Source organism: Stenotrophomonas sp. CFBP 13725, assembly GCF_014841935.1.
Lineage (GTDB): Bacteria > Pseudomonadota > Gammaproteobacteria > Xanthomonadales > Xanthomonadaceae > Stenotrophomonas.
Genome location: NZ_JACYUV010000001.1, coordinates 1 through 115,343, shown reverse-complemented (window position 1 = coordinate 115,343; position 115,343 = coordinate 1). Strand labels below are relative to the sequence as shown.

The 115,343-nt window shown below is 65.3% G+C and carries 87 protein-coding genes, 3 pseudogenes and 1 other annotated feature (1 of these 91 running past the window's edge); of the genes and pseudogenes, 29 read left to right on the top strand and 61 right to left on the bottom strand.

All coding sequences use genetic code 11. From position 1 onward, the window contains the following. From acnA to IFT65_RS00440, 3 genes are all read left to right on the top strand, one after another. Positions 1 to 2,548, top strand: partial view of an aconitate hydratase AcnA gene (gene acnA / locus IFT65_RS00450; RefSeq protein ID WP_192079291.1) — the 3' portion only. Its footprint begins 206 nt before the window's first position; the window shows 2,548 of its 2,754 coding nt (coding positions 207-2,754); the start codon falls outside the window, past its left edge; its stop codon occupies positions 2,546 to 2,548. Between the two features lie 607 nt (positions 2,549 to 3,155). Further along, positions 3,156 to 3,530: a type II toxin-antitoxin system prevent-host-death family antitoxin gene (locus IFT65_RS00445; protein ID WP_188324149.1), complete on the top strand. Its 375-nt coding sequence runs from the start codon at positions 3,156 to 3,158 to the stop codon at positions 3,528 to 3,530. Next, on the top strand, positions 3,530 to 4,177 hold the full coding sequence (locus tag IFT65_RS00440) for a hypothetical protein (protein ID WP_192079289.1): 648 nt from the start codon (positions 3,530 to 3,532) through the stop codon (positions 4,175 to 4,177). Before IFT65_RS00445 ends, IFT65_RS00440 begins: the two co-directional genes overlap by 1 nt. An 88-nt stretch (positions 4,178 to 4,265) precedes the next feature. Here the strand turns inward: IFT65_RS00440 and IFT65_RS00435 are convergent, their stop codons facing one another. Further along, positions 4,266 to 5,819: a BCCT family transporter gene (locus tag IFT65_RS00435; protein ID WP_192079287.1), complete on the bottom strand. Its 1,554-nt coding sequence runs from the start codon at positions 5,817 to 5,819 to the stop codon at positions 4,266 to 4,268. A gap of 174 nt (positions 5,820 to 5,993) precedes the next feature. Here IFT65_RS00435 and betI point away from each other — a divergent pair, with 174 nt between their 5' ends. The 5 genes from betI (at position 5,994) to IFT65_RS00410 (ending at position 13,040) form a co-directional block, all read left to right on the top strand. Further along, the gene (gene betI / locus IFT65_RS00430; protein WP_188324151.1) at positions 5,994 to 6,584 is read left to right on the top strand and encodes a transcriptional regulator BetI; all 591 of its coding nucleotides are present in this window, start codon (positions 5,994 to 5,996) and stop codon (positions 6,582 to 6,584) included. Positions 6,585 to 6,630: 46 nt separating this feature from the next. Continuing rightward, on the top strand, positions 6,631 to 8,103 hold the full coding sequence (gene betB / locus IFT65_RS00425) for a betaine-aldehyde dehydrogenase (RefSeq protein ID WP_192079285.1): 1,473 nt from the start codon (positions 6,631 to 6,633) through the stop codon (positions 8,101 to 8,103). Between the two features lie 108 nt (positions 8,104 to 8,211). Next, positions 8,212 to 9,891, top strand: coding sequence for a choline dehydrogenase (gene betA, locus IFT65_RS00420; RefSeq protein ID WP_192079283.1), 1,680 nt, complete (start codon positions 8,212 to 8,214; stop codon positions 9,889 to 9,891). 243 nt (positions 9,892 to 10,134) lie between these two features. Next, positions 10,135 to 11,811: a long-chain fatty acid--CoA ligase gene (locus IFT65_RS00415; RefSeq protein WP_188324154.1), complete on the top strand. Its 1,677-nt coding sequence runs from the start codon at positions 10,135 to 10,137 to the stop codon at positions 11,809 to 11,811. A 359-nt stretch (positions 11,812 to 12,170) separates the two neighbouring features. Next, a complete protein-coding gene (locus tag IFT65_RS00410; protein ID WP_192079280.1) occupies positions 12,171 to 13,040 on the top strand; it encodes a crotonase/enoyl-CoA hydratase family protein in 870 nt (289 codons plus the stop codon). A 123-nt stretch (positions 13,041 to 13,163) separates the two neighbouring features. On the opposite strand, the gene IFT65_RS00405 is transcribed toward IFT65_RS00410, so the two are convergent. From IFT65_RS00405 to IFT65_RS00385, 5 genes are all read right to left on the bottom strand, one after another. Beyond that, the gene (locus IFT65_RS00405) at positions 13,164 to 15,338 is read right to left on the bottom strand and encodes an ATP-binding protein (protein WP_192079278.1); all 2,175 of its coding nucleotides are present in this window, start codon (positions 15,336 to 15,338) and stop codon (positions 13,164 to 13,166) included. A 2-nt stretch (positions 15,339 to 15,340) separates the two neighbouring features. After that, positions 15,341 to 16,480: a two-component system response regulator gene (locus tag IFT65_RS00400; protein ID WP_192080062.1), complete on the bottom strand. Its 1,140-nt coding sequence runs from the start codon at positions 16,478 to 16,480 to the stop codon at positions 15,341 to 15,343. Positions 16,481 to 16,672: 192 nt separating this feature from the next. Further along, positions 16,673 to 18,190, bottom strand: a complete 1,518-nt coding sequence (gene lysS, locus IFT65_RS00395; RefSeq protein ID WP_192079276.1) for a lysine--tRNA ligase — start codon at positions 18,188 to 18,190, stop codon at positions 16,673 to 16,675. A 123-nt stretch (positions 18,191 to 18,313) separates the two neighbouring features. Next, positions 18,314 to 19,439 (bottom strand): peptide chain release factor 2 gene (gene prfB, locus IFT65_RS00390; protein ID WP_188324158.1). Its coding sequence is split into 2 segments (ribosomal slippage): positions 18,314 to 19,363 and positions 19,365 to 19,439, totalling 1,125 coding nucleotides; the frame shifts between segments, so codons are not numbered across the junction. 93 nt (positions 19,440 to 19,532) lie between these two features. Next, on the bottom strand, positions 19,533 to 20,429 hold the full coding sequence (locus IFT65_RS00385) for a LytTR family DNA-binding domain-containing protein (protein ID WP_192079274.1): 897 nt from the start codon (positions 20,427 to 20,429) through the stop codon (positions 19,533 to 19,535). Positions 20,430 to 20,586: 157 nt separating this feature from the next. Between IFT65_RS00385 and IFT65_RS00380 the strand changes: the two genes are divergently transcribed. After that, positions 20,587 to 21,837 (top strand): acyltransferase family protein, encoded by a 1,251-nt coding sequence (locus tag IFT65_RS00380; protein ID WP_192079272.1) that lies wholly within the window; start codon positions 20,587 to 20,589, stop codon positions 21,835 to 21,837. Here IFT65_RS00380 and IFT65_RS00375 read toward each other — a convergent pair. After that, positions 21,788 to 24,700, bottom strand: coding sequence for a VIT domain-containing protein (locus IFT65_RS00375; RefSeq protein WP_192079270.1), 2,913 nt, complete (start codon positions 24,698 to 24,700; stop codon positions 21,788 to 21,790). The two genes, IFT65_RS00380 and IFT65_RS00375, sit on opposite strands and share 50 nt — an antisense overlap. A 135-nt stretch (positions 24,701 to 24,835) precedes the next feature. Between IFT65_RS00375 and IFT65_RS00370 the strand changes: the two genes are divergently transcribed. Beyond that, positions 24,836 to 25,891, top strand: a complete 1,056-nt coding sequence (locus tag IFT65_RS00370; RefSeq protein WP_192079269.1) for a DUF1176 domain-containing protein — start codon at positions 24,836 to 24,838, stop codon at positions 25,889 to 25,891. Between the two features lie 69 nt (positions 25,892 to 25,960). On the opposite strand, the gene recJ is transcribed toward IFT65_RS00370, so the two are convergent. The 9 genes from recJ to dapB form a co-directional block, all read right to left on the bottom strand. Continuing rightward, positions 25,961 to 27,700: a single-stranded-DNA-specific exonuclease RecJ gene (gene recJ, locus IFT65_RS00365; protein WP_192079267.1), complete on the bottom strand. Its 1,740-nt coding sequence runs from the start codon at positions 27,698 to 27,700 to the stop codon at positions 25,961 to 25,963. Positions 27,701 to 28,073: 373 nt separating this feature from the next. Next, on the bottom strand, positions 28,074 to 28,997 hold the full coding sequence (locus IFT65_RS00360) for a phosphoglycerate mutase (protein ID WP_197973960.1): 924 nt from the start codon (positions 28,995 to 28,997) through the stop codon (positions 28,074 to 28,076). Positions 28,998 to 29,015: 18 nt separating this feature from the next. Continuing rightward, positions 29,016 to 29,480 carry a transcription elongation factor GreA gene (gene greA, locus IFT65_RS00355; RefSeq protein WP_188327290.1) on the bottom strand — a complete coding sequence of 155 codons (465 nt, stop codon included), beginning with the start codon at positions 29,478 to 29,480 and terminating at the stop codon, positions 29,016 to 29,018. 8 nt (positions 29,481 to 29,488) lie between these two features. Continuing rightward, entirely contained in the window at positions 29,489 to 32,731 is a 3,243-nt protein-coding gene (carB, locus tag IFT65_RS00350; RefSeq protein WP_192079264.1) for a carbamoyl-phosphate synthase large subunit, read from the bottom strand. Continuing rightward, positions 32,715 to 33,152, bottom strand: coding sequence for a PIN domain-containing protein (locus tag IFT65_RS00345; protein ID WP_192079261.1), 438 nt, complete (start codon positions 33,150 to 33,152; stop codon positions 32,715 to 32,717). Before IFT65_RS00345 ends, carB begins: the two co-directional genes overlap by 17 nt. Next, complete coding sequence (locus tag IFT65_RS18565) at positions 33,149 to 34,279, bottom strand: AAA family ATPase (protein WP_249404968.1); 1,131 nt, start codon at positions 34,277 to 34,279, stop codon at positions 33,149 to 33,151. Before IFT65_RS18565 ends, IFT65_RS00345 begins: the two co-directional genes overlap by 4 nt. Before the next feature lie 25 nt (positions 34,280 to 34,304). Further along, positions 34,305 to 34,859, bottom strand: a complete 555-nt coding sequence (locus IFT65_RS00335; protein WP_192079256.1) for a hypothetical protein — start codon at positions 34,857 to 34,859, stop codon at positions 34,305 to 34,307. Continuing rightward, positions 34,859 to 35,989: a glutamine-hydrolyzing carbamoyl-phosphate synthase small subunit gene (carA, locus tag IFT65_RS00330; RefSeq protein WP_192079254.1), complete on the bottom strand. Its 1,131-nt coding sequence runs from the start codon at positions 35,987 to 35,989 to the stop codon at positions 34,859 to 34,861. Before carA ends, IFT65_RS00335 begins: the two co-directional genes overlap by 1 nt. A 292-nt stretch (positions 35,990 to 36,281) precedes the next feature. After that, positions 36,282 to 37,004, bottom strand: a complete 723-nt coding sequence (gene dapB, locus IFT65_RS00325; RefSeq protein ID WP_192079251.1) for a 4-hydroxy-tetrahydrodipicolinate reductase — start codon at positions 37,002 to 37,004, stop codon at positions 36,282 to 36,284. A 126-nt stretch (positions 37,005 to 37,130) separates the two neighbouring features. Here dapB and IFT65_RS00320 point away from each other — a divergent pair, with 126 nt between their 5' ends. The 3 genes from IFT65_RS00320 to IFT65_RS00310 all read left to right on the top strand — a co-directional run bounded on the left by IFT65_RS00320 (position 37,131) and on the right by IFT65_RS00310 (position 39,343). Next, on the top strand, positions 37,131 to 37,892 hold the full coding sequence (locus IFT65_RS00320) for a 3-oxoacyl-ACP reductase (RefSeq protein WP_192079250.1): 762 nt from the start codon (positions 37,131 to 37,133) through the stop codon (positions 37,890 to 37,892). A 91-nt stretch (positions 37,893 to 37,983) separates the two neighbouring features. Next, the gene (locus IFT65_RS00315) at positions 37,984 to 38,589 is read left to right on the top strand and encodes a response regulator (RefSeq protein WP_192079249.1); all 606 of its coding nucleotides are present in this window, start codon (positions 37,984 to 37,986) and stop codon (positions 38,587 to 38,589) included. Positions 38,590 to 38,722: 133 nt separating this feature from the next. Then, on the top strand, positions 38,723 to 39,343 hold the full coding sequence (locus IFT65_RS00310; protein ID WP_192079248.1) for a M23 family metallopeptidase: 621 nt from the start codon (positions 38,723 to 38,725) through the stop codon (positions 39,341 to 39,343). Positions 39,344 to 39,350: 7 nt separating this feature from the next. Here IFT65_RS00310 and IFT65_RS00305 read toward each other — a convergent pair whose 3' ends face one another. The 3 genes from IFT65_RS00305 to IFT65_RS00295 are packed head-to-tail and all read right to left on the bottom strand — an operon-like array spanning position 39,351 to position 41,715. Further along, positions 39,351 to 39,605: a DUF6587 family protein gene (locus IFT65_RS00305; RefSeq protein WP_192079246.1), complete on the bottom strand. Its 255-nt coding sequence runs from the start codon at positions 39,603 to 39,605 to the stop codon at positions 39,351 to 39,353. Then, on the bottom strand, positions 39,605 to 41,467 hold the full coding sequence (locus IFT65_RS00300; protein ID WP_192079244.1) for a ferrous iron transporter B: 1,863 nt from the start codon (positions 41,465 to 41,467) through the stop codon (positions 39,605 to 39,607). Before IFT65_RS00300 ends, IFT65_RS00305 begins: the two co-directional genes overlap by 1 nt. Further along, complete coding sequence (locus IFT65_RS00295; protein ID WP_188324172.1) at positions 41,464 to 41,715, bottom strand: FeoA family protein; 252 nt, start codon at positions 41,713 to 41,715, stop codon at positions 41,464 to 41,466. Before IFT65_RS00295 ends, IFT65_RS00300 begins: the two co-directional genes overlap by 4 nt. 114 nt (positions 41,716 to 41,829) lie before the next feature. Here IFT65_RS00295 and IFT65_RS00290 point away from each other — a divergent pair, with 114 nt between their 5' ends. From IFT65_RS00290 to yeiP, 5 genes are all read left to right on the top strand, one after another. Continuing rightward, complete coding sequence (locus tag IFT65_RS00290) at positions 41,830 to 42,618, top strand: enoyl-CoA hydratase-related protein (protein WP_192079243.1); 789 nt, start codon at positions 41,830 to 41,832, stop codon at positions 42,616 to 42,618. A gap of 242 nt (positions 42,619 to 42,860) precedes the next feature. After that, the gene (locus IFT65_RS00285) at positions 42,861 to 43,754 is read left to right on the top strand and encodes a hydroxymethylglutaryl-CoA lyase (RefSeq protein ID WP_192079241.1); all 894 of its coding nucleotides are present in this window, start codon (positions 42,861 to 42,863) and stop codon (positions 43,752 to 43,754) included. Continuing rightward, a complete protein-coding gene (locus tag IFT65_RS00280) occupies positions 43,751 to 46,306 on the top strand; it encodes an EAL domain-containing protein (RefSeq protein WP_192079239.1) in 2,556 nt (851 codons plus the stop codon). The genes IFT65_RS00285 and IFT65_RS00280 overlap by 4 nt, the downstream gene beginning before the upstream one ends. 689 nt (positions 46,307 to 46,995) lie before the next feature. Continuing rightward, on the top strand, positions 46,996 to 47,766 hold the full coding sequence (locus IFT65_RS00275; RefSeq protein ID WP_192079237.1) for an SDR family oxidoreductase: 771 nt from the start codon (positions 46,996 to 46,998) through the stop codon (positions 47,764 to 47,766). Between the two features lie 52 nt (positions 47,767 to 47,818). After that, the gene (yeiP, locus tag IFT65_RS00270; RefSeq protein ID WP_192079236.1) at positions 47,819 to 48,385 is read left to right on the top strand and encodes an elongation factor P-like protein YeiP; all 567 of its coding nucleotides are present in this window, start codon (positions 47,819 to 47,821) and stop codon (positions 48,383 to 48,385) included. A 90-nt stretch (positions 48,386 to 48,475) separates the two neighbouring features. Here the strand turns inward: yeiP and IFT65_RS00265 are convergent. From IFT65_RS00265 to IFT65_RS00250, 4 genes and pseudogenes are all read right to left on the bottom strand, one after another. Next, positions 48,476 to 48,793: pseudogene (locus IFT65_RS00265) on the bottom strand (hypothetical protein); the annotation flags it as partial. 187 nt (positions 48,794 to 48,980) lie between these two features. Beyond that, positions 48,981 to 50,792 carry a DUF4105 domain-containing protein gene (locus IFT65_RS00260; RefSeq protein ID WP_192079235.1) on the bottom strand — a complete coding sequence of 604 codons (1,812 nt, stop codon included), beginning with the start codon at positions 50,790 to 50,792 and terminating at the stop codon, positions 48,981 to 48,983. Further along, positions 50,792 to 51,097 carry a DUF2388 domain-containing protein gene (locus IFT65_RS00255; protein ID WP_192080058.1) on the bottom strand — a complete coding sequence of 102 codons (306 nt, stop codon included), beginning with the start codon at positions 51,095 to 51,097 and terminating at the stop codon, positions 50,792 to 50,794. The genes IFT65_RS00260 and IFT65_RS00255 overlap by 1 nt, the downstream gene beginning before the upstream one ends. Positions 51,098 to 51,167: 70 nt before the next feature. After that, positions 51,168 to 52,556 (bottom strand): FAD-binding oxidoreductase, encoded by a 1,389-nt coding sequence (locus IFT65_RS00250; RefSeq protein ID WP_192079234.1) that lies wholly within the window; start codon positions 52,554 to 52,556, stop codon positions 51,168 to 51,170. A gap of 171 nt (positions 52,557 to 52,727) precedes the next feature. Here IFT65_RS00250 and serA point away from each other — a divergent pair, with 171 nt between their 5' ends. Continuing rightward, positions 52,728 to 53,969 carry a phosphoglycerate dehydrogenase gene (gene serA, locus IFT65_RS00245; protein WP_188324181.1) on the top strand — a complete coding sequence of 414 codons (1,242 nt, stop codon included), beginning with the start codon at positions 52,728 to 52,730 and terminating at the stop codon, positions 53,967 to 53,969. 87 nt (positions 53,970 to 54,056) lie between these two features. Here serA and IFT65_RS00240 read toward each other — a convergent pair whose 3' ends face one another. Beyond that, complete coding sequence (locus IFT65_RS00240; protein WP_192079233.1) at positions 54,057 to 54,620, bottom strand: NUDIX hydrolase; 564 nt, start codon at positions 54,618 to 54,620, stop codon at positions 54,057 to 54,059. Positions 54,621 to 54,801: 181 nt separating this feature from the next. Between IFT65_RS00240 and IFT65_RS00235 the strand changes: the two genes are divergently transcribed. Beyond that, entirely contained in the window at positions 54,802 to 56,277 is a 1,476-nt protein-coding gene (locus IFT65_RS00235; protein WP_192079231.1) for an amino acid permease, read from the top strand. 96 nt (positions 56,278 to 56,373) lie between these two features. Next, positions 56,374 to 57,801: an amino acid permease gene (locus IFT65_RS00230; protein WP_192079229.1), complete on the top strand. Its 1,428-nt coding sequence runs from the start codon at positions 56,374 to 56,376 to the stop codon at positions 57,799 to 57,801. A gap of 280 nt (positions 57,802 to 58,081) precedes the next feature. Here the strand turns inward: IFT65_RS00230 and IFT65_RS00225 are convergent. The 7 genes and pseudogenes from IFT65_RS00225 to IFT65_RS00195 form a co-directional block, all read right to left on the bottom strand. After that, a pseudogene (locus IFT65_RS00225) lies at positions 58,082 to 58,266 on the bottom strand (transposase); the annotation flags it as partial. 22 nt (positions 58,267 to 58,288) lie between these two features. Then, positions 58,289 to 58,631, bottom strand: a pseudogene (locus tag IFT65_RS18560) (IS3 family transposase); the annotation flags it as partial. Beyond that, positions 58,384 to 58,500: a sequence feature (AL1L pseudoknot), on the bottom strand. It overlaps the preceding pseudogene by 117 nt. 73 nt (positions 58,632 to 58,704) lie before the next feature. Then, positions 58,705 to 59,688, bottom strand: a complete 984-nt coding sequence (locus tag IFT65_RS00215) for an aldo/keto reductase (RefSeq protein WP_192079225.1) — start codon at positions 59,686 to 59,688, stop codon at positions 58,705 to 58,707. A gap of 396 nt (positions 59,689 to 60,084) precedes the next feature. Then, positions 60,085 to 61,302 (bottom strand): radical SAM protein, encoded by a 1,218-nt coding sequence (locus IFT65_RS00210; protein WP_192079223.1) that lies wholly within the window; start codon positions 61,300 to 61,302, stop codon positions 60,085 to 60,087. Then, entirely contained in the window at positions 61,295 to 62,752 is a 1,458-nt protein-coding gene (locus tag IFT65_RS00205) for a hypothetical protein (RefSeq protein WP_192079221.1), read from the bottom strand. Before IFT65_RS00205 ends, IFT65_RS00210 begins: the two co-directional genes overlap by 8 nt. A gap of 201 nt (positions 62,753 to 62,953) precedes the next feature. Next, positions 62,954 to 65,095 carry a peptidase domain-containing ABC transporter gene (locus IFT65_RS00200; protein ID WP_192079219.1) on the bottom strand — a complete coding sequence of 714 codons (2,142 nt, stop codon included), beginning with the start codon at positions 65,093 to 65,095 and terminating at the stop codon, positions 62,954 to 62,956. Further along, complete coding sequence (locus IFT65_RS00195; protein WP_249404967.1) at positions 65,088 to 66,167, bottom strand: HlyD family efflux transporter periplasmic adaptor subunit; 1,080 nt, start codon at positions 66,165 to 66,167, stop codon at positions 65,088 to 65,090. The genes IFT65_RS00200 and IFT65_RS00195 overlap by 8 nt, the downstream gene beginning before the upstream one ends. Positions 66,168 to 66,734: 567 nt before the next feature. On the opposite strand from IFT65_RS00195, the gene IFT65_RS00190 reads away from it, so the two are divergent. The 3 genes from IFT65_RS00190 (at position 66,735) to mtnC (ending at position 68,729) form a co-directional block, all read left to right on the top strand. Continuing rightward, positions 66,735 to 67,376: a methylthioribulose 1-phosphate dehydratase gene (locus tag IFT65_RS00190; protein ID WP_192079215.1), complete on the top strand. Its 642-nt coding sequence runs from the start codon at positions 66,735 to 66,737 to the stop codon at positions 67,374 to 67,376. A 96-nt stretch (positions 67,377 to 67,472) separates the two neighbouring features. Beyond that, on the top strand, positions 67,473 to 68,027 hold the full coding sequence (locus IFT65_RS00185) for an acireductone dioxygenase (RefSeq protein WP_192079213.1): 555 nt from the start codon (positions 67,473 to 67,475) through the stop codon (positions 68,025 to 68,027). A gap of 6 nt (positions 68,028 to 68,033) precedes the next feature. Then, positions 68,034 to 68,729, top strand: coding sequence for an acireductone synthase (mtnC, locus tag IFT65_RS00180; RefSeq protein WP_192079211.1), 696 nt, complete (start codon positions 68,034 to 68,036; stop codon positions 68,727 to 68,729). A 146-nt stretch (positions 68,730 to 68,875) separates the two neighbouring features. Here the strand turns inward: mtnC and IFT65_RS00175 are convergent, their stop codons facing one another. The 6 genes from IFT65_RS00175 to IFT65_RS00150 form a co-directional block, all read right to left on the bottom strand. Next, positions 68,876 to 71,521, bottom strand: coding sequence for a glycoside hydrolase family 2 protein (locus IFT65_RS00175; protein WP_192079206.1), 2,646 nt, complete (start codon positions 71,519 to 71,521; stop codon positions 68,876 to 68,878). Between the two features lie 83 nt (positions 71,522 to 71,604). Continuing rightward, the gene (locus IFT65_RS00170) at positions 71,605 to 72,795 is read right to left on the bottom strand and encodes an AGE family epimerase/isomerase (RefSeq protein WP_192079204.1); all 1,191 of its coding nucleotides are present in this window, start codon (positions 72,793 to 72,795) and stop codon (positions 71,605 to 71,607) included. Next, entirely contained in the window at positions 72,795 to 73,790 is a 996-nt protein-coding gene (locus IFT65_RS00165) for a carbohydrate kinase (protein ID WP_192079202.1), read from the bottom strand. Before IFT65_RS00165 ends, IFT65_RS00170 begins: the two co-directional genes overlap by 1 nt. A gap of 5 nt (positions 73,791 to 73,795) precedes the next feature. Next, positions 73,796 to 75,112, bottom strand: a complete 1,317-nt coding sequence (locus IFT65_RS00160; protein WP_188324191.1) for a sugar MFS transporter — start codon at positions 75,110 to 75,112, stop codon at positions 73,796 to 73,798. A gap of 44 nt (positions 75,113 to 75,156) precedes the next feature. Further along, positions 75,157 to 76,212 (bottom strand): LacI family DNA-binding transcriptional regulator, encoded by a 1,056-nt coding sequence (locus IFT65_RS00155; RefSeq protein ID WP_192079200.1) that lies wholly within the window; start codon positions 76,210 to 76,212, stop codon positions 75,157 to 75,159. A 94-nt stretch (positions 76,213 to 76,306) separates the two neighbouring features. Continuing rightward, the gene (locus IFT65_RS00150; protein ID WP_342365817.1) at positions 76,307 to 78,763 is read right to left on the bottom strand and encodes a GH92 family glycosyl hydrolase; all 2,457 of its coding nucleotides are present in this window, start codon (positions 78,761 to 78,763) and stop codon (positions 76,307 to 76,309) included. A gap of 417 nt (positions 78,764 to 79,180) precedes the next feature. Here IFT65_RS00150 and IFT65_RS00145 point away from each other — a divergent pair, with 417 nt between their 5' ends. After that, entirely contained in the window at positions 79,181 to 82,246 is a 3,066-nt protein-coding gene (locus IFT65_RS00145; RefSeq protein WP_192079196.1) for a TonB-dependent receptor, read from the top strand. Positions 82,247 to 82,335: 89 nt separating this feature from the next. On the opposite strand, the gene IFT65_RS00140 is transcribed toward IFT65_RS00145, so the two are convergent. The 12 genes from IFT65_RS00140 to hisS all read right to left on the bottom strand — a co-directional run bounded on the left by IFT65_RS00140 (position 82,336) and on the right by hisS (position 95,934). Then, entirely contained in the window at positions 82,336 to 84,720 is a 2,385-nt protein-coding gene (locus IFT65_RS00140; RefSeq protein ID WP_249405002.1) for a GH92 family glycosyl hydrolase, read from the bottom strand. Between the two features lie 174 nt (positions 84,721 to 84,894). After that, entirely contained in the window at positions 84,895 to 86,487 is a 1,593-nt protein-coding gene (locus IFT65_RS00135) for a calcineurin-like phosphoesterase family protein (RefSeq protein WP_192079192.1), read from the bottom strand. A gap of 440 nt (positions 86,488 to 86,927) precedes the next feature. Beyond that, on the bottom strand, positions 86,928 to 87,563 hold the full coding sequence (gene hisIE / locus IFT65_RS00130) for a bifunctional phosphoribosyl-AMP cyclohydrolase/phosphoribosyl-ATP diphosphatase HisIE (RefSeq protein WP_192079190.1): 636 nt from the start codon (positions 87,561 to 87,563) through the stop codon (positions 86,928 to 86,930). Next, complete coding sequence (hisF, locus tag IFT65_RS00125; RefSeq protein ID WP_192079188.1) at positions 87,553 to 88,329, bottom strand: imidazole glycerol phosphate synthase subunit HisF; 777 nt, start codon at positions 88,327 to 88,329, stop codon at positions 87,553 to 87,555. The genes hisIE and hisF overlap by 11 nt, the downstream gene beginning before the upstream one ends. Then, entirely contained in the window at positions 88,323 to 89,057 is a 735-nt protein-coding gene (gene hisA / locus IFT65_RS00120) for a 1-(5-phosphoribosyl)-5-[(5-phosphoribosylamino)methylideneamino]imidazole-4-carboxamide isomerase (protein WP_192079186.1), read from the bottom strand. The genes hisF and hisA overlap by 7 nt, the downstream gene beginning before the upstream one ends. Continuing rightward, positions 89,054 to 89,656: an imidazole glycerol phosphate synthase subunit HisH gene (hisH, locus tag IFT65_RS00115; RefSeq protein ID WP_188324199.1), complete on the bottom strand. Its 603-nt coding sequence runs from the start codon at positions 89,654 to 89,656 to the stop codon at positions 89,054 to 89,056. Before hisH ends, hisA begins: the two co-directional genes overlap by 4 nt. Then, positions 89,653 to 90,726, bottom strand: a complete 1,074-nt coding sequence (gene hisB / locus IFT65_RS00110) for a bifunctional histidinol-phosphatase/imidazoleglycerol-phosphate dehydratase HisB (protein ID WP_192079184.1) — start codon at positions 90,724 to 90,726, stop codon at positions 89,653 to 89,655. Before hisB ends, hisH begins: the two co-directional genes overlap by 4 nt. After that, entirely contained in the window at positions 90,723 to 91,817 is a 1,095-nt protein-coding gene (hisC, locus tag IFT65_RS00105; protein WP_192079182.1) for a histidinol-phosphate transaminase, read from the bottom strand. Before hisC ends, hisB begins: the two co-directional genes overlap by 4 nt. Beyond that, positions 91,814 to 93,109, bottom strand: a complete 1,296-nt coding sequence (hisD, locus tag IFT65_RS00100) for a histidinol dehydrogenase (protein ID WP_192079180.1) — start codon at positions 93,107 to 93,109, stop codon at positions 91,814 to 91,816. Before hisD ends, hisC begins: the two co-directional genes overlap by 4 nt. Then, positions 93,106 to 94,017 (bottom strand): ATP phosphoribosyltransferase, encoded by a 912-nt coding sequence (hisG, locus tag IFT65_RS00095; protein ID WP_188324203.1) that lies wholly within the window; start codon positions 94,015 to 94,017, stop codon positions 93,106 to 93,108. The genes hisD and hisG overlap by 4 nt, the downstream gene beginning before the upstream one ends. Positions 94,018 to 94,057: 40 nt before the next feature. Continuing rightward, on the bottom strand, positions 94,058 to 94,366 hold the full coding sequence (locus IFT65_RS00090; protein ID WP_192079178.1) for a YerC/YecD family TrpR-related protein: 309 nt from the start codon (positions 94,364 to 94,366) through the stop codon (positions 94,058 to 94,060). A 170-nt stretch (positions 94,367 to 94,536) separates the two neighbouring features. Further along, positions 94,537 to 95,934: a histidine--tRNA ligase gene (gene hisS, locus IFT65_RS00085; protein WP_192079176.1), complete on the bottom strand. Its 1,398-nt coding sequence runs from the start codon at positions 95,932 to 95,934 to the stop codon at positions 94,537 to 94,539. A gap of 214 nt (positions 95,935 to 96,148) precedes the next feature. On the opposite strand from hisS, the gene IFT65_RS00080 reads away from it, so the two are divergent. After that, positions 96,149 to 96,820 (top strand): helix-turn-helix domain-containing protein, encoded by a 672-nt coding sequence (locus IFT65_RS00080; protein WP_249404966.1) that lies wholly within the window; start codon positions 96,149 to 96,151, stop codon positions 96,818 to 96,820. 293 nt (positions 96,821 to 97,113) lie between these two features. Here IFT65_RS00080 and thrC read toward each other — a convergent pair whose 3' ends face one another. The 9 genes from thrC to IFT65_RS00035 form a co-directional block, all read right to left on the bottom strand. After that, on the bottom strand, positions 97,114 to 98,403 hold the full coding sequence (gene thrC, locus IFT65_RS00075) for a threonine synthase (protein WP_192079172.1): 1,290 nt from the start codon (positions 98,401 to 98,403) through the stop codon (positions 97,114 to 97,116). A gap of 26 nt (positions 98,404 to 98,429) precedes the next feature. Further along, on the bottom strand, positions 98,430 to 99,344 hold the full coding sequence (locus IFT65_RS00070) for a homoserine kinase (protein ID WP_192079170.1): 915 nt from the start codon (positions 99,342 to 99,344) through the stop codon (positions 98,430 to 98,432). After that, a complete protein-coding gene (gene thrA / locus IFT65_RS00065; RefSeq protein WP_192079168.1) occupies positions 99,341 to 101,845 on the bottom strand; it encodes a bifunctional aspartate kinase/homoserine dehydrogenase I in 2,505 nt (834 codons plus the stop codon). Before thrA ends, IFT65_RS00070 begins: the two co-directional genes overlap by 4 nt. Before the next feature lie 387 nt (positions 101,846 to 102,232). Beyond that, the gene (locus IFT65_RS00060; protein WP_192079166.1) at positions 102,233 to 103,180 is read right to left on the bottom strand and encodes a DMT family transporter; all 948 of its coding nucleotides are present in this window, start codon (positions 103,178 to 103,180) and stop codon (positions 102,233 to 102,235) included. 33 nt (positions 103,181 to 103,213) lie between these two features. Then, positions 103,214 to 103,951: an AraC family transcriptional regulator gene (locus IFT65_RS00055; protein WP_192079164.1), complete on the bottom strand. Its 738-nt coding sequence runs from the start codon at positions 103,949 to 103,951 to the stop codon at positions 103,214 to 103,216. Positions 103,952 to 104,055: 104 nt separating this feature from the next. Continuing rightward, positions 104,056 to 105,168: a hybrid sensor histidine kinase/response regulator gene (locus IFT65_RS00050; protein WP_192079162.1), complete on the bottom strand. Its 1,113-nt coding sequence runs from the start codon at positions 105,166 to 105,168 to the stop codon at positions 104,056 to 104,058. Beyond that, entirely contained in the window at positions 105,165 to 105,734 is a 570-nt protein-coding gene (locus tag IFT65_RS00045) for a chemotaxis protein CheB (RefSeq protein ID WP_188324213.1), read from the bottom strand. The genes IFT65_RS00050 and IFT65_RS00045 overlap by 4 nt, the downstream gene beginning before the upstream one ends. Continuing rightward, positions 105,734 to 106,558: a CheR family methyltransferase gene (locus IFT65_RS00040; RefSeq protein ID WP_188324214.1), complete on the bottom strand. Its 825-nt coding sequence runs from the start codon at positions 106,556 to 106,558 to the stop codon at positions 105,734 to 105,736. The genes IFT65_RS00045 and IFT65_RS00040 overlap by 1 nt, the downstream gene beginning before the upstream one ends. Then, positions 106,555 to 109,698, bottom strand: coding sequence for a response regulator (locus IFT65_RS00035; protein WP_192079160.1), 3,144 nt, complete (start codon positions 109,696 to 109,698; stop codon positions 106,555 to 106,557). The genes IFT65_RS00040 and IFT65_RS00035 overlap by 4 nt, the downstream gene beginning before the upstream one ends. Positions 109,699 to 109,843: 145 nt before the next feature. Here IFT65_RS00035 and IFT65_RS00030 point away from each other — a divergent pair, with 145 nt between their 5' ends. Then, on the top strand, positions 109,844 to 111,001 hold the full coding sequence (locus IFT65_RS00030) for an ATP-binding protein (protein ID WP_342029518.1): 1,158 nt from the start codon (positions 109,844 to 109,846) through the stop codon (positions 110,999 to 111,001). Continuing rightward, a complete protein-coding gene (locus tag IFT65_RS00025; RefSeq protein ID WP_188324217.1) occupies positions 110,994 to 111,350 on the top strand; it encodes a response regulator in 357 nt (118 codons plus the stop codon). The genes IFT65_RS00030 and IFT65_RS00025 overlap by 8 nt, the downstream gene beginning before the upstream one ends. Before the next feature lie 200 nt (positions 111,351 to 111,550). On the opposite strand, the gene IFT65_RS00020 is transcribed toward IFT65_RS00025, so the two are convergent. The 3 genes from IFT65_RS00020 to IFT65_RS00010 all read right to left on the bottom strand — a co-directional run bounded on the left by IFT65_RS00020 (position 111,551) and on the right by IFT65_RS00010 (position 113,340). After that, entirely contained in the window at positions 111,551 to 112,222 is a 672-nt protein-coding gene (locus IFT65_RS00020; protein ID WP_192079156.1) for a MarC family protein, read from the bottom strand. A gap of 104 nt (positions 112,223 to 112,326) precedes the next feature. Beyond that, a complete protein-coding gene (locus IFT65_RS00015) occupies positions 112,327 to 113,013 on the bottom strand; it encodes an outer membrane beta-barrel protein (RefSeq protein ID WP_192079153.1) in 687 nt (228 codons plus the stop codon). Between the two features lie 147 nt (positions 113,014 to 113,160). After that, positions 113,161 to 113,340 (bottom strand): hypothetical protein, encoded by a 180-nt coding sequence (locus IFT65_RS00010; RefSeq protein WP_192079151.1) that lies wholly within the window; start codon positions 113,338 to 113,340, stop codon positions 113,161 to 113,163. Between the two features lie 619 nt (positions 113,341 to 113,959). On the opposite strand from IFT65_RS00010, the gene IFT65_RS00005 reads away from it, so the two are divergent. Further along, positions 113,960 to 115,159: a GAF domain-containing sensor histidine kinase gene (locus IFT65_RS00005; protein WP_192079149.1), complete on the top strand. Its 1,200-nt coding sequence runs from the start codon at positions 113,960 to 113,962 to the stop codon at positions 115,157 to 115,159. The last annotated feature ends 184 nt before the right edge of the window (positions 115,160 to 115,343 follow it).

The window sequence follows — 115,343 nt, the reverse complement described above, 5'->3', positions numbered from 1 at the left end:
GAAGGCCGAGCCGGACATCGAGATTGCGTTCATGCCCGCCCGCGTGGTGCTGCAGGATTTCACCGGCGTGCCGTGCGTGGTCGACCTGGCTGCGATGCGCGACGCCGTGGTCAAACTGGGCGGCAGCCCGGAACAGATCAATCCGCAGATCCCGTCCGAGCTGGTCATCGATCACTCGGTGCAGGTGGATGTGTTCGGCAAGCCTGAAGCGCTGGACCTCAACGGCAAGATCGAATTCCAGCGCAATCAGGAACGCTACGGCTTCCTGCGCTGGGGCCAGAAGGCCTTCCACAACTTCAAGGTCGTGCCGCCCAATACCGGCATCGTCCACCAGGTGAACCTGGAAAACCTCGCCCGCGTGGTGATGGCGGCTGACAAGGATGGCGTAACGGTCGCGTATCCGGACACGGTGTTCGGCACCGACAGCCACACCACCATGATCAATGGCATCGGTGTACTGGGCTGGGGCGTAGGCGGCATCGAAGCAGAAGCGGCGATGCTGGGCCAGCCTTCCTCGATGCTGATCCCGCAGGTGGTCGGCTTCAAGCTGACCGGGCAGATGCCTGAAGGGGCCACCGCCACGGATCTGGTGCTCACCGTCACCCAGCAGCTGCGCAAGCACGGCGTGGTCGGCAAGTTCGTCGAGTTCTTCGGCGACGGCCTGCAGCATCTGCCGCTGGCCGACCGCGCGACCATCGGCAACATGGCGCCGGAGTACGGTGCAACCTGTGGCATCTTCCCGATCGACAATGAATCACTGAATTACCTGCGCCTGTCCGGCCGCCCTGAAGAGCAGATCGCGCTGGTCGAGGCCTACGCCAAGGCCCAGGGCCTGTGGCACGACGCCGACACCGCACCGGCCCAGTACAGCACCACGCTGGAACTGGACATGGGCACCGTCAAGCCGTCGCTCGCCGGACCCAAGCGCCCGCAGGACCGCGTGCTGCTGGAAGACGTGCAGGCCAACTACCGCGATGCGCTGGTCGGACTGACCACCAACCGTGACAAGAAAGACGTGGACGTGTCCACCTTCATCAACGAAGGCGGCGGCACGGCCGTGGGCAACGAGCAGTTGGCCAAGGGCCAGGCCGACGTTGAACTGGATGGCAAGGCGTTCCGGCTGAAGGACGGCGCGGTGGTCATCGCCGCCATCACCTCGTGCACCAACACCTCCAATCCGGCGGTGATGATCGGGGCCGGCCTGCTGGCCCGCAACGCGGCCGCGCGTGGTCTCAATCGCCAGCCGTGGGTGAAGACATCGCTCGGCCCAGGCTCCCGCGTGGTCACCGATTACCTTGAGAAAGCCGGCGTGCTGACCGAGCTGGAAAAGCTTGGCTTCTACGTGGTGGGCTACGGCTGCACCACCTGCATCGGCAACTCCGGCCCGCTGCCGGCGGAAGTCAGCGCGGGCATCGCCCAAGGCGACCTGGTGGTGACCTCGGTGCTGTCGGGCAACCGCAACTTCGAAGGCCGCGTGCACCCCGAAGTGAAGATGAATTACCTCGCGAGCCCGCCGCTGGTGGTGGCCTACGCCATCGCCGGCACCACCGACATCGACCTGACCACCGAACCGCTGGGTACCGGCAGCGATGGCCAGCCGGTGTACCTGCGTGACATCTGGCCGAGCAACAAGGAGATCGGCGATGTGATCGCCGCGACCCTCGGGCCGGAGATGTTCAAGCAGAACTACGCCGATGTGTTCAAGGGCGATTCGCGCTGGAACACCATCGCCTCGCCGGATGGCGATCTGTACGAGTGGGATGACGGCTCGACCTACATCAAGAACCCGCCCTACTTCGACGGCATGACCATGCAGGTCGGCACCATCGACGATGTGCACGGTGCGCGGATCATGGGCCTGTTTGGCGACTCGATCACCACCGATCACATTTCGCCTGCGGGCAACATCAAAAAGGAATCGCCGGCTGGTCGCTTCCTGCAGGACCGTGGCGTGCAGCCGGCGGACTTCAACAGCTACGGCAGCCGCCGCGGCAATGATGATGTGATGGTGCGCGGCACCTTCGCCAACATCCGCATCAAGAACCTGATGTTCGACGGCGAGGAAGGTGGCAACACGCTGTACTACCCCGCCAGCGGTGGTGAGCCGGAGAAGCTGGCCATCTACGATGCGGCGATCAAGTACAAGGCCGACGGCGTGCCGCTGGTCGTGCTGGCCGGCAAAGAATACGGCACCGGCTCGTCGCGCGACTGGGCGGCCAAGGGCACGCTGCTGCTGGGCGTCAAGGCCGTGATTGCGGAGAGCTTCGAGCGCATCCATCGCTCCAACCTGGTCGGCATGGGCGTACTGCCGCTGCAGTTCCGCAATGGCGAAAACGCGCAGTCGCTGGGCCTGGATGGGTCCGAAACGCTGGACATCACCGGCCTGCAGGACGGCGCCAGCAAGCGCGCCACGGTGACCGCGACCAAGGCGGATGGCAGCAGCCAGACGTTCGAGGCTTCGGTGATGCTGCTGACCCCGAAGGAAGTGGAGTATTTCCGCCACGGCGGGCTGTTGCAGTACGTGCTGCGGCAGTTGGCGGGGCGGTAAGGGGGGTATCGAACGGGCTGAGCCCCCTCGCGGCTGGGGGCTGGTTTCCGGGTTTGGCGACGGGCGGGTGGAGGGTCCGGGGGACGGCAAAAGCCGCTCCTGCGGGCCTCGTTTCGCGCCATCCATGGCGCTCAACGCCCCCGCACCCTCCCCCCACCCGTCGCCCTGACGGTTTCCGGTGGCCATCAGCCGCGTATGAAGAAGAAAAAGGCGGGTGACGGGCGATGCCCGTCACCCGCCTTGTTTTTTGCTGTTGCTTTTGCTCCTTCCCACCCTCCGCTGGCGCGTCGATGCCGGCCGGGAGGGCGGGCGGTGGCGGTGGGCAGGACCGTTGGAGCCCTGGATGGGCGGAAACGAGCCTACATGGGTGAGAGCGCATTGCTTGCGAGGCATTGCCTCGCATGCGCTCGAACGCACAGCCGCCAGCGGCTGGGCCGGGCCGCGGAGCGGGACTTGCGGCGTGTCCTGAACAGCGCCACCGTTCGCCCTCCCAAAGCCCAACTACGCACCACTCGGAAAAATGATTAATTCCTATTTTAGACAATTCATATAAATTGGATGAAACAGGAGTAATCTCGACCCCAAGGCACATCCTGTGGAGTCCACCATGCTGCACACCCCGATCAGCTTCGAGCCCATCACCGAGCTCACCCGCACCACCGCATCGTCGGTGAAAGAGCACTGGCGCAAGGTGATGCAGGAGGTGCGTGACCAGCGCATGGTGGTGGTCACCAACCACAACGAGCCGCAGGCGGTGATCATCTCCGCCGACCAGTACCGTGCGTTGCAGGCCAAGGTCGAGGCGCTGGAACAGTCGCTGGATGAACTGCGCAGCCAGACCCCTGCCCTGACCGAGCTCCGTCAGGGCTTCGACGAGCGCCTGGCGGTGCTGCAGCAGGCGCAGGCCGGTGCGCGCGCACGTGACCTGCTGCAGCGCCCTGCCCGCCTGCAGGGCAAGGTCAAGGCCGGTTCCGGCTACTGATGGCGCGTCCGTTCCTGTACGTGCTGGCCGGCGTCAACGGTGCCGGCAAGAGCTCCATCGGCGGTCACCTGCTGCGTGAAGCCGGGCTGGACTGGTTCAATCCGGATACCTATGCGCGCGCACTGGTGCAGCAGCTCGGCACGCCACAGGCGCAAGCCAATGGGCAGGCTTGGCAGGAAGGCGTACGCCGCTTGCAGGCCGCACTGGCCGAGGGCCACAACCATGCCTTTGAAACCACGCTGGGTGGTACGTCGATAACGGCGATGCTGCATGAGGCCAGCGCAACGCATGACGTGCTGATGTGGTTCTGCGGGCTGTCCAGTCCGGAGCAGCACATCGCCCGGGTGAAGGCGCGCGTGCAGGCCGGCGGGCACCCCATCAATGAAGCCGACATCCGCCGCCGCTGGCCGCTGGCGCAGCAGAATCTGATCGGCCTGATGCCGGTGTTGGCGGCGCTGCAGGTCTATGACAACAGCGCCGATGCCGCGGCGGGTGAGGCGGTGGCCGATCCGGTGCTGGTTCTGCAGCTGCAGGAGGGCATGCTGGAGTGGCCGCAGGCGGATGACCTGGAGCAGCTGCGTGGCACGCCGGAATGGGCCGTGCCGCTGCTGGAGGCGGCGCTACGCCTCGGTAGCACACCGGCCTGAAAGCAACGGCGCCGCTGCGCTCGCCGAGCGTGGCTCGGCGCTACCCACTTCGGGTGCCCCAGCTGCGCCGAGCCGTGCTCGGCGGTTTTCAGCGCCGATGCGGGGCATCCGGGTCGGTGCGCAACGCGCGCAGCAGGCCCACCATGTAGAACACCAGGATGAACGAGAATGGCAGGCCGCACAGCACCACGGCCGTCTGCATCGCGCCGAAGTTGCCAGCCAGCAGCAGGCCGATGCTCACCACGGTGATCACCACGGCCCAGAACACCCGCAGCCAGATCGGGGCGTCGTGGCCATCTTCCACCCCGCCGTCCACGCGCCGGGTGCACAGGTTGGCGATCATCAGCGTGCCCGAGTCCACCGGGGTCAGGAACAGCACGAAGCCGATCACCACCGCCGCACCGGCCACGTAGGGCGCCCACGGCAGGTACTCCAGCAGCTTGAACAGGGTCATCGCCGCATCCGCCTTGGCCACCTCACCCAGCACCGCCTGCCCGTGGTTCAACACCAGGTCGATGGCGGTGTTGCCGAAGATCGACAGCCACGCCAACGTGAATCCCAAGGGGATCAGCAGGACGCCCAGGATCACTTCGCGGATGGTGCGCCCGCGCGAAATACGCGCCACGAACAGGCCGACGAACGGCGCCCAGGCAATCCACCACGCCCAGTAGAACAACGTCCAGCTGCCCAGCCACTCGCGGGCCTGAGGCTGGTTGAGGTAGATATCGAAGCTCTTGCGCACGAACGAGGCAAGGTAGTCGCCGGTGTTCTGCACCAGCCCGTCCAGCAGATGCAGTGTCGGCCCGGTCACCAGCACGAACAGCAGCAACACGCACAGCAGGCGCACATTGAGATTGGACAGCCAGGCGATCCCCTTCTCCACACCGGCCACCACGCCGATCGTGGCCACCGCCATCATCACCAGCACGATCAGCACCAGCGTCTGCGGCGTATCGGGCATGCCGAACAGATAGGTCAGCCCGGATTGCACCACCAGCGCGCCGATGCCCAGGTTGGTCACCATCGATATCAGCGTCGCCAGGATGCCGAATCCGTCAACCATGTCCCCGATGCGACCATGGATGCGCTCGCCGAAGATCGGGTACAGCGCAGACCGCAGCGCCAGCGGCAGGTCCCGACGATAGGCGAAGTAGGCAAGTGCGACACCCACAAGCGCGTACAGCGCCCAGCCGTGCAGTCCCCAATGAAGGAAGGTCAGCGCCATTGCCTCGCGACTTGCCTCCACGGTGCTGCCCGGCTGGTCCGGCGGGGCCAGGAAGTGGTCCAGCGGCTCATAGGCACCGTAATACAGCAGCGCGATGCCGATGCCTGCGGAAAACAGCATCGAGACCCACGGGACGTACCCGAACGCCGGCGCTTCTTCGTTGTGGCCCAGCCGGATCGCGCCGTAGCGCGACAGCGCCAGCCACAGCACAAAGCACAGGCAGATGACCATCAGCACCATGTACCACCAGCCGAACGCGGCGGACACTTCGGCCTGCGCGACCTTGAGCCAGTGTTCGCTGGCATCGGGATGCAGCACGGTGAGCAGACCCAGCACACCGATGGAAAGGGCGGAGCTGAAGAACACGAAGCCGTTCAAACGCAGCGGCGACGGAGCAGAGGAAGCCTTGGAAGACATGGGGTTGTCTCTTCGATCCAGGAAGCACGTACGTGGGGCCGGATCGGGGGGCCAGACGCAGGGCGCGGGGGACGCAGGCGCATCCTACGCCTTTATTGATTGAACGTTCAATCAATAAAAAGTATAGTGACTCCTCTACCCGGTCCCGTACCGGTTGCCGCGCATGGAGAAACGATGCCAAAGAAAGGAATTGAGCCGGTCCGCCGTGAACAGCTGATCCGCGCCACCTTCGAGACGATCGACGAGATCGGCCTGGCCGATGCGACGGTGGCCACGATCGCGCGCAAGGCAGGCCTGTCCACCGGCATCGTGGCCCATTACTTCGGTGACAAGGATGGGCTGCTCAATGCATCGATGCGGCAGATCCTGCGCGAACTGAAAGCCGCCGTCGCACGCTTCCGCGACACCTGCGCCGACGACGCGCGCGCGCAACTGCGGGCCATCGTCGACGGCAACTTCGACGACAGCCAGACCAACGGCACGGCCATGCGCGTCTGGTTGACGTTTTGGGCCGCCAGCATGCACCAGCCGGAACTGGCTCGACTGCAGCGCGCAAACGATCAACGCCTGTTCTCCAACCTGTGCCACCAGTTCAAACGTGCGTTGCCCGCGCCGCAGGCCATCCTGGCCGCACGCGGGCTGGCCGCGATGATCGATGGCCTGTGGCTGCGCGGCAGTCTGGTCGGCGGTGAGTTCAATGCCGACAAGGCGCGCCGCATCGCTTACGGCTATATCGACTTCCAGTTACAGGCAAACGCGCTATAAGCGCTGGGTGCCCTCTCCCCTCCCCCTTCCCCTTCCAGGAGTTCCCATGTCCACCCTGCCCCTGCAGCAGCTTTACATCCACGGCAAGCTGGTCGACGCCACCAGTGGCAAGACCTTCCAGACCGTCAACCCGGCCACTGGCGAGGTCATCGCCGAGGTCCAGGTCGCCAACAAGGCCGACGTCGAGCGCGCCGTGGCCAGCGCCGCGGAAGGCCAGAAGGTGTGGGCGGCCATGACCGCGATGGAGCGTTCGCGCATCCTGCGCCGTGCGGTGGACATCCTGCGCGAGCGCAACGATGACCTGGCGCGGCTGGAAACGCTGGACACCGGCAAGGCATTGAGCGAGACCACCACGGTGGACATCGTCACCGGTGCCGACGTGCTGGAGTACTACGCCGGCCTCGCCACCGCGATCGAAGGCAGCCAGGTGCCGCTGCGCGAGTCGAGCTTCTTCTACACCCGCCGCGAGCCGCTGGGCGTGGTCGCCGGCATCGGCGCCTGGAATTACCCGGTGCAGATCGCGCTGTGGAAGTCCGCCCCGGCGCTGGCCGCCGGCAACGCGATGGTGTTCAAGCCCTCCGAGGTGACCCCGCTGACCGTTATTGAACTGGCAAAGATCTACACCGAAGCGGGTGTGCCGGACGGCGTCTTCAACGTGGTGCAGGGACCGGGCCGCGACGTCGGCACCTGGCTGACGGAACACCCGGTGATCGAGAAGATCTCCTTCACCGGCGGCGTGGAAACCGGCAAGAAGGTCATGGCGTCGGCCGCGTCCTCGTCGCTGAAGGAAGTCACCATGGAACTGGGCGGCAAGTCGCCGCTGGTGATCTGTGATGACGCCAACCTGGACCGCGCGGCCGATATCGCGGTGATGGCCAACTTCTTCAGCTCCGGTCAGGTGTGCACCAACGGCACCCGCGTTTTCGTGCCGCGCAGCATGCTGGCCGCGTTCGAAGCGGCGGTGGTGGAACGCGTCAACCGCATCCGCATCGGTGACCCCACCCAGGCTGACACCAACTTCGGCCCGATGGTGAGCTTCGCGCACATGGACAACGTGCTGCGCCTGATCGAAACCGGCAAGACCGAGGGCGCGCGTCTGCTGACCGGCGGTGGCCGCGTGACCGACGCGGCGCTGGCCAACGGCGCCTATGTGCAGCCGACCGTCTTCAGTGACTGCCGCGATGACATGACCATCGTGCGCGAAGAAATCTTCGGGCCGGTGATGAGCATCCTGGCCTACGACGACGAAGAGGAAGTGATCCGCCGCGCCAACGACACGCATTTCGGCCTGGCCGCGGGCGTGGTCAGCAACGATATCGCGCGTGCGCACCGCATCATCCATCGCCTGGAAGCGGGCATCTGCTGGATCAACACCTGGGGCGAATCGCCGGCGGAAATGCCGGTCGGTGGCTACAAGCAGTCCGGTGTCGGCCGTGAGAACGGCATCTCCACCCTGGCCCACTACACGCGCATCAAGTCGGTGCAGGTGGAACTGGGCGACTACGCCAGCATCTTCTGATTGCCCCTTCCCGGTAACGACCGACGCGCTCCTCCCCCTGCGTCCGGTCATTCCTTCATCCCGCCAGCCGGTCGCGCATGCGCACCGGCGAGCCTGCAGGAGAACGACATGAGCACCCTCAACGAATACGACTACATCATCATCGGCGCAGGGTCGGCCGGCAACGTGCTGGCCACGCGCCTGACCGAAGACGCCGACGTGACGGTGTTGCTGCTGGAAGCCGGTGGTCCGGATTACCGTCTCGACTTCCGCACGCAGATGCCGGCCGCGCTGGCCTTCCCGCTGCAGGGCAAGCGCTACAACTGGGCGTACAAGACCGATCCCGAGCCGCACATGAACAACCGGCGCATGGATTGCGGCCGCGGCAAGGGCCTGGGCGGTTCGTCGCTGATCAACGGCATGTGCTACATCCGCGGCAATGCGATGGACTATGACAACTGGGCCAGCATGCCGGGCCTGGACGACTGGACCTACGCCGATTGCCTGCCGTACTTCCGCAAGGCCGAAACGCGCGACATCGGCGCCAATGATTACCACGGCGGCGATGGCCCCTTGCGCGTCACCACCCCGAAGGCCGGCAACAACGTCCTGTTCAAGGCGATGATCGAAGCCGGTACGCAGGCGGGCTATCCGCATACCGACGACCTCAACGGCTACCAGCAGGAAGGGTTCGGCCCGATGGACCGCACCGTGACCCCACGCGGCCGCCGTTCGAGCACCGCGCGTGGCTATCTGGATCTGTCCCGCCCGCGCCCCAACCTGACCATCGTCACCCACGCGCTGACCGATCGCATCCTGTTCTCGGGCAAGCGTGCGGTGGGCGTGGCATGGCTGCGCAACGATGAACCGCAGAAGGCGCGCGCGCGCCGCGAAGTGCTGCTGTGTGGCGGGGCGATCGCTTCGCCGCAGGTGCTGCAGCGTTCCGGCGTAGGTCCGGCCGACCTGCTGCGTGGCCTGGGCATCGACGTGGTGCACGACCTGCCGGGCGTCGGCGCGAACCTGCAGGATCACCTGGAGATGTACCTGCAGTACGAGTGCAAGCAGCCGGTATCGCTGGCACCGGCGTTGAAGCTGTACAACCAGCCGGCGATCGGCGCGGAGTGGCTGTTCCTGGGCACCGGTACCGGCGCCAGCAACCAGTTCGAAGGCGGCGGCTTCATCCGCAGCAACGAGGAATTCGACTGGCCGAACCTGCAGTACCACTTCCTGCCGGTGGCCATCAATTACAACGGCTCCAACCCGATCAAGGAGCACAGCTTCCAGATGCACGTCGGCTCGATGCGCTCGCCGAGCCGCGGCCGCGTCCACGTCCGCTCCACCGATCCGCGCGAACATCCCAGCATCCTGTTCAACTACATGTCGCATGACCAGGACTGGCGCGAATTCCGCGATGCGATCCGCATCACGCGCGAAATCTTCGCCCAGCCCGCGTTGTCACCGTACACCGGCCGTGAGATTTCGCCCGGCAACCAGATGCAGACCGATGCGGAGATCGATGCCTTCGTCCGCGAGCATGCCGAGACGGCGTACCATCCGTCGTGCTCGAACAAGATGGGCAGTGCATCGGATCCGATGGCGGTGGTGGACGGCCAGGGCCGCGTGCATGGCATGGAAGGCCTGCGCATCATCGATGCGTCGATCATGCCGCAGGTGGTGACCGGCAACCTCAACGCGCCGACGATCATGATCGCCGAGAAGCTGGCCGACGTGCTGCGCGGGCGCACCCCGCTGCCGCGCAGCACCGCGCCGTACTACAAGGCCAACGGCGCCCCGCCGCGCCAGCGTTGAGGTAGAGCCGACGGGTAGAGCCGACGGGTAGAGCCGACTTCAGTCGGCTACCCACCACATCACCGCACGCTCGCCGAGCGCGCGGCGCGGCCCTACCGTTTACCGCATGCAGAACCACACAGAGGCCCGCCATTGGCGGGCCTCTTCGCGTTTTCCATCCGGGACGGTATGCTGCCAAGGCTGGATCTGCATGATACTGGCTACCGCAACACTCAAATTCTAAGTTTCCTGGAGGGGGAAATCATGAGCCTGGAACGTCCCTGGTTGCAGAGTTATCCGACCGGCGTACCCGCCGAGATCGACATCAACGAGTTCCACTCGGTCTCCTCCGTCTTCGACGCTTCGGTAGCCAAGTACCGGGACCGCCCCGCCTACTCCAGCTTCGGCAAGGTGCTCACCTACGGTGAAACCGATGCACTGGTCGAACAGTTCGCTGCCTACCTGCTGGGCGAGCTGCAACTGAAGAAAGGCGACCGCGTCGCGCTGATGATGCCCAACTGCCTGCAGTATCCGATCGCGACCTTCGGCGTGCTGCGCGCCGGCCTGACCGTGGTCAACGTCAACCCGCTGTACACCGCGCGCGAGCTGAAGCATCAGCTGGTCGATGCCGGCGTCACCGCCCTGGTGGTGGTCGACAACTTCGGTGACACCGTGCAGCAGGTCATCGCTGATACGCAGGTCAAGCATGTCATCACCACCGGCCTGGGCGACATGCTGGGCGCCAAGGGCGTGGTGGTGAACTTCGTGCTGAAGTACATCAAGAAGATGGTGCCCAACTACACCCTGAAGGGCGCCGTGCGCTTCCGTCATGCGTTGAAGCTGGGCAGCCGCCATGAGCTGCCGAAGGTGGAGATCGACCACGACGACATCGCCTTCCTGCAGTACACCGGTGGCACCACCGGCGTTGCCAAGGGCGCGATGCTGACCAATCGCAACCTGGTCGCGAACATGCAGCAGGCTTCGGCCTGGATCGGCGCCTCCGGCATCGAACCGGGCAAGGAATGGATCATCACGGCCCTGCCGCTGTACCACATCTTCGCGTTGACGGCGAACGGCCTGGTCTTCATGAAGTTCGGTGGCTGCAACCACCTGATCACCAATCCGCGCGACATGAAGGGCTTCGTCAAGGAGCTGAAGGGCGTGCGCTTCACCGCCATCACGGGCGTCAACACGCTGTTCAATGGTCTGCTCAACACGCCCGGCTTCGACACGGTGGATTTCTCTTCGATGAAGGTCACTCTGGGGGGCGGCATGGCCGTGCAGCGATCGGTCGCCGAGCGCTGGAAGAAGGTCACCGGCGTTACCCTCGTGGAGGCCTATGGCCTGACCGAAACCTCGCCGGCCGCGTGCATCAACCCGCTTACCCTGGCCGAGTACAACGGCTCGATCGGCCTGCCGATTCCCTCCACCGACGCCTGCATCAAGGATGACAACGGCAACATCGTCGGCGGTGACGACGTGGGCGAACTATGCATCAAGGGTCCGCAGGTGATGAAGGGCTACTGGCAGCGGCCTGAGGACACCGCCGGCGCCATTGATGCCGACGGTTGGCTGCACACCGGCGACATGGCCAAGATGGATGCGCAGGGCTTCTTCTACATCGTGGACCGCAAGAAGGACATGATCCTGGTGTCCGGCTTCAACGTCTATCCGAACGAAGTCGAGGACGTGATCGCGATGATGCCCGGCGTGCTGGAAGTGGCCGCGGTCGGCGTGCCGGATGACAAATCCGGTGAGATCGTGAAAGTGGTCATCGTCAAGAAGGACCCGAACCTGACCGCCGAACAGGTCAAGGAACACGCACGCGCCAACCTGACCGGTTACAAGCATCCGAAGATCGTCGAGTTCCGCAAGGAACTGCCGAAGACCAACGTCGGCAAGATCCTGCGCCGCGAACTGCGCGACGCCCCGGCCCCCTGAGCCGCCCCCGGCCCGCACGATCCGGCACCCCGGTAGCGCCGACCCATGGTCGGCGACCGCAGTAGCCCGCACGGTCCCGGCACCCCGGTAGCGCCGACCCATGGTCGGCGAGCGCAGCGGCCCGCACGATCCCGGCCCCCCGGTAGCGCCGACCCACGGTCGGCGACCGCAGCAGCCCCCGCGACGACGCATTCCGCCACCTGACCCTCACGATGACCGAAACCTGACAAGGCCGGCGTCGCGAACGACTCTGGCTTTTCCATTCGGCGCAGTTGCGTCGGTGTAGCATCGCCGCGAGTGGACCCGTCGGCCCGCCGACCACCGATCCTCCCGCGGGCCAGCCATGCCGAGGAACTGCCATGAGCACCATTGAAAAGCTGCCCGTCACCCGCCCCTACACCACCATCCGCACCGAAGACAGCACTGATGGCGCCGCCCATTGGCTGTATATGCATGCCGATGCCAGCACCGGTATCCGCCCCTGCTGCCGCAAAGACATGCTTGACGAAATGTGGAGCTACATGAGCGCCATCACCCGCGGACCGGCGGCGCGGCATGACGGGCGGCTGCGCCATTTCGTGCTGGCCTCCGATGCCAGTGCCTACAACCTCGGCGGCGATCTGGACCTGTTCACGCGGTTGATCCGGGAAGGCAACAGGGACCGCCTGCTGGCGTACGCCCAGCGCTGCGTGGAAGGCGTGCACCACCTGCACACCGGCTTCGGCGGTGATGTGCGATCCATCGCGCTGATCCAGGGCGATGCGCTCGGCGGCGGCCTGGAAATGGCGCTGGCCTGCCACACCATCGTGGCCGAGGAAGGCGCGGGCATGGGCCTGCCGGAGGTGCTGTTCGGGCTGTTCCCGGGCATGGGCGCGTACTCGTTCCTGTGCCGTCGGGTGGCCCCACAGCAGGCAGAAAAGATCATCCTTGACGGCCGGATCTACAGCGCCGAAGAGATGCATGCGATGGGTGTGGTGGATGTGCTGGTAAAGAAGGGCGAAGGGCGCAAGGCGGTAGAAGACCTGATCCGCCAGCATCAGCGCATCCCACAGTCCTACCTGGCCATGAACGCTGCGCGCAACCTGGCGCAGGCCGTCAGCTACGACGAGCTGCTGGAAATCACCAAGGTCTGGGTGGATTCGGCGCTGGCGCTGGGCGACCGTTCGCTCCGCACGATGGATCGGCTGATCAAGGCGCAGACGCGCCGTGCCGGCCTTGACGCGGCCTGAGTGCGCTCCCTCCCCCACGCGTACATTCGGCAGGTGCCGGCCATGGGCCGGCACACTGCGTTCCGACCAGGACCGGGCGATGGCGGGCATTCCGCCGCGCATCGCCCGGCACCATCCTGTCACTCAGCGCGGATCAGCCTCGTCGACGCCGGGCTGGCTGCGATGGACGGCACGTGCATTCAACGCCAGGCGTCCTTCTTTCACGGTATCGGCCAGCACGGACAGGCGCTGCCGCCACTCCGCCTTCAACTGCCAGTCGGCCATGCGCATCAGTTCACCCGCGCGGTTGGCGGCACGCACCAGCCCAAGGTTGCTGGCCACGCCCTTGATGGCGTGTGACTGTTCACGGAACTGCACCCAGTTCATTGCGTCGCCGTCCTGCTGCGCCTTGCGCATGCAGGTCTCAGCATCGGCCAGGCATTGGCGGATGAACTCCCGCTCGAAGCCCTCGCCCATGCCCAGCGATGCCAGTTCGTCCAGTACGGCCGAATCCAGCACCCCGTCGGTTCCCGCCGTGAGCGTGCGTACGATCGGCGCCGATGGCTTGAGGTCACGATTGGACGCGATCTCGGCCAGGGTATCCAGCAGGCGCACGGCCACCACCGGCTTGGCCAGGAACGTATGTGCGCCCGCCTGCATGCAGCGCTGGATCGCATCCGGGGTCACATCCGCACTGAGCACCAGCACCGGTGTGCGCGGTGCACCGCCGGCCTGCAGGACCCGCAGCTCTTTGAGCATGTCCAGGCCACTCATGCCCGGCATGTGCAGGTCGACGATGGCCGCATCGAAATCGTTGTCGGCCATCGCATCGAGCACGGGCTCGCCACCGTCCACGCACAGCACGCGATGACCGGCCTTCTGCAGCAGGCGCTGCAGCACCATGCGGTTGGCTTCGTGGTCATCAGCGACCAGGATGCTCATGCTGCGCACCCGCGCGCGGTGCCGCAGGAAGGGATCGGCGAAGGCGATCACGTTGCCGCCCTCGCCTTGCAGTGGATTTCCCACCAGGGCGGGCGTCACGACATGGGACTGCGGTTGCGGCGGTGCGAATGGCACCTCGATCCAGAAGCAGCTGCCCTGCGGCAGGTTCTCCTGGTAGCCGATCTCGCCTCCCATCGCTTCCACCAGCCCCTTGGCGATGGTGGTGCCCAGCCCGGTGCCTTCGTGGCGGCGCGCCATGCTCACGTCGGCCTGCTCGAACGCCTCGAACAGCCGCGGTCGCATGGCCGGCGCCACGCCGATGCCGGTATCGATGATGTCGAAGCGCAGCCGCACGCCCCCATCGGTCTCGGCGCGGACTACGCCCACGCGCAGCTCCACTTTGCCGTGATCGGTGAACTTCACCGCGTTGCCGGCCAGGTTCAGCAGGATCTGCCGCAGGTGGCCGGTGTCACCGCGCAACCGCGGCGGCACGGTCTCGTCGATCTTCACCCGGTAGTCCAGCCGCTTGGCCTTGGCCTGCGGCAGCAGGATCAGGCCGATGGCCTGGATCACGTCACCCAAGGCGAAATCTTCCGCCGCCACGCGCAGTTTGCCGGCCTCGATCGCCGAGATGTCCAGTACCTCTTCCACCAGCGCCAGCAGGCTGCGCGATGACGCCTGGATGGTGTTGAGGCATTCGCGCTGTTCTTCGTCCAGGCGCGTCGTGGCCAGCACTTCGGTCATCCCCGCCAACCCGTTCAACGGCGTGCGGAACTCATGGCTCATGTTGGCCAGGAACCGGCTCTTGGCCTCGCTGGCCCGGCGCGCTTCGTCCATCGCCTGGGTGAGCTGGCGCAGCAGCGTGGAGAAATACAACGGCACCGCCGCAAGTCCCAGCCAGAGGCCTATCGCCAGGCGCGCGTTATCCACCCAGTAATCGGTATACAGCGCGGTGCAGCCGAAGCTGACCATGGCCATCGCCACGGCCAGATAGAGGTAGTTGTTGCCGAAACGCATGCCGTTGCCCACGGTCACCCACATCACCACGATGTAGACCCACGACAACGGCTCGCCCATCTGGATCATGCCGGCGGCAATCAGTCCGTAGTCGGCCAGCATGCCAAGCACACGGCGCGGGTCGGACCGTTGCGGCCGCCACAGCAGCCAGGCGAAGGCCAGCACCGACAGCCCCAACCCGCCCAGCACGATCGCCAGCACGCCGACATACTGCGAGTGCGGAAGGTCGTTGCGAACGCCCGGCATCAGCACGTACGCCAGGATGACGCTGATCAGGGCGATGCGGACGATCTGCTGCCCGTGCTCGGAATCCTGGCGGAGGGCCAGTCGCTGGCGCAGGCGGGTCAGCAGAGCGGTCATGGTCAGAAGCCGGGTCGGACCGAAGCGGTGGAATGTTCGGCGCAGATCTGTTCCAGCTGCTCGCGCCCCTGCAGCAGCGCGTCCACGATACGGGGGTCGAACAAGCGTCCCCGCTGCGCGTATAGATAGGCCAACGTGGCATCCATCGTCCATGCCTCCTTGTACGGTCGTGGCGATATGAGCGCGTCGAACACATCGGCAACCGCGACGATGCGCGCCTCCAACGGGATCGCATCGCCGACCAGGCCGTCCGGGTAGCCGCTGCCGTCGTAGCGTTCGTGGTGGCGCAGGGCGATCAAGGCACCGACCTGGATGAAACGGTTCTGGCTGCCGCTGAGCAGCTCGTGGCCGATCCGCGGATGCCGGCGCATGATCGCCAGCTCTTCGTCGTTGAGCTTGCCCGGCTTCAGCAGCACCGCATCGGGAATCGCGATCTTGCCCATGTCATGCAGCGGGGCCGCCATTTCGATCAGCTTCACTTCCTCTTCGGGAAGCCCCAACTGTTCGGCGATCAATCCCGCCACCCGGGCCATCCGCTCGAGGTACGCGCTGGTGCCCGCATCGCGGAATTCGATGGCGCGCGCCAGCCGTGACAGCGTCTCGCGCTCGCGCTCTTCCACCTCGTGCATGCTGGCCAGCAGGCGCTGCTCCAGCGACAACGCACGCTGCTTCACGTTCTCGGATTGTTTGCGCAGCTGCAGCAGGTTGTAACAGCGTGCGCGCAGTTCGCGTGGCCGGATCGGCTTGACCAGGAAATCGATGACGCCCGCTTCCAGTGCCGCCTGGCGGATCGGCTCATCGCCGACCACGGTGATCAGGATCACCGGAATGTCGCGGTGCTTGGGCAGGCGACGGAAGCGGCGGGCAAATTCCAGCCCGTCCATCTCCGGCATGCGGTAGTCCAGCAGCAGCAGGTCGACCGGCTGCGATTCGCACCAGTTCAGCGCCGACAGCGGGTCGCCGAAATCGTACACAGCCAGTTCCGGCGCGATGTCTTCGATGACATGGCGCAGCATCGTCCGGGCAGACGTCTGATCGTCAACGATCACAATATTCAATGCTGCTTCTGCCTGCTTGTTCGACCACCCTGGAATCGGGGTTGGCGAGGATAACCTGCCATCCTGCGTGCCCGCACCCTGCATCAGTCCGATATCCGCCATGCGCTCCCCGGATCTTGATCGCCGTCACATTGTGGCGGCATTCTGGACGCGGCCTGCCGCCTCCCCCCAGGAATTGCAGGCCATATCGGCCATCACAGGCCTCGCCGACACGATACTCCAGACATCGCAGCTTAGGTAGGTGCAGGCCTCGGCCCACACCTGCCCCCCCCGGACTCAGGCTTCCGGACGCATGTACGGGAACAGCAGCACATCACGGATCGAACTGCTGCCGGTCAGCAGCATGACCAGGCGGTCGATGCCGATGCCCAGGCCGCCGGTCGGGGCCATGCCGTATTCCAGCGCGCGGATGTAGTCAGCGTCGTAGTGCATCGCCTCGTCGTCGCCACCGTCCTTGGCCTCGACCTGCGCCTGGAACCGGGCCGCCTGGTCTTCCGGGTCATTGAGCTCGGAGAAGCCGTTGGCCAGCTCCTTGCCGTTGATGAACAGCTCGAAGCGGTCGGTGTAGCCCGGTGCATCGTCGTTCGCGCGGGCCAGCGGGGACACTTCCACCGGGTGATCGGTGATGAAGGTCGGCTGGATCAGCGTGTGTTCGACGGTGGCCTCGAAGATCTCCAGCAGCAGCTTGCCCCAGCCGTAGGACGGCTTGATGCGTATCTTCAAGCGTTCGCAATGCGCCGCCAGTGCGTCGCGGTCGGTGCAGTCGGCCAGGCTGATGTCCGGGTTGTGGTGGCGCACGGCCTCGTCCATCCGCCAGCGACGGAACGCCGGTGCCAGGTCGATGCGCGCCCCGTCCCACTCCACTTCGGTGGTGCCCAGCACCTTCTGCGCCACGTCACGGATCACGCCCTCGGTGAGGTCCATCACTTCGTTGTACGTGGCATACGCCTCGTACAGCTCCATCATCGTGAACTCGGGGTTGTGGCGGGTGCTGACGCCCTCGTTGCGGAAGTTGCGGTTGATCTCGTACACGCGCTCCAGGCCACCCACGACCAGGCGCTTGAGGTACAGCTCCGGTGCCACGCGCAGGTACAGGTCCAGGTCCAGCGCGTTGTGGTGGGTGGTGAACGGCTTGGCCGTGGCGCCGCCGGGGATGTAATGCATCATCGGCGTTTCGACTTCCAGGAAGTCGCGGTTGTCCAGCCACGCGCGCATGGCGCGGATGATCTTCGAGCGCTTGATGAAGACCTCGCGCGATTCCGGAGTAACGATCAGGTCGACATAGCGCTGGCGATAGCGCTGCTCCACGTCGGCCAGGCCGTGCCACTTGTCCGGCAGCGGACGCAGCGACTTGGTCAGCAGGCGGATCGCGTCGGCCTTCACCGATAGTTCGCCGGTACGCGTGCGGGTCAGACCGCCTTCCACGGCGATGATGTCGCCGACGTCCCAGCCCTTGAAGGCGGTGTAGGCGTCGCCCAGCACGTTGCCCTGCAGGAACACCTGGATGCGGCCGGATTCGTCCTGGATCTGCGCGAAACTGGCCTTGCCCATCACCCGCTTGGCCATCAACCGGCCCGCCATCCGCACCCGCCGCTCGCCGGCTTCCAGCGCCTCGGCCGTCCACTGGTCGGCATCGATGAAGTCGGCCTGCAGCGTGCCGGCGAAATCCTCGCGGCGGAAATCATTCGGGTAGGCGATGCCCTGGGCGCGCAGCGCGTTCAGTTTGGCGCGACGCTCAGCGACAAGGCTGTTTTCGTCGACGGGGGGCTGCGGCGCGGCGGTCTGCTCGTTCATGGGCGTGGGGGTCGTGTCATTGGGGAGGGGAATCAGGGATTCCGGCCCGCCGAGGATACGACGGACCGGGGGTGGCTGCGCCTGCAGCCACCGGACGGGTCACCGCACCGGTGACCCGCAGGCTCAGGCGTCGCTGCGTTTGGCGCCCGCTTCCAGGCCGGATTTCAGGCTGGCCTCGATGAACTCGTCGAGGTCGCCATCGAGCACCTTCTGCGTGTCCGTACGCTCGATGCCGGTGCGCAGATCCTTGATACGGCTCTGGTCGAGCACGTAGTTGCGGATCTGGCTGCCCCAGCCGATGTCGGACTTGGTCGCTTCCAGCGCATCGCGCTCGGTGTTGCGCTTCTGCACCTCCAGCTCGTACAGCTTGGCGGCCAGCATCTTCATCGCGGTGTCGCGGTTCTGGTGCTGGCTGCGGCCGGTCTGGCAGGCCACGACCGTATTGGTCGGGATGTGGGTGATGCGCACCGCCGATTCGGTCTTGTTGACGTGCTGGCCACCGGCGCCGGAGGAGCGATATACGTCAGTACGCAGATCAGCCGGATTGATGTCGATCTCGATGTTGTCGTCCACTTCCGGCGACACGAACACCGAGGTGAAGCTGGTGTGGCGGCGATTGTCCGAATCGAACGGCGACTTGCGCACCAGGCGGTGCACGCCGATCTCGGTCTTCAGCCAGCCGTAGGCGAAATCGCCCTCCACGCGGAACGTCGCCGATTTGATGCCGGCCACGTCGCCACCGGAGACCTCCATCAGCTCGGTTTTCCAGCCACGCGCTTCGCACCAGCGCAGGTACATGCGCAACATCATCTCGGCCCAGTCCTGGGCTTCGGTGCCACCGGCACCGGCCTGGATGTCGACGAAGGCGTTGCAGTTGTCCATTTCGCCGGAGAACATGCGCTGGAATTCCAGCTGTTCCACGTGCTTCTGGTACTTGTCCAGGTCGGCGACCACCGCGTCTGCGGTCTCCTCGTCCTGCTCGCTCTCTGCCAGCTCCAGCAGGTCGGTCGATTCGGCCAGGCCATCCAGGATGCTGGCGATGCCGCCCACGGTCTTTTCCAGCAGCGAGCGCTCACGCCCCAGGTTCTGGGCGTACTCCGGCTTGTTCCAGATATCGGGGTTTTCGAGTTCCCGGGTTACTTCTTCCAGGCGCTCTTTCTTGACGTCGTAGTCAAAGATACCCCCTGAGCGACAGCACGCGATCGGTCAGATCGGTGATGCGCTGGCGGACAGGATTCAGCTCGAGCATGTCGGCGGTTTCTGTTCGAAAGATGACCTGCAATGATAGCAAAATGCGGCCACCCGGTCGGCCGACCCGGCACCTGCCCGGCGTCGTGGTCGATCACGCGCCCAGCGCCTGGCGCAGCACCGGCAGCTGCCGCCGGCTGCACGGCACCCGACCGCCATCGGCCATGTGCAGCAGGGCTTCGCCCCCTTCGGTGGGTTCGATCGAGCGCAGGCAGGCACGGTTGACCAGCCAGCTGCGGTGGCTGCGCAGGAACAGCTGCGGATCCAGCCGCTGCTCCAGCGCGGCCATGGTGGTCCGCAGCGGGTAGTCGTGTCCGCGCACCCGCAGGTTGACGTAGTTGCTGGCCGCCTGCGCGTACTCGATATCAGCCGTTGCGACGAGGAACTCCTTGCCCAGCGTGCGCACCAGGAAATGCGCCGGGCGATCCACCGGCTCCACCGGCGGCGCATCGTCCGGTGCCGCCAACAGGGCCGCCTCGCCCTGCCGCCGCCGCCCGAACCACGCCACCGCATGCACCGCACAGACAAGGATCGCGTAGGTCTGCACATCCTTGAACAGTTCGTACAGCCACTGGGTAGGCCAGGGTCCGTACTGATAGGTGCTGCCCACCGCCGCGTGCGCTGCCTGGCGCAGGGCCACCATGCCGGTGACATGCAGCAGCCACCACGCCACCCCGCCCAGCACATACACCGGCAACCGCCGCCGCCACGTATCGGCATGCAATGGCCAGCGCCACGCCAGCCGGATCAGCACGGCCAGCAACAGCAGAGACACCACCCCACTACTGGCTTCATCCACGCTGGTGGAAAACCAGTCGAAGGCCTCGTGGTCGCGGGCAGCACGCATCCAGCCGACCAGCACATTGGCCGCTGCCGTGCCCATGAATACGGCCAGCCAGAACAGGGCCACCGCGCGCGCCGTGCGCCGTGGTGACCGGAGAACGTGTGGCGTCGTTGCCGCGGCCTGCGGCGTTGAGTGGGGGCTGTCCATCCCGCGCATTATGGCGTGCGACGGCGGTTTCAGCCGCCCCGTTGGTCCCTCGCCGCCCGCCATCGGTCCCTGCCGGTCGCCCACACGGCCCCTGCCCTGCATCGCCCCCACCCGACGACGGCACGCTTCGGACTTCCTTCCCGGGCTGCCCGTCACCATGCACCGCCGACATGATCTCGACGCCCTGCGCGTCCTCGCCCTCATGCTGCTCATCCCGTACCACGTCGGCATGGCCTACGTGGACGACTGGGGCTTTCATCTGAAGAGCGCGTACACGGCGGAATGGCTGCAGTGGCCGATGATCGCGCTCAACCGCTGGCGCATGCCCTTGCTGTTCGCCATCTCCGGCATCGCACTGGGACTGGCTGTTCCTGCGGCGGGACGCATGCGCTTTGCGCTGCGGCGCAGTGGGCGGTTGCTGCTGCCGCTGGTGTTCGGCATCGTCGCGGTGGTCAGCCTGCAGGCCTATTGCGAAGCGGTGGATACCGGCGACGTCGCCCCCGGACTGGGCGCCTTCCTGCTCCGCTACTGGCAATTCCGCCCGTGGCCCGGCGCCCACTTCACCGGCGCGGCCTTCGGCTTCACCTGGAACCATCTCTGGTACCTGGCCTATCTGGTTCCGTATTCGCTGCTGATGATCGGGCTGGCGTCGCTGCTGCGGCCCTTGCGCGCGCTGTTGCCCAGCGGGTCGCTGTCGAACCGGGGGATCGCCACGGCCGGCCTGCTGCTGCCGGTGTCCTGGCTGGCCTGGAACATTCTGGTGGTGCTGCCCGACCATCCGCCCACCCATGCCCTGATCGGCGATCTGTTCGTCCATGCCGAGTCATTGCCGTTGTTCGCGCTGGGTTTCATCGGTGCCCGTTGGCAGCGCGGGTGGGACCTGCTGCTGCGCTGGCGCTGGCCCACGCTGTGGCTGGCCGTGGTGGGCCTGTGCCTCGAGTTGGGCATCCGCGCGCTCGGCCGGATGCCGGGCCTGGACGGAAGCGAGGCGTGGATGCTCGCACTGCCGTGGGCGCAGACCGAGCGCATCGCACGCGCGCTGTACACGTGGACCGCGCTGCTGGCCCTGTTCGGCTGGGCACGGGCATGGCTGGACCGGCCGTTCCGATGGCTGCCCTATGCGCGAGAGGCGGTGTTCTGCCTCTATATCCTGCACCAGACCGTGCTGATCGTGCTGTTGTACTGGCTGCGTCCACTGGCCGTGGGGCCTTGGCTGGAACCGATGCTGGTGTTGGTCGGCACGTTCGCCGGCAGCCTGCTGCTGCATGAGCTGCTGATCCGCCGCGTGCCCCTGCTGCGGCCGCTGTTCGGCCTGCCGCGCCGGCATCCCGCTCGGAATCCAGCCACTCCGTCTGCCATCAACGCACCTCGAACTCGCCCACCAGCACCGTGTCCGCCTGATCCTTAAGCCGCAGGGTGACCTGCTGGTCCTGCTGCCGGGCAGTCCCCCAGTGCGTGCTCAGGCGCAGGGTGAGCGTGGTCGCACCGGTCACCAGCTGCTCGCGGCTGCCGAAGAAATTGGCTTCCACCTTGTAGACGCCGGGTTTGGCCTCGCGCAGTGAAAACTGCTCGGGCCCATACCCGCCGGTGAAATCTTCCGACATCGCCCCGCCCTGGTAGGTCAGTCGATTGCCGTAGTACGCGCGCTCGCCATTCGGATCGGTCACCCACAGGTCCATGTCACTGTTGTCGCTGTCCCAGCCCAGCACCACGCGCAGGTCCAGTGGCATGGGGACGCGCAGCCGGGGATCGATCAGACCGGCATCCAGGTGTTCGCGGGCCGCCAGGGTCGTGGCTTCATCCAGCGCGATCAGCGAAATGCCGTTGAAGCGTGCATCCCACGGCCGCAGTACCACTTCGTACAGCGCACTCAATGCGGCCGGGTACTGGCCATCGGCTTCCAACGCCAGCCCCAGGTCGCGGAAACTCTGCGGCTCCTCCTCGCCCATTGCCAGCACGTCACGGAACACCGGCACCGCCTGCGCTGCGGCCCCCGCCTGCATCAGGCGATAGCCCAACACGCGCAGCACATGGCGGTTCTCCAGCTGCATCTCCGCCAGGTTGGACAGCACCCGCAGGGCCAATGCACGCTGGCCCTTGGCCAGCAGCAGATCAGCCACGTCCAGGTAGAACGCACTGCTGTCGGCATGCGCGGCACGTTCCTGCAGATAGGTGCGGTAGAGCTCTCCCGCACTGGCGGCACGCAGGCGCCGGGCGTAGTCGGAATCCGGTGCCCAGGGCGCAAGCGAAATGGCGATGGCGCCGCTATGGCTCACGCGCTCCCCGGCCACGTCCGTCGCTGGCGTCCCGGCCGGGGCCGGGGCTGCCAGCGCCATCGGCGCCGGCGGGGGCACCGGGGCCCCCATTTCATCGGCAGCACGCGGTTCGGCGAACGCCTGCAGCGCCGCCATGGGCGCGCTTTCCCGCAGTGCCACCGGTCGGCTTTTCTGCTGCTCGGCACGCGGGGGTGCCTGCTTCGGCCACCGCGTCTCCCACCACCGGCGGCGTGCGGCCAGCTGCCCCGCGATCTGCTCCAGCCTGGCGCTGCGCGCGTGCTCGGCGTCGTCCACACCCAGTGCGTGCAGGCGGTCATAGTCGGCACGCAGCGGTGCCGGCGGGCGAATGCCGTTGGCCAGGTAGTCGTCCAGTGTCTCCAGCACGATCAGGGACGTATCTGCGCCGACCAGACCGAACTGCTGCGACAGCGAACGGATGCGCGCATCATGACGCGACGGATCGCCCGCCCAGTCGGCCAGCGTCGCCCTGGCCCACGCATGGGCAACAAGACCTCCGGCCACGTCGCGGGCGGCGCTGACCGCAATGCGCTCGGTCACCATGCCACCGTCCGCTCCACGCAGGCGCAGGACCACGGTCCCATTTTCATCGTGCACGGCACCGTGGACGCGCACCCATCCCAGCCCTGCATCGCTCACCTCGGCGACCAGTTGATCCACGCCGTGTCCTTCGAGCGACATCACCTGCACCCCCTGTTGCAGCAACTGCGGTGCCACGGTTGCGGCGTCGGCGGCACGGGTCAGTACCAGCACGCGCCCGGCGTGCGCCGACGTCCATGCGCGCAGGCGCGGCACGTCGGTGTTCTCGCCTGCGCCACTGATCGCGTACAACCGCTGGCCGGCCCGCAGTGCCGGCAGCGCACGTGCACCGTAGTTGGCCAGGCCATCGCTCACCAGCACGTATTCCTCGATGTCCGCGCGCGGCGTCCACGCCCCCAGTGCGCTGGCACCGTCCAGCGGCAACGCCTGCAGGTACGCGCGCAGTGCCGACCAGTCGCCGCCGCGGATGGCGAAGTCACGCACGGGCTCGGCCTCGTCGCGCAGCACGGTCAGCTGCACCCGCCCCGTGCCGATGGCGCGGAAGTACGCATCCAGGACGGCCAGCTCCGCCTCGCGGTTGCGCCGCACCGCAGACCCCGATGCATCCCACAACAGGCCGACGCGTGACGGCATCGTGCGCGCGCGGACCTGGCTGGCGACGGGCACCTGCGCCAGCAGATAACGCTGGCCCTCATGCGTTCCCGTCACTACATCGGCCTGGCGCACCTGCGACACGGTCCATTGGGCCAGCGGCGGCAACGCGGCCCCCGCGCCCTGCCAACGGGCGTGATACCGGCCATCGCGCAGGACAAAAGCCCAGTCCGCTGCGGACACCGGACGCGGTGTGCCGCCACCACTTGCCTGCAGGCGCACGTCCACCTGCTGCGCATTCCGGGCGAACTGTAGCGGCAGGCTCCAGCGCAGGCCCTGCGCATCGGCCGGCAACGTCTGCCGCACCACCAGCGCAACGCGTCGGCTGCCGCGTGCGGGAATGGGATAGATGCGCAGGCGGAATTGATTGCCGGCGGTCTGCTCCAGCAGCCCCGGATCCACCCGGCGTCGTTCGATGGCCTCGAACACCTGCCGACCTTTGGCCTTCGCCACCGGCACCGCGTCGCGTAACGTCCCATCGATGTCCAACGCAAAGCCGGCCACCTGCTGACCGTCCGCGAGCGGAAACGCCAGCTGCCCTTCCAGTACGCGCGCGTTGGGGTTGAAGAACTCCATCTCGATACGGGTTTCGGCAAGTCCGCCGGCGACCTGGCTGTCCAGGCTGACCCGACGCAGCTGCACCGGTACCTCAGCGCCCTTTACCTGCAGCACCGGCGCGGTTACGGCGGCCACAGGCGGCAAGGGCGAGCGTGCGGCGACCGTTCCGCCGTGCAGACCCGCGACCAGACAGCAGAGCAGACCGATGCGGCGATGAAGAGATTCCATGGGGCGCTCCTGCGTAGTGGATGCTCCATTGAACGGCTGGTTGCGAGGAACGGGGTTGAGTGGATGCATGATGGGCCTGCACATCCGCATGAGCGACCATGTCACTCCCTGATCGCCCTCCGGAACCTCCTTCCCATGCGCCTACTCTGCCTGCTGCCGTCGTTGCTGCTCGCGCCGTTCACCGCAATCGCCGCACCTGCCATCGTGCCTGGCGTGGACTTCACCCATAACGATTGGACCCTGGCCTGCGACAACACCCGCACCTGCCGCGCGGCGGGCTACCAGAATGAAGAGCTGCCAGACAGCCTGCCGGTATCGGTGCTGTTGACCCGCCTGGGTGGGCCGCACCAACCGGTGACCGCCGAACTGATGCTGGGCCAGTACGAAGAGATCACGCTGCCCGCGCGCCTCAGCCTGCAGATCGACGGGGTCGACCAAGGCCGCGTGGACTATGCCGGCCAGGAAGGCACGGCACGGTTTTCACCCAAGCAGGTGGCTGCGCTGCTCACCGCGCTCAGCGGTCAGGGCCGCATCGTGTTCACCGGCAACGAGGGCACGCAGTGGACGCTGTCTGGGCGCGGCGCGTCTGCAGTGCTGCTGAAGATGGATGAGTTCCAGGGTCGCCTGGGCACGCCGGGTGCGCTCACGCGCAAGGGCAAGCGGGCCGAATCGTCGGTGCTGCCTGCGCTGCCGGTACCGGTGGTGGTGCTGGGCACGCTGCCTGCCGCGCGCCCGTCCGATGCCGCGCTGGGCAGCTCAGCCGCGCTGCGTGCCGCATTGGTGGCGGCCACGCCGGCCGAGGACTGCGATGGGATCCAACCGGACCAGACCGTCGTGCTGGACGATCCGGCACCGCCGTTGAACGTGCGGCGACTGAGCGCGGACAAGCTGCTGGTGTCGACGGTGTGCTGGCGCGGCGCCTACAACGAGGGCAGCGGCTATTGGGTGGTCAACGACCGCGCCCCGTATGCGCCCACGCTGGTGACGAATCTGGGCAACGATGACGACGGGCGCAGCATCAGCGGCGCACACAAGGGGCGCGGACTGGGCGATTGCTGGTCGATGAACGGTTGGGGCTGGGATGGACGCCGGTTCATTGCCACGGCGGTGTCCACCAGCGGCATGTGCCGGTTGGTGGCCGCAGGCGGTGCGTGGGATCTGCCGACGCTGGTGACCCACGTCAAGGAATAAGAGTACGCGGAGGGTATCGCGCGGCCTGATGCCGTGTCTGTAGCGCCGAGCCCTGCTCGGCGGACTCCATCAGGCCGCGCTGCAATGCTCGACGATCAACTGGATCGCGGTGCCGCCGCGATAGTCGTCACAGGCCAGCCGATAGGCCAGGTGGACGTTGCGCGCGGGCGCATTGCCGGTCCAGCCGCCGAACTGGATTGCGTTCACCACACCGCTCACGCCCGGTCGACGCAACTCCAGCTTCAGGTGACGCTCCTTCAGCACGCGCCAGTTCGTCACCTCGAAGTGCCCATCGAACAACGGCTCGGGGAAGCCCTGCCCCCACGGGCCGGCAAGGCGCAGTGCATCAGCGTGCTGGTGGTCCAGTTCGTCACTGCCGAGCTCGCCGTCACTGAGCAGCTGCTGTTGCAGCATCACCGGGTCCAGCATCTGTTGTACGGCGGCGCAGAACGCGGCATGAAACGCAGCCAGATGCGCATGCGGCATGCTCATGCCCGCCGCCATGGCATGGCCACCGAAGCGCTCGATCAGCCCGGGATGCCGTGCATCCACCAGGGCCAGCGCGTCGCGGATATGCAGGCCGGGAATCGAGCGGGCCGAACCGCGCATCGCATCGCTCCCGGGCTCGGCCGGTGCGAACGCCACGACCGGCCGATGCAGACGATCCTTCATCTTCGACGCCACCAATCCCACCACGCCCGGGTGCCAGTCCGCATCGAACAGCACCGCCGCGATCGGCCGCTGGCCATCCTCATCCAGCACGACCTTGGCGACGGCTTTTTCGGCATCGTCGGTCATGGTCTGCTGCACGGCACGTCGTTCGGTGTTGATCTGTTCCAGGGTCTGCGCGATCTCGCGCGCCTGTCGCGGCTCTTCCGTCAGCAGCAACGCGATGCCGAGCGCCATGTCCTCCAGGCGGCCGGCGGCGTTGAGCCGTGGGCCCAAGGCAAAGCCGATGTCCGTCGTGGTGAGCCGTGCGGCATCGCGACCGCTGGCTTCAATCAGCGCTTTCAGGCCGACGCAGCCCTGCCCCGCACGCAGCCGGCGCAGGCCGGCGCTGACCAGCGCACGGTTGTTGGCGTCCAGCGCGACCAGATCGGCGACGGTACCCACCGCGACCAGGTCCAGCAGGACGGCAAGATCCGGCCCCTTGCCATCGGCGAACACCTTCATTTCGCGCAGGTGGCGGCGCAGCGCCAGCAGCACGTAGAAAATCACGCCCACGCCGGCAAGCGACTTGCTGGGGAAGGCATCGTCCTGCAGGTTGGGGTCCACGATCACATCGGCAGGCGGCAACTGTGGTCCTGGCAGATGGTGATCGGTGACCAGTACCTGCCAGCCCTTCGCCTTGGCCGCCGCAACGCCGGCATGGCAGGCGATGCCATGATCGACGGTCACCAGCAGGTCCGGCTGCAGTGCGGCGAGTTCTTCCACCAGCGCGGGCGACAGGCCATAGCCGTGCACCATGCGATTGGGCACCGCATGGGCCACGTGTCGCGCGCCGAGCATGCGCAGGCCGCGCACGCCGACCGCACACGCGGTGGCCCCGTCGCAGTCGAAATCGCCGACGACCACGATGCGCTTGTCGTGCGCGATGGCCGACGTCAGCAACGCGACTGCGCCGTCGATGCCGCCCAGCAGTTCGGGCGCGTGCAGGCTGCCCAGCTTGGGCAACGCCAGCTCCGGTGTCGTCGCGCCGCGGCTGGAATACAGCCGTGCCAACAAAGGGAGCGTGCCGGCAGGCCACGATCCCACCTCGGTGTGCTCACGGCGACGGATAAGCAGTGCAGGTTCGGCGGCAGGGGACATCGGCGACGCCGGTTGCAGGAAGACAGCGCATGATACCGCGCTGGCAGCGCCCGCCGAACGAACGGGCCACGCGGGTTGCCTCGGTAGAGCCGACTTTAGTCGGCTGCTTGCCTCGGTAGAGCCGACTTTAGTCGGCTGGTTATCTCGGTAGAGCCGACTTTAGTCGGCTGCTGTCCTCAGCCGACTGAAGTCGGCTCTACCCTCTCGGCTGCTGTCACCCAGCCGACTGAAGTCGGCTCTACCCTCTCGGCTGCTGACACCCAGCCGACTGAAGTCGGCTCTACCTTGTCGGCCGTTTTTCATGAAACCGACGGAAGTTGTCCCGTCAGCCGTTCTACATGAAGCAGACGAAAGTCATCCCGTCGTCCGTTCTTCATCCAGCCGGCGGACGTTCGTCGTGCAGCTGGCGCGGTTTCTTCCAGAAGCTCCAGCGCTGCGAACGCATGAAGACAAACTGCGTGCCATCTTCGAAATCCAGTACCAGTTGGCGCAGTTCACCGCGCTGCAGGGCAGCCAGCAACGGGGTGATCGCATCGCGACCCAGCTGCTCCAGCGAGCGCAGCTGGCGCAGGTCCACCAACGCATCCACGGTCTGTTCGCCATCGATCTGCACGCCCGCGGCCTGCGCCAGCGCGCGCAGCAGGGCATCGCGGCTGCGCACCTGGGCATGCGGCGTAGTCACCGTGGCCGGGAGGGCGCCCGCTCCCCAGAACCACAGCGAATTGATCGGAGAACTGCCGGCAGCAATGCGCTCGGCGTTCCACGGATGGGTGTGCAGCACGACCTGCGTTTCCGTCAGCAGGGCACGCCAACGGCGTCCCTCGCCGCCAGATGGCAGATGCGAGAACAGATCATCCCCCAGCACGTCCTCCGGGCTGGCGAAGCGCGGCAGCGGCATGTCGGCGGGCACCTGCAGATACCACCGCGATCCAACGGGTGCGTCCAGTACCAGGCCATGATCGGCGAACAGTGGCTGCAGGGCAGGCAGCAGTGCCACCACATCATCGTGGCCGGGCCGCAGCGTGTCGCCATGGCCCATCATGCGGGCGCCGTGCATGTCCGGCACCACATGGGCCGGATCGGCGCGCAGCCAGAGGTGTCCCTGCGCATCCCCGGCATCGAGTTGCCGCGTCAGTGCGGCGGCGGGCATCTCGCCCGCCGGCGTCACGGTGAAGTGGCGCTGCAGTTGCGCCGCCTCCCCTGGATCGCGAACGTGGTGCTGGGCACGGCCCAGCGCACGTGCGACCTCATCCGGCAACGCCGCCGCGGGAAACCGGCTCCGCGCTGGCAGCAGCAGCGTTGCGTTGGCCACCGATCAGCCTTCGTAGCTGACGCTGACGATTTCGTACTCGCGCTGGCCAGCAGGCGCATCGATGGTGATGCTGTCGCCCTCCAGCTTGCCGATCATCGCGCGCGCGACAGGCGAGGAGATGGCGATCAGGCCCAGCTTGATGTCCGCTTCGAGGTCACCGACGATCTGGTACTTCTTCTCTTCGTCGGTTTCCACGTCGGCCAGCGTCACCGACGCGCCGAACACCACCTTCGAGCCCGCGTTGAGCTTGGACACGTCGATGATCTCGGCATGGGAAAGCTCACCTTCAAGCTGCTTGATGCGGCCTTCGATGAAGCCCTGCTCCTCGCGCGCGGCGTGGTACTCGGCGTTCTCCTTCAAGTCGCCGTGTTCACGTGCTTCGGCGATCGCCGCGATGACCTTCGGGCGCTTGACCGACTTCAGGTGGTCCAGCTCGTCGCGCAGACGCTGCGCGCCCTTCATCGTGATGGGAGCTCTCATGCGTTCAGTTCCTTGTGCAGTTCCTGCAGCGACCAGACCGGGCCGGTACCGCGGAATTCCAGCGAATGCACCAGTGCCTTGGCACCGGCGATGGTGGTCGAATAGGTCACGCGATGCTGCAGCGCTTCACGACGGATCGAGAACGAGTCATTGATCGCCGCGCGGCCTTCGGTGGTGTTGACGATGTAGACGATCTCGCCGTTCTTGATCCGGTCCACGATGTGCGGACGACCCTCCACGACTTTGTTGACGATCTCGCATTCCATGCCGTGCTGCTGCAGCCATGCAGCGGTGCCGCGGGTGGCGACCAGGGTGTAGCCCTTGGACAGCAGCGCCTCGGCGACCGGCAGCACGCGCTGCTTGTCCGGGTCACGCACCGACACGAAGGCCTTGCCCACCGGCGGCGCCTTGATGCCACCGGCTTCCTGGGCACGCGCGAACGCGGCACTGAAGCTGCGGCCCACACCCATCACTTCGCCGGTCGAACGCATCTCCGGCCCAAGGATCGGATCGACGCCCTGGAACTTGGCGAACGGGAAGATCGCCTCTTTCACCGAGTAGTAATCCGGCACGATTTCCTTGGTCGCACCCTGCTCTGCCAGCGTCTTGCCGGCCATGCAGCGGGCGGCGATCTTGGCCAGCGCCATGCCGGTCGCCTTGGACACGAACGGCACGGTGCGCGAAGCGCGCGGATTCACTTCCAGCAGGTAGACGATGTCTTCGCCGTTCTCACCGGCCTGGATGGCGAACTGGGTGTTCATCAGCCCGACCACGTTCAGCGCCTTGGCCAGCTCGACGACCTGGCGACGCAGCTCGGCCTGGGTTTCAGCGGACAGCGAATACGGCGGCAGCGAGCAGGACGAATCGCCCGAATGCACGCCGGCTTCTTCGATGTGCTCCATCAGGCCACCGATGAGCACGTTGCCCTGGTTGTCGGCGATGATGTCCACGTCCACTTCCACGGCATTGTCGAGGAAGCGGTCCAGCAGCACCGGCGAATCGTTGGACACCTTGACGGCGTCGCGCACGTAGCGGGCCAGGTCGGACTCGCCGTAGACGATTTCCATCGCGCGGCCGCCCAGCACGTAACTCGGGCGCACCACCAGCGGGTAACCGATCTCGCGCGCCAGCAGCAGCGCTTCCTGGTCGTTGCGGGCGATGCGGTTCGGCGGCTGCTTCAGGCCCAGCTTGTCGACCAGCTGCTGGAAACGCTCGCGGTCTTCGGCCAGGTCGATGGAGTCCGGCGAGGTGCCGATCACCGGCACGCCGTTGGCTTCCAGCGCACGCGCCAGCTTCAGCGGCGTCTGCCCACCGTACTGCACGATCACGCCCTTCGGCTGCTCCAGCTCGACGATCTCCAGCACGTCTTCCAGCGTCAACGGCTCGAAGTACAGGCGGTCGGAGGTGTCGTAGTCGGTCGAAACCGTCTCCGGGTTGCAGTTGACCATGATCGTTTCATAGCCATCTTCGCGCAGCGCCAGTGCGGCGTGCACGCAGCAGTAGTCGAACTCGATGCCCTGGCCGATGCGGTTCGGACCACCGCCCAGGATCATGATCTTGTCGCGGTTGGTCGGTGCGGCCTCGCATTCGTCCTCGTAGGTCGAATACAGATACGCCGTGCCGGTGGCGAACTCGCCCGCGCAGGAGTCAACCCGCTTGTACACCGGGCGCACCTTGTGCGCGCGGCGCAGGGCGCGCACGGCGGCTTCATTGGTGCCGGTCAGCTGGGCCAGGCGCGCATCGGAGAAGCCGGCACGCTTGAGCTTGCGCAGGCGCGCGGCATCCAGCCCGTCGATGCCGCTGGCGGCGACTTCGCCCTCAGCGGTGATGATCTCTTCGATCTGGTCCAGGAACCACGGATCGATGAAGGACAGCGCATGGATGTCTTCAACGCTCAGGCCGGCGCGGAACGCATCGGCCACGTAGAACAGGCGCTCCGGGCCCGGCGCCTTGAGCTCGCGGCGCATGGTCTGCAGATCGTCTTCGTTGCTCAGGTCCAGCTCGGTCGGGTCGAAGCCCACCTTGCCTGTTTCCAGGCCACGCAGCGCTTTCTGCATCGATTCCTGGAAGGTGCGACCCATCGCCATCACCTCGCCCACCGACTTCATCTGGGTGGTCAAGCGGGCATCGGCGGCCGGGAACTTCTCGAAGGCGAAGCGCGGAATCTTGGTCACCACGTAATCGATGGACGGCTCGAACGAAGCCGGGGTCAGGCCGCCGGTGATTTCGTTCTTCAGTTCGTCCAGCGTGTAGCCGACGGCCAGCTTGGCGGCGACCTTGGCGATCGGGAAGCCGGTGGCCTTGGACGCCAGTGCCGACGACCGCGATACGCGCGGGTTCATCTCGATCACCACCACGCGGCCGGTTTCCGGGTTGATGCCGAACTGCACGTTGGAGCCGCCGGTGTCCACGCCGATCTTGCGCAGCACAGCGATGGAGGCATCGCGCAGGCGCTGGTATTCCTTGTCGGTCAGGGTCTGCGCCGGGGCCACGGTGATCGAGTCACCGGTGTGCACGCCCATCGGGTCCAGGTTCTCGATGGAGCAGACGATGATGCAGTTGTCCGCGGTATCGCGGACCACTTCCATCTCGAACTCCTTCCAGCCGAGCACCGACTCTTCCACCAGCACTTCGGTGGTCGGCGACAGTTCCAGGCCCCGGGTGACGATGTCGATCAGCTCTTCGCGGTTGTACGCGATGCCGCCGCCGCTGCCGCCCAGGGTGAAGCTGGGACGGATGATGGTCGGATAACCCACGCGCGTCTGGATATCCAGCGCTTCTTCCAGCGTGTGCGCGACGGCCGCCGACGGGCATTCCAGGCCGATTTCGCCCATCGCCACGCGGAACAGCTCGCGGTCTTCGGCCATGCGGATCGCTTCGCGCTTGGCACCGATCAGCTCGACGTTGTACTTCTCCAGCACGCCATTGTCCGCCAGGTCCAGCGCGCAGTTCAGCGCGGTCTGGCCGCCCATGGTCGGCAGCAGGGCGTCGGGCTTCTCCTTGGCGATGATCTTCTCGACCGTCTGCCAGTTGATCGGCTCGATGTAGACGGCATCCGCCATATCCGGGTCGGTCATGATCGTGGCCGGGTTGCTGTTGACCAGCACCACGCGGTAGCCCTCGTCGCGCAGCGCCTTGCAGGCCTGCGCGCCAGAGTAGTCGAACTCACAGGCCTGGCCGATGACGATCGGGCCAGCACCGATGATGAGGATGGTTTTCAGGTCAGTGCGCTTTGCCATTTTTTTCCAGCTCTTTAATGATCTTCTGAATTTTCTCGATATCTTGATCATTGCTGATCATGTCGAGGTCGTTGAGTTTGGCGCAAACGCAATGGAAGACATCGAAACGCTTCTTATCGATCGACGATTCCATACCAGGCTGCCTGTCATGCCGGAAGATTTCGGCGGCCATCCGTGCATCCTTCGAACCGACATCGAACTCTTGGAAATCATCGAGGATGGCTTCTAAGGCATCCAGCGGAACTCGCTTCGCTCCTCTGAGTAATTCATACCTGATCAATGGTGAAATCGTTAGCTTCACGCTGTCATCTCTGAGCAGCTCCGCCAAACGCGCCTTGTCCTGTAAGTGCTTGGCATTTTCCTCGTCGGTATCGAAGGCGCCTATCAACATATTGGTGTCGAGCAGAATCGCGCGCTTCACTCCTCGCCCTCCCCAAGAAGCAGGTCAAGTAATCGCTTCTTGGCGGCGCTCTGATCAGTGCTCTCGAGTGCAGCTCTCTTCAGGCCGTTCAGATCGACGCCGAATGCATCGTTCAGAACATCACCAAATGCCTTCATGTTCGGCGAATTGATGATGGTGGCGCGAACCACGTCATCCTCGTCGCGAGCAAGCAAATAAGCCTCCCCCTCCTCCAACTGGGAGAGAATCAGCGGCGAATGAGTAGCGACGACGAAGACAGTCTTCGGGAAGAGTCTCTTTAGCTTCCCTACGATTGTGGTTTGCCAATTGATATGCAGATGACTTTCAACTTCGTCAATCAAGACTACACCGGGCATACGGCGGACATCCGGCGCATTGGTGAAATTAGAGTACGCGGCGACGATGGCTTGAAAAATCTTCACGACAGAGGCAAAGCCAGAACTCAGCTCCCCCAGTTCAACCCAATCGCCTGAGACATTGAGAAAGACACGTTGCGCGCCGTCGATCTGCAGTTTTCCAGCCGCGACACGGGGATCAATCTCATTCAGCAACTCAAGAACGGTGTCGATCTCATTCTGAAGGTTGTCTTTCTCAACCTGATAGGGATTGACAGACTGCGCGCGCTGCACGAACCAAGCTCTAACATCGACCGCCATACCCGCAGAACGCAGGTTGCCAGAGAGAAATTCCGCAAGTAATCGCTCAAAATGCCTCTTTTTCCGTTCGCTGAACTGACCGAGCGGCCCAGCGTCGGACGGCTCCGCCGCCACTGATGCGCGACCACCCGCCCCGATGAACACTACGGGACCAGAATGTTGTGGGCCTAACGGAACCGCATCGCTAAGCGCTTGGTGCGTTGAATCCCCTATGTAACGACCGAGCACATGAACTCCGTCAATACTTACTGACGAGGCGGGGGTGTGTTTCTTACCCTCGATCCACGAGGAGCGCATCGCCGCGTAGAACTCACTCTGGGTAAACAACATTCCAAGATAGATTGCCTCCAGCGTCTTGGTCTTGCCCACGCCATTGACGCCGAACAGCACGCGCACGCGATGGTCAGGATCAAACTTCAGCTCGACCTTGCCGACGCCTTTCAGGCCTTCGATGTCAACTGTATCCAGCATGCCTTTCTCCACGTAGGGGCGGCGATCAGGAAATCTGTTCCGGGTCGAAATCGATGCGGCATTCGCGCTTCAGCGCGCCGGACATCGCTTCGCCGATGTTCTCCGGCATCCCGCCGTCGGCACTGATTCCTTCGATGAAACGTTGAAATGCAGGCGTGCCCATGAACCGGGCGATTTCCACCTTGTTCGCTTCGCTTACCTGCGGTGCTTCGGCGTTCGCACCCTGCTGCGCCGCGGCGCTGGCCTGGAAGGTGCGACCCATGTCCTTGCCGGCAGGCGTGGCCAGGAACTGCGTGAACTCAACGACCAGTGCCGCGCCGTCGTCACCCAGGTTGCCGGCGATCTGCTGCTGGAAATGCGCATCCAGCAGCTTGCCGATCTGTGTGGCGGCGCAGTCGCGTCCGCTGTCGTCGAGCGCCTGCAACGTGGGCGACACACTGAACAGCACGTCCGCGCTGTTACGGCCCAGGCCTTCCATGCCGAGCTGATGCATGATGACCGCCACCTCGGCCGGGGTGGCCGGCTGTGCGCTGGCGGCGCCGGCCAGCAACAGCCCGGCCAGCAGTGCGGGAACGCGCATCAGGCGCGGGCTCCCGCCATCAGGGTCACGAAACGATCGAACAGCGGGCCAACATCGGTCGGGCCGGGCGACGCTTCGGGATGGCCCTGGAACGAGAACGCCGGCACGTCGGTGCGCGCGATGCCCTGGTTGGTACCGTCGAACAGCGACCGGTGGGTGACCCGCAACGTGGCCGGCAGGGTCGCCTCATCCACCGCGAAACCGTGGTTCTGCGAGGTGATCATCACCCGGCCCGTGTCCAGATCCTGCACCGGGTGGTTGGCACCGTGGTGGCCAAGGCCCATCTTCATCGTGCTGGCACCAGAGGCCAGCGCGAGCAGCTGGTGGCCCAGGCAGATGCCGAAGGTCGGCACCTTGGCGTCCAGTACGGTCTTGATCGCCGCAATCGCGTAGTCGCACGGTTCGGGATCACCCGGGCCGTTGGACAGGAACACGCCGTCGGGCTTCATCGCCAGCACATCGGCCGCCGGCGTCTGTGCAGGCACCACGGTGACCTCGCAGCCGCGCTCGGCCAGCATGCGCAGGATATTGGTCTTCACGCCGTAGTCGTAGGCCACGACCTTGTACCGCGACGGCACGCTGACGAACGTGTTGGCGTCCAGGTCCAGCTGGCCTTCGGTCCACGTATAGGTCGTTTCGGTCGACACGACCTTGGCCAGGTCCATGCCCTTCAAACCAGGGAAGCTGCGCGCCGCCTCCAGTGCCTTTTCCACGCTGAGGCCTTCACCGGCCATCAGCGCGCCGTTCTGCGCACCCTTCTCGCGCAGGATGCGGGTCAGCTTGCGGGTGTCGATGCCGGAGATGGCCACCACGCCGCGCTGCAGCAGCCAGTCCTGCAGCGAAACCTGGCTGCGCCAGCTGCTGGGCCGGCGCGGCACATCGCGCACGATCAGGCCGGCGGACCACACCTTGGACGCTTCATTGTCCTGATCGGTCATGCCGGTGTTGCCGATGTGCGGGTAGGTCAGCGTGACCATCTGCCGGGCGTAGGACGGGTCGGTCAGGACTTCCTGATAACCGGTCATGGCGGTGTTGAACACCACTTCGCCAACGGACAGGCCGGGCGCGCCTACGGATTCGCCCTCGAATACGGTGCCGTCTTCGAGGACGAGGATTGCGGCTTGGGTCACGGAAATCTCACTTTGGCTACCGATGGGGTACCGAAGGTCACGCCTGCGCTCACGGTAAAAACCGGTTGCAAAAAAGCGCGGACGTACGGTTCTGGACCGGTCCGGCTATCGTGTTTCGGCGAGTGCGAATTGTAGACGCATGTGGGCGCGCGCGCCAGCGCTGCGTTGCGGAAAGGCGCCCTGGTAGCGCCGAGCCATGCTCGGCGAGCGCAGCGGGCCGTTCGCGCGGGCCCACCGGTAGCGCCGAGCCATGCTCGGCGAGCGCAGCGGGCCGTCCGGCCCGGATCCCCGTTCAGCCGTTCAGCAGATCCCGCACGCGATAGCTGCCCGGGGCCTTGCCGGCCAACTGCCCGGCGGCGAACAACGCGCCCCGGGCGAAGATGTCCCGGTTGCTCGCGCGATGCACCAGTTCGATGCGCTCGCCCAGGCCGGTGAACTGCACCAGATGCTCGCCGATGATGTCGCCGGCACGCAGGCTGGCGTAATGGGGGTGTGCCCCACCCCGCTCCGCTGCGGCGCCCAGTGTCAGCGCGGTGCCCGAGGGGGCATCCAGCTTGCGGGTATGGTGGGATTCGACGATATCGCAGTCCCAGCCAGCCACCGCCTGCGCCGCGCGCTCGACCAGCTCATCCAGCACCGCCACGCCGAGGCTGAAATTGGAGGCCCACACCAGCGGAATGGCCTGCCCAGCCTTTGCCAACGTGTCCTGTTGGACGTCGCTGATCCCGGTAGTACCCGACACCAATCCAGCACCGCGCTGTACGCACAGTGCCAGGATCGCATCGAACCCGGCCGGCAGGCTGAAATCGATGGCCACGTCGAACGGCGGTGCGCCCGCCAGTTCGCTGGCGGCGAAGTGCGGGACGCCCTCGATGACACGCTGGGCCGGCGAGCGCCCGGTGAAGGCAGCCACCACCTGCACGTGCTGGGAGTTCTCGGCGGCGAGACGCAACAGGGCCTGGCCCATGCGGCCAGAGGCGCCGTGGATAAGCAAACGTAGCGGAGTCGGGTTCATGCACAGAGGCTAGCGGTTGGCCACCTGTTTGCACAGGGGGGCTGGAGACCCGATCCGGTCACTGCACGCGCCCTCACGCAGCAGCTTGCTAGTCTGCGCGCCCGCCTCACGATCCTGCGCCCTACCATGAAGATTGAAGAACAGCTGGTGCTGGTCACCGGCGCGGCACGTGGCCTGGGCCAGCACATCGCCCGCGCCTTCGCCGCGCAGGGTGCGCAGGTGATCATCAACTACCACCGCAGCAGCGACGCCGCCCGCGCGCTTGCGCAGGAGCTCGGTGACCAGGGACTGGCCGTACAGGCCGATGTCACCGACCGCCACCAGGTGGACACCCTGATGACACTGGCACAGGCACATTTCGGCCGCCCGGTGACCACTGTCGTCAACAATGCGCTGGCGAACTTCTCCTTCAACGGCGAAGCACGCGAGAAGGCCGACACCATCAGCTGGAGCAGCTTCCAGACGCAGTTCGACGGCAGTGTCCGCGGCGCGCTGAACACGGTGCAGGCCGCCATCCCGGGCATGCGCAGCCAGCAGTTCGGACGCATCATCAACATCGGGACCAACCTCTTCCAGCTTCCGGTCGTGCCCTATCACGATTACACCGCCGCCAAGGCGGCATTGCTGGCACTCACGCGCACCCTGGCCGGTGACCTGGGGCCGGACGGCATCACGGTGAACATGCTGTCCGGCGGACTGCTGCGCATGACCGATGCCAGCGCGGCCACGCCGGAGGCCGTGTTCGATTACATCGCCAGTGCCACCCCGCTGCGCCGCGTCACCACCCCGGCAGAGTTCGCCGATGCGGTGCTGTTCTTCGCGTCACCGTGGTCGCGCGCCGTTACCGGCCAGAACCTGGTGGTGGATGGCGGGTTGGTGCGGAACTGACTGTCTGGTAGCCGCGCACACGACACTCCGTTCACGTCGGCGGGGGACACTGCCGTGAAGGACGACCTGAGTAATCACTACCGTGCGCGTCATGCTGGCAGACGATCATCCCACCATCCTCGCCGGGCTTGAGGCCCTGCTGCGCGGAGTTGCACGCGTTGAAATCGCCGGCATCGCAGACGATGGTGACGCCCTCATCCGCTTGCTGCAGCGGCAGCACTGCGATGCGGTAGTCACAGACTACGCCATGCCAGGCAGCCAGCACGGCGACGGCCTGACTCTGCTGGGCTTCCTGCGCCGACGTTGGCCGTCGCTGGTGGTGATACTGCATACCATGCAGGAGTCCCCGACCATCTTGACCCAGGCGCGCCAATTGGGCATCCGACATATGGTCAGCAAATCGGACGCCGGCGGGCATATCGGCGCGGCGCTGCAGTCCGCGATGGTGGGGGGCGAGTATTTTTCACCGGCGATCAGCGCGATCCTGCGCTCCGGCCCGGGGCAGGACACGTTGCTGACGCCGCGCGAACGGGAGGTCGTCCGGCTGTTTGCCTCCGGCATGTCAATGACCGCCATCGCCAAACAGGTGCATCGGAGCAAGCAGACCGTAAGTACGCAGAAGCGGAGCGCCATGCAGAAGTTGGGCGTCGAGCATGATGCTGGGTTGTTGCGCGCCTGGCAGGATCACCACGCCTAGCCACCAAATCAGTGCACGCCCTCGTACTTGTACGAAAAGGTCTGGTATCTGTACGAAAAAGGCCCCGTCTGCGTGGGGCTGTCCTCCCGGAAGCCCTAGTGTGCGGTCCATCAACGCTGCCTTGGACCTACCGATGCCCGCCATACCGCTGCCGGTTATACGCTTTCTGATGACCACCGCGCTTGCTCTGCTGCAGGCACCGGCTCCGGTCAGTGCGGCCACGCCAACGCTCGTCGTGGTGCCCGAGCCCATCGCGCTGGCGCCGATGGCCGATACCGCGCCCAAGGCGCCCGGCTTCCACATGCCGCTGGCGGAGTTTCGCCTCAGCAGCGCGTTCGGACCTCGTCGCCACCCGATACGTGGGCGGGCCCATGCCCATTCCGGCGCCGACATGGCGGCTGCTCGAGGTACGCCTGTGCATGCCATCGCTGAAGGGACGGTCGCCGCGGTGCGTGAGCTTGCCAAGGGGTATGGTCGTCATGTGGTCGTCGATCATGCCGACGGCTACAGCAGTTGGTATGCCCACCTGGATCGCATCGATGCCGCGCTGCATGTCGGCAGCATCGTGCGCGCAGGACAGCGGCTCGGCTCGGTCGGCAGCACAGGCTCGGCAACCGGACCGCACCTGCATCTGGAGATCCGTCAAGGCAACATACCGCTTGAACCGATGGCACTACTCCAGCCAATGCCCGTGCCTGCTCCTGCCGTGATCGGCGTCGCGCCGGCGTGGCGCGCCCATGCGGCTCCGCCCTGAAACCCGCTCAGTGCGCCTTCGGCGGGCTTGGCCCGCAGCTGTCACACCCGCCGCAGGCGCCCGCGCTGCCAGTGGCCGGCGGGGCGATGCGCCGCCCCAGCGACTGACGCCAGCCCTCCGTTCCGGGCCGCAACAGGCGCACGGCAATCGCGCCGCGTGCCTTGCGCACGACGCCCGGGAACTGCTTCTTCAGCACCACCCACGCACTGACCAGCACGGCCACCGCGATGATCAGGTACTGCAGCAGCAGGCCGGCCTCCATCAGCCGCCCCCCAGCGCCACGGTCACCTGGTAGGTGATGAGCGCCGCGATGTACGCGGCCGCGAACAGATACACCGTCGCGAAGCTCACCTGCTTCCACGAGTTGGTCTCGCGCTTGATGGTGGCCAGCGTGGAAATGCACATCGGCGCGTAGATGAACCACACCAGCAACGACAGACCCGTCGCCAACGACCAGCCATCGCTGACGATCGGCGTCAGTGCCGAGATGGCCGCATCGTCATCCGCCGCGGACAGCGCATAGATGGTCGCCAGCGAAGACACCGCCACTTCGCGTGCGCCCATGCCCGGGATCAACGCGATGCAGATCTGCCAGTTGAAACCCAGCGGAGCGAAGATCGCCGTCATCGCATGGCCCAGCTGGCCGGCGTAGCTGTAATCGATGGCCGGCATGGTCGCGTTCGCCGGCGCACCGGGGAACGACAACAGGAACCACAGCAGGATGGTCAGCGACAGGATGATGCCGCCCACGCGCTTCAGGAAGATCATGCCGCGCTCGTACAGGCCCACCGCCAGGTCACGCGGATGCGGGATCCGGTAGGAAGGCAGCTCCAGCATCAGCGGATGCTCGCTCTTGTCGCGGCGCCACTTCTTCATCACCCACGACATCAGCAGCGCGCTGAGGATGCCGGCGATGTACAGGCCGAACAGGACCAGACCCTGCTGGTTGAAGATGCCAACCTTTTCATCCGGGATGAACGCGCCGATCAGCAAGGCATACACCGGCAGGCGCGCTGAACAGGTCATCAGCGGCGCGACCAGAATGGTCGCCAGGCGGTCGCGCGGGTCCTGGATGCTGCGCGTGGCCATGATCCCGGGCACCGCGCAGGCAAAGCTCGACAGCAGCGGGATGAACGACCGTCCGGACAGGCCGGCCGACGCCATCATGCGATCCAGCAGGAACGCCGCGCGCGGCAGGTAGCCGGATTCTTCCAGCGCCAGGATGAAGGCGAACAGGATCAGGATCTGCGGCAGGAACACCACCACACCGCCCAGGCCGGCAATGATGCCGTCGGTGATCAGGCTGGCCAGCGGGCCTTCCGGCAGCACCGCACCGGCCTGCTCACCCAGCCAACCGAACAACGCTTCGATGCCGTCCATCATCGGCGTGGCCCAGGCAAACACCGCCTGGAAAATCAGGAACATCACCACGACCAGGGTCACCAGGCCGAACACCGGATGCAGCAGCCAGCGGTCCAGCGTGTCGTCGATCTTCGCGGTGCGGGTGGGCATGCTGACCGAGGCGTCAAGGATGGCGCGCACCTGCGCGTGGTAATCCGCGCCCTGCCCGTCCACGGCAACGACCGGCGCCCCCAGGTGCGGCACCATCGCGTCCATCCGCTCCACCAGGGCCTGCGCACCGTGCTTGCGCACGGCGACCGTTTCCACCACGGGTACGCCCAGCGCGCGTTCCAGTGCCGCCACGTCGATCTGGATGCCACGACGCTGCGCGGCATCCACCATGTTCAGCGCGACCACCATCGGCTTGCCCAGCTCGCGCAGTTCCAGCGCGAAGCGCAGGTGCAGCCGCAGGTTGGTGGCATCGATCACGCACAGCAGCACGTCCGGTGCCGCCTCACCGGGGTAGAAACCGCGGCACAGGTCGCGGGTGATCGCCTCGTCCAGGCTGGCCGGCTGCAGGCTGTAGGCACCCGGCAGATCGAGGATGGCGAACTCGCGACCGGACGGCGCACGCATGCGGCCTTCTTTCCGTTCCACGGTCACGCCGGTGTAGTTGGCCACCTTCTGCCGACTGCCCGTCAGCTGGTTGAACAGCGCCGTCTTGCCGCTGTTCGGGTTACCGACCAGGGCAACGCGCAGCGGCAGGTCCGCAGCAGGGCTCATGCCAACGCTCCCGGCTGGGCGCTCAGCTGCACGCGTGCTGCCTCACTGCGGCGCAGGGCGAAACGGGTAAACCCGACCTGCACCAGCAACGGCTCACCGCCAATGGGGCCGCGCGCGACCAGGCGCACGGACTCGCCCTTGACGAAGCCCAGCTCCCTCAGGCGACGGGCGATGGTGTCATTGGCATGCGTGTCATGGACAGTTTCGACCACGGCATTGGTTTGCAAGGGCAGATCGGACAGCGTCACTCGCGCACTTCTCAGTGATAAGAATGGTTCTCAATTCTACCATCGCCGCGCCGCGTCATGGCCCATGACCTTCGGCCCGCTATGATCCATACAGGTATGTACCCACGGCTGAAAATGACCGATTCCCTGCTGATCGAGCGCTCCGGCGCCACCCTTACCCTGCGCCTGAACCGGCCGGACCTGCACAACGCCTTCGATGCCGGCCTGATTGCCGACCTGACCGCCGCCCTACGCCAGGCCGGCAATGACCCCGACGTGCGCGTTGTCGTGCTGGCCGGCGAAGGCCGCTCTTTCTCCGCCGGTGCCGACCTGCACTGGATGCGCGGGATGGCTGCGGCCAGCGAAGCGGACAACCGCATTGATGCACTGGCACTGGCGGCGCTGATGCGCACCCTGGATGAACTGCCCAAGCCGACCATCGCCCGCGTGCAGGGCGCCGCCTTCGGGGGCGGGGTCGGTCTGGTGGCCTGCTGCGACATCGCCATTGGCGTCGACACGGCACGCTTCGGCCTGACCGAAAGCCGGTTGGGCCTGCTGCCGGCGGTCATATCACCGTATGTCGTGGCCGCCATCGGCCCGCGCCAGTCGCGTCGATGGTTCGCCACCGCCGAGCAGTTCGATGCCGCCGCGGCCCTGCAGATGGGCTTGCTGCACCAGGTGGTCGCCGCCGGGCAGCTGGATGCGGCGGTGGCCGGACAGGTCAGCCTGCTGCAGAAAGCCGGCCCCATCGCCGCGGCCAGCGCCAAGCGCCTGGTAAGCCAGGTGCTGGCCGGCCATGACCGCGACGCACTGGATGCGGCCAACGCGGACCTGATCGCACGCCTGCGGGTGTCGGCCGAGGGCCAGGAGGGCCTGGGGGCTTTTCTGGAAAAACGGTCGCCGGGCTGGGCCGCAGACGCCTGATCCGCGCATTCTTCACGCATTGCCGCCCGGTACGCGCGGATCCTACGCTGCAACGCGGCGGGCCGGGCCTGAAACCAAACGATTCATTCCCCACGCTGGCCGTTTGTCGCCGTGGCCCGCGTGTATTTCCCTCGTGGCTGCCGCGCTGCGCGCCACCTCGCTGACAGGACGTTCCGTGATCGCTGATTTCCGCCCCTCATTCCGCTGTTCCCTCTCCTTCCCGAACCGCGGGAGGCTGTGCGATGTCTGATGCCATCCGCATCGTCGAGGTCGGTCCACGCGATGGACTGCAGAATGAAAAACAGCCGGTCAGCACCGCCGACAAGATCACTCTGATCGACTGGCTGTCCGCTACGGGGCTGCGCAGCATCGAGGCCACCAGTTTCGTCAGCCCGCGCTGGGTACCGCAGCTGGCCGACGCCGCCGAGGTCTACGCCGGCATCACCCGCCATGCGGGCGTGGCCTATCCGGTACTGGTGCCCAACGAGCAGGGCTACGACCGTGCGCTGGCCGCCGGCGTACAGGAAGTGGCCGTGTTCACCGCCGCCTCGGAAACCTTCAACCGCACCAACACCAACGCCGGCATCGACGAGTCGCTGGCACGATTCCAGCCCATCCTGCAGCGTGCTGCACATGATGGGGTGCGCGTGCGCGGCTACGTCTCCACCGTGCTCGGCTGCCCCTATCAGGGGGAGGTGCCGGTCAGCGAAGTGGTCCGCGTGGCAAAGGCGCTGCACACGATGGGCTGTTATGAGATCTCGCTGGGTGACACGATCGGGGTCGGCACGCCGCTGAAGGCGCGCGCGATGCTGCTGGCCGTGGCCGCCGAGGTCCCGATGCAGGCGTTGGCCGTGCATTTCCACGACACCTACGGCCAGGCCATCGCCAACATCGCCAGCTGCGTGGAAGCGGGCGTGCGGGTGGTGGACAGTGCGGTTTCCGGTGCCGGCGGCTGCCCCTACGCGAAGGGCGCAAGCGGCAACGTCGCCAGCGAAGACGTGGTGTACCTGATGCGCGGCCTGGGCCTGGAGACCGGCGTGGACCTGGACGAACTGGCCGCGATCGGCCGCTGGCTGGCGGAGCGGCTTGGCCGAACGACCGGCAGCCGCACCGGCAAAGCCCTGGCGCCTGCATGAGCAGCCGCGGCCCGTGCGACGATCTGGCCGCTGGCGGACACCCCGCCACGCAGAACGACGCACTGGCCGCGCTGGACCATGCACTCGCGCAGCCGCATCGGGCCGAGCATCACGCCCTGCTGCAGCAGGCACGCCACGCGCTGACCGAGGCCATGCAACACCGCCAGGACGCCGAGCAGCGCTATGCCGCGCTGTTCGACGCGGTGCCCGACCCGGTCAGCATCCTCAGCTCGGCCGGGGTGGTGCTGGACCTCAACCGTGCCGGCGTGCGTGCTTACGGCCGTCCGCGCGAGGCGATCATCGGCCAGCCCATCGAACTGTTGAACCCCGACCTGCCCAGTGACCACCTCGAACCGGTGTGGGCCGCCTTCCAGCGCGGCGATACCTATGTCATCGAAGTCACCAACATGCGCGGCGACGGCAGCCGGTTTCCCGTCGAAGTGCACTCGGCCGGCTTCGAACTGCAGGGCGCGCCGTGCATCGTGGCCGTAGCGCGTGACCTGAGCGGGCGCTGGCAGGCCGAGTCGCGCTATCGCCTGCTGATGGAGTCGATCGACAAGGGCGTGATCCTCTTCGACCGGGAACTGCACGTCGTGTCGGCCAATCCGGCAGCGCACCGCATCCTCGGCACGGCCGGTACCGGTGCCAGCCTGCAGACCCTGCTCGATCCGCAGGACTGGATCGTGGTCGACGAACATGGCCACCTGCTCAGCCATGAGCACTGGCCGGCGAACCGGTGCTTCCAGGCCGGTCGGGTCATCCGCAGCACCATCATCGGCCTGTACCACCGCCCACGTGGCCGGATGTTGTGGCTGTCGATGACCAACGTACCGGTGTTCGGCACTGGCCGGGACCACGCCGACCATGTGTTCGCGATGTTCAGCGACATCACCGAGCTGAAGCGCAACAACGCCCTGTTCGACCGTGCGCAATCGCTGGCCCACATCGGCGGATGGGAGTGGGACCGTGGGCTGGCACGGCTGTACCTGACCGAAGAGGCGCGCCGCATCCTCGGCCAGGACCTGCCGATGGACGACATGCCCGACCTGATGGACTGCCTGCGCAACGAAGATCGACTGGCCCTGCAGCAGGCGCTGGCGAACTCGGTGGACGCCCGCAGCGGCTTTACGCTGGAACTGCGCGGCCAGCGCGCGGATGGGCACAGCTTCTGGATCCGGATGATCGGCGAGGTGTCCGAGGGCGATGTCGAGGCCGCGCGCATCGCCGGCACCGTGCAGGACATCACCGAGCGCAAGCAGGCCGAAGAGACGTTGCGCATCCAGGCCCGGACCGACCCGCTCACTGGCATCATGAACCGCGACGCCGTGCTCAGCGACCTCGGCGTGCGCCTGGCCAATCCGACCCACTGCAAGGCCGCGGTGCTGTACATCGACCTGGACCGCTTCAAGACCGTCAACGACCTGCTGGGTCACAACGCCGGTGACGAACTGCTGGTGGAAGCCACACGCCGCATCGGCGGCGCCATCGGCACCGAGGGCCTGCTTGCGCGCTTCGGCGGTGACGAGTTCCTGGTGGTCTGTGATACACGCGACCAGGCCGACCAACCCGAACAGTTGGCCGAGCGCATCACCGCCGCGTTCGTGCCGCCCTTCGTGTTCGGCAACGATGAGTTCGTCGTGACCGCGAGCATCGGCATCGCCTGCGCACCGCGCGACGGCGTACGTCCGCAGCAGCTCATCCAGAATGCCGACACCGCGATGTATGACTGCAAGCGACGCACGCGCAACGGCTGGCAGGTGTTTTCGCCCGAACTGGCACAGCGTCAGAACGACCGCCTGCAGATCGAAAGTCGCCTGCATCGCGCCCTTGAAGGCGACGAGTTCCGCCTGGTGTACCAGCCGCAGGTCAACCTGCGCACCGGCGAGGTGATCGCCGCCGAGGCGCTGATCCGTTGGCAGAACGAACAGCTGGGCGAAATGCGGCCGGACCTGTTCATCGCCCATGCCGAGAGCACCGGCGACATCGTGCGCATCGGCCAATGGGCACTGCGCGAGGCCTGCCGCCAGGTGCGGGAGTGGCAGGACCAGGGGCTGGGTCTGGTACGCGTGGCGGTGAACGTGTCCTATCGCCAGTTCACCGGCGATGATCTGGCACTGAAGGTGCGTCAGGCACTGGATGAGTTCCATCTGCCGGGTACCGCGCTGGAACTGGAGTTCACCGAGCGCGTACTGATCGAGGATGCGCCGGACACCCTGCGTACCTTCGCCCGCCTGCGCGAAATGGGCGTGATGCTGGCCATCGATGATTTCGGCGAAGGCTACAGCGCCCTCAACTACCTGCGCCGGCTACCCATCGACGGGCTGAAACTGAGCCAGCTGTTCACCGAAGGCGTCCCCGGTGACCGCTCCGACACCGCGATCTGCGAAGCCGTCTGCGGAATCGCCCGCAGCCTCGGGCTCGGCGTTGTCGCCGAAGGCATCGAATCCGAAGCCCAGCGCCGCTACCTGATCGGACTGGGCGTCAACGTCGGCCAGGGTTTCCTGTTCGCCCCCGGCCTGACCCCCGAAGAATTCGTGCGCAAGCTACGGTAGCGCCGAGCCATGCTTGGCGGCTCTATGCCTCATGTCCCACCCCACTGTCCCACCCCACCATCCCCTTCCCTGACGCATCCCGCCGACCATGGGTCGGCGCTACCGCTGTGCGCACGCCCGACGACTTCCTGGCCACCGTGGACCTGTCGAAGGTGGGGCGGGGTCGGCTGGTTGCTCCATGCCCCACCCCACCATCTCCTTCCCTGACGCATCCCGCCGACCATGGATCGGCGCTACCGCTGTGCGCACGCCCGACGATTTCATGGCCACCGTGGACCTGTCGAAGGTGGGGCGGGGTCGGCTGGTTGCTCCATGTCCCACCCCACCATCCCCTCCCCTGACACATCCCGCCGACCATGGGTCGGCGCTACCGCTGTGCACACGCCCGACGATTCATGGCCACCGTGAACCTGTCGAAGGTGGGGCGGGGTGGGCTGGCGGGGGTGTTGAGCGCCATGGATGGCGCGAAACAAGGCACGCAGGAGCGGCTCCTGCCGTCCCCCGCCAGCCCACCCCGCCCCGCCCAATAAGAAGCCCCGCCGCTTCGGCTGTTGCTGCTGCTGTTGCTGCTGCTGTTGCTGTTGCTGTTGCCGTTGCTTCGGCCGCGCCGCAGGCGCAACGCACTGCACAACAGCCCTGCCCCCACCATCCGCTAGAATCGCGGGCTCTTGAACCTGCAGGACCGCGCAATGCAGTTGAGCAACGTACGTGCCGTCATCACCGGCGGTGTCTCCGGCCTGGGCCTTGCCGTGGCCGAACATCTGGTGGGCCAGGGCGCGAAGGTCGTCCTGTTCGACCTCAATGACGACAAGGGCGCCGCCGCCGTCGCCGCGCTCGGCGACGAAAACGCCCACTATCTGCAGGTCAACGTCAGCGACGAGGCAGCCGTCACCCAAGCCATCGAACAGGCCCACACCTTCCTCGGCGGCCTCAATGTCGCAGTGAACTGCGCCGGCATCCTCGGCGCCGGCCGCGTGCTCGGCAAGGAAGGCCCGATGCCGCTGGCCGGCTTCCAGGGCACGGTGATGGTCAACCTGGTCGGCAGCTTCAACGTCGCCAAGGCCGCCGCCAACCGCATGCAGCACAACGAAGCCGGCGCCGACGGCGAGCGCGGGGCGATCATCAATACCGCCAGCATCGCCGCCTACGAAGGCCAGATCGGCCAGGCGGCCTACGCGGCCTCCAAGGGCGGCGTCGTCTCGATGACCCTGCCGATGGCACGCGAACTCTCGCGCTTCGGCATCCGGGTCAACACGATTGCGCCGGGTGTCTTCTGGACCCCGATGGTGGATGGCATGCCGCCCGCCGTGCAGGAATCGCTGGCCGCGTCGATCCCGTTCCCTTCGCGCCTGGGCAAACCGGAAGACTTTGCCAGCCTGGTCGCTTACATTCTGGGAAACACCTATCTCAACGGCGAGACCATCCGCCTGGACGGCGCCACCCGGCTCGGTCCGAAGTGATTCCCCCGGGCGCCGGGACGGCGCCCTACCCCCCCAATCAAGCCATACGATCATGAAAGCCAGCGATATCAAGAAGGGCAACGTCGTCGAATACAACAACGGCGTGTACCAGATCCGCGACATCGAGCGCAGCTCGCCGCAGGGCCGCGGCGGCAATGTCCGCTTCCGCTTCATCATGTACAGCGTGCCGGGCGGCAACAAGCTCGATGCCAGCTTCGATTCCGACGACAACCTGCCGGAAGTCGAACTGCTGCGCCGGCTGTCCACGTACTCGTACAAGGACGGCGACGCCTTCGTGTTCATGGATGACGAGGACTTCACCCCCTACACCCTGGATGCGGACGTGATCGGCGACGACGCCGGCTACATCACCGATGGCCTGACCGGCATCTATGTACAGGTGATCGACGACCAGCCGGTGGCCATCCAACTGCCGACCAGCGTCGTGCTTGAAGTGGTCGAGACCCCGCCGGAAATGAAGGGCGGCACCGCCACCAAGCGCCCGAAGCCGGCCAAGCTGAGCACCGGCCTGGAAATCATGGTGCCGGAGTACATCGCCAACGGCGAACGCGTGCTGGTCAACACCGCAACCGGTGAATTCGGCGGTCGCGCCGACTGAGTGTGGCGGGCGCGCCGAGCCATGCTCGGCGCAGACCTTCCGACCTCGTCACCAGGCAGCCGCGCCGACCCTGGGTCGGCGCTACCGCGCCTACGGCGCGCTGAAACTCCCACACCCGTGCAACTGGCGCGCTCCCACCGTCAGCATCGCCTTGGCGTCGAACGAATCACCGCTCATGGTGTCCTGGCAAGGTACCCGCTCGATGCTCAACTTCACCGGCGTGCCATCCGTCGCGGTACCCGCCCACCCGTCGGCACCCTGCGTGGGTGCAGCCACATCGTACGTCGTCTGGCCATGATCCACCTCGACGCGCAGGCCGACATGGCCGTCTGTGCCGACCTGTGCCAGCCAACCGGGCTCGTTGCCGGTTGCACGAAAGGCCTGCGGTGCGGTGCCGCTGGCGGTATCCGCTGAAGCGGGTGATGCCACGGGCGCGGCGGCGGGCTGCACCACGGCAGCGGGCGCGGCCGGCTCGTTACCGGACTGGCACGCAACCGCCAAGGCCACTACGGCAAGCGTGGGCAACAAAAAAAGAGAGGGGCGCATGTAAGCTCCTTGTGTTCTAGCTACACACAGGACGCTAACATCCGCACCGTCAACGCAAGGGCAATGCCGCGCCCTGCGGTTCAGCCGGCAGCGTCGGCACCGCCGCCAGATCCCGCAGCCGCGCGCGCAGCGATACCAGGTTCGTTTCCAGCGTATCGAGCTCGGCGCGCTGCGCGTCCGGCAACTGCATGCGCATCTGCGTGCGCAGCAGTTTCCAGGCGTCAGGTGCGTTTGCGGCGATGTCCTGCAGCGCCGGCTGCAACGCCGTGAGCTCTGCGGCCTGCGGCAGGCCATAGCCGTTTCCGGCCAGCAACCCCGCCGGTCGCAGCCACTGGCCCGATTCCTTCAACAGCGTCTGCAACTGGAGCGCGCCCTCGCTGTCCGGCTGTTTCAGCAGCGCGTGTTTCAGTTGGTCGCGCGCCCGCAGTTCAGCGCGCGCGAAGGCTGCCTGCTCCAGCAGCAGCAGGCCCGCCGTAGCCCGCAGGCCGCCACGCTGCAGCCACGGCGTGCGCTGATCCGCGTCAAGGTCGATCCACGCCCGTGCGTCGCGCGCGGGCAGATTCACCTCCGCGCGGGCGGCAGCAAACAAGGTCGCGAAGTAGCGGTCACTGGAAGGGAAGTAGTAGCCGTCACGGATCGCCGCCGCCTTATCGTCCAGCACCGTTTCATCCAGCCGGCCCAGCCGATCCAATCGGCGACGCAGGCCGCGCGGACTGATCCGCTCGATGCCCTGTTCCTGCAGCGCAGGCACGCCGGCCTGCAGCAGCTTGGCGGTCTCGACCGCGCAGTTGTTGCTGACGAAGTAGTAGCGACCGTCATAGCCCCAGTGCACCTGCGCGGTACGCTCGAGCAGGCCGCTGATCTCCGCCGGCGAAAGCTGCAACGGGATCGATGCGAGCCCGCGCAGCTCCACCTTGGTGTATTCGTCGACCACCTGCTGCAGCGGCAGCACGAACAGACGTGACGGATAACCACCGGTCAATCCGCGCCAGCTGGACAGTTCCACATCGCCCACGAAGGCGCGGAAAGACAGGACCCGGTGCTGGTCCAGGTCCAGCCGGCAGTCGGGCCCCGGCGCCCTGCCCTCGCGGCAGATCACCAGGCGCAGCATGCTGTGCCCCCAGCGGCTCATCGGCACGCGGCCGCCTTCGGCGAACAGGTAATCCACTGCGTACACGCGGGCCGGGTCCAGCTGCATCAAAGCGACAGCGCCCTCCTCTTCGCTGGCCTGCACCAGCGGCAGCGTGGAAGCGCAGGGCGTCGCCTGCAGCGGGGCCGCACCGAAGGTCGCACTGAACCACGCAGCCAATGCCGGACGCCGGCAGGCAAACTCCGCATCCAGCAGCCAGTGTTCGGCATTGACGGCCAGATACTCCGCCGCACTCTGCCGCTCGTAGGCATCCGGATTTCGATCGGTGAAGTGGTTGGCCCCTCGGCCGAGCTTCCATACCCGGCGCTGCCATCCGGCGAGCTCGCGCAGGCGCGGGCTGCGCGACCAGCCGCCACCGGCAGACCGGTCGGCGACGTGCATCAGTTCGTGGATCAACGTGGATCGCAGGGCATTTGCCGCCGCGGGGTCACTGCCGATGAGCATGAGGCGCGGAAGCAGGATCACCCCGCCAAGCGCGCGCCCGGCCACGTGGGCAGGCAACGCGTCGGAAACGCGCAACGGCACGTCCGCCGGCAGTGCGGCCAGCAGCCCGGCCGGCAGACGGGGCACGACATCGGCTATCGCCTGGTCCAGGCGCGCACGTTCTTCGACGCGCAGTCCTGCATCGGCCGGCGTCAGCTGTACCGCCTGGACGGCGGGCGACAGGCACAACAGCCCCCACGCCAACCACGCGCGGGGGCGGGCCCGCATCAGCGTGCGAGCAGGGACTGCGCCAAGGCCAGGTCGCTGCGCTCACGCGCGGCGGCATCGTGCTCGCGCAGATGTACCAGCGCTGCCTGCAGCCGTGCGCCGCGGATCTGGCCATCGCTAGCCACGAAAGCGGCTGCATCGTCGCGGGCCGCCACGACCACCTTGTCATCGCCGGAGCTGCTGCCCGACGAATTCGACGACGCGCCCGATGCCGAACCGGCCGACGTACCAGCAAAGCTGGAAGCACCCGCTGCCAGCGGCAGGACCAGCAGGGACAGCGCCAAGGGAACCAGCAGCGAAGGCAATCGGGTCATCGTCGGGTTACTCGTGAAGGGTGTGTGCAGAGCGTACCCGACCCATGACGCGAACGGCGCGTCACAGATCGAAGACCTTGCCGGGGTTCAGCCGCCCTTGCGGATCAAACGCGCGCTTGACCGCTTTCATCAGGGCGATCTCGGCCGGCCCGCGCGTGCTGTCCAGGTACTTCTTCTTGACCAGCCCGATACCGTGTTCGGCGGAGATACTGCCGTCGAAACGCGCAAGCACCTGCGCCAGCAACGTGGTGACGTGCTCGCACTGCTGCACGAATTCCGCGTCGCTGGTGCCTTCCGGCTTGAGCACGTTGATGTGCAGGTTGCCATCGCCGATGTGGCCGAACCACACCACCTCGAACTGCGGGTACGCCTCCCCGATCAGCGCCTGTGTTTCCGCAAGGAATGCAGGCATGGCCGAGATGCGCACCGATACATCGTTCTTGTAGGGCGTGTAACGCGCGACCGCCTCGGTGATGCCCTCGCGCAGCCGCCACAGCTGCGCCGCCTGCGCATCGCTGGCACTGACCACGCCATCACTGACCCAGCCATTGCCCATGCAATCCTCGAACGCAGCCATCGCGGCGGCTTCCTGCACCTCGTCGCCAGCGGCGAACTCGGTCACCACGTAGAACGGATGCACCTCGGCGAAGGGAGCCTGGGCCCCGTGTGCCAGCACGTGCCGGAGTGCCTTGTCGGTGAAGAATTCAAACGCCTGCAGCTGCAGCCGCGCGCGGAACGCGGAAAACACCTGCATCAGCACGTCGAAACTGGGCACGGCCAGCAGCATCACATTGCTGGCCGGTGGCGGGTCGGTCAGCTTGACGGTCGCCTCGACGATCACGCCCAGCGTGCCTTCCGAGCCGATCAGCAGCTGGCGGAAGTCGTAGCCGCTGGAGTTCTTGATCAGACCTTTGTTGAGTTCCAGCAGATCACCCTGCGCGGTCACCACCTTCAGCCCGGCGATCCACTCACGCGTGTTGCCGTAGCGGATCACCCGGATGCCGCCTGCATTGGTGGCGATGTTGCCGCCGATCGAACACGAACCGCGTGCAGCGAAATCCACCGGATAGATCAGCCCGTGCTCCAGCGCCGCATTGTGCAGCGCCTCCAGCGGCATGCCCGCCTGCACCACCAGCGTGCGATCCACGGCATCGTAGTGCAGCGCCGCGTTCATCCGTTCCAGGCTCAGCACCAACTCGCCATTGGCGGCGACCGCGCCACCGGACAGCCCGGTGCGACCACCGGACGGCACCACCGCGATGCCTTCGGCCGCGCTCCAGCGCATCACCGCCTGCACCTCCTCGACACTGCCCGGCAAGGCAATGGCCAGCGGCGCCGGCGTCCAGCGCCGTGTCCAGTCGCGGCCGTAATGCTCCAGGTCGGCGGCATCGGTCTTCAACCGCAGTCCGGGGACGGCCTGCAGCAGGGAAGCAAGGCGGGAATCGGTCATGTCAGTCCAGCGCGGCGCACGAATAGCACGCAAGCGTGCCAGCGGTCGCGTCCAGCGTCCAGCCCCGCTGGCGTTACCGATTGGCTACGGATGCAACCATTTCCGCAGTGCACCATCGCCTTCGCCATCTGGCATAGTGGACAGCCCTTGCCCCACTGGCCGTGCCGTCCCATGTCGCCGAAGAAGACCTCCTACCCCAAGCAGGATATCCGCGTGCTGTTGCTGGAGGGGGTGAGCCAGACCGCCGTGGATGTGTTCACCGCGGCCGGTTACAGCCAGATCGAACTGCATTCCAAGGCGCTGCCCGAGGCCGAGCTGAAGGCCCGCATCGCCGAAGCGCACATTGTCGGCATCCGCTCACGCAGCCAGTTGTCGGCCGACGTACTGGCCGAGGCCAAGCGGGTGATCGCGGTGGGCTGTTTCTGCATCGGCACCAACCAGGTCGACCTGGACGCCGCCGAGCTGGCCGGCATCCCGGTGTTCAACGCGCCCTACTCCAATACCCGCAGCGTGGCCGAACTGGTGATTGCCGAGGCGATCATGCTGACCCGCGGCATCCCGCAGAAGAACGCTGAGTGCCATCGCGGTGGCTGGTCGAAGTCGGCCGCCGGCAGCCACGAAGTCCGCGGCAAGACGCTGGGCATCATCGGCTATGGTCATATCGGCACCCAGGTCGGCGTGCTGGCCGAATCCCTTGGCCTGCAGGTGATCTTCCACGACGTGGAAGCCAAGCTGGCGCTGGGCAACGCGCGTGCGGCCGCCAGCCTGGATGACCTGCTGGCGCGTTCGGACATCATCACCCTGCACGTACCGGAAACCGCCGCTACGCAGTGGATGATCGGCGCGACCGAGCTGGCGAAGATGCGCCGCGGCGCGCACGTCATCAATGCCGCGCGCGGCACCATCGTGGATATCGACGCGCTGGACGCGGCGCTGCAGTCCGGCCATATCGGCGGCGCCGCACTGGATGTGTTCCCGGTGGAGCCCAAGGGCAACGGCGATGCCTTCGAAAGCCCGTTGACCGCGCACGACAACGTGATCCTGACCCCGCACGTGGGCGGCAGCACGCTGGAAGCCCAGGACAACATCGGCATCGAAGTGGCCGCCAAGCTGGTGCGTTACAGCGACAACGGCAGCACGCTGTCGGCGGTGAACTTCCCGGAAGTGACCCTGCCCGAGCACCACGGCAGCCTGCGCCTGCTGCACATCCATCGCAACGTGCCCGGCGTGCTGTCCAAGGTCAACGAGATCTTCTCGCGCCACAACGTGAACATCGACGGGCAGTTCCTGCGCACCGACGCCAAGGTCGGCTACGTGGTGATCGACATCACCGCCAGCGTCGAACAAGCCGCCGCCGTCCGCGACGAACTCGCCGCGATCACCGGCACCCTGCGCACCCGCGTGCTGTACTGATAAAAAGGGGACGGAGGGGATTAAGTCGTTATCGGCCGCGTGCAGCGAGCCGATAACGACTTAATCCCCTCCGTCCCCTTTTTCGGTCTACCGCCAGCGCTGGGCCATGCGCTGCAGTGAGGGGTCGGCTTCGGGGTCCGCAGCGATTTGTGCGATATCGCGCCAGGCCAGTTCCAGTGACTCTTCGCTGACGACGAAGGCTTCGGAAGTGCCTGCACGCACCACGAAACGCACGTCGTAATGCCAGTGCCCCGGCACGTCGGTACGCGCGGGTATCCAGTGCTTGTCCAGATCGAAGATCGCGGGATGCTCCATTCGGAGCCCCTCCAGGCCGGACTCTTCTTCCGCTTCGTTCAGTGCCACACGCGCCAAGTCGCGATCGCCATCCGCATGCCCGCCCAACTGCAGCCAACGCGCCAGTTTGCGGTGATGGGTCAGCAGCACACGTCGCCCATCGGCGCTCACCAGCCACGCGCTGCCGGTGAAGTGGCCAGCGAGACGTTCGCGCAGGAAGGGATTGAGAGGATCGTCCAGAAGTGTGCTGAATTCGTCAGCGAGCCCGGCCTGATCAGGTACTCGGAGCGCATGATCCCGCAACAATTGACGAAGCTGATCGTCAAGCGCGGCAACGGTTGTAGTTGTTTCCGACATATCCTATGCGTGTTCAGCAAATCAATCGGCCATTATCGCCACAAAATGTTGCACATGCGGCTTGTGCATCACCTTCAGCTTTGGCTAAGGTACAGCGAGCCATTCGCATGGCCTTCATTCACCACACGCGTCGACGGCCATGTATCGCCGACTGCTCCACGATGACTTAGGGAAGTACCGCATGCTGAAAGCTCTGTTGAGGGTCAAACCGGTTGAGCCAGCCGGACACGTAGACGCTGGCGAACCCATCGAAGGCAGCCTGGACGGCGAAGCCACCCTGAAACGGACGCTCACGGCAAAACACCTGATCCTGCTCGGCATTGGTGCCGTGATCGGTGCGGGCATCTTCGTACTCACCGGACAGGCAGCCGCCAATCATGCCGGCCCCGCGATCATGCTGTCCTTCGTGCTGGCGGGCCTGGCCTGCGCACTGGCGGGCCTGTGCTACGCAGAGTTCGCCGCGATGATGCCGGTGTCCGGCAGCGCGTACTCCTACTCCTATGCCACCCTCGGCGAAGGCATGGCCTGGTTCATCGGCTGGTGCCTGGTGCTGGAATACCTGTTCGCCTCCGCCTCGGTCGCGGTCGGCTGGTCGGCCTATCTGATCAGCTTCATCACCACCACGCTCAACATGCCGTTCCCGGATGCGCTGAGCGCAGCGCCGATCGCGTGGACCGGCCAGGAATTCATCGCCTCGGGCAAGCTGTTCAACCTGCCCGCTGTGCTGATCGTGGCGGCGGTCTCCGGGCTGTTGTACGTGGGCATCACCCAGTCGGCCTTCGTCAACGCGATCATCGTGGCGATCAAGGTCACCGTCATCTGCCTGTTCATCGGCTTCGGCGCGACCCACATCGACACAGCGAACTGGACGCCCTTCATCCCCGAAAACACCGGCGTGAGCGGTGAGTTCGGCTGGAGCGGCGTGTTCCGCGCTGCCACCATCGTGTTCTTCGCCTACATCGGCTTCGACGCGGTCTCCACCGCGGCCGGTGAGACCAAGGATCCCCAGCGCAACATGCCGATCGGCCTGCTGGGCTCGCTGGCGGTGTGCACCATCGTCTACATCATCGTCTGCGCCGTGCTGACGGGCATGATGCCGTACCACCTGCTCGGCACCGACAAGCCGGTTGCCACCGCGCTGGAGCCGTATGCCAGCCTGGGCTGGTTGAAGACCGCTGTGGAAATCGGCGCCATCGCCGGCCTGTCGTCGGTGGTGCTGGTGATGATGATGGGCCAGACCCGCATCGCGTACACCATTTCCCGCGACGGCCTGCTGCCGAAGTTCTTCGGCAAGATCCACCCGCGCTTCAACACCCCGTACTGGGCCACGATCGTGGTCGGTGTGCTGGCCGCCGCGCTGGCCGGCATGGTGCCCCTGAATGTGTTGGGTGAACTGGTGTCGATGGGCACGCTGCTGGCCTTCGCCACGGTGTGCGTGGGCGTGCTGGTGCTGCGCTATACCCGCCCGGAACTGGAGCGTCCGTTCCGCGTGCCGCTGGTCTGGGTCATCTGCCCGCTGGGTGCGGCGATGTGCCTGTTCCTGTTCTGGCAGGCCTTCGTGGTGCATTGGCATCTGTTCATCGGCTGGACCTTCCTGGGCCTGCTGATCTACTTCGGCTACGGCATGCGTAACAGCAAGCTCGCCAAGTCTCCCTGATGCACCGACGGGCCGGCTCTTTTGCCGGCCCGTTCGGTATCATGCCGCACCCTTTGCAGGCCCTTCGGCCTGCCCGCACCGAAAGACCATCACACCATGCTCAAGCAACTGTGGGCCACCAAGCATCCGCACGCCGCCCATGAAGACGCCAACGGTCTCAGCCTGACCCGTACCCTGGGGCCATGGGGACTGACGGCGCTGGGCATCGGTGCGGTGATCGGCGGCGGCATCTTCGTCATCACCGGCCAGGCCGCCGCCAACCACGCCGGGCCGGCGATCATGCTGTCCTTCGTGCTGGCCGCCATCTGCTGCGGCTTCTGTGCACTGGCCTACGCCGAGTTCGCCGCGATGGTGCCGGTATCCGGCAGTGCCTACAGCTACACCTACGCGACCTTCGGCGAGCTGGCGGCCTGGTTCATCGGCTGGATGCTGGTGCTGGAATACGGCGTATCCGCGTCGGCCGTCGCGGTCAGCTGGACCGGCTACTTCCTCAGTCTGCTGAGCCACTTCGACATCCACCTGCCTGCCGCGCTGGTCAGCGCACCGCTGGATGGGCAGCTGCGCCCCACCGGCGCCATCGCCAACGTGCCGGCCGCGCTGCTGGTGCTGGCGCTGACGTGGCTGTGCTACCACGGCATCCGCAAGTCGTCGGCGATGAACATGGCGATGGTGATCCTGAAGACGGGCCTGATCGTGCTGGTCATCGCCGTCGGCTGGAAGTACGTCGACACCGCCAACTGGCATCCCTTCATCCCGGAAAACACCGGTCCCGGCCAGTTCGGCATGGAAGGTGTGCTGCGTGGCGCGGCGATGGTGTTCTTCGCCTACATCGGCTTTGAAGCGGTGTCCGTGGCGGCGCAGGAATCGCATCGTCCACAGCGCGACATGCCGATCGGCATGATGCTCTCACTGGTGATCTGCACGGTGCTGTACATCGCGATGGCCGCGGTGATGACCGGCCTGGTGCCGTATCAGCTACTGGGGACCGATGAACCGGTGGTCACCGCCGTAGCCGCCCACCCGACGCTCGGCTGGTTGCGCGTCGTCGTGGAAATCGGCGCCCTGGTGGGCCTGTCGTCGGTGGTGCTGGTGATGATCATCGGCCAGCCGCGCATCTTCATGATCATGGGGCGCGACGGCCTGCTGCCGCCGCTGTTCACCAAGATCCATCCGAAGTACCGCACCCCGCACATCAACACCGTGATCACCGGCATCGGCATTGCCCTGCTGGCGGCTCTGTTCCCGCTGGACGTGCTGGGTGAGCTGACCTCGATGGGCACCCTGATCGCCTTCGCGGCGGTGTGCGCCGGCGTGCTGGTGCTGCGCCGCACCCAGCCGGACCTGCCGCGGCCGTTCCGCATCCGCGCCGCGTGGCTGGTGTGCAGCCTGGGTGTGCTGAGCTGCCTGGCGCTGCTGTCGGCCATGACGTTCCATAACTGGATGCTGATGGGCGTGTGGACGGCGGTGGGCTTCGCCATCTACTTCGGCTACGGCTACCGCCACAGCCGCCTGCGCGGGAAATAGGCTGCACCTTGCCGGCTATGAATATTGATGACGCTTCCCATCGCAGAAATCCCCAAAAAATTGCAGGGTGAATTAAGAGCACACATGTAGACCACCAGGCAGCGCGGAGTCAGGGCCTCCCGCTATGTGAGGAACGGAAGCGGATGCGCACAAGGGAAGGTCTGTGAAGATCGCCCGCACTACTGGAGTCATGAGGCGAGCGCATCCCGCAACCACCTGCTGCAGTGGATTTCGATGAAGGTGGGGTTTCGGAGGCGCCGTTGGGCACCTCCAGATGGATTTATCCCATTGCCGAAACTGCCGGCGTGCCATCCACAGGTTGGACGACGCAAGCAGCGTCCGTACCTGCGCGCTGTTCTTGGCCAAGCCACGGTAGCGCACCTTGTTGTAGCCAAACTGGCGCTTGATCACCCGGAAGGGATGCTCCAGCTTCGCACGCATGCTGGCGTTGCAGCTCTCCCAGCGCCAGTGCTGCTGACGGTCGCGCGCGTTCTTGCTCAGACGCGAGGAGGTCGTCGCTGTGGGCACGGGAACAGCGCTGCTGTGGATCGCGCCGGAGCGCCGCATACCGTCGATACCCGACGGGGCGATTTGTAGAACCCTGCAGATCGGCTCGACCCCGAACGTATCGCGATGCGTATCGATCAGCTCTCTCAAGACTTGAATCGGCGCTCGAGCTCCGCCTGGGCAAAAAACCCGCTGGCCACTTTCAGGATTTCGTTGGACCCTCGTAGTTCCTTATTCTCGCGCTCCAGCTCCTTGACGCGCTGCGCTTCGGACGTGGTGACGCCCTCACGCACGCCGGTGTCGGTCTCTTTGCGCTTGACCCAGGTCAACTGGAGCCTCCGGAAACGCCGGGGCGATTCAAAACCCGGGGCAATTCACATATTAGTGGAAGCTGGCCTAATTCAACTGCCCAAGTGAATGAAGCTCAAGCCATAGATCGGACGTGATTGACCCAGCAATCTCTACGGCCTTTATGCATTCTGTTAGTTGTCCTACCCCAGAGCAGCCAAGCAAAACACTAGTGACGTGGCGGTTCCTCAGACACCATGCAACAGCAAGCTGAGCTCGCGTTACACCCAACACGTCGGAGATTTCTCCAACACGTTTTGACATCCCTACCCACTGAAGAAATCGCTCCTCACCTGCGCTATCCCTCAGCGTTCTCAAGTCCTGGAACGAAAATCTTGAGCCAAAGGGCACGCCTTGATCATAGCGGCCCGCAAGTATTCCCTGCTTCAAGGGCGACCAAGTGAGAAGTCCCATTCCAAACCGATCAACCAGCTCATAGAGGCCATGCTCCACAGCATGCGTCGAGAGAAGGTTGTATTCCGGCTGCTCCACAGATGGCCCAATCAAGTGATTGGACAGCGCGAACTCATGCGCCTCGGTAACCAGCGCAGCGGGCCAATTGGAGGTTCCCCAGTGCAGCACCTTCCCCTGCAGGATGAGAGCATGCATGGTCCAAACGATCTCTCCGATGCCCACACTCGGATCCCGAGAGTGGCACAGGTAAACATCAAGATAGTCGATGCCCAGCCGCCTCAATGCCGCCTCACATTCCTCTCTAAGATGCTTTCGGCTCAGGCCCCGCTGGGTTGGCCTGAGGACTCCTTCAGGCCGAGCTCCGTAGAAGACCTTGCTGCAGATGGCGTACGAGTCCCGCTCCCATCCCGAGAGATGAATCGCCCTGCCCAAGGCGCTCTGCGTGGCACCCCAGCCATAGTTTTGCGCTGTGTCAAAGAGATTAATCCCATGATGGTACGCCTTCGAAAGCAATCTCAGACTATCCGCCTCACTCAGTCGCTGACCAACGCTCAACCAAGTGCCAATGCCAAGCACGGACAAACTCAGCCCCGTTTTTCCGAGATTTCGGTACTGCATGTCATCACCATAGGACAGGGCAATCTATGACTGCCCTGCCACGAATGTAAAAAACGTTACTCAATAATTGGGTCCGACGGCTTCGGGCAATTCTGGCTGTACCCACCACTCGACTGATCGAACTTGCAGTAGCCGTTCCCACTCTGTCCATAAGTCGTAAAATCACCGCCAGAGACCGCCTCTATCTCCTGAGGCGTCAGGAGTCTTGCAACCAACTCCGCACCCCGGGGATCCTTGTCATCCGCATTCATTACAGGTTCCTTTTTAAGTAGTACCTCATGGACGGCCGCGGGCCAGTTCAGCTTCGTCGAGAGCGACCGGATTCGACAAATGCCATAGCGAAATAACGTTAAATAGTAACAACAGATCAGTTTACACCGACGGCAGGGAAAGAACCTAAATGGCAACTGTTGGATTCGCACTCCCTTCAATATCCAGAATTTTCTGCATCAACGAATGAGGATACCCATTATGAATGAGATAATTCGCAATGTAGGCATAATACTTCTTCAGCCCCTCACAGTAGATGCTGGAATTGTCGAACTGACGTGCGCGGCTAAATCGATTCTCTAACGCGCCTCCTCCGCAGATCTTCCTCCACTGGCAACCGGCGCAGTCATCTGGAAGTCTCAAGCGAGCTTCGTCGAGAGTTAATAGCCCGGGATCATTAACAAAGTCCAACAGAGAAGAGTTTACGATTGAGTAAGCACGCTGCGACAAGCGCCACTCCAGTGCCGGAATCAATGAATCGTCACAACTGACCTCACCCGTGCTCTGAATAACCACCACGTGAGTCCTTTTGTCAAAGATATCCGCGGGCTCAACCTGGCTTGGAATATATCTCTGGAAGTAACTAATAACTTTTGCCACCTCCCTTACGGACACATCCTGGCGATCAAGCCACTTGTTGAAGAGCGCTATCAGCATGTCGCCATACTGGGCGGCAGACTCTCCTTCAGCAAACGGATGGTCGTGACTCCTGTCCGGCAGAAGGAACCCCATGTAGCCGAACTCTAGATCGTCAACAAAGTGATTAAACGTTTCCTCAATCGGGGTTTCACGCTCAATAACGCTCAGAACTCCTATTGTATTTATCCTGCGCTCTCTCTCCAGTTCGTGCAGCCGGTAGATTGTTTTCGTTACTTTTTTATGCGACCCTTTACCTCTATGGGTCAGCCGAAATCGATCATTGTATTGTTCGGGACCGTCGAGACTGACTCCAACGGTGATACCGAAGTCGGATAGGATATCCTCCAGCTCGCGCGAAAGATGATAACCATTTGTCTGGATTCCGAAGCTAACCCTGCAAATGGGAGCCAAAGCGTCAGACAAGGCAGAAACCAGAAGCCTGAAATCCCGCGGACGCATCAGGGTGGGCTCCCCACCGTGAAACACAATTTTTACGTCCTGAATCCCAAGATCCCTGACCCCATTCTTGAGATAGTCAGCGACAAGCACGAACTTATCACACTTCATTATCGGATCGCGCTTCTTATAGGAGTCGTCCCCCATGAAGAAATAATAGCAATAGCTGCAGGCAAGATTGCAGCGCTCGGCTACCTTTATTATCACCTGCAGTTCATGCAGCCTGCGGATCGGGACCAGATCATTCATGAGCATCCCCATAAGTTATGGGTGAAAGGCGAAGCGGCGAGTACAGATAGGCCGGAGGGGAGCGGCACGACACCATAGACGGCGCCGCATGATCGCTTGAGTAATCAACCCTTACGTTCCCCTTACTCTGACAGGCTGAAAGCCATGCAGACCTGGCAAGCATCACCTGGTTTCTAAGATTGAATCCATTAACTGATATGGGTGTTCCCCCGACCCGCAATGAACGACAGCCCTTGATCTCCGGGTCTATCACAACCTCGCCGCCACCTGTGAACAACCCGTACTTTCCCCTGCAGTCGTTCCGAGAAACTTCCCTCATCAGTTCCACAGCGACACGGAACTGCTGCCCCCTGCTCAAGTCACCCGTCTCAGCGTGGAGCATGTATCCATTCTGAGCAAAAATTTCCACCAAATTATCCTTTAGTAGGATTTCCCCGCCAAAGACCTCGTTGAGAGCGACATCTCCAGGAGCCGGGGACGAGACGGCAGACTGCAAGAGGTAGGTCCATAACGGACCTAAGGCGATGGCGGGGTCCTGATTGATTCGAACTAGTCTGAGAAACGTGTAAACCATCCCGCACGAGTAGGCGAGCTGATGTTCACCCTCAGCTAAAAGTAACTTTAGGCTCCGCCGCTGACCCCCTGCTTGATCGACGCATGATTCGGCGGCCGCAGCGACATCATGTGCGGTACCGCGCTGCTCTCTTCCACCTGCCTCGGCCAAAAACAGACTAGCTGCCATCTGCGCTCCACCTTCAAGCAGCATCATTCTCGTTTCGGGAGCAAGGTACCTAACCTTCTCGATATCCTGATTCCATTGATGAAATGCTTCATGCGCGATGAAGCGTGGGAGCTCTTCGGCGAACCGCGCAGATGCAGAAAAGCAGCCCTCGCGCACGCCAATTAGCAAGAGGCCCGGCAGCGAGCTTCCATTGAATTCACATCCCTTACGAGCATCAGCGCCACCTTCGACAAGAAATATCATCGAGTGCAAATCAATTTTTTCAGGCCCAAGCGCATTCCGATAGAACACCTGCGCCCGCCTCAACCAGCCTTCATATTTTTTCAGAACTTTCTGTGGTACACGTTGATCGGCTTGAACGTTCGCAATTGGCATCGCGTGACCACCAACAAATAGTGCATAGCCTTGGAGCAGCGCCACTGGTGGATCTTTGCGTCCCGTCGGATGACCTAGATTCAAGCTGCTGCAGAGTCGGTCAAATTTAGAACCGTCAGAATTTATCAGGTGGCGAACGTTGATCGCCACGGTTTGGGGCCCCAGTTTTATGACCATCGGGTACTCCCTCCCTTTTGGCAGTACGGTGCTACTGATATCCAACGTAAACACATAATCGCCGGGCCTAGAGAAATCGGATGCCTGCCATCGTTGCAGATCCAACATAGGGACACTCTCGCTTGCCACCCGGAGGGTCGCTTTGGAAGTAGCCATGTCCACCTCAAGTCCTCCCAAGAGACAGTCTGGCTTCCGGGCCCACGCATTTGTCGTAGCGAGCACACCAAGAGAAACGCATGCCAGCGTCAGCCAATTTTTTACATATTTAGGCACCAATCCGACGAAGTTCCTATCGACAGCATGTAGACTAATCACCCAGTAATCATTGCTTCCTTGACGTTTTGGTTTCAGCATCGCTCAGCCCTCCCTCGTCATCTCGTACATCTCATCCGCACTCTGTACTGTCTCTGGCCGATGAGCGATCACTACCCGCGTCGTGGTCAACGCCCTTACTGCAGCGTTGATGCGTCGCTCGCGTTCCAGATCCAAATGACTGGTTGCTTCGTCCAGAACCAAGAGGCGGGGTCGGCGATACAGTGCTCGGGCCAAAATCACCAACTGCTTTTGCCCTCCTGATAAGCTGGAGCCCATGTCGCCAACCAAGGTTCTATAGCCCATTGGCATCGCCTGAATATCATCATTCACTGCAGCGAGTTCCGCAGCCTCTCGAATGCGCCCATCATTTGAATCTGGATCTCCGAAGCTGATGTTGTGCCCAATCGTTCCCGCGAATAACTGATCGTCCTGCATCACTGCACCAACTACGCTCCTGAAGCGACCAAGGCCCACCTCGCCGATACTCCGTCCGCCAAAAATCACCTCTCCTTCGGTAGGTGTCAGCAGACCAAGCATGATCTTGGCAAGCGTAGTCTTGCCACATCCAGAGGGGCCAGTAATCGCGATCGAGCACCCAGACTCCACTCTCAGGCTGCAGTTCTTCAGCACCCATGGATCCCCATCTGAGTATCGAAAACTGACATTTCTGACCTCGATGCTCGAATCCTCGGGCATTGCGCAGCAGGCCTCGCCATCGGCTGCTTCGGGTTCACTGAGGGCAATGTCGGCCAGCCGCTCTGCATGAAGACGAAGCATTCTGAAATCGACCCACTTATCTGCCAGGGCCGTCGAACGAGAAATGAACATGTCTGCGAATGCAACGAAAGCAACCATCATTCCAACTGAGATTTCCTCTTCCATCACCAATAAGGCCGCACCCCAGATCAATACAACCCGTCCTAATCCAAAAATGAGTCCATTCGCAGCACCGAAGGAAATATTCAGCTGTTGAATACGGGTTCCGCGATTTATCACCTGCACGGTTGCATTTGAATATCGAGCGCGCCGGGCATCGTGTTGATTTGCAAGTTTAATCGGCAAGATTCCGCGAATACTTTCCAATAGATCACTTTGCAGTCGCGACGCATAAATGAGCTGATCTTCATTTGCCCGCCACAATGGTCCAAAGAAAGCACACCGAAGCAGTACGTACAGGAGGAACATCCCCACAACCATGGAAGCCAAGCGGACGCTGTAATTAGCCATGATTAGCAGGGTCAAAAATGACATGAATCCATCCAGCAATGACCCAATGAACTGCGTCGTCAACGTGCTTTGTATAGCTTGTATTGAGGCGAGCCGCGACACGATGTCACCCACGTGCCGTTTCTCGAACCAGCTCAATGGCAACCGGAGCAGATGTCCAACTATATTACTTCCCCACTGCAATGAAGTTATGGCACCCATCCAGTTGATAATCCAGGCTCGAACTGACGTAAACAAAATCTGAAAGAACGCGACAATCGCGAATCCGGCCGACAACAACGTTAGAAGGTCGCGGTCGGACGATATGATTACTTGATCTACCGTCCACTGCAGATAAAATGGGCCAACGAGTATGAAAGTCTCAAGAGATAGAGCAAGCCCTAGAATTTGCAGTACGACCGGTATGAGCCCCCTTATTGTCCCCAGCATGCTACGAAGCGATACAGTGGCACATCTGCTGGCTCGCCGAAAATCTGTGGCTGGAATCAACTCAAGGGCAACTCCGGTAAAATGGCGGGACACCTCCACCATCGACAGCCTTCGGATACCGCGGGAGGGATCGTGAACTACAGCACCGCGGGCTCCAATCTTGCAGAGCACGACGAAATGGCTCATATCCCAATGTAATATGCAAGGCAATCTCAGTTTGTCCAACTTTTCCATTTCAATCTTTAGCGCTCGCGATTCCATGGAGAGTGAAGACGCTACCTGCATAATCCGCTTCAGGGTGGCGCCATTCTGGGACAATCCGAATTGTGTCCGCAGCATCACCAAGTCAACGTAATGACCATAGTGGCCTGCGACCATGGCAAGGCACGCTAAGCCACATTCGGCAGCCTCTGCCTGTAGGACCAAAGGTGTCACGCGGCGCCAGCCGAAGCGTAGTTCAGACTGAAAAGCCGCCTGCGCGTTTTGCTCCACTCCATGTGCTGCTCGCGATAAGGGACTGCTACTCATTTGCTCCTACCTCAAGCAGACGGCGCCGGATACCAAACATTGGCTCAAACAGCCATTCAACGATCCGCCGGCGCTCTCGGAGGACGTCTGCCTGCAGCGCCATCCCGGGCCTTATCCTGTGATGGAGCCCGTCAGCCAAGACGTACTGACGGTCCAGATCAACATCTACCTGGTAGACCGGCCCCATATCAATTGGTGTGAGACTGCCAGTCAAGGCAGATTGTTCTGCTGATGTCAGAGCGCTGCGAGAAATAGTCGCGACCCGACCAAACTGCTGCCCAAATTTCTGATAAGGGAATGCGTCGTACCGCAGAACTACACGATTGCCGCGACTTATAAAGCCAATTGCCCGGCTGGGCACCAATAGCTGCGCTCGCAGCCTCGCACGCTCTGGAAGTATGGACATGATCGGCTGACCGGCACTAACCATCTGACCGGCTTTGACGAGTAATGCAGAAACAAGACCATCTTCCCCGGCGCGATGGAGCATGCCGCGTTGCAACTCGTTCTCGGCGCGCAATTTCTCCACATCAGCGAGCTCCCTTCCGATTGAATTACGCCGACCCGCTTCGTCCAAAGGAAGTTTCGCCAATGCGTCCAGATCTGTGGCGAGTTGCGAACGAAAATCAATCTTCTCGCGCTGCAGTTCCGCGAGCCGGGACCGAGCAGTGAGTACCACTGCCGTCTGACGCTGGATCTCGAATATTGAGACGTATCCATTACCTGAAAGCGGCTTAATACGCTCCAGCAAAGCACTTGAATCTTCGACTTCCTGCCGTTGAAGCGCGGCCTGCGCCTCCACCAGAACCAACTTCTGCCGAATCAATGAGGCGCGGGTACGCAATGCGTCAGCCTGATGATGCGCAAGTTGTATTTGCAGAAGCAGATCGGCGTGGTGACGATCAGCCTTTTCATCCAGTGTCCGGTTGATCAGGGCGTGGATCGCCTCGGACCGCAATGTTCCTTTTTCGGTTGATATCTCGATCAAGGCCGCGCCTGCATTGACGGCCTGACCATCCTTCACATGGACGCGTGCCACCGTGCCTGGGCTGAGAGCAATGATGTTGAGCAAGCCACTGCTTGGCACTACTTGACCCGTGACCGTTTCACGACCCGAATACTGACCAAACCATAGGAAAACACCAATGCAAATTGTCAGCGTGAGAGCAAGAAAGACTAGAGGCCACCTGGATATCGGTCCGGCGAGAACAACGTCTCCCAGGCATCGCTGCCCTTCGTCTGACGATGCTTCGCGGCGAAAAAGTTCATTAGCCACAACACACTCCCGGCTCGATGGCCTCATCACTTTTGCCAGTTCGACGAATCTCCGACCCGATCCTGAAACTCGATAATCCCTTTACCTGCGTCCCCTCCCGCTCACAGGCACGTCGTCGACAACAAGATCAACCCTATTGCTCATCAGGTTCACGCAATCAAGGCAAGCTTCCAAGCAGCACCATCCGCGACCCTCTTGATCTCTTATGCGCTCGAGAAATTGTTGCAGCAAGAGGAAAACCGGACGCCATTGGGTGACTGGATTCTGAGGCTGCGGGACGTGAAGTCGCCCCGCTGGCCAACGGTTTCCGCCCCGGTCAACTGCAGAGCCTCAGCGGCTGACCGAATCCAGTAAAATGCCCACATGAACGCGCCCTCTTTCCCCTACGACACCCAGCGCCTGAGTGAACTGGCGCAGCTGCTGATCGACAACATCCGCGAGCTGGCCCAGGCCGGCTGGACGCCGGCGACCAGCAGCAACTTCTCCCATCGGCTGGACGACCACCATGCCGCGATCACGGTCTCCGGCCGCGACAAGGGCCGGCTGATCGAAGACGACATCATGGTCGTGGACTTCGACGGCAAGGCCGTAGGCCGCCCGCTGCGCCCGTCCGCGGAAACCCTGCTGCATACTCAGCTGTATCGCCGCTTTCCGGAAGTGGGCTGCGTGCTGCATACGCATTCGCCGGTGCAGACGATCGCCTCGCGCCTGTATGCCCCGCAGGGCCACATCCGCCTGGAAGGCTATGAGCTGCTGAAGGCCTTCGCCGGCAACAGCACGCACGAAATGGCCATCGACGTGCCGGTGTTCGCCAATACCCAGGACATGGACGTGCTGTCGGCACAGGTCGATGCCCTGCTGGACACGCAGTGCCTGTGGGGCTACCTGATCGATGGCCACGGCCTGTACGCATGGGGCCGCGACATGGCCGAAGCGCGGCGCCATCTGGAAGCCTTCGAGTTCCTGTTCCACTGCGAGCTGGAGCTGCGCCGCCTGCGCAACTGACACGCCGTGGGTGCCGGGTCAGATGCCGGATTGGAATCTGACCCCCGCCCGCCGCGCTGCTACCCTGTCTTCCCCCACTTTGTTCAAGCTGCCGCCATGAGCCGACTGCGCATCTACAACGACACCGCCCCCGACGCGCCGCTGCTGGATACCCAGGACGGTGCGCAGATCGCCGCCGAACTGCAGAAGATCGGCGTAACCTTCGAGCGCTGGACCGCCAGCCAGCCCGTCGCCCCCGGCGCCAGCCAGGACGAGGTGTTTGCCGCCTACCGCAGCGACATCGATCGGCTGGTCGCCGAGCGCGGCTTCAAGAGCGTGGACGTGGCCTCGATCGCGCCGGACAACCCGAACCGCGCCGAGCTGCGGAAGAAGTTCCTCGACGAACACTTCCACAAGGAGGACGAAGTGCGTTTCTTCGTCGCCGGCTCCGGGCTGTTCACCCTGCACGTGGACGAGAAGGTCTACGAGATCGAGTGCGTCAAGAACGACCTGATCGCCGTGCCGGACAGTGTCAATCACTGGTTCGACATGGGCGATGAGCCGAGCTTCGTGGCGATCCGCTTCTTCACCGAAGCCGATGGCTGGGTCGGGCATTTCACCGGCACCGACATCGCGCAGAAGTTCCCCCGCTACGTGCCTACCCAGGACTGAATCGCCATGCAGCCCCGCGTCATCCTCACCGATATCGAAGGCACCACCAGCAGCATCTCGTTCGTCAAGAACGTGCTGTTCCCGTATGCGCGCAAGGCGCTGCCCGGTTTCATCGCGACCCACGGCAACGAACCGGACGTGCGGCGGTGGCTGGCCGCCGTGGCGACTGAAATCGGCGGTGCCTGCCAGGACAGCCTGGTGGCGGAAACGCTGCAGGGCTGGATCGACCAGGACCGCAAGCACACCGCGCTGAAAGCGCTGCAGGGCAAGATCTGGGAGACCGGCTACCGCAATGGCGATTACAAGGCGCACTTCTATCCGGAAGTGACCGCCGTGCTGAAGGGCTGGCATGCCGCGGGATTGCCGCTGTATGTGTATTCGTCCGGATCGGTGCCGGCGCAGAAGCAGTTCTTCGGTTTCAGCGACGCCGGTGACCTGACCGCCCTGGTATCGGGCTGGTTCGACACGGAAATCGGTGGCAAGCGCGAGGCCGAAAGCTACCGCCGTATTGTCGATGCGATCGGCGTGCCGGCCGGCGAGATCCTGTTCCTGTCCGATGTGGTGGAAGAGCTCGATGCCGCGCGCGACGCCGGATTGCAGACGCGGCTGTTGGATCGGTTGGACGACTACCCGCTGCCACGCAGTGGTGAAGCGACGCACGGCCACGAGCGGGTGGAGAATTTCCAGCAGATCGCGTTCTGACGGTCTCGCCGCTGCGCTCGCCGAGCATGGCTCGGCGCTACCAGACCCCGATAAACTGGTGACGGCGGCACCCGCGATATCCCGGTAGCGCCGAGCCATGCTCGGCGGGGGCCTTCCCGCGAAAATCCGCCGCGCATGGCTCGGCGCTACCGCACTGCGTGTACCCCGCGACTATCGCCGAGCGTCTGCACGCGCAGCGCCGCGCGCAGCGTCGCGGCGTCACGGTCAGATCGTACGCGCAGCACACGGCGCTCACCCGGCAGCAGGTCCAGCAGGTTGTCTTCCAGCACCACCTCGTGCAGCCCGAAGTCGATCCACGCCGCACGCACCAGACCCCGCGCCTGCAGCACCACCTCAAGCTGATCGCCCTCGCCCTGCAGGCTCGCCTGCACCTGGTCGGCCTGCAGCGCCTGATCGCGCGCTTCGACGAAGCTGACCACCTGCCGCGACACCACCCGCTCATCCTGCAGCAGCTCGACCACGGCAATCGTGCGCGCAGGGTCCTCCACCCCCAGCATTCGGGCATCCCCCAGCCGCCCGACCTCGGTCGCAGAACCGGGCGCGAGCACGATGGCCTGTTGCCTACGGCTTATCTCACGACCGTCCAAGGCCATCACCCGCAGCCGCCAGTCAACCCGCTGCGGTGTGGGCGTATCGTTCAACAGGCTGATCCGGGTCACGCCGTCATCGCGCAACGCCGCCACCGCAAGGTCGGCGAAGAAGCGCCGCGCCTGGAAATGCAGCGCCTTCCAGTGACCGTCATGGTCCAGGCCGGACCACGAAGCGCCCGGCCACACATCGTTGAGCTGCCAGTAAAGCGAGCCCATCGTGTAGGGGCGCGATGCGCGATGGTGCAGCGCGGCCAACTGGATGCCCTCCGCCTGCATCACTTGGCCGAGATACAGGAACGCGGCGAAATCGCGCGGTTCGCCGTAGCCCAGGCGGATGTAGTGCAGCAGCCGTTCGTTGCCCTGCCCGGCCATGAATTTCTGATGCGCCTGTATCACCGGGCTGTCGATACGCTGTTCCGCGCGCGGCGCAATGCGGTCGACCATCGCCTGCGACGGCCATGACTGCAGGCCGTATTCGGACATGAAGCGGGGAGTCTCGCGCAGGTAGGCCGTCACCGGCAGCGCCGGATTACCCCATACCTGCCAGTAGTGCTTGTCGCCCCGCGTGGAGTCGTTGGCCTTCGTGTCCAGATCGTTGCTCGGCGAGCTGGACCAGTACGGCACACCCAGCGCTTCCTCAGCCACGACCCGGCGCAGGTCGTTGCCGAACAGATCGACATAGCCCTGCCACACCTTGGCGGCGAACACAGGATCGGCCTTCTCCAGATCGCGGCCATGCCCCCAATCCTTCCAGGCCGTCTCTTCTTCGTTGTTGCCACACCACAACACGATGCTGGGGTGGTGACGCAGGCGGCGGACGTTGTCGCGCGCTTCCGCAACCACGCTCTGGCGGAACGCCGGATCATAGCCCGGCTGCATGCCGCCACCGAACATGAAGTCCTGCCAGACCAGCAGGCCGAGCTCGTCGGCGATGTCAAAGAAGGCGTCGTCTTCGTAATAGCCACCGCCCCAGTTGCGCAGCATGTTCATGTTGGCGTCGCGCGCTGCGGTCAGGATCGTGCGCAGACGCGACGTGGCCACCCGCGCAGGGAACGCGTCGAACGGAATGACGTTGGCCCCCTTGGCGAATACCTCGCGTCCGTTGATCACGAAGGCAAAGCCTTGCCCACCGTCGGCATCGTCCTTCCGCCGCAGTTCAATGCTGCGCAGGCCGATGCGGCGTTCTGCGCGCAACGCGGGATCCTCATCGCGACCGAGTGACGCGTGCACGGTATAGCGGTCCTGCGCGCCCTGGCCGGCCGGCCACCAGCGGCGGGGCTGGTCGATCTGCAGGAGCACGTCGATCTGCTGCTCGCCCGGCTGCAACAACGCGTTGTGCTGTGCACGCGCCACGATGCGGCCCTCCGGGTCGCGCACGTCCACGTCGAGCAGCGCCGAGGCCGCCGCGCCCTCGTGCCGCACCGTAACCTGTGCCGTCAACAGTGCCGCATCCGCATCCAGCCGGTCCGTGCGCACGGCGAGGTCGTCGATACGGTGCGCGCCCCAGGTCTCCAGCCGGACCGGACGCCACACACCCGCCGTGACGTAACGCGGGCCCCAGTCCCAGCCGAAGTGATACGCCGGCTTGCGCACGAAGTTGCCCACCATCGCATCGCGCGGCTCGTCGCCATAGGGCGACGGATAGTTGCCCGCGATCTTGTGCGGCATCGCCTGCACGCTAGGCAGCAGCGTGGTGATCGGCGAGCGGAACACGATGCGCAGCGTGTTGCCACGTGGCTGCAGCCGCCCCTCCACCCGTGCGATCCAGGTGCGGTGCGCGTTGTCGGCACGCAGCAACGGCTGGCCGTTGAGTTCGACCTCGGCAAAGGTATCAAGCCCCTCGAATACCAGTTCGGCATGGGGGCGCGCCAGGGTTGCGGCCGCGACATCGAAGGTGGCGCGGTATTCCCAGTCGGCCAGGCCGATCCACTGCAGCGATGCTTCGGGTGCGCCGACATAGGGGTCCGGAATCAGCGCGTGGGCCAGCAGGTCGGTGTGTACGCTGCCGGGCACCTGCGCCGTCCGCCAGGCGCTGGCGCGGGGATGCGCCGACGCCTGCGCGTTGCCGGGCAGCAGGCGGAACTCCCACCGTGCGTCCAGGACCGCAGCGGGCGCCTGCGCTGGCATGAGCAGCAGCATCACGGCAATGGCCAAGCACCACGAGGTGATTCTGGTCTGCATGTCGATACCTGGAAGGTGGGCGGGCTTGCGCCGCCGGGTGGACATCCGCCGGGCATGGCCCGGCGTTACCGACAGCTCCTGTTTCAGGCCTTGGGCCGGACCACGTTCAGCACTTCGTAGCAGGCACCCATGGTGTGGTAATCCACCTTGCCGGCCGGGCTCTTTTCGTCACTGTACTTGCGGTTGTCCGCGTCGAGGATGCGGAACCATGCGCCGTACTGGTGATCGACGAAATGTTCCCACGAATAGGCCCAAAGCCGGTCGTACCACGCCCAGTACTGCGCGTCGCCGGTGCGTTGCGCCAGCACCGCGGCGGTGGCCAGCGTTTCGGCCTGCACCCAGAAATACTTGTCGTCGTCGCAGACGCTGCCATCGGGAGCGAAGCCGTAGTACAGGCCACCGCGCTCGCGGTCCCAGCTGCGTTCCACCGCCACGTCGAACAGATGGCGTGCCAACGGCACCAGCCAGTCCGCCTGCACATGACGGTCCAGGATCAGCAGCAGCTTGGCCCACTCGGTCTGATGGCCGGGCTGGAAGCCCCACGGGCGGAACAGGTGCTTGGGATCATCCAGGTTGTACTTCCAGTCGACATTCCACTCGCTGTCGTAGTGTTCCCAGACCAGGCCGTCGGCCTTGGCCGCCTGGCGGCGCGTCATGATGTCGGCCAACTGCAAAGCACGATCCAGATAGCGCTGTTCGCCACTGCTCTCGTACGCCGCCAGCATCGCTTCGCACATGTGCATGTTGGCGTTCTGGCCGCGGTAGCCACTGAAATTCCACTGCGCGTCGGCTTCATCGCGGTACAGCCCGTACGGCGCTTCGTAGAATCGCGTTTCCAGCAGCTGCCAGGTTTCATCCATCCAGCCGCGCGCTTCTTCGATGCCGGCCTTCAGTGCGCAGCTGTAGGCCAGCAGCACGAACGCCACGCCGTAGCAATGGTTGGTATCGTCTTCCACCACGCCATCGCGCAGCGTCCAGGCATAGCCGCCTGTCGCGGGATTGCGATGCACATCGCGCAGGTAACGCACGCCGTGGGTGACGCCTTCCAGGTAGGCGGCATCGCCGAACTCGCGGTAGGCCATCGCATAGTCGAAGACAAAGCGGGTGCTGCTGACCAGGTGCCGATGCCCTGCATCGTAGACGCTGCCATCGTCACGGAAGTAGTGGAAGAAGCCGCCCTGCGGATCGATGCAGCGCGGATGGTAGAACGCCATCGTGTGGGCGATGTGGCCGCGCAGGAAGGCGGGCGAACGGAAGTCGGGGGGCTGCGTCATCAGGGGGTCTCCTCGGGTTGCTGCAACAAGGCATCGACTTCGGCGCGCGACGGCATGGCCGCGAACGCACCCTTGCGGGTCACCGCCAATGCCCCGACGGCGGCGCCGAAGCGCAGCACCGCGCGCATCGCCGTGGGATCAGCGCAGAACGCCGGCAGTCCGGCGGCATCCACGCCACGCTCGACCAGGGCGGTCAGCAGGCCACCGACGAAGGCATCACCGGCGGCGGTACTGTCCACCGTCGGCACGCTGAAGCTTTCCACCTGGCCGCTGCTGTCACGGGCATGCCACTGCAGCGGCGCCGCTCCGTCAGTGACCACCACCCAACGTGCGTGCGCGCCCAGCAATCGCTGCAGCACCTGCTCGGCACCCTGCGGCCCCAGCGGGGCCGCGAGGTAGTCCAGTTCCTCGCGCGAGAGCTTGACCACGTCGGCCAGTTCCAGCGCCTGCCACAGCGTCGGCAGCGGGTCAGCGTCGGTCGGCCACAGCGCCGGGCGCAGATTGAGGTCCAGGCTGACCAGCGCACCCGAAGCGCGCGCACGCTGCATGCCCTCGAACGTGGTCCGTGCGATCTCCGCCTCGGTCAGGCTGTTGGAACAGACATGGAAGCAGCTCGCCTGGTCGAAGCACCCTGCCTGGAAATCGGCGGCGCGGAACAACAGATCCGCAGCCGGCGGGCGGTAGAAGCTGAAACTGCGCTCGCCGTGTGCATCCAGCGCCACGAAGGCCAGCGCGGTCTTCGCCGCGTCGGTGCGCGCAATGAAGTCGGTTCCCACGCCATGCTGCTGCAGGCTGTCGGCCAGGAAATCGCCGAACATGTCACGCCCCAGCATGCCGACGAACTGGGTGCCCACGCCAAGCCGGGCAGCGGCCACGGCGACGTTGGCCGGCGCGCCGCCGGCGTACTGCAGGAAGGCCCGCGGCTGCTCGGGCGATGCCGGCGGCTGCGCTAATAGATCGATCAAAATCTCGCCGAAGCAGACAATGTTGCCCATCTGACTCAGCCTCCGCGCGGTGCGATGGCCGGCAGGCGGGCGCCTGACAGGCCGAAGAAGATCACGTAGCCGTAGCACAGCAGCGGCAGGATGAAGCTCGGCTGCAGACCGATATGGTCAGCCAGCACGCCCTGCAGGTACGGCACCAGCGCGCCACCGACGATGGCCATGATCAGCAGGCTGGACGCCTTGTTGGTCAGCGGCCCCAGACGCTCGATGCCGAGCGCGAAGATGGTCGGGAACATGATGGAGTTGAACAGGCCGATGGCCACCACCGAGTACAGCGCGACCTGGCCCGAGCTGGCCATCGTGGTGCCCAGCAGCACCACGTTGATGGCGGCGAACAGGGCCAGCATGTGGCGTGGCGAGTAACGGGTCAGCAGCGCCGAGCCAGCGAAACGGCCGATCATCGCCATGGTCCAGTACGCAGACACGTAATGGGTGGCCTGCTGCTCGGTGAAGCCGCCGATGGTCGGCATCGACAGGTAGTTGACCAGGAAGCTGCCGATGGACACTTCGGCGCCGACATAGAAGAAGATACCCAGCACCGCGAACAGCAGGTGGCGGTGACGCAACGCGGCGCCGTAGCTCTGCTGCGGGCCATCGTCCACCTTCTCCGCGGCCTCGCTCAGCGTGGGCAGGCGGAACAGATAGACGAACAACGCCAGCAGCACCAGCGCGATCGCCAGGCCGATGTACGGGCCCTGCACCGACTGCGCTTCGGCGGCGCGGTAAGCCGCCTGTTCGGCCACCGACAGTGCATTGATTTCATCGGCACTCTTCACCGTGTTGCCGAGGATCAACAACCCGCCGAAGATCGGTGCGATGGCCGTGCCCAGCGAGTTCAGCGCCTGTGCAAGGGTCAAGCGGCTGGAACTGGTTTCCACCGGCCCCAGCAGCGCAACGTACGGGTTGGCGGCCACCTGCAGCACGGTGATGCCGGTAGCAAGCACGAACAGCGCGCCCAGGAACGCACTGTACTCACGCAGCTCGGCCGCAGGCCAGAAGCCCAGCGCGCCCACGCCGGCGATCAGCAGGCCGGCCACGATGCCCTTCTTGTAGCCCAGGTGGGCCACCAGCCGGCCCGCAGGCAGCGACATCAGGAAGTAGGCACCGAAGAAGGTGAACTGCACGAGCATCGCGCGCGCATAGTTGAGCTCGAATACCGCCTTCAGATGCGGGATCAGGATGTCGTTGAGGCAGGTCAGGAAGCCCCACATGAAGAAGATCGTGGTGGCTACGCCCAGCGCCATGCGGGTGTTGACCGGCGGTGCGCCTTGCCCGGGCGTGGTGTTGAAACGGGGCGTTGATGAAATCGGCATGCGGGTTCGCGCCTCGGTGCGCGTAGGTTGAATGTGGAAGGGAGTCAGTTCGGACGGGCCGCGCTGCTTTCGCGGATGCGCAGCTGCACGGGGGCAACGGTGCGCACGGGCGGCGCATCGGGAGACTGTACGCGCTGCAGCAGCAGCTCGGCGGCTTGCCGACCGCGCGCGCGCGGGTCGACGGTCAGCGTGGTCAGCGGCGGCACCGCCACCGACGCTTCGGGAATGTCATCGAACCCGGTCACGGCGAAGTCGCCGCCCGGACGGATGCCGCGTGAGGTCAGGCCCAGCATCAGGCCCAGCGCCACAGTGTCGTTGTAGCAGACGGCTGCGCTCGGACGCAGGCCATCGACAAACAGCTCATCCACCCGCCGCGCGGCTTCAAGACGGTTGGGCGCTGATTCGATCAGCCATTGCGGCGTCACCGCAAGGTCCGCTTCAGCCAGCGCCTGCTGATAACCGGCGCGGCGCTGTTCGCAGGAACTGGAATCGGCGTGACCGCCGAAGAAGGCGATGTCACGGTGTCCGCGCTCGATCAGGTGGCGGGTCGCCAGGTACGCGCCCTGCTGGTTGTCCAGCGCCAGGAAATCCCAGTCCGCCCCGACCAGCGCACGATTGAACAGCAGCACGTTGGCCGTGGGGCCCAACGCCTGGCGTACCTGTGCGGTGTCGCTGCCCTCGGCCGGCGACAGGATCAGGCCCGCCGGCGTGTGCTCCATCAGCGTGCCCAGCACAGCCTGCTGGCGCTGCGGCGATTCACCCGTACTGCCAAGCAGCGTCACATACCCCTGCTCGCCCAGCGCCTCGTCCACGCCCGCGGCGAATTCCGCGAAGAACGGGTTGGACAGGTCGTTGATCACCAGCGCCACGCTGGACGAGGTGCGACGGCGCAGGTTCGCCGCCGCACGGTTGTAGACATACCGCTGTCGCCGCAGCTCGGCTTCCACCTTGGCGCGCGTATCCACGTTCACCAAGGGGCTGCCGCGCAGCACCAGCGATACGGTCGCCCGTGACACGCCGATCGCCTGGGCGATGTCGGTCACGGTGACGGCACGCTCCCCGCCTTTGCGCGGGGGCTTTGTGCTGCTGGCGTCATTCATCCTGGAATGGACCCTGGGATCGGATAGGTACCTGAATCATAGCGGGCGCAGCCTGCCATGCCACGGGTGCATGCAGCGAAGGCATCGCAACGCTTCATTCCAGCACGCTGCCCGGCGCGGCGCAGTAAGACACCGGCAGGTCCTTGGTCGCGGTTCCCCAGCCCTGCTGCGGTGCCTGCGCACCCAGTGTCCAGGTGATGTCGGCGCCACGGCGCAGGGTTTCCCAGTCCAGCCACACGGCCGAATGCACCTTGCCATCCACGTCCACGCCCTGCACGTACTGCAGCGCACGACCGTCCGCGCCGGGGGCCCGCAGGGTCAGCTGACGGCCATTGCCGAGGGCGACATCCACTTTGGCGAAGCGCGGCGCGTGCAGCAGGAACTCACCGCTGCCCGGCACGGCCGGATACAGGCCGAGCGCACTGAACAGGTACCACGCCGACATGGTGCCCAGGTCGTCGTTGCCGGTCACGCCATTGGGTGCGTTGGTGAACAACTGCTGCGCGGCACGCACCACGGTGGCCGTCTTCCAGGGCTGGCCGATCAGCGTGTACATCCACGGCGCGTGCAGGTCCGGTTCGTTGTTGGGGTTGTAGCGGTACTGGTTGTAATAGCTGTACGGACCCACCACCCATTCCTTGCGCGCGGCCTGCAGCGGATCGGCCAGCAGGGCATCCATCGCGAAGAACGCATCCAGTCGCTTGCCGGCCTGCTCGCGGCCGTGCATCGCGTCCACCAGTCCGGGGACGTCCTGCTGCGCCAGCCACTGGTACTGCCACGCGGTGCCCTCATGGAAGCCGTGGTGCGAGCGCGGGCTGTAGTGTCCATCGGACGGGGTGTACCACTGTTCGCCCTCGGTGCGCGGCCGCGGGAAGCCGGTGAACCCGGTCTCTTCGTCGCGCACCGACACGTCCCACACATTGCGCCAGTTACGCCCACGCTGACGCAGGATGGCCGCGTCGGCGACATGCCCCAGGCCATCGGCCATCTGCGCCAGCGCGCAGTCGGCCAATGCATATTCCAGGGTCGCCGAGCCACCATGGTGCGGATCCACGTCCATGCCCTTGGACGGGAATGCGCGGTCATACACCACATACCCCTTGTCCAGGTAGGACGGGTTTCCCGAACGACCGGCCGCGCGTGAGTTCAACGGCGGCACGTCGAAGGCGTTGCGACGCAGCGCCGACCACGCTTCCTGCTCACGGCCGTCCAACGCACCGAAGCGCCACAGGTCGGCCATGAACGGCGTTACCGGGTCACCGGTCATGATGTTGGTTTCGAAGTTGGCATAGCCCCAGCGCGGCAGCCAGCCCCCTTGCTCGTCGATGGCCAGCAACGTGCGGCCGATATCGCGCGCCACCTTCGGCCGGGTCAGCGCCAGCCACTGGTTCTGCGCGCGGTAGGTATCCCACAGCGAGAAATACTCGTAATACGTCCAGCCGTCGGCGCGATGGATCACATCGTCGTAGCCCCGGTAGCGACCATCAGCATCACTGCCGGTCAGCGGCTGCAGCAGCGCGTGGTACAGCGCGGTGTACAACACGGTGCGGTCATCCTTGCTGCCGCCGTCCAGTTTCACCGTCGACAGTTCCTCGCGCCACGCCTCCTGCGCCAGGCCGCGCATGCGCTCGAAGCTGAGCAGTTTGCCACCCTGCATGCCGTCGCTGCGCAGGTTGGTGCGCGCACCTTCCGCATCCACGTGCGAGATCGCGCTGACCGCTGTCACTGCGCGGCCCTTCGCCATGTCGAAGCTCAACCACGCGCCATTCGGCTTGGCCTCGCCTTCCATGCTGTGACGTGCGCCGGCCAGGCCGCGCTCTTCGCCCCACACCCCGTGGGCCTTGAACGGACGATCGAACTCGATGCGGAACCACGTCGTGTACTGATGGCCACCGCAGAAGCTCTTGGTGACCAGCTTGCCTTCCACCACGCGATCACCCACCACATCGATCACGCTGCCGATCACCGAATGGCGTTCGTTGGCCTGGCCGACGTTGACCAGCACGTGACCTTCTTTCTGGCCTGCCGCGAAGGTGTAGCGCTCGGCAGCGGCACGCCTGCGCGCGGTCGCTTCAGCATCGATGCCGCCGTAGCTCGTCAGCTTTACCCGGTAGTAACCGGCCTGCCCCACTTCACCGGCATGGTCGTAGGTGGAGGCATACGCCTTGTGGTCGAAGGCCTTGGGATTGGTGATGTCGAAATCGCCGCCCGCGCCGATGGTGCCGGTGACCGGCAACACCGAGACCTGGCCCCCCTGCTCCCAGCATCCTGCGCCGGACAGGAACGAATGGCCGAAGCCGCGGATCTTCTCGTCGTCATAGCGCCAGCCGGCATAGTGGCTGCCGATCGGGCTGACCTGGATCAGGCCGAACGGTGCCGAGGCACCCGGGTACGTGTTGCCGTCGTCCTTGCTGCCGATGAAAGTGTTCACTTCGCGCTCAAGCGCGGCCGGTGCCGCCTGCAGCGCGGGTGCGACGGACAGGGCGATCACGCACGCCAGTGAGGCGAGAGGCGTGAAGGCACGCAGGGGGGAACAACGTCGGAAGGTCACGTTCACTGGCTCCTTGAGGGCGTCGGGGCGTCGGATCCGAACCGGCACCACGTCCGCGAAGATCCGGCGGGGCATCCAAGTTCGGGCGATTTAGATCGATTGAAGTAAACATGAACGATCGCCGCCGTGCATCCTGCAGCGCAACATCACGCCCCTTGCGGGCGGGCCAATCGCGTCTGCAAACGTTTTCATATTGCGCAGCAGCATGCCAGTTGCGTCAGGCCGTGTTAAAAAATGCGCGCCAATCGTTTAGATCGATCCAACTTCAAACGGTCACGATTGCCGGGTTCGGAATCCGACAGCAACGCCACCAGGTGCCCTGTCTCTCCTGCCCCACGCTTGCGGTCTCGCGTCGACACATAAGATCGATTCAAGTATTTCGTATCAGCCAACGGTTCGATCCAGGAGAGGGAGAGAATGAATTACATGTCACACAACTACGGTCGCCACACCTTGTCGGCAGCCATTGCATTCGCCTTGGCGGCCAGCGTGGCGCCGGCGTCTGCACAGGATGCTGCACCGTCCGCGCCCGCCGCATCGCCCAGCGCCACCACGCTGGACAGCGTCAACGTCACCGGCTACCGCTACGCGATCGAAAAGAGCCTGCAACAGAAGCGCGACGCCAATGCCGTGGTGGAAGTCATCACCGCCGAAGACGTGGGCAAGTTCCCCGACAAGAACGTCGCCGACGCACTGCAACGCGTGCCGGGCGTGGTGATCACGCGCGACGGCGGCGAAGGCAAGAATGTCAGCGTGCGTGGCCTGGATTCGGATCTCACCCTGACCCAGCTCAATGGCAACTACGTCGCCACCTCGGAAACCAACAACGAGGCCTCGCGTTCGTTCAACTACACCCTGCTGCCGTCGAACATGCTGGAGAGCGCGGAGCTGTTCAAGTCGCCCGAAGCCCGCATCGATGAAGGCGGCATCGGCGGCACGGTGATCCTGCATACCCGCCGTCCGCTGGACATGGAGGCCAACTCCGGCTTCGTCAATCTGGAAGGCGTGTCGTCCGACACCAGCGACGGGATCGATCCGCAGATGTCGGCGCTGTATTCCTGGCACAGCAACGATGAGCGCTTCGGCGTGCTGATCGGGGCCACCAAGCAGAAGCGCACCAACCGCAGCATGGAAGTCAACGTCGATGACTACCAGTGGTACGGCAACGGTACCGACGCGGTGGACGCCTATGGCAACACGATCACCCAGGGTGGCGTGAAGTACTGGTGGGGCGAGTCCGGCTTCAACAACCAGACCGGGCAGAACTACAGCGAATTCTTCATGCCCACCGCAGTGGGCTTCGGCGTACGCGAAGAAGAGCGCGAGCGCACCGGCGGCCAGTTCACGTTCCAGTTCAAGCCGGTGGACAGCCTTACCCTGACCGCCAATTACTTCCGCTTCGAGCTGTCCGGCGACTACACGCTCAACCGCGCAGCCATCCCCGAGTGGAACATCGCGCGCTTCAACGGCGACGGCAACTGGGCCGGCGGACGCCTGCTCAATGGCCTGGACTTCGATTCCAGTGGCAGCGTCGTCACCGGCGCCCAGTATGAAAAGCTGGCGGGCAAGGCCTATTACTGCAACGAGGCCGAAGCGGCCGCCGCCGGCATGGCGCCCGGTGGCTGGGGCCCGGATGACTGCACCATCCCCACCCCGCAGCTGACCGGCACTTACAGCAAGGAAAAAGCGCTGTCGCAGACCGCCGACCTGACCGTCGACTGGGACATCAGCACGCTGACCAAGGCCACCTTCAAGGGCGGCCGTACGTGGTCCGAGGGTGGCCCGTCCCTCAACTTCCGCATGTCGGCCAAGCCGCGCCGACAGGTCGATGGTGCCTGGCAGAACGGCAACAGCTACAGCGCGTGGGACCTGACCGGGACACCCACGGCCACCTTCTCGCCTGACCTGCAGCAGCAGCTGATGGCCGGCATCGCCGAGATCGACACCGGGTCGACCGATTCGTCATGGCGCGAAACCAGCATCGAGCAGAACTACTTCCAGGCCGACGTCACCCGCATGTTCGAGTCGGGCTGGATGGATTCGATCCAGTTCGGCCTGAAGTACCGCGACAGCAAGGTGCACCGCAATACCGGCAACACCTACTGGGTGTGCCAGGGCGCTGACCCGGCCGATTACGAGGCCCGCTACCAGTTCAAGAACTGCAACGATCCGCAGAAGGACGTGGCCCAGCCGGGCTTCTTCCTGTCCAACCCGATCGACAACATCGCAGGCGGCTTCAACGCCAACGTGCTGCCGGGCGTGAACTACCCGGCCTACATCGACTACCTCAACGATCGCTATGGCGGCATGCAGAACCGCCGCGAACCCGACTTCGTCTACGACGTGGGCGAGAAGGTCTACTCGGGCTATTTCCAGGCGAACTTCCGTACTGAGCGCCTGCGCGGCAACATCGGCGTACGCATCGCGCAGACCCGCCAGCACGCCGCTTCGAGTGACTCGGTCGAGCGCTTCGAGGACTATTTCGTCGATGGCGCCGACGGCAATCCGCTGGCCTGCCCGCCGACCGGTGCGCCGGCCGGCACCGTCTGCGAATCGGGCTTCGTCCGCTCCGACGTCCGCGAAAAGTCGTACGCGCTCTCATCGCTGGACAAGACGTACACCGATGTACTGCCCAGCTTCAACATTGCCTGGGACATCACCGACAACCTGGTCCTGCGCGGTGCCGCGTCGAAGGTGATCGCCCGCCCGGGCTACACCAGCATCGCCTATCCCGGCGGCCTGGAGTACATCAGCGAGGAGTACAGCAACGACCGTCGCGTGGCCGGTGGCACCTTGACTCCGGGCTGGTACGGGTCGGGCAGCAACAAGCAGCTGGAGCCGTTTGAAGCCCTGCAGTACGACCTGGGCCTGGAGTACTACTTCCAGCCGGGCGCGGTCGCCGGCGTCGCGCTGTTCCGCAAGGACGTGGACAACTTCACCGTGCCGGTGGTGGCCGACCAGCAGATGATGGTCGGCGGTGAGCTGGTGACGGTGCAGAACTATTCCACCGAAGCCAACGGCCGTGATGGCGTGTCGCAGGGCGTGGAAGTCTACGGTCAGTACACCTTCGACATGGGCTTCGGCGTGCAGGCCAACTACACCTACAACGACACCAACCTCGCCTCGATCGTGCTGGATGGCGAAAACATCGGCGCCTCGCCGCTGGTGGGCAGCGCCAAGAACCAGGCCAACGTGACCTTGTTCTATGAGAATGACAAGTTCCTGGCGCGCGCTTCGTACAACCGTCGCGGTGAAGTGGTCGGCGGCCTGAACAACGGCATGACGGTGTTCACCGAGCCCTACGATCAGCTGGACCTCAACGCGGCCTACAACCTGACCGAAGCGCTGACCGTTACTGCATCAGTGCTCAACGCCACCAAGTCCGAACAGCGCACCCACCTGGGCGGTGACACCAAGGCCCGCCTGATCTCCAACATCTACAGCGGCCGTCAGCTGTACTTCGGGCTGAACTACAAGTTCTGATCCAATGGTTTCCGGGGCAGCCGCGCCGTGCTGGGCGGCTGTCTTTTTTTTGTTCCGGCAACGCCGCAACCTGAGCGGCGCCGATTCCGTCACGGCGTGGACGCCGACGTCGATGCACAACGCGAGACAGGCAGATCCGCGGCGCGGGTACCCCAGCCATCCACCGGTGGTACCGTGCTGAGATCGAAGTCGATGCTGCGCGCGGCCCGGAGCTGAGCCCAGTCCACCCACACCGGGTGATGCTGGCGTCCATCGATCCGCACGCCGCTCACGTACTGCACGTCCCCGCCGCTGGCACCCGGCGCCCGCAGGGACAGACGGCCAGACGCCTCGCCAAGATCCAGCGTCACACCGGGAAAGCGAGGGGCATGCAGAAGAAACTGCCCACTGCCCGGCACGGCAGGAAAAATGCCCAACGCACTGAACAGGTACCACGCCGACATCGCGCCCAGATCATCGTTGCCGGTCACCCCGGCGGGCCCTTCGGTAAACAGATGCTGCGCAGCGCGGACGACGGTTGCGGTCTTCCACGGTGTCGCCAGCAGCGTGTACATCCAGGGCGCATGCAGGTCGGCCTCGTTGTTGGGGTTGTAACGGTACTGGTTGTAATAATCGTACGGGCCAACCACCCACTCCCTGCGCGCCGCACCGGCCGGATCGGCCTGCAGCGCGGGATAGGCGAAGAAGTCATCAAGCCGCTTCACCGCCGAATCGCGCCCGCCCATGGCCTGGGATAGTCCCACCACGTCGTGCTGGGCCAGCCACTGATACTGCCATGCGGTTCCTTCGTGGAACCCGCCTTCCGAGCGTGGTGTGTAGTCCCCTCCGCCGTACCAGCTGCCGTCGGCCACGCGCGGCCGCGGAAACCCGGTATGCCCCAGGTCCGCGTCGCGCAGGGTGTCGTCCCAGATGCTTTTCCAGTTCTGGCTGCGCGCGCGCAGCACGGTGGCGTCCTGCGTCTGCCCCAGTGCATCGGCGAACTGCGAAAGTGCACAGTCGGCCAGCGCATACTCCAGCGTCGCCGACGCGCCGTAATGGGGATCGGCATCCATGCCTTTGGCAGGCCAGCGCTTGTCGAACTGCACGAAGCCGTTCTGCAGGTAGCTCACATTGCCGGACCGGCCGGCGTGACGTGATGCAGCGGGCGGCATCTCGAAGGCATTTCTGCGAAGCGCGTGCCAAGCGTCCTCCTCTCGGCGTCGCAGGGCGCCAGCGCGCCACAGATCAACGAGGAAGGGCGTTACGGGATCGCCGGTCATGATGTTCGTTTCGAAGTTCGCATAGCCCCAACGCGGCAACCAGCCCCCTTCCCGCTCGATGGCCAACAAGCTCTGCGCGATGTCGCGTGCCACCTGCGGGCGCACGAGGGCCAGCCATTGGTTCTGTGCCCGGTAGGTGTCCCATAACGAGAAGTACGCGTAATACGTCCATCCGGCCGCGGAATGCAGCGCGTTGTCGTAGCCGCGATAGCGGCCATCAGCATCGCTGGCCGTCAACGGCTGCAGGTGGGCGTGATACTGCGCCGTTCTGAAGACCGTCCGATCACCCGCGCTGCCCCCGTCCAGCGCCACCAGATCCAGCTCCTGCTTCCAACGGGCGCGCGCCAGGGCGTGCATCTGCTCGAAGGAGCGCAGACCCCGATCGTCGTGGCCCTCCGCCAGCAGATTGTTGCGTGCGCCGTCGCCATCCACAAGGGACAACGCACTGACAACCTCCACCGCACGATCGCGCCCCAGATCGAATGTCAGCCACGCGCCGTTCAGGCCGTAAGTGTTCGTACTGTCGCCGCTTCCCTCTACGCCACCGGACCCGTTCCAGGTCCCCTTTGCAGTGAACGGACGGTTGAACTGCAGCCGGAACCATGTGGTGTAGCGCGCCCCCCCACAGAAGCTCTGGGTGACGACACTGCCCTCCACTGCGTTGTCACCCACCACATGGATGTCGCTGGAAACGACCTGGTGTCGCTCGTTCGCCTGCCCGACATTGACCAGGATGTGCGCTGTCTCGGCGCTTCCAGCAAAGGTGTATCGCTCCGCCGCCGCGCGCGTAAGCGCTGTCGCTTCCACATCGATGCCACCGTAGTCGACAAGTCGGGTCCGGTAGTAGCCGGCGCGGCCCACTTCGCCGTCGTGGGTTGACCGGGCGGCATAGCGGCGATGGTCAAAGCTTTCCGGCCGACGAGTGTCGAACTGCTTGCCGGGACCAATGCTGCCGATGACCGGCAGCACCGACACGTGGCCGCCCTGCTCCCAGCAACCGGCGCCGGACAGAAACGAGTGGCCGAACCCGCGAATACGTGCTTCGTCGTACTTCCACCCCGCCCAGTGGTCTGCCGTAGGGCTGACCTGGATCATGCCAAAGGGCGCGGACGCGCCGGGAAACGTGTTGCCGTCGTCCTGGGTGCCGATGAACGTGTTGACCTCGTCCGGTGATTCCACCGCCAAGGCGACAGAAACCGCGCCGACGAGCAGCATGAGCGCCCCGCAGGTGGCGCGCACGCCCCTGCTCAGCAGGCGTGGTGATGACAGTGTCCAATGGCGGCACATGGGCGGATTCCTCGACCTGGGCTGAGAAATCCACAGTGCGCGCCTACCGCATCCCCGCCTATCAGCGCATGCCCCGCTCCGGCGTCGGCGGGCGGGTCGGCGTCAGGGCGTGGCGGTGGCCAGACTGTAACGGGTGTTCGCCGTGAACACCGATCCATCCGGCTGGGTCGCACGCACATCGACTTTGTGCTCGCCGACCGCCAGATCGGTGGGCAGTGCGCCGCGCCACAGATGCGGCGACGCCGTGGCTTCGGGAGACCGGTCGTAACCGCGCAACGTCGTCGCCAGGTCATCGGCCACGTTCTCCTGCTGCAGCCGCGGATCGCCTTGCCGCACCTGCTTCATCGGCTGCCATGCGCCACCGTCGACACGGAACTCCACCCGGGTGGCATCCTCGCCCATGTACACATTGGCGAACACGCCCCACGCCGGATACGCCCCCTGGCGCAACACCTTCGGTGCATGCAGGCCGATCTGGTCGGTGTCGGCTGCACCCGCCACACGGTACTGCAGGCGATAGCCGCCGTTGCCGGCAACGTCCAGCAGCGCATAGCCCTTTGGCGTGCCATCACTCATCGTGCTGTCCGGCACGCCGCGGCGGTCTTTCACCCCCGACCAGAACGCACCGCAGTTCGCGCCTACGTTGTACTCGTGCAGCGGTTTTTCGCCGTGCCAACCTTCGCCAGCGGCATGGTAGTAGTGCTGCTGGGTGTGGCTGTGGCCGCTCAGCACCAGCACATTGCTGAAATCCTTCAGCAGGTCGAACAGGCGCTGGCGATCAGCGTGGCGGAACGTCTCGCGCCCCGGTGCCGCGTCGAACAGCGGGATATGCATGCCCAGCACCAACAGCCGATCGTGGCGCAGGCCCTTCAGGTACTGTGCGATGAAGGCGAATTGGTCTTCGCGCAGCCCTCCGATGTAGGTCGGCTTGGCATTCGGGTCATAGACCACGTCGTCGAGGAACAGGAAGCTGGCACCGCCCTCCTCCACCGCATAGGTGTCCGGGCCGTACACGGCGCGCCAGCTGTCCAGCGACTGGGCATCCGTGGCGGCATCGAAGTCCAGATCATGGTTGCCCGGCACGTGGAACCAGGGCACGCCCATCTGTGTGGTGACCTGGTTGATCGCCGGGTACAACGACAGGTCGTCGTTGACGATGTCACCCAGCGTCGTGCCCAGGCGCGCCTTGGTCCGCCCCGCGAGCGGTTTGACGATCGACTGCTCGTAGTACCCGATGTCACGCAACGTGGCGGTCTGCGGGTCGGTGAACACCAGCATCTGGAAGCCGCGCCGAACGTCATGCTTGTCCGGTGTCAGCGCGAAATCGTAGGCGTTGACCGGGGTGACCGTCGGCGCGATACCGTTGTACTTCAGCGCAGGCGAACCCTGTGGCGCGTAGTGCCGCCAGAACGCCGGCAGGCCATCGGGGCCGACCGCCATCCGGTAGCCATCGGGCTTGATGATGAAGACCGTGTCACCTGCTTCGACCGGCAGGCGATAGCTGCCGTCGGCGCTGGTACGCACGATGCTGCGGCCATTGGAGACCTGCACGCCGCCCATGCCCGGGTCGGTGGCACCGCGCCCCGGCTTGCCGTCGCGGTCCTGGTATACCCGTCCGCTGACGGTGATCGCATCTGCGAATGCGGGCGCGCTGGTGAGCAGCAGGCAGCACAGCCAGGCGGCAGAGAGTTTCATGGTTGGACAGGTCCAGATCAAAGTCGGGGGCATTGTAAAGCGCATGCCCCGTACAAGCGTGTTACGCGCGCCGATGTCGGCCGCCTCTGCGGCCTCTGCCTCCGCGTCGGCCTCTGCCTCCGCGTCGGCCTCTGCCTCTGCGGCTGCGGCTGCGGCTGCGGTAGAGCCGACTTCAGTCGGCTGCCTCTGCGGTAGAGTCGACTTCAGTCGGCTGGAGGTAAACGCAGCCGACTGAAGTCGGCTCTACCAAGCCCACACCCGATCCGCACCCGATCAGCCAACGTTCCAACCGGGGCCGCAGCGGATCAGCGCAGGGTCCACACCGTCGCCCACCGCATCAGCCCAGCATCGACACCGGGCCCACATCTCGTCCGCGGAGGGTCCGTTCGTGATCATCCGCACGCCGGTGGGAGGCAAACAACCCATCAGCCCCAAACAACTCAGCGGTGTCGTTCCTGCAGCAGGTCGCGCACATCCTGCAGACCCAGCCCGCGTGCTCGCAGCAGCACCAGCAGATGGAACACCAGATCGGCCGCTTCGCCCAGCAGTTCTTCGTCACCCTGCGCAACTGCGGCCAACGCGGCTTCCACTCCCTCCTCACCCACCTTCTGGGCGATGCGGCGGATGCCCCCATCGAACAGCGACGTCGTATAGCTGCCCGCCGGTCGCTCCGCTTCGCGTGTACGCACCAGCTGGTCAAGCTCGCCGATGAAATCCTTTGCGGCCTGCGGGAAGCAGCTTTCCGCACCGGTGTGGCAGGTCGGTCCTGCCGGCCGCGCCATCACCAGCAACGTATCCGCGTCGCAGTCCACCGCGATGGACTGCACCACCAGCACGTTGCCGGACTGCTCGCCCTTGGTCCACAAGCGATCCTTGCTACGGCTGAAGAAGGTCATGTGACCGTGCTGCAGAGTGACCTGCAGTGACTCGGCGTTGACGTAACCCAGCATCAGCACCTGCAGGCTGTCGGCATCCTGCACGACGGCAGGCAGCAGCCCATCGCCCTTGCCCCAGTCCAGGCCCGCCAGCGCCGCACGGTCGGGCAGCACGTTGATGATTGCAACTTCAGTAGACATCCCGCACCTCGATCTGTTGTTCGCGCAGATAGCGCTTCAATTCGGGAATGGCGATGGCGCCGCTGTGGAACACGCTGGCGGCCAAGGCCCCATCCACGTCCGCCTGGTCGAAGACCTGGGCGAAATGTTCCGGCGTACCTGCCCCACCCGATGCGATCAGCGGCACATGGCAGGCCGCGCGTGCGTGCCGCAACTGCTCCACGTCATACCCCCGGCGCACCCCATCACTGTCCATGCAGTTCAGCACGATCTCACCCGCACCGCGCTGCTGCACCTCACGCACCCAGTCCAGCGTGCGCAGCGCCACCGCCTGCGTCTTGGACGGGTCGCCGGTGAACCGGCGTACCCGCCACTGTCCGTCGGGCTCGCGCACCGAATCGATGCCCACCACCACGCATTGCACGCCAAATGCTTCGGCCAGCTCGCTGATCAGCTCAGGCCGACCCAATGCCGGGGAGTTGATCGAGATCTTGTCCGCACCGGCATGCAGCACGCGCCGCGCGGTCGCCACGTCACTGATGCCGCCGGCAACGCAGAACGGGATGTCGATCAGCCGCGCGATGCGCTCGATCCAGGCGACGTCCACGCTGCGCCCGTCCGGGCTGGCACCGATGTCATAGAACACCAGCTCGTCCGCGCCCTGATCGCGATAGCGAAGCGCCAATTCGGCGATATCGCCCATGTCCACGTGGTCGCGGAAGCGCACGCCTTTCACCACGCGGCCATCGCGTACGTCCAGGCACGGAATGATGCGGCGACTCAACATGCCAGTGCCTCGGCCAGGTCCATGCGCTGCTCCAGCAGCGCCTTGCCCAGGATCGCGCCGCTGCAGCCTGCCGCTCGCGCGGCGACCACATCGGATACGTCGCGGATGCCACCGGAGGCCTGGATCGCGACGCCGGGCAGCAGCCCGGCGAGGTGCCGGTAGAGGTCGATGTTGGGTCCGGCCAACATGCCGTCACGGGCAATGTCCGTGCACAGCAGGTGGCGCATCCCGGCGGCAGCGTAACGCTGCGCCAGCGCATCCAGGGTGACGCCGGCATTCTCGGTCCAGCCATGGATCGGCAGCTGCCAGGTGCCCGCCTCGTCCTGGCGGGCGTCCAGCGCGATCGTGATGCGCTCGGCGCCGAACTCCGCCAGCCAGCCGATCACCGCCTCCGGCTCGCGCACGGCCAGCGACCCCACCACGACACGGCTCGCGCCGGCGTCGAGGATACGTACCACGTCATCGCGGCCGCGCACGCCGCCGCCGGTCTGCACGTCCAACCCGGCCTCGGCGCGGATCTGCCTCAGCAGCGGTGCCAGCGTGTAGCCTCCGGCGCGTGCAGCGTCCAGATCCACCAGATGCATCCAGCGCGCGCCCTGTGCGGCGAAGGCCTGCGCACGCGGAAGCGGATCATCGCCGTAACGGGTTTCCTGTGCGTAGTCGCCCTGGCGCAGGCGCACCACGCGGCCTTCGCGGATATCAAGGGCGGGATAGACAATGAAGCTCATGCGGCGGTGTCCTGCAGGAAGTTTTGCAACAGCAATGCGCCGGTATCACCGGAACGCTCGGGGTGATACTGCGCGCCGAAATAGCGACCATGCTCGACCACCGCGCTGAACAGCCCGCCATGGTCACAGGCGGCTACCGTGTGGGCATTCAAGGGCGCCGCGTAGCTGTGCACGAAATAGGCACTGGCGCGCTCCGGGATACCGCGCAGCAACGGCGACTCACGCAGCGGCAACAGGCGGTTCCAGCCCATGTGCGGCACGCGTATGCCGGTGGCCGGCACCAGCTTGCGCACCGTGCCGGGGATCAGGCCCAGCGTCTCGACGCCGCCCTCTTCCGATCGCTCGAACAGCAACTGCATGCCCAAGCAAATGCCCAACAACGGAACCTGCAACTGACGCAGTGGCTCGAACAGGCCTTGCCCATGCAGCCGCTGCATTGCCGGCACCGCGGCGCCCACGCCAGGCAGGATCACCCGTGTTGCGCCGCGCAGTTCGTCGGCGTTGCGCACCAGGCGCACCTCGGCACCCAGGCGCTCCAGCGCGTAGCGGACCGAACCGAGGTTGGCCCCGCCCGCATCGATCAGCGCAACGGCACTCACAGCGCCCCCTTGGTGCTGGGCAGGTCGGTGCCCTGGCGGGCCACGGCCGTGCGCAGTGCACGGGCAAGTGCCTTGAAACAGGCTTCGACCTTATGGTGATCGTTGTCGCCGCGCACCTGCATGTTGAGGTTCAACCCGGCCGCATCGCACAGGGAACGGAAGAAGTGCGGCACCAGCTCGGTTGGCAGGTCACCCACCCGCTCGCGCTTGAACTCGCCGTCGAAGACGAAGTACGGACGGCCGCTGAAATCCAGCGCCGCACTGGCCAGGGTTTCGTCCATCGGCAGGGTGAAGCCGTAGCGGCCTATGCCCCGCTTGTCGCCCAGCGCCTCGCGCAGCGCCTGGCCCAGCGCAAGCCCCGTATCTTCGATGGTGTGGTGTTCGTCGATATGCAGGTCACCTTCGGTCTGTATCCGCACCGAGATGCCGCCGTGCTTGCCGATCTGTTCCAGCATGTGGTCGAAGAACGGCAGGCCCGTGTGTATCTGCGGCTCCGCTGCGTTGTCCAGATCCAGCTCCACGCGGATGCGCGTTTCCTTGGTGTTGCGCTGGACGACAGCCGTGCGCGGTGCATCGGCGAGCGCGTGTGCGATACCGGGCCAGTCCCACTCGCCACCGAACTCTTCGGTACGCAACTGGAAGCCGCGGATGTTGAGGTTGTCGGCGAACTGGATGTCGGTGGGGCGGTCTCCCACCATCGCCGAGCGTGTCCAGTCGATGCTCCGGTCCTGCAGATAACGCGTCATCAGGCCGATGCCGGGCTTGCGCGTGGGCAGGTTCTCATGCGGCCACGAACTGTCGATCAGCACGTCACGGAACCGGACGCCCTGGCTTTCGAAGACGTGTATCATCAGCGCGTGCGGTGCATCGAAAACAGCGCGTGGATAGCTGTCGCTGCCTAGCCCATCCTGGTTGCTGACGATCACGAACTGCCAGCCCGCATCGCGCAGCCGGATCAGGGCAGGAATCACGTCCGGCACGAAGCGCAGCTTCTCGTAAGCGTCGATCTGGTGGTCGGCCGGTTCCTCGATCAGGGTGCCGTCGCGGTCGATGAACAGAATGGGGGTCATGCGGCAGCCCTCCGGGCCGAGAGCGCGGCAAGCACGCGTTGGTTTTCTTCAGGACTGCCGATGCTGATCCGCAGCGCATCGCCCAGCTGGGGCGCTGCGCGCTGGTCGCGCACGACGATGTCGGCCGCCAACAGGGCATCGAACGCGGCCTGCGCGTCATCGAAACGCACCAGCAGGTAGTTGCCGGCAGACCGGTAGACGCGGCGCACGCCGGGGGCTGCCTGCAAGGCATGGAACAGGCGCTCGCGCTCGGACACGACGCCGGCGATCCGGTCACGGGTCTTCGCCAGTACCGCAGGCTGCAGCGCAGCCACCGCCAGTTCCGCACACGGCTGGGGCACGGGATACGGCGCTTGGCAGCGGCGCAGCACGGCAATGAGTTCGGGCGCTGCAATCAGCGTACCGATGCGCGCCGCGGCCAACGCGTGCGCCTTGGACAGCGTGCGCAGCACGGCGATGTTGGGGTGCGCTGCCAGCAACGCGGTGGCCGAGGCCTGGCTGCTGTACTCGATGTAGGCCTCGTCCACCACCACGATGGCCTGGCCCTGCAATGCCTGCGCAGTACGCACGACATCCCCGGTGGCGATTTCGCTGCCGGCCGGATTCGAAGGGGAGCACAGGAACACCAGACGCGCACGCTGATCGCGTGCCAGGTCGATCACTGCGTCGATATCCACCTGCAGCCCCGCAGGCGCATCCAGCAGCGGAATCTCCAGCAGCGGCGCACCCTGCAGGCGTGCGCATACGGCATACATGCCGAACACGGGCGGTGTCACCAGTACGGGATCGGTGCCGGGACGGCAGAATGCACGTACCAGCAGGTCGATGGCCTCATCGCTGCCGCGGCCGACCAGCAACTGCGCGGGCTGCACGCCGTACACATCGGCAAGCGCCCGCAGCAGTGCCGGCGGCTGCGGATCGGGATAGCGTCGGCTGCTGCCCTTCGCATCGGCCGGGTTCGGCCACGCCGATTCGTTGGCGTTCAACCAGACCGAGCCCTGCACGGCGCTGCTGCGCGCCGAACTGTAGCCGGCGAAGGACTGCAGGTCCGGGCGCAGCAGGTCCAGCACCGCCTGTATGCCCTCGCTCATGCCACTGCCTCCATGCGCAGTGCCACGGCACGCTCATGCGCGTCCAGGCCCTCCGCACTGGCAAGAATGCGCGCGCAACCGCCGATCGCCGCGATGCCTTCGGCGCTGGCACTCTGCACGCTGATGGTGTTCTGGAAACTGGCCACGCTGACCCCGCTCCAGGCGCGCGCCGCACCGGCCGTTGGCAGCACGTGGTTGGTGCCACTGCAGTAATCGCCCAGTGCTTCGGGGGTGTAGTCACCCAGGAACACCGAACCGGCGGCCTGCACCTGGCCCAGCCACGCACGCGGTTCGCGCAGCGCCAGGATCAAGTGCTCCGGCGCATAGCGGTTGCTGATATCGAAGGCATCCTGCAGGCGATCCACCTGGATCAACCGCGATGCCGACAGGGCCTGGCGGGCAATGGTTTCGCGCGGCAGCAGCGCGACCTGGCGCTCCACCTCCGCTTCCACCGCCTGCAGCAGCGCCTCGTCATCGGTGAGCAGCAGCACCTGGGAATCCGGGCCGTGCTCGGCCTGCGACAGCAGGTCTGCGGCGACGAAGGCCGCGTTGGCGCCCGCGTCGGCGATCACCAGCACTTCGGACGGGCCGGCCGGCATATCGATCGCCACCCTGCCGTCCTGCGCGACCTGCTGCTTGGCCTCGGTGACGAAGCTGTTGCCGGGGCCGAACAGCTTGTCGCACGCGGGCACGCTGGCCGTTCCGTAGGCCATCGCAGCGATCGCCTGCGCGCCGCCCAGCTTGAACACGCGTCGCACGCCGGTCAGACGCGCCGCAACCAGCACCGCCGGATCGGCACTGCCATCAGCACGCGGCGGCGTGCACAGCACGACCTGCGGGCAACCGGCCAGCGCTGCCGGCACGCCGAGCATCAGCGCCGTGGACGGCAACGGGGCACTGCCCGCAGGCACGTACAGACCCACCCGGCCGATCGGCCGGATCATCCGCTCACAGTGCACGCCGGGGGCGGTCTCCACCGAATAGCCCTGGCTCATGCCGGCTTCGTGGAAGCGCGTGATGCGTGCCGCCGCTTCTTCCATCGCCGCACGCAGCGCCGCAGGCACGGCCTGCTCGGCGGCGTCGAACTCGGCCGGCGATACCTCGATGTCATCGAGCTGCACCCGGTCGAAACGCGCGGTGATCGCGCGCAGCGCGTCATCGCCGTCTGCGCGCACCTGCGCGATCAGTGCCGCCACGGCCTCGCGCGTCTGCGCGGCAACGGCCTGCACGGGGCGCTGCAGCGCGTCGCTGCGCGACAGTTCATCCAGTTGGGACCACATCAGACGATTCATGCCAGCGACCGCTCCACGCTCAATACCATCAGGCCTTGGGCGCCTGCGCGCTCCAGTTCTTCCATCCGCTGCCACGACAGCGGCCCCGGGCACATGGTCTGCAACCTCAGCGCACCGTCATCGGCGGGCAACCGCACCAGCGGCTCGGCATCGGCCAGCAGTGTTTCCAGTGCCGCGATGCGCGACGGATCGGCGCGGAACATCAGCAGCTTGCGATCCTGCACCTGCACCACGCCATCCAGCCTGCGCAGCAGCATGGCCAGCAACGCGCCGCGCGCGTCGTCGGGGGCATGCACGGCGCCGGCCAGGACAGCTTCGCTTTCCAACAGGGTCTCCACCGGCTTGAGCTGGTTGGCGCGCAACGTGCCGCCGCTGGACACCAGGTCGCAGATCAGTTCGGCGGTTCCCAGGCGCGGTGCGATCTCCACCGACCCGGACAGTTCGACCACCTGCGCGTCGATCCCGCGCGCGGCAAGCCAATCTTTCAGGATGGCCGGATAGCTGGTGGCGATGCGGGTGCCGGCCACCTGCGCCGGACCCTCCCACTCCCATTCTTCGGGGACGGCCAGCATCAACCGGCAGGCACCGAAGCCCAACCCGCGCAGTGCCTGGAAGGCCGGCTTCAGGCCGCGCTGCACGCGCGCCGCGCCCTGCTCGTCCAGCTCGTTGCGGCCGACGATGCCGAGGTCACACACGCCATCGGCGATCAGCCCGGGGATGTCATCGTCGCGCACCAGCAGTAGATCCACCGGCAGTGATTCGCCATAGCAGAACAGCTTGTCGCGGCTCTCGCGCCAGCTCAGGCCACACGCGCTGAGCAGGTTGCGCGCGGGTTCGGCCAAGCGCCCGTTCTTCTGGATGGCGATACGCAGCCGGTCTCGTGCCGGGGCTGCCTGGAGTGCACTCATGGGGGAAAGTCTCTTGGAATTCAGGGGTGGAGCATTCGGTTCAGCGCGTGGCGAGGCGCGCGATGGCGGCAGCGTAGCCACGGTGGCCATGCTCCAGTGAACGGGCCACGCGACCGGTAGTGGTCACGCTGACGCCGGTGCGCTCATGGATCTCGCGGTACGGCACGCCCTGCTGCAGCAACGGCACCACTTTCCAGCGGTCGGCAATGGCTTCCAGTTCCGCCGGGGTGCACAGGTCACGCAGGAACGCGGCGACCTCCCCGGCGTCATCCAGCGCGGCGAATGCGTCAGCGAGCGATGCAAGGTCGGCCTGGGTGTCTTTCGGGTTCGGGGCGGGACGGGCTTTCATGGGATCGCAGCAGGTATCAATGTAATAGCGTGCTAGTACATTATCGCAAACCCCGGTGGCCGGTCAAATCCCGGGCAAAAAAAAACCCACCGGTGAAGGTGGGTGGTTCGGCGGCACGTGTCTTGGGGGTCCCTCTCACCGAGGGAAAGGGATCCCGCCCCGGGCAACCCTCACGCCATGGCGCGGGCCTGCTCCAGTTCGACCTGCAGCGTGCTGGCCAGCTCGTCACGGGATACTTCGAACTGCTGTTCGCGCAGCAGGTCTTTCACTGCAACCACGCCGCGCGCCAGCTCGTCTTCGCCGGCCAGTACGACAAAGCGGATACCCGCCTTGGCCGCGTACTGGAACTGCTTGCCGATCTTCTTCGCTTCCATCTGCACCTCGGTGTTGATACCACCGATGCGCAGCCGGCGGGCGATGTCCAGCGACTCCGGCATGCCCTGCTCGTCCATCAGGGCGACCAGCGCGTGCACGCTGCTGGCCTCGATCCCTTCGATCAGGCCGGCTTCGCGCAGCTGCCAGAACAGGCGGGTCAGGCCGATGGAAATGCCCACGCCCGGCAGCTTGGACCTGCTGTAGTGGCTGGCCAGGTCTTCATAGCGCCCACCCGAGCAGATCGAGCCGATCTGCGGGTGGTCGGTGAGCATCGTTTCATACACCGTGCCGGTGTAGTAATCCAGGCCGCGGGCGATGGAGAAGTTCAGGCAGTACGCCTGCTCCGGCACACCCAGCGCCTTCACCAACTGCAGCACTTCGCGCAGCTCCGCCACGCCGGTGCGCAGCGTGTCCGTCGCCGCCGCGTCGGCCTCCAGCAGCGCCAGCTGCGCCAGTGCATCGTCGTGCCCCTGCGAGCGCACCGCCACGAAGGCAAGGATCCGCTCGACCTGATCGGCCGGGATGTTGAAGTCGGCGCCGACCAGCGTCTCGCGCACGTAGTCCGGTCCGCGCTTGTCCAGCTTGTCCACTTCCCGCAGCACGGCCAGCTGGCGTTCGCCCTCGGCTACGCCCAGGGTTTCGAAGAAGCCGCGCAGCAGCTTGCGGTTGTTCAACTGCACGGCGAAGTCACCGATGCGCAGTTCGGCGAATACCGCGTGGATGACCGCCAGCACCTCCGCGTCGTAACGGATGCTGAGCGCATCCTTGCCGATCACGTCGATGTCGCACTGGTAGAACTCACGGAAGCGGCCGCGCTGGGCCCTCTCGCCGCGGTAAACGCGCTGCATCTGGTAACGGCGGAACGGGAACGTCAGGTCGTGTTCGTGCTCGGCCACGTAGCGGGCCAGCGGTACGGTCAGGTCGAAGCGCAGGGCCAGTTCCGGCAACGAGGCGTCCTCGGCCTGCGCTGCATTGGCCAAGGCACCGGTGGACTGGACGAAATACACCTGGCGCTCGGTTTCGCCACCGGATTTGGTCAGCAGCACGTCGGACAGCTCGAACACCGGCGTCTCCACCGGCAGGAACCCGAAGCGCTCGTAGTTGCGGCGGATGACGTCCAGCATGCGCTGGAACGCGATCTGCTCGCGCGGCAGCAGTTCCATGATGCCGGGCGGGGTACGGGGCTTGATCACGTGGGGCTCCTGCAGAAAACGGGGGAAGGGCAAGGGCGGTCATTGTAGCGGCAGCGCCGCCCGCCGCGCCTGCGTCCGGGCGCATCGGCTACATGTCGTATCATGGCCACTTCCCCTCGCAGCGCGCTTTGCCCCCCACGCCATGTCGCGGTTCGATTCCAGCCCTGCCGATGCCTTCCGCCCTGCCACGCCCGGCTGCTCGACATTGGACTGCATGCACTGTTCGGTACGCCATCTGGCGGTCTGCTCGGCTCTGTCACCGGAAGAAGGCCATGCGCTGGAGGCCGTTACGGTGTCCCAGCAGGTGGCGATGGGCAGCACGCTGGCCCGCAGTGGTGAACCCCGCCACCATGTCTATACCTTGACGCAGGGCGCATTACGACTGGTGCGCACGCTGTCCGACGGGCGCCGGCAGATCAACGGGTTCGTCTTGCCCGGCGATTATCTGGGCCTGAGCGGCAGTGATCTCCACCGCCACGATGTCGAAGCGATCGCCGACAGCCGCGTCTGCCGCGTATCGGTGGCCCACATGCGCGAGCTGCGTGATCGCTACCCGCACCTGGAGCGCAAATTGCTGCAGCGCGCCTGCCAGGCGCTGGACGATGCGCAGGATGCAGCACTGTCGCTGGCACGCCTGCAGCCACCGGAGAAAGTGGCCGATTTCCTGCTGCGGCTGGCCGAGCGCGAAGTGCGCCTGGGCGGCGTGGCCCTGCGTGTCACCCTGCCGATGGGGCGTGGGGACATCGCCGACCATCTCGGCCTGACGATGGAAACCGTCAGCCGCACCTTTACCCGCCTTCGCCAGCAGGCGCTGATCGCCCTGCCCCATTTGAACGTCGTGGAGATCCTCGACGAACCCGCCCTGCGTCGACTGGCCACCGGCTGAGCCGTTCAAGGCGCGCAGCGTCGGATGGTGTCCGCCGAGCGTGGCTCGGCGCTACGTGCATTGGCCGCTCCGTGATCATCGGGTAGCGCCGACCCATGGTCGGCGAGCGCAGCGGCACGGCCGGCGTCGGGTACTACGACGTCCGACGGTGTCCGCCGAGCGTGGCTCGGCGCTACGCGCATTGGCCGCTCCGTGATCATCGGGTAGCGCCGACCCATGGTCGGCGAGCGCAGCGGCACGGCCGGCGTCGGGCACTACAACGTCCGACGGTGTCCGCCGAGCGTGGCTCGGCGCTACTGCTGCAACACGGCCCGCAGCGCGGCATAGTCCGCCGCCAGCGGCTCGGCATGCGTCGGCCGACGCAGCAGTGCCTCCAGTGCAGGCGGCACCTCCAGCGCGGTGCCGATCAACGGCTCCACCACCGATTCGAACTTCGCCGGATGCGCGGTGGCGACGACCGCCCAGTCCCCCTTGGCACCCTGCGTACGAAGATCATCCAGCACCCGCACGGCCGTCGCGGTATGCGGACAGAACACCTCGCCGGTGCTGGCGAACGCACTGGCGATGGTCGCGCGGATCGCCACGTCGTCCACACTGTGTGCGGTGAACGCCTCCCGCAGCGCGCGATCATCCCCCGCGAACAGCCAGCGCAGCCGCTCGAAGTTGCTGGGCGCGCCGACGTCCATCGCATTGGCCGTCGTGGGCACACTCGCACCCGGGCTGAAATCTTCGCCGGCGAAATAGCGCGGCAGCACATCATTGGCATTGGTCGCCAGCACGATGCGTCCAATCGGCAGGCCCACGGCGCGTGCCAGGATCGCCGCCATCGCATTGCCGAGGTTGCCGGTGGGAATCACCAGGTTCAGCAGCGCGTCGCCCGCCTGCTGGTGCTGCAGCGCGGCGTGCGCGTAGTAACTCATCTGCGGCAGCAGCCGGCCCAGGCTGATGCTGTTGGCCGAACTCAACGGCACCTGGGCCTGCAGCTGCGTATCCGCCAGCGCCTGTTTCGCCAGGGCCTGGCAGTCATCGAATGATCCGGAAACCCGGAATGCCTGCACGTTACCGCCAAAACATCCCAGCTGGTGCGCCTGTCGCGGCGACACCCTGCCATCCGGGTACAGCACCACCACGCGCAGTCCAGGCTGTCCATGAAACGCGGCGGCCACTGCAGCGCCGGTATCTCCCGAGGTCGCGACCACAATCGTCAGCGGCTGGGCATGCCCCGCCCGCAGGCGCGCCAAGGCGGCAGCGAGGAAACGGGCACCGACATCCTTGAACGCCGCCGTTGGGCCATGGAACAACTCCAGCACATGGTTGCCGCGACGCGCCAATGGCCGCAGCGGCAGCGGGAAGTCGAAGGCCTCGTCGCAGATCGCGGGTAGTGCATCCGACAATACGTCGCCTGCAAAGAACGGTGACAGTACCTGCGCGGCCGTCTTTGCCAGCGAATCGGTGGCGACGAAGCGGCGCGCCGCTGGCAGCTGCTGCGGCACGTACAGGCCGCCATCAGGGGCCAGCCCCGCAGCAATGGCTGCGCTCAGTGATACGGGTGCGGACTGGCCGCGAGTGGAAACAAAGTGCATCGCACCTTCCTGAAGGGGGAGAGAGTTCACAACAGCGCCGCCGCCGGTGCGGACAACGGAGATACCCACGCCTGGCTGTCGAAGCCTGCCGCAGCAAACGCGGCCTGCACCGGCGCGGCAGCGGCCTGTGCGCTGGCCTTGTCTTCAAACCAGGCAAATACGCTGGGCCCGGCGCCGGAGATGCTGGCGCCCATCGCCCCTGCTGCCAGCGCGGCGTCCCGGGCCGCCGCGAAGCCACCGATCAGCGGTGCACGCCGCGGCTCGACCAGCACGTCCCGCAGGCCGGCACGGACCAGTGCCGCATCGTTCTGGAAGCAACCGGCCAGCACCAGCGCAAGGTTCGCGCTCTGCGCCACGAAATCACCCAAGGCATAACTGCCCTGCAACGCCTCGCGTGCGCGACGGGTTTCCAGCACCGCGTCGGGGTGCACCAGCAGGCTGTGCCACGCTGCCGGTACCGGGATGGACACCAGCCGGTCAGCGGTGCTCAATACCAGCCCACCCAGCAGCATCGGCCCCAGGTTGTCGCCATGGCGGCCGCCGCTGGCCACCATCTCGCCTTCCAGCGCGAACGGATACAAAGCCTTACGGTCCAGGGGTGCATCAAGCAACGCATTGGCGGCCACCAGTGCCGCCACGCAGGAGGCGGCCGATCCGCCCATGCCCGATCCCAGCGCGATGCCCTTGTCGATTTCGACGGCAAAGCCGTACGGCAGTTCGAGCACCTCCTGCATCGCCATCAAGGCCGCGCCGGCCGTATTGAGCGCGGGCTCCCGTGGCAGCGGCAGGTCAGCACCCCGGATGGCGTCGATCCGCACCTCGCGCTCGGCGATCCGGCGCACGGTCACCGTGTCACCGACGCCGGCGATGGCATGGCCCAGAATGTCGAAGCCGACGCCGACATTGCCGACCGACGCCGGTGCGAACGCGCGTGCGATCACAGGCGCGCTCCTTCGCCGGCAGCCACGCGCAGCAGGTCCGCGAACACACCGGCGGCGGTCACATCGGGGCCAGCCCCCGGACCCTGCACCACAAGCGGGTTGTCACAGTACCGCCGGGTGCGGAACTGGACCACGTTGTCGGTGAGTTTCAGGTTGGCGAATGCGTGGTCCAGCGGCACCTCGACCAGACCAACCGACGCGCCCTGCGGCGTCAGCGCGGCCACGTAGCGCAGCACGGCACCGCGTTCGCGCGCCTGCCGCAGCTGCTGCAGCAATGCCGCGTCGTTGTCGGCAAGGCGTTGCATGAATGCCTCCACGCTGCCGCCGCGCAGCGCCTCCGGCACCAGGCTCTGCACCTGCACCTGCTCCAGGCTGAGCGCGCGGCCCGCCTCACGCGCCAGGATCACCAGTTTGCGTGCGACGTCGATGCCGGACAGGTCGTCGCGCGGATCGGGCTCGGTATAGCCCATGCCACGCGCCTGTTCCACCAGAGCAGAGAACGGCTGACTGCCGTCGAAGCGATTGAACAGCCACGCCAGCGTGCCCGAAAAAATACCTTCGATCGACAGCACCTCGTCACCGGTGTCGACCAGGTCGCGCAACGTGGTGATCACCGGCAGCCCCGCACCGACGGTCGCTTCATAACGGAAGCGCGCGCCGCTGGCGGTCGCGGCTGCGCGAATGCGCTGATAGCGTTCCAGGGGCCCCGAACCGGCCTGCTTGTTCGGCGTGACCACGTGGATGCCGGCCGCCAGCCAGCCCTCGTAACGCTCGGCCACCTCGGCACTGCCGCTGCAGTCGATCACCACCGCATGCGGCAGATGCGCTGACAGCAGATGGGCGGTGAAGCGATCCAGGTCGTTGGCTTCCCTGCCCTCCTGCAGCGCGGTGCGCCATTCGCCCTGCAGCGCGCGCGGTGCCAGGTACATGCCGCCGCGCGATGCCACCGCGCGCAGGCGCAGGTCGATGTTGGCCTTGCCGAGCAGCGGCCCCTGCTCGGCCTGCAACTGGTCCAGCAAGGCCGCACCGACGTTGCCCGGACCAATCACGCCCACCGCGAACGTCTGCGGCGACAGCCAGAATCCGGCATGCGCGGCGCGCAGGGCACGGGTCGCGTCGCCGCTGTCGATGGCCACTGAAATGTTGCGCTCGGAGGACCCCTGCGCAATGGCGAGGATGTTCACCTGCGCGCGGCCGAGTGACTCGAACAGACGTGCCGCCACGCCGGGCTGGCCCGCCATGCCATCGCCTACCGCCGCCAGCACGCTGACACCCGTGGTCAACTGCACGCGCTGCACCTGCGCCACCGCAAGCTCATGTGCAAACGCCTGCAGCAAGGCATCGCGGCCGCGCACGGCCTCGTTGCCACGCACCACACAGCAGATGGAATGTTCGGACGACCCTTGCGAGATCATCACCACCGATACGTGTGCCTGGCGCAACGCCGAGAACACCCGCTCGGCGGTGCCCGGCACACCGATCAGGCCGGTGCCTTCCAGGTTGAGCACGGCGAGTTCGGCACTCAGCGTCAGCCCCTTGATCGGTCCGCGCACCGAGCGCTCTGCGGTGATGCGGGTGCCCGGATGGTCTGGCTGGAAGGTATTGCGGATCAGGATCGGCAAGCCGCGCTGGATGGCCGGCGACATCGTCTGCGGATGCACCACCTTCGCGCCGAAATAGGCCAGTTCGCAGGCTTCGTCGTAGCTCAGTGCATCCAGCTGCACCGCTTCGGGCACCAGTCGCGGATCGGCGGACAACACGCCGTCCACATCAGTCCAAATCTGCAGTTCATCCGCGTCGAACAGGGCGGCGAAGATCGCCCCGGAGTAATCGCTGCCATTGCGCCCCAGCGTGGTGATGCGCCCCTTGCCGTCGCGCGCGATGAACCCGGTAGCCACCACCCGCGTCTGCGGATGCCGCTGTCGCCAGGCCTGCAGCCGCGCGGCACTCGTCTCCCAGTCCACGTTGACACCCAGTTCGCCATGCTCGACCACCAGCACCTCGCGCGCGTCCAGCACCGCACAGTCCTCGCCGATTGCCAGGAAATGATGCCCCAGCAGGTGCGCAGAGCACACTTCTCCCAGTCCCTGCACCCGGTCCAGCACGTCGTCCGGCAACCCGCCGATCACCGCCAACGCGGCAAGCAGTTCGGCCAACTCATCGAAGCGCGCGTCGAGCCATTCCACGCTCGCGCCGGAATGTTCGCCGAGCAACGAGGCGGCTGCACCGCGATGGCGCGCGCGCAGCGCATGCCAGGCATCACGCCACTGTGGCGAGCCCGCCGCCGCCATCCGCGCCAGGTCGATCAGGCCATCGGTCACCCCTTTCATCGCAGACACCACGGTGACCTGCATCCGCTCGGGGCGCTGCAGCAGCAGACGAGCCACATGGCGATAACGATCGGCATCGGCCACCGACGTGCCGCCGAACTTGTGCACGACGGTGCGCGGGGGCACCGGCAAGGGCGACGCGGCGGGTTCTACAGAAACGGCACTGGACATGGCAACCTCGGTGGGAGGCCCCGCATCGCGCTCGGTGGAAGGTTTCCCCGCCACCTGGTTCGGTGCGGGGCCGTGGTTTTCGTGAGTTACGCGAAGACGACGGACCGCACCCGGCAGGTGGTGCCGGTGGTGGTGGTAATCGTGGTAATGGCCGTGTTGCTGCCGGCATCCAACCGCGCACGATCTGGCGCCGCGAAGGCGACGTGTGCGAGGGCGAAGGGAGCGGAGGCGGTGACCATGGGTCTAGAAAACACCGGCGACCCCGCTGCTGTCAAGTGCTGCGCTGCAAAAACACCAGCGCTTCATATGCACGCATCGTCGGCGAAAATGGTTGCATCGGTGACCACGTCGCTGGCGCGCGGCGCGGCGGCCACGACATCGTCTTCCTCAGCCAGCATGCTCGGTGATCGCGCGTGGCGTGCGATGCGCATGCGCGCACCAGAGCACCCCGGTCACCAGGCAGGCGATGGCCGCCAGCTCCAGCGCGGTGGGCCAGCGCCGTTGCCAGGCGAAGCCGTACAGCAGGGCAAACAGGGTTTCGAACACGATCATCTGGCCGGTCAGCGTCAACGGCAGCAGACGACTCGCGCGGTTCCAGCAGGCATTGCCCAACAGCGAGGCAATGATCGCTACGCCGGCGCTGACGACCCAGAACAGACCCCACGCCCCCGCATCGTGATGCGCCGTGTTGAAGACGAAGGCCATCGGCACCAGCAGCAGCGCGAGCGCGCCGGTGACCACGCCGGTGAGCAATGACCAATCATGTGCGGACAGATCCGGGCGACGCTGCAACCAGCGACTGTTGCCCACCGAATAGGCCGCCCAGGACAGCAAGGCACCAAACGCACACAGCAGGCCCAGCACGCGTTGTCGCCACGGCGTAGCCACGTGCTCGGACACCAGTGCCTCGTAACCGACCAGGGCGACGCCCGTCAGGCACAGCAGCAGCGCCGGTGCCAGCTTGGCCAACCGCACCGCGCCTTCTTCGCGCACGCCCACCAACGTAACGACGACGGGAATCAAGCCAACGATCAGCGATGCCGCCGCACCGCCTGCCCACTGCACGGCGGTCGCCAGCAGCAGGAAATACACCAGGTTGCCGGCCAGGCTCAGCCACACCAGCCCGCGCCATTCGGCAGCACCGAGCTGCGGCGCCAAACGCTTCCAGCGCGGCCAGAGCAGGGCCACGGCCACCAGCCCATAGATCAGATAGCGGCCGGCGGAGAGCTGCACCGCATCGAAGGCCATCAGTACGGCGGGAGCCAGGAACACCACGCCCCAGAGCGCGCCTGCCGCCACGCCATTGCCGATGCCCACACCCATCGAACGATTCATCACACCGCCTACCCTGCTGTCAGGCCGGGAAGTCTAGGGGGTGCGTGCGCGGCGTGTCTTGACCCGGGCTATGGTCGCGGGCCCGCGAGAGCGCCAGGTGGTAGGAGTACGCCCGGTTTCGCGCACCAGCGCACGCGTCAGCGCACTCTGCTCGGAATAGCCCACACGCTGGGCGACCTGGCTGATCGGCAGCGGGGTCGTGCACAGCAGATGGCATGCCAGGCGCAGGCGCACGGCACTCAACCACGCCTGTGGAGGCAGCCCGGTTTCGCGCACAAACCAGGCATGCAGGTGGCTGACGCTCAACCCCGCCCGTCGCGCCATGCGTTCTACCGGCCACGGCTCACCCGGCGCATCCTGGATGTGGGTGCACAGCGCCTGCAGACGTGCGCCACTGCCATCGGGCGCGAACGCCTGCAACAGCTGCGGCAGCAGCGAAGCGCGATCACCAGCGGGCGTGGCGTGCAACGCGCGGCGCAGCGACTGCGGCAGGAACAGCCAGCGCTGACGCCGCAGGTGGTCCAGGGTGTGGTCGTCGAACCATTGCAGATCGCAATCAATCACCAGATGGGCATTGCGCCCCTGCCCCCTCTGGTCATGGTGCTCACCTGGCGCGACGAACACGCCCTGAAACGCATCCAGCCGCGCCCCCTGACCGTCCAGTTCGAACTGCAGCTCACCCCGCAGCGGCAGCACCCATTGCGCGAAGTCGTGGCGGTCGCCACCGCCGGCGTCGCCGTAACTGCGGATGTGGAAGCACGGGGTGTTCATCGGGCAAGTCTCGCGCTCGCCTTGATCCCGCGCAAGCAGGGCAAGCGGGACCAGGGCGCTTTTACGGTGCGAGAGAAACCTGCCGTTCTACAGCGCGGGTCCGATCAGGCCCGCCGGGGCAGGCGGGCTTCGAACACCACGTCCTGTGCTTCGTTGCGTGCTTCCAGTTCGCCGCCATGTGCGCGCACGAACTGGTCGGCAATGAACAACCCCAGCCCCAACCCCTTGCTGGCATGGAAGCTGGCTTTGAACGGCTCGAACAGGCGCGGCAGCAGGCTGTCGCCAATATGCCCGCGATTGCGTACGCGCAGCACGACCTGCGCCGGATCCTCGCCGTCCACCTGCACTTCGACCGGTTCGTTGCCACCGTGCACGAGCGCATTGCCGATCAGGTTGGACACGACCTGCGCCAAGCGATCCGGGTCGCCCTGCATGCGCGCATCACCGGACTGCCGCACGTCGATCGCCGCGTTGGCCTGGCCGCGTTCCACTTCCTGTACTACAGCGGTGACCACGCTTGCGGCGTTGCACGGCGTACGCTCCAGGCGCAAGCCGCCGGACCGGATGCGCGAGAAATCGAGCAACTGGTCGACCATCCGCGCCATGCGCAGGGTACTGGTCTCCAGGTGCCGCAACGTCTGCTGCGCGCTGGCCTCCTGCGGGATGTCCAGCGACAACTTGTCCGCGCACAACAGGATCGCCGACAGCGGCGTGCGCAGGTCGTGGGTCAGCACGGCCATCATCGTTTCATTGAGCGTCAGCGCGCGCTCCAGCGCCTCGTTGCGCGATTTCAGCAAGCGCTTCTGCTCGTACAACTCGATGAACACACCGAGCTTGCCGAGGATGATCTGCGGTTCGATCGGCTTGTGCAGGAAGTCCACCGCACCGCTTTCATAGCCCTTGAACGCACGCACCGGATCCTGCGGCGAGGCCGTGAGGAAGATGATCGGCACATCGCGGCTGCGCGCCGAACCCCGCATCAGCTCGGCCAGCGCGAAGCCGTCCATTTCCGGCATCTGCACATCCAGCAGCGCCAAGGCGACATCATGTTCCAGCAACAGCTCCAGCGCCTCATAGCCGGAGGACGCGCAGAGAATACGCAGTCCATCACGGCGCAACAGCGCTTCCATCGCAACCAGGTTCTGCGGCACGTCATCGACGATCAACACATTGACCGGCGCTGCGTCTGCTACAGCCACGGGATGAAGCAGGTTCATTTCAAATCCTTCAGGCATCTGCATATCTCTTCAAGCGTCAGCACCGCATCGGCACCGGCACGCTGCAGGGCCGAAGCGGGCATCATCGACGCCTCGGCATCTTCGGGGCATTGCAACCAGGCTTGGCCACCCGCATCACGAACGGCCGCCACGCCTTCGCTGCCATCACTGCTGGCTCCCGTCAGCAGGATCGCCAACACATCCTCACCAAACACGGCAGCCGCCGATTCGAACAGCGGGTCGATGGCGGGACGCGAGAACAACACCGGTGCATCCATCGACAGCGCAATGGACGACGCATCTTCGACCAGCAGATGGTAATCCGGCGGTGCGAAGGTGACCGTCCCCCGCTCCAGCGGTTGCTTGTCCTCGGCCTCGCGCACGGTCAATGCCGACGACGGATCCAGCAACTCGGCAATCCGGCTGGGCCGATCCCGCGGCAGGTGCAACACCACCAGCACCGGACAGCCCAGCGCCGCAGGCAATGCTGCCAGCACCCGCTGCAACGCAGTGACGCCCCCGGCAGAGGCGCCGATCACCAGCAGCCGCGGAAACGCAGCGCCCATCAGGCCGCCTTCCGGTACAGGCGCTGCTCCCGCGCGCAGGTTTCGAACGCGTTGCCGTGCTCGCCGAACTGCAGCGACTCCTTGCTGCCCAGTCCGAGGAAGCCGCGGTGCACCAGCGCCTCGCGGAACAGCCCCACGGCGCGATCCTGCAGCGGACGGTTGAAATAGATCAGCACGTTCCGGCACGAGACCAGATGGACTTCGGAGAACACGGTATCGGTGGCCAGGCTGTGATCGGCGAACACCACGTTGCGGCGCAGGCGTCGGTCGAACACCGCGCCGTCGTACCCGGTGGTGTAGTAATCCGACAGCGAGCTCTGGCCGCCGGCCTGCAGATAGTTGCGGCTGAACTGGGCGATCCGGTCGATACCGTAGGTGCCCGACTCCGCCGCTGCCAATGCAGAGGGATTGATGTCGGTCGCGTAGATGATGCTGCGATCCAACAGCCCCTCTTCCTGCAGCAGGATCGCCAGCGACCACACCTCTTCGCCGGTACTGCAGCCGGCTACCCACAGCTTGATCGACGGATACGTGCGCAGCACCGGCACCGCCAGCTCGCGCAGCGCCTTGAAGTACGACGGGTCGCGGAACATCTCCGACACCTGCACGGTGAAGAACTGCATCGCCTGGGCGAACAGGTCCGGCTCATGCAGCAGGCGGTGCTGCAGGTCAGACAGCCGCTCGCACTCATAGCGCTGCATGGCCTGGCGCATGCGCCGCCGCAACGACGACACCGCATAGTTACGGAAATCGTAGTGGTAGCGCTGGTAGATGGCTTCCACCAGCACCTTCAACTCCAGGTCGAACAGCTCCGCCTCGTTCATTGCCGCGAGCACCACACCCGGCACAGCGACACCAGCTTGTCCACGTCGATGGGCTTGGCGATGTAGTCGTTGGCACCGGCCTGCAGGCAGCGTTCGCGGTCATCGGGCATGGCCTTGGCGGTCAGCGCGATGATCGGCAGGTCCTTGTGCTGGCGCTGGCTGCGGATCTCGCGCATGGCGGTCAACCCATCCATTTCAGGCATCATGATGTCCATCAGCACCAGGTCCACTTCCATGGTCGCCAGCCGGTCCACGGCCTCGCGACCGTTGCGTGCGATCTCCAGCTTCACCCCCAACGGCTCCAGCACGCTGGACAGGGCGAAGATGTTGCGGACATCGTCCTCGGCCAGCAGTACGGTGCGGCCATCCAGCACCGAATCGCGTCGACGCGCCTCGCGCAGCAGGCGCTGCTGGTCGGTGGGCAGGTTGGCCTCCACGCTGTGCAGGAACAGGGTCACTTCGTCGAGCAGGCGCTCCGGCGAACGAGCCCCCTTGATGATGATGCTCTTGGAGTAACGGCGCAGGCGCTGTTCTTCTTCGCGCCCCAAGGCGCGGCCGGTGTACACGATGACCGGCGGGAAGCCGACGTCCTCGCTCTTGGCCATGTACTCCAGCAGGTCGTAGCCACTGCCGTCGGGCAGGGCCAGGTCGGTCACCATGCAGTCGAAGGTCGCACTGCTCAGCTGCTGCACTGCCTCGGCGATGGTGCCGACAGCGGTGATCTGCAGCTGTTCGCGGCCCAGCAGCAGTTCAAGGTTGCCACGCAGTTCGGTGTCGTCCTCGACGATCAGCAGACGGCGCACGTCACGCTGACTGGTCTTTTCCAACTGCTGGATGGCTTCCACCAGGCGCTCGCGGGTGGCCGGCTTGATCACATAGCCGATGGCCCCCAGCTCCATCGCCAGCTGGCTGCGCTCCATGCCCGACACCACGTGCACGGGGATGTGGCGGGTCAACGGATCGCGCTTCAGGCGCTCCAGCACGCTCAGCCCGGACACATCGGGCAGGCCGATGTCCAGCAGCACGCCACTCGGGCGCAGCTCGCGCGCCATCGTCAGCGCCTCCTCGGCCGTGGTCGCGACCACGCAGTCGAAGTCCAGTTCACGCGCAAGCGTCACCAGCGCCTCGGCGAAGGTGGCGTCATCTTCCACCGCCAGGATCAGCCGCTCGCTGCGCAGGGAACCGGCACGCTGGTTCGCCGCCGCCTGCCACGCCACCAGTGACGGCGACGCCGATACCGCTGCGGCTTCACTGCGGGCCTGTACCGGGATGGTGGCCGGCGCCGCTGCAGGCACACGAGGGCTGGCAGGCGTCGAGGTGGCGTGCGCGCTGCCCATCGTCGGTGGCGCGTCGGCCTGTTCGGGCGAGCCGCTCAACGGCAATTCCAACGAGAAGGTGCTGCCACGGCCCAGCTCGCTTTGCACCCGGATGTCGCCGCCCATGCGGGTGGCGAGGTCGCGCGAAATCGAAAGCCCAAGACCGGTGCCGCCATAGCGGCGACGCGTGCTGCCGTCGGCCTGGCGGAACGCTTCGAACACGGCGTCCAGTTGTTCGGCGGCGATGCCGATACCGCTGTCGCGCACCACGAAGCGCACCCGGTCAGGGGCCACGGCCTGCACCTGCAGGCTGACCGTGCCGTGTTCGGTGAACTTGACCGCGTTGGCCAACAGGTTCTTCAGGATCTGCTGCAGGCGCTGGCTGTCTGCGGTGAACTGGCTGGGTGCACCGGCATCGGCCACGATCTCCAGTGCCAGCCCTTTCTCGCGCGCCAGCGGCTCGAACGTCTCGCGCAGCCGCTGCAGCGCGCCGTCGACCACCACCACCTCATCGGACAGTTCCACATGGCCGGCTTCGATGCGGGCCAGGTCCAGGATGTCGTTGATCAACGACAACAGGTCATTGTTCGACGACAGGATGGCCTGCGCGTACTTGACCTGCTCATCGCTCAACGTGCCGTCGCGGTTGTCGGACAGCAGCTTGGCCAGGATCAACGAACTGTTCAGTGGCGTCCGCAGCTCGTGCGACATGTTGGCCAGGAACTCGGACTTGTAGCGCGAGGCGGCAGACAGCTCGTTGGAGTTGCGCACCAGCGCAGCCTGCGCGATCAGCAGCGCCTGCTTCTGCCCTTCCAGCTCGTGCGTGCGCTCTTCCAGCTGCACGTTGGTCTGTTCCATTTCCGCCTGCTGCTGCTCCAGGTTGGTCTGGGAGTGCAGCAGGCTGCGGCTCTGCTCTTCCAGCTCTTCGTTGGACACGCGCAGTTCTTCCTGCTGTGCCTGCAACTCTTCACCCTGGCGCTGCGATTCCTCCAGCAGCTCGGCCAACCTTGCGCGCAGCACGGCCGCGCGCAGTGCGATGCCGATGGTGTCGGCGCAGCGCTCCAGCAGCACGCGGTCGAGGTGCGGAACGCGCCCCGGACGGATGCGACCCAACTCGACCACGCCAACAATGACATCGTCGCTGAGGATCGGCGCCAGCAGGCGCTCACGCAGGGGGGTGTCGCCCAGGCTGGAACTGATCTTCAGCACGCTGCCCTCCACCTCGCGCAGGTGACGGACCTTGCCCTCGCGGACCACCTGCCCCAGCTGGCCCTCGGCCAGCCCCAGCGACTGCGGTATGCCGCCTGGCAGCGCCACGCCACCGGTCAACAGCAACTGATGGTTTTCGATGCGAAACATGACGGCGGTCTGCGCGTTCAACTGCTCGGCCAGCGTGGTCATGGCGGCCTCGGCGATCTTTTCCGGGCCGAGGTCACCGCGCAGGCTCATCGCCACCACGTTTTCACTCTCCTGAAGCCAGAGTGCTTCGGAGGCTTCGCGGCGCGCCTGGATTGCGCGGTTGACGATCAGCGCGATCATCAGGAAGGCAAAGCCGCCAATGGTGCGGTTGACGAACGAGAAAGCTGAATTGGTGCTCGCCGGTGCGATGTTGTAGCCCACTGCGAGGAAGATGCAGGCGGCGACGGCCACCAGCAGCGGCAACCCCGCATGGCGCTGGAACACTGTCACGCCAATGGCGAGGAAATAGGCCAACCAGACCGCATATCCAAGCGGGACAACCAGTTCAAGCGCCGCGGTAGAGGCCAACAAAGCGGCAGACAGCCCCCACACCCAGGGGTCGCGCGTGCTTGAAGCAGAGGTCATGGAGTGAGATCCCGGCACAAAGAAGTGAGATGGTAACTGAATGACCGTCGTTTCCTGCACGACTTTCGGCACGCGCCCACCTACACAGATCCTTCACACTATCGCTTCTAGCTTCACCGGCCTCAGGGGTCTTCAGCGCAGTCTCGTGGTAAACGCCGTCACCAAGCTCACCTCACAGACAGAGTCCAGCCAACAGTTGAAGCTTCTCATCGAGAGCGTCACTGATCACGCCCTGTACCTGCTCGACACGGATGGCCTGGTATGCAGCTGGAACCCAGGGGCGGAGCGGATCAAGGGATACCCGGCCGACGACGTCATCGGTACGCATTTCAGTCGCTTCCACTGCCCCACTGACCGCGATGCGGGCGAGCCGGGCCGTTCGTTGGACATTGCCGCACGTGAAGGACGCTACGCCGGCGAAGGCTGGCGGCTACGCAGTGATGGCAGCCGGTTCCGGGCGAGCGTGGTCATCGAGCCGGTATTTGAATCCGAGGTGCTGGTGGGCTTCGTCAAGGTCACCCGCGATATCACCGAAAGCTACCAGGCCCAGGTATTGCTGCGTGACGCGCAGCGGGCGCTGGCCAGCACCCAACAGTTCGAGAAAGTCAGCCAGCTCAGCCGCGGCCTGGCGCACGAGTTCAACAACCTCCTGACCACCATCCACAACGCCCTGGACCTCATCGCGCTGCGCTGTGACAAAGACGACACGACCGAACGGCTGATCGGCAACGCGCAGGCGGCAGCCGACCGCGGCGCGCTGCTCACCCGCCAATTGCTTGCCTTCGGCGCCGGCCAGACCCTGGTGCGGGAGCGTGTGTCCACGGCAGATTGGCTGCAGCCTGCGCTGGCCGCCCTGCAGCAGCGCTGCCTGGCCAAACACACACTGCAACTGCAGGTCACCCGGGTACTGCCCGACGTGCTGCTGGACCCCTCGCAGCTGGAGGCGGCCCTGTTCAATCTGGTGGGCAACGCCTGCGACGCCATGCCCGAGGGTGGGCATATCTGTATCATCGGCGACCTGGAGCGCCGGCTGGACCCGCAGGCCGACACCCCGACCTACCGTGATTTCGTCGCCATCCGGGTCCAGGATGAAGGCCATGGCATGGCGCCGGATATCGCAGCACGGGCCAGCGAACCGTTTTTCACGACCAAGGACATCGGCCAAGGCAGCGGGTTGGGCCTGAGCCAGGTGTTCGGATTCATTACCCAATGCGGCGGATTCGTCGACGTGTCGAGCACCGAAGGTGGTGGTACGACAGTCAGCCTGCTGCTGCCTGCCCTGGAGGTTCCCGCCAATGACTGACCCCATCCGCGTACTCATGGTCGAAGACCAGGAAGACCTGCGCGACATGATCGGGCTGGCCCTGCAGGACATGGGCATCGCCGTGGACACAACCGCAGACGGCCACGAGGCCGTGGCGATGATGGAAAGCGAACGCGAGTACGACGTGGTATTCAGCGATGTCAGCATGCCCAATGGCATGTCCGGCATCGAACTGAGCGAGCACGTCGCCCGCGCCCAGCCCGGTGCCCGCATGATCCTGTCATCCGGCTACGCCCGCTCGCAGTTGCCGCCCCTGCCCGGCCACGTCGAGTTCCTGCCCAAACCCTATCGCCTGCGCCAGCTGCTGGAACTGCTCAGCCCGCGCTGAAAGCGGTGCTGGCGCTGAGGGGTGGGTCAACCGGGTAGAGCCGACTTCAGTCGGCTGCCGTTGATTGGAGAGGTAGAGCCGACGTCAGTCGGCTGTAGTTGTCCCAGCCGACTGAAGTCGGCTCTACCCGGCCCTGTTGAAACCAGCCGACTGAAGTCGGCTCTACCCAGCCCGTCGAAACCAGCCGACTGAAGTCCGCCCTACGTTGCGCTCAGATCCAGCCAGCCTGACCACACCAGCTGGATGCCGATGCACAACAGCACGAAGGCCACCAGTTGCTGCATCACCACCGCGCCGGAGGGCCCCAGGCGCGTGACCACCACGATCGAGTTGCGCAGGATCAGGTAGATCACCACCGCCACCATCAGCGCCCCGCCGACCGCAACGATCGCGCCCGACAGGAAGTGCAGCGGGTGTAGCGGGTTCATCGATTCACCGTGTGCGCCCAGGGTGATGCAGGCGGAAATCACACCCGGACCGGTGGTCAACGGAAACGTCAGCGGATAGAAACTGCGCTGCATCAACTGGTCATCCGCAATGCCCGCTGCCTCGGTCTCATGCGCGGTCGGCGACGTATCGGGGCGGGGCGCCAGCATCCGCCATGCACTCGCCGCGACCAGCAGCCCACCACCAAAGCGCACCACCGCCAGCGAAATGCCGAAAACGGTCAGCACGTAGGTGCCGACCAGCATCGACGCGATGATCACCCATGCCACGTTCATCCCGATCTGCCGTGCAAGCAGGCGCGCAAGTCCGTGCTTGTTGCCGACGGACGAAACGAAAATCGAGGCGATGCTCAGCGGGTTGATGATCGGCAGCAGGGTCACCGGGACCAGCGCCATATCCTTCAACAGGGCGATCATGTATTCCATGTCAGCTCCACGCCAGCGGGTCATTGCCCGCCAATGAAGAGGGGCCGCCCTGTCGCACCAAGCCAAGCTCGGCGGACACAGCGGCCCCACATCGTCCCGTCAGATCAGAAGGCGTAACGGCCGCCGAGGTAGATTTCGCTCGACACCAGGTTGGCGCTCATCTTTTCGTCCTGCAGCGAACGCGCGTTCGGGAACGCATTCCAGCCACTTTCGGTACGACCCATGTCGACGTAGCGGTAGCCCAGGTCGAGGGTCAGCTTATCGATCGGGGAATACGCCACACCGGCGCCCAGCGACCACGACAGGTTGTCCTGGCGGCCGACGTTGTACTGGCGCGCAACCGTGCCCTGCCATCCATCAGACTTCAGGCGGGCGATACCGATGCCGACCGAACCGTACAGCGACACCTGGTCGGTGATGGCGAAATCGCGGTACACATTGGCCATCAGGCGCTGTGCCTCGATGTAATGCACGTTGTTGCTGAGCGGGAAGGTGGTCGACCCACTGGTGAACGTGTCGGTCTTCGGCAGGGTGTATTCACCCTCCACGCGCCACCCGTTGTTGTACGTGTAGCCCAGTGCGAACGAGCCGGTGGTGAACTTGTCGTCCTGCTTGCCCGGCACAAACGCGCCGATACCCGGACGGGCGCTGTCGGCCATCTCACGCGCCTTGTGCTCGGCTGCCACGACACGGCCGGCGACATAATAGCTGCCGTCATCAGCGAAGGCGGAGGCGGACTGCATGCCGGCGAGGGCCAGCAGCGAAAGCGAAACAATCTTGATCGAGGACATGAGGGTTTCTCATTGGATGACCCGGCACCGCGGGCGCCGAGGCAGCAGAAAGAGGCGTAATTGCCGTGGCACAAAGTAGGCGGGCGCTCCGCTGTGTCCTATAGGACCGGGCTGGAATCGCGTGCGGCAAGCGTCAGGCCGCGCCGATCAGTCGCGGTCCCCGGCGGCTGCACTGCGCAGCCGCGACTTGCGCCATCCACCATGAGAACGCACCTGGCCGCTGTCACCGGTGATCACGTAACGCGCGGCGCAGGACACGGCAACAAGCACTCCGACATGCCAGCTGCGCAGCTTGGCGTACGCATAGCGAAAGCGTCTCAGGCGCATGGGTATGCCTCCCGGGCGCTTACCGCCGTATCGCGGCCGGAAAAAAGAGAGGTCAGCTGCAAAGAAGCCGATCGCGGCACAGAAAGCGAAGTCGTCATGAATCTCCGGGCGCACGACACCTGCCGCAGGCAGTGCATCGTCGGCGCCGTCAACAGGGCACAGGCAGCGGATAACTGCCCGCCGAAGCTAAGCCTGGGTCCTCATGCACTCAATGGGACTTATCTGAAAAGTGCCGCCCCTCCGTACCACGGCGAGTGCGGCGCCGCTCACGCTGCCGCTGAGCCAGATGCACTACCCCAAGCACGCAGGCGAAGCCGATGGCCACTTCAGACAGAGCAAGCAACAGGTGCATGGCGATCTCTCCGCGACAACAAATACGACAACCCCTGTCGCTTTCAACCTAGCGCGTCTGCCACCCGGCGTTCTGCAAGGCAGTGCGCATTTCCGGACACCCACCTGCCACGCGGGCAACAAAATCAGCGAATTGCGCGCAATCTCCTTAACTCTTCAGGATCAGACCCACGACGCACGAACTGCGCCCGCGCGTCCGAGATGTCACAATCGACACCTCACTTTTTCCTGCAGGGGTCCGAAGGCCCTTGAAAGCGTAAGCCGCCAGATGCGCAGAATTCCTTCCAAGGACGGTACGTTCCCCTCGTTCCACTCCTGCCTTGAGCTGGCGTGTGCGGTCAGCGGCATGCGCGTGGCACTGGTCGGGGAGGTCAGCAATGACGAATGGCGCGCCATCCATGCGCTGGACCGTGCCGGCATGGGCATCTCTGCCGGCCTGCGCCTGGACCTGATCAATACCTTCTGCCGCGACGTCACCGCGACCGGTGCGGCGGTCTGGTTCAGCGACTCCCAGCAGGACCCCATCCACTGCAGCAGTCCGATTCCGGCCGCGCATGGGTTCCGCAGCTACATCTCGGTGCCGGTGGTCCTTGCCGATGGGCGCGTCTACGGCACCCTGTGCACGCTGGACCCGGAGCCTCGCCAGGTCACCGACGAAAGCCTGCGGGCCATGCACGCGCTGGCCAAGGTCGTCGCCGAGCAGGTCGGTGCGGTCGAGCACACCTCCAGCGCCTCGCTCGCCCACTCCGAACAGCGGCTGCAAGCATCGGAAATGGTCAACAGCGCGCTGCGTGAAGAAGGCCGCGAGCGCGAGGAGTTCATCGCCGTGCTTGCGCACGATCTACGCAATCCATTACAGGCCATCCGCGTCACCTCGGAACTGCTGGCGCTGTCGGCCGCATCGCCTGCCCAACAGAACCTGCTGCAGCACCTGGACGACAGCGCGGACCGGATGGCCGAGTTGATCGACGTGACCCTGGATTTCGCCCGCGGGCGGCTGGGATCCGGGCTGGCCCTGCGCATCAAACCCTGCACCGGCCTGTCCGCCATCCTGACCCGGGTGAGCCAGCAGGCGCTGGCGCCCTACCCCGGCTGCCCGCTGGAAATCGAGCTCGATCTTCCCGCGGTGGTGAACTGCGACGTGGACCGCCTGGGCCAGCTGATCAGCAACCTGCTGATCAACGCCGCGATCCACGGACAACAGGGCGAGCCCATCGTGCTCCGCGGGCGCGCGGACGACCGCGACATGACCCTGGAAGTGCAGAACCACGGCGCCATCCCGGAAGGATCGAAGGACACCCTGTTCAAGCCCTTCCACCGCTCCGGCGACCAGCGGCTGGATTCCGGCCTTGGACTGGGGCTGTATATCGCCGCGCAGATCGCCCTGTCCCACGGCGGCACCCTGACCGCCGCATCGGCCGCAGACACCGGCACCACCTTCACCGCCCGCCTGCCGCTGTCGCACTGAACCACGGGTAGAGCCGACTTCAGTCGGCTGCGGGGACCAAGCGCCACGGGTAGAGCCGACTTCAGTCGGCTGGGCGGACCCAGAGCCACGGGTAGAGCCGACTTCAGTCGGCTGGGCGGAGCCAGCGCCGCTGGTAGAGCCGACTTCAGTCGGCTGCGGGGGCCAAAACCAGCCGACTGAAGTC

Excerpts from the sequence above, each read along its gene's own strand:
- IFT65_RS00445 (WP_188324149.1), top strand. The coding sequence starts at position 3,156 with ATGCTGCACACCCCGATCAGCTTCGAGCCCATCACCGAGCTCACCCGC.
- IFT65_RS00440 (WP_192079289.1), top strand. The coding sequence starts at position 3,530 with ATGGCGCGTCCGTTCCTGTACGTGCTGGCCGGCGTCAACGGTGCCGGC.
- IFT65_RS00435 (WP_192079287.1), bottom strand. The coding sequence starts at position 5,819 with ATGTCTTCCAAGGCTTCCTCTGCTCCGTCGCCGCTGCGTTTGAACGGC.
- betI (WP_188324151.1), top strand. The coding sequence starts at position 5,994 with ATGCCAAAGAAAGGAATTGAGCCGGTCCGCCGTGAACAGCTGATCCGC.
- betB (WP_192079285.1), top strand. The coding sequence starts at position 6,631 with ATGTCCACCCTGCCCCTGCAGCAGCTTTACATCCACGGCAAGCTGGTC.
- betA (WP_192079283.1), top strand. The coding sequence starts at position 8,212 with ATGAGCACCCTCAACGAATACGACTACATCATCATCGGCGCAGGGTCG.
- IFT65_RS00415 (WP_188324154.1), top strand. The coding sequence starts at position 10,135 with ATGAGCCTGGAACGTCCCTGGTTGCAGAGTTATCCGACCGGCGTACCC.
- IFT65_RS00410 (WP_192079280.1), top strand. The coding sequence starts at position 12,171 with ATGAGCACCATTGAAAAGCTGCCCGTCACCCGCCCCTACACCACCATC.
- IFT65_RS00405 (WP_192079278.1), bottom strand. The coding sequence starts at position 15,338 with ATGACCGCTCTGCTGACCCGCCTGCGCCAGCGACTGGCCCTCCGCCAG.
- IFT65_RS00400 (WP_192080062.1), bottom strand. The coding sequence starts at position 16,480 with ATGCAGGGTGCGGGCACGCAGGATGGCAGGTTATCCTCGCCAACCCCG.
- lysS (WP_192079276.1), bottom strand. The coding sequence starts at position 18,190 with ATGAACGAGCAGACCGCCGCGCCGCAGCCCCCCGTCGACGAAAACAGC.
- IFT65_RS00385 (WP_192079274.1), bottom strand. The coding sequence starts at position 20,429 with ATGGACAGCCCCCACTCAACGCCGCAGGCCGCGGCAACGACGCCACAC.
- IFT65_RS00380 (WP_192079272.1), top strand. The coding sequence starts at position 20,587 with ATGCACCGCCGACATGATCTCGACGCCCTGCGCGTCCTCGCCCTCATG.
- IFT65_RS00375 (WP_192079270.1), bottom strand. The coding sequence starts at position 24,700 with ATGGAATCTCTTCATCGCCGCATCGGTCTGCTCTGCTGTCTGGTCGCG.
- IFT65_RS00370 (WP_192079269.1), top strand. The coding sequence starts at position 24,836 with ATGCGCCTACTCTGCCTGCTGCCGTCGTTGCTGCTCGCGCCGTTCACC.
- recJ (WP_192079267.1), bottom strand. The coding sequence starts at position 27,700 with ATGTCCCCTGCCGCCGAACCTGCACTGCTTATCCGTCGCCGTGAGCAC.
- carB (WP_192079264.1), bottom strand. The coding sequence starts at position 32,731 with ATGGCAAAGCGCACTGACCTGAAAACCATCCTCATCATCGGTGCTGGC.
- IFT65_RS18565 (WP_249404968.1), bottom strand. The coding sequence starts at position 34,279 with ATGCTGGATACAGTTGACATCGAAGGCCTGAAAGGCGTCGGCAAGGTC.
- IFT65_RS00335 (WP_192079256.1), bottom strand. The coding sequence starts at position 34,859 with ATGCGCGTTCCCGCACTGCTGGCCGGGCTGTTGCTGGCCGGCGCCGCC.
- dapB (WP_192079251.1), bottom strand. The coding sequence starts at position 37,004 with ATGAACCCGACTCCGCTACGTTTGCTTATCCACGGCGCCTCTGGCCGC.
- IFT65_RS00320 (WP_192079250.1), top strand. The coding sequence starts at position 37,131 with ATGAAGATTGAAGAACAGCTGGTGCTGGTCACCGGCGCGGCACGTGGC.
- IFT65_RS00315 (WP_192079249.1), top strand. The coding sequence starts at position 37,984 with ATGCTGGCAGACGATCATCCCACCATCCTCGCCGGGCTTGAGGCCCTG.
- IFT65_RS00310 (WP_192079248.1), top strand. The coding sequence starts at position 38,723 with ATGCCCGCCATACCGCTGCCGGTTATACGCTTTCTGATGACCACCGCG.
- IFT65_RS00305 (WP_192079246.1), bottom strand. The coding sequence starts at position 39,605 with ATGGAGGCCGGCCTGCTGCTGCAGTACCTGATCATCGCGGTGGCCGTG.
- IFT65_RS00300 (WP_192079244.1), bottom strand. The coding sequence starts at position 41,467 with ATGAGCCCTGCTGCGGACCTGCCGCTGCGCGTTGCCCTGGTCGGTAAC.
- IFT65_RS00290 (WP_192079243.1), top strand. The coding sequence starts at position 41,830 with ATGACCGATTCCCTGCTGATCGAGCGCTCCGGCGCCACCCTTACCCTG.
- IFT65_RS00285 (WP_192079241.1), top strand. The coding sequence starts at position 42,861 with ATGTCTGATGCCATCCGCATCGTCGAGGTCGGTCCACGCGATGGACTG.
- IFT65_RS00280 (WP_192079239.1), top strand. The coding sequence starts at position 43,751 with ATGAGCAGCCGCGGCCCGTGCGACGATCTGGCCGCTGGCGGACACCCC.
- IFT65_RS00275 (WP_192079237.1), top strand. The coding sequence starts at position 46,996 with ATGCAGTTGAGCAACGTACGTGCCGTCATCACCGGCGGTGTCTCCGGC.
- yeiP (WP_192079236.1), top strand. The coding sequence starts at position 47,819 with ATGAAAGCCAGCGATATCAAGAAGGGCAACGTCGTCGAATACAACAAC.
- IFT65_RS00260 (WP_192079235.1), bottom strand. The coding sequence starts at position 50,792 with ATGCGGGCCCGCCCCCGCGCGTGGTTGGCGTGGGGGCTGTTGTGCCTG.
- IFT65_RS00250 (WP_192079234.1), bottom strand. The coding sequence starts at position 52,556 with ATGACCGATTCCCGCCTTGCTTCCCTGCTGCAGGCCGTCCCCGGACTG.
- serA (WP_188324181.1), top strand. The coding sequence starts at position 52,728 with ATGTCGCCGAAGAAGACCTCCTACCCCAAGCAGGATATCCGCGTGCTG.
- IFT65_RS00240 (WP_192079233.1), bottom strand. The coding sequence starts at position 54,620 with ATGTCGGAAACAACTACAACCGTTGCCGCGCTTGACGATCAGCTTCGT.
- IFT65_RS00235 (WP_192079231.1), top strand. The coding sequence starts at position 54,802 with ATGCTGAAAGCTCTGTTGAGGGTCAAACCGGTTGAGCCAGCCGGACAC.
- IFT65_RS00230 (WP_192079229.1), top strand. The coding sequence starts at position 56,374 with ATGCTCAAGCAACTGTGGGCCACCAAGCATCCGCACGCCGCCCATGAA.
- IFT65_RS00215 (WP_192079225.1), bottom strand. The coding sequence starts at position 59,688 with ATGCAGTACCGAAATCTCGGAAAAACGGGGCTGAGTTTGTCCGTGCTT.
- IFT65_RS00210 (WP_192079223.1), bottom strand. The coding sequence starts at position 61,302 with ATGAATGATCTGGTCCCGATCCGCAGGCTGCATGAACTGCAGGTGATA.
- IFT65_RS00205 (WP_192079221.1), bottom strand. The coding sequence starts at position 62,752 with ATGGCTACTTCCAAAGCGACCCTCCGGGTGGCAAGCGAGAGTGTCCCT.
- IFT65_RS00200 (WP_192079219.1), bottom strand. The coding sequence starts at position 65,095 with ATGAGTAGCAGTCCCTTATCGCGAGCAGCACATGGAGTGGAGCAAAAC.
- IFT65_RS00190 (WP_192079215.1), top strand. The coding sequence starts at position 66,735 with ATGAACGCGCCCTCTTTCCCCTACGACACCCAGCGCCTGAGTGAACTG.
- IFT65_RS00185 (WP_192079213.1), top strand. The coding sequence starts at position 67,473 with ATGAGCCGACTGCGCATCTACAACGACACCGCCCCCGACGCGCCGCTG.
- mtnC (WP_192079211.1), top strand. The coding sequence starts at position 68,034 with ATGCAGCCCCGCGTCATCCTCACCGATATCGAAGGCACCACCAGCAGC.
- IFT65_RS00175 (WP_192079206.1), bottom strand. The coding sequence starts at position 71,521 with ATGCAGACCAGAATCACCTCGTGGTGCTTGGCCATTGCCGTGATGCTG.
- IFT65_RS00170 (WP_192079204.1), bottom strand. The coding sequence starts at position 72,795 with ATGACGCAGCCCCCCGACTTCCGTTCGCCCGCCTTCCTGCGCGGCCAC.
- IFT65_RS00165 (WP_192079202.1), bottom strand. The coding sequence starts at position 73,790 with ATGGGCAACATTGTCTGCTTCGGCGAGATTTTGATCGATCTATTAGCG.
- IFT65_RS00160 (WP_188324191.1), bottom strand. The coding sequence starts at position 75,112 with ATGCCGATTTCATCAACGCCCCGTTTCAACACCACGCCCGGGCAAGGC.
- IFT65_RS00155 (WP_192079200.1), bottom strand. The coding sequence starts at position 76,212 with ATGAATGACGCCAGCAGCACAAAGCCCCCGCGCAAAGGCGGGGAGCGT.
- IFT65_RS00145 (WP_192079196.1), top strand. The coding sequence starts at position 79,181 with ATGAATTACATGTCACACAACTACGGTCGCCACACCTTGTCGGCAGCC.
- IFT65_RS00140 (WP_249405002.1), bottom strand. The coding sequence starts at position 84,720 with ATGCTGCTCGTCGGCGCGGTTTCTGTCGCCTTGGCGGTGGAATCACCG.
- IFT65_RS00135 (WP_192079192.1), bottom strand. The coding sequence starts at position 86,487 with ATGAAACTCTCTGCCGCCTGGCTGTGCTGCCTGCTGCTCACCAGCGCG.
- hisIE (WP_192079190.1), bottom strand. The coding sequence starts at position 87,563 with ATGTCTACTGAAGTTGCAATCATCAACGTGCTGCCCGACCGTGCGGCG.
- hisF (WP_192079188.1), bottom strand. The coding sequence starts at position 88,329 with ATGTTGAGTCGCCGCATCATTCCGTGCCTGGACGTACGCGATGGCCGC.
- hisA (WP_192079186.1), bottom strand. The coding sequence starts at position 89,057 with ATGAGCTTCATTGTCTATCCCGCCCTTGATATCCGCGAAGGCCGCGTG.
- hisB (WP_192079184.1), bottom strand. The coding sequence starts at position 90,726 with ATGACCCCCATTCTGTTCATCGACCGCGACGGCACCCTGATCGAGGAA.
- hisC (WP_192079182.1), bottom strand. The coding sequence starts at position 91,817 with ATGAGCGAGGGCATACAGGCGGTGCTGGACCTGCTGCGCCCGGACCTG.
- hisD (WP_192079180.1), bottom strand. The coding sequence starts at position 93,109 with ATGAATCGTCTGATGTGGTCCCAACTGGATGAACTGTCGCGCAGCGAC.
- hisG (WP_188324203.1), bottom strand. The coding sequence starts at position 94,017 with ATGAGTGCACTCCAGGCAGCCCCGGCACGAGACCGGCTGCGTATCGCC.
- IFT65_RS00090 (WP_192079178.1), bottom strand. The coding sequence starts at position 94,366 with ATGAAAGCCCGTCCCGCCCCGAACCCGAAAGACACCCAGGCCGACCTT.
- IFT65_RS00080 (WP_249404966.1), top strand. The coding sequence starts at position 96,149 with ATGCACTGTTCGGTACGCCATCTGGCGGTCTGCTCGGCTCTGTCACCG.
- thrC (WP_192079172.1), bottom strand. The coding sequence starts at position 98,403 with ATGCACTTTGTTTCCACTCGCGGCCAGTCCGCACCCGTATCACTGAGC.
- thrA (WP_192079168.1), bottom strand. The coding sequence starts at position 101,845 with ATGTCCAGTGCCGTTTCTGTAGAACCCGCCGCGTCGCCCTTGCCGGTG.
- IFT65_RS00060 (WP_192079166.1), bottom strand. The coding sequence starts at position 103,180 with ATGAATCGTTCGATGGGTGTGGGCATCGGCAATGGCGTGGCGGCAGGC.
- IFT65_RS00055 (WP_192079164.1), bottom strand. The coding sequence starts at position 103,951 with ATGAACACCCCGTGCTTCCACATCCGCAGTTACGGCGACGCCGGCGGT.
- IFT65_RS00050 (WP_192079162.1), bottom strand. The coding sequence starts at position 105,168 with ATGAACCTGCTTCATCCCGTGGCTGTAGCAGACGCAGCGCCGGTCAAT.
- IFT65_RS00045 (WP_188324213.1), bottom strand. The coding sequence starts at position 105,734 with ATGGGCGCTGCGTTTCCGCGGCTGCTGGTGATCGGCGCCTCTGCCGGG.
- IFT65_RS00040 (WP_188324214.1), bottom strand. The coding sequence starts at position 106,558 with ATGAACGAGGCGGAGCTGTTCGACCTGGAGTTGAAGGTGCTGGTGGAA.
- IFT65_RS00035 (WP_192079160.1), bottom strand. The coding sequence starts at position 109,698 with ATGACCTCTGCTTCAAGCACGCGCGACCCCTGGGTGTGGGGGCTGTCT.
- IFT65_RS00025 (WP_188324217.1), top strand. The coding sequence starts at position 110,994 with ATGACTGACCCCATCCGCGTACTCATGGTCGAAGACCAGGAAGACCTG.
- IFT65_RS00020 (WP_192079156.1), bottom strand. The coding sequence starts at position 112,222 with ATGGAATACATGATCGCCCTGTTGAAGGATATGGCGCTGGTCCCGGTG.
- IFT65_RS00015 (WP_192079153.1), bottom strand. The coding sequence starts at position 113,013 with ATGTCCTCGATCAAGATTGTTTCGCTTTCGCTGCTGGCCCTCGCCGGC.
- IFT65_RS00010 (WP_192079151.1), bottom strand. The coding sequence starts at position 113,340 with ATGCGCCTGAGACGCTTTCGCTATGCGTACGCCAAGCTGCGCAGCTGG.
- IFT65_RS00005 (WP_192079149.1), top strand. The coding sequence starts at position 113,960 with ATGCGCAGAATTCCTTCCAAGGACGGTACGTTCCCCTCGTTCCACTCC.